93 protein-coding genes, 1 tRNA gene and 1 other RNA gene (2 of these 95 running past the window's edge) are annotated in these 115,343 nt (G+C 55.7%); 35 read left to right on the top strand and 60 right to left on the bottom strand.

Annotated elements, in window-relative coordinates; translation table 11 throughout:
• The 4 genes from sdhC to RBB44_RS00945 all read right to left on the bottom strand — a co-directional run.
• A protein-coding gene (gene sdhC, locus RBB44_RS00960) for a succinate dehydrogenase, cytochrome b556 subunit (protein WP_209178869.1) crosses the window boundary here: on the bottom strand, window positions 1-180 show its start. The gene continues 219 nt to the left of window position 1, outside the view; the window shows 180 of its 399 coding nt (coding positions 1-180); its start codon is at window positions 178-180; its stop codon lies off the left edge, out of view.
• Between the two features lie 304 nt (window positions 181-484).
• Entirely contained in the window at window positions 485-1,402 is a 918-nt protein-coding gene (locus tag RBB44_RS00955; RefSeq protein WP_306148038.1) for a glutaminase, read from the bottom strand.
• 28 nt (window positions 1,403-1,430) lie between these two features.
• Window positions 1,431-2,099: a sulfate transporter family protein gene (locus RBB44_RS00950; RefSeq protein ID WP_306148037.1), complete on the bottom strand. Its 669-nt coding sequence runs from the start codon at window positions 2,097-2,099 to the stop codon at window positions 1,431-1,433.
• A 79-nt stretch (window positions 2,100-2,178) separates the two neighbouring features.
• Window positions 2,179-2,742 carry a GNAT family N-acetyltransferase gene (locus tag RBB44_RS00945; protein WP_306148036.1) on the bottom strand — a complete coding sequence of 188 codons (564 nt, stop codon included), beginning with the start codon at window positions 2,740-2,742 and terminating at the stop codon, window positions 2,179-2,181.
• A 155-nt stretch (window positions 2,743-2,897) separates the two neighbouring features.
• Between RBB44_RS00945 and RBB44_RS00940 the strand changes: the two genes are divergently transcribed.
• Entirely contained in the window at window positions 2,898-3,644 is a 747-nt protein-coding gene (locus RBB44_RS00940) for a class I SAM-dependent methyltransferase (protein WP_306148035.1), read from the top strand.
• 18 nt (window positions 3,645-3,662) lie between these two features.
• Here the strand turns inward: RBB44_RS00940 and recR are convergent, their stop codons facing one another.
• The 4 genes from recR to ffs form a co-directional block, all read right to left on the bottom strand.
• Window positions 3,663-4,271, bottom strand: coding sequence for a recombination mediator RecR (gene recR, locus RBB44_RS00935; protein ID WP_306148338.1), 609 nt, complete (start codon window positions 4,269-4,271; stop codon window positions 3,663-3,665).
• Window positions 4,272-4,464: 193 nt separating this feature from the next.
• Window positions 4,465-4,785: a YbaB/EbfC family nucleoid-associated protein gene (locus RBB44_RS00930; protein WP_133949239.1), complete on the bottom strand. Its 321-nt coding sequence runs from the start codon at window positions 4,783-4,785 to the stop codon at window positions 4,465-4,467.
• Between the two features lie 117 nt (window positions 4,786-4,902).
• Window positions 4,903-6,840 carry a DNA polymerase III subunit gamma/tau gene (locus tag RBB44_RS00925; protein ID WP_306148034.1) on the bottom strand — a complete coding sequence of 646 codons (1,938 nt, stop codon included), beginning with the start codon at window positions 6,838-6,840 and terminating at the stop codon, window positions 4,903-4,905.
• A gap of 151 nt (window positions 6,841-6,991) precedes the next feature.
• Window positions 6,992-7,089: signal recognition particle sRNA small type (gene ffs / locus RBB44_RS00920), an RNA gene on the bottom strand.
• 288 nt (window positions 7,090-7,377) lie between these two features.
• Between ffs and RBB44_RS00915 the strand changes: the two genes are divergently transcribed.
• The 5 genes from RBB44_RS00915 to RBB44_RS00895 all read left to right on the top strand — a co-directional run bounded on the left by RBB44_RS00915 (window position 7,378) and on the right by RBB44_RS00895 (window position 11,353).
• Window positions 7,378-7,803 (top strand): HIT domain-containing protein, encoded by a 426-nt coding sequence (locus RBB44_RS00915; RefSeq protein ID WP_306148033.1) that lies wholly within the window; start codon window positions 7,378-7,380, stop codon window positions 7,801-7,803.
• Window positions 7,804-7,845: 42 nt separating this feature from the next.
• The gene (nudC, locus tag RBB44_RS00910) at window positions 7,846-8,793 is read left to right on the top strand and encodes an NAD(+) diphosphatase (RefSeq protein ID WP_306148032.1); all 948 of its coding nucleotides are present in this window, start codon (window positions 7,846-7,848) and stop codon (window positions 8,791-8,793) included.
• Window positions 8,790-9,368 carry a histidine phosphatase family protein gene (locus RBB44_RS00905; protein ID WP_055672357.1) on the top strand — a complete coding sequence of 193 codons (579 nt, stop codon included), beginning with the start codon at window positions 8,790-8,792 and terminating at the stop codon, window positions 9,366-9,368. Before nudC ends, RBB44_RS00905 begins: the two co-directional genes overlap by 4 nt.
• Window positions 9,369-9,432: 64 nt before the next feature.
• The gene (locus tag RBB44_RS00900; RefSeq protein WP_306148031.1) at window positions 9,433-10,647 is read left to right on the top strand and encodes a lytic transglycosylase domain-containing protein; all 1,215 of its coding nucleotides are present in this window, start codon (window positions 9,433-9,435) and stop codon (window positions 10,645-10,647) included.
• A 79-nt stretch (window positions 10,648-10,726) separates the two neighbouring features.
• Window positions 10,727-11,353 carry a hypothetical protein gene (locus tag RBB44_RS00895; RefSeq protein ID WP_306148030.1) on the top strand — a complete coding sequence of 209 codons (627 nt, stop codon included), beginning with the start codon at window positions 10,727-10,729 and terminating at the stop codon, window positions 11,351-11,353.
• A gap of 29 nt (window positions 11,354-11,382) precedes the next feature.
• Here RBB44_RS00895 and RBB44_RS00890 read toward each other — a convergent pair whose 3' ends face one another.
• The 8 genes from RBB44_RS00890 to RBB44_RS00855 form a co-directional block, all read right to left on the bottom strand.
• The gene (locus RBB44_RS00890; RefSeq protein ID WP_306148029.1) at window positions 11,383-12,132 is read right to left on the bottom strand and encodes a VOC family protein; all 750 of its coding nucleotides are present in this window, start codon (window positions 12,130-12,132) and stop codon (window positions 11,383-11,385) included.
• A gap of 27 nt (window positions 12,133-12,159) precedes the next feature.
• Window positions 12,160-13,791: an ABC transporter ATP-binding protein gene (locus RBB44_RS00885; protein WP_306148028.1), complete on the bottom strand. Its 1,632-nt coding sequence runs from the start codon at window positions 13,789-13,791 to the stop codon at window positions 12,160-12,162.
• 10 nt (window positions 13,792-13,801) lie between these two features.
• Window positions 13,802-14,896 (bottom strand): ABC transporter permease, encoded by a 1,095-nt coding sequence (locus RBB44_RS00880; RefSeq protein WP_286183065.1) that lies wholly within the window; start codon window positions 14,894-14,896, stop codon window positions 13,802-13,804.
• A 94-nt stretch (window positions 14,897-14,990) separates the two neighbouring features.
• Window positions 14,991-16,112, bottom strand: a complete 1,122-nt coding sequence (locus tag RBB44_RS00875; protein ID WP_209172103.1) for a microcin C ABC transporter permease YejB — start codon at window positions 16,110-16,112, stop codon at window positions 14,991-14,993.
• Between the two features lie 64 nt (window positions 16,113-16,176).
• The gene (locus tag RBB44_RS00870) at window positions 16,177-18,069 is read right to left on the bottom strand and encodes an extracellular solute-binding protein (protein ID WP_306148027.1); all 1,893 of its coding nucleotides are present in this window, start codon (window positions 18,067-18,069) and stop codon (window positions 16,177-16,179) included.
• The gene (locus tag RBB44_RS00865) at window positions 18,066-19,946 is read right to left on the bottom strand and encodes an extracellular solute-binding protein (protein ID WP_306148026.1); all 1,881 of its coding nucleotides are present in this window, start codon (window positions 19,944-19,946) and stop codon (window positions 18,066-18,068) included. Before RBB44_RS00865 ends, RBB44_RS00870 begins: the two co-directional genes overlap by 4 nt.
• A gap of 102 nt (window positions 19,947-20,048) precedes the next feature.
• Window positions 20,049-21,479, bottom strand: coding sequence for a diguanylate cyclase domain-containing protein (locus RBB44_RS00860; RefSeq protein WP_306148025.1), 1,431 nt, complete (start codon window positions 21,477-21,479; stop codon window positions 20,049-20,051).
• 156 nt (window positions 21,480-21,635) lie between these two features.
• A complete protein-coding gene (locus tag RBB44_RS00855) occupies window positions 21,636-22,187 on the bottom strand; it encodes a cytochrome c family protein (RefSeq protein WP_306148024.1) in 552 nt (183 codons plus the stop codon).
• 200 nt (window positions 22,188-22,387) lie between these two features.
• On the opposite strand from RBB44_RS00855, the gene RBB44_RS00850 reads away from it, so the two are divergent.
• The 3 genes from RBB44_RS00850 to RBB44_RS00840 are packed head-to-tail and all read left to right on the top strand — an operon-like array spanning window position 22,388 to window position 25,080.
• Complete coding sequence (locus RBB44_RS00850; RefSeq protein ID WP_306148023.1) at window positions 22,388-23,122, top strand: 3-deoxy-manno-octulosonate cytidylyltransferase; 735 nt, start codon at window positions 22,388-22,390, stop codon at window positions 23,120-23,122.
• 27 nt (window positions 23,123-23,149) lie between these two features.
• Window positions 23,150-24,040, top strand: a complete 891-nt coding sequence (locus RBB44_RS00845) for a prephenate dehydratase (protein WP_209172097.1) — start codon at window positions 23,150-23,152, stop codon at window positions 24,038-24,040.
• A gap of 38 nt (window positions 24,041-24,078) precedes the next feature.
• Entirely contained in the window at window positions 24,079-25,080 is a 1,002-nt protein-coding gene (locus RBB44_RS00840; RefSeq protein ID WP_133949269.1) for an adenosine kinase, read from the top strand.
• Between the two features lie 51 nt (window positions 25,081-25,131).
• On the opposite strand, the gene RBB44_RS00835 is transcribed toward RBB44_RS00840, so the two are convergent.
• A complete protein-coding gene (locus RBB44_RS00835) occupies window positions 25,132-25,752 on the bottom strand; it encodes a 2,3-bisphosphoglycerate-dependent phosphoglycerate mutase (protein WP_306148022.1) in 621 nt (206 codons plus the stop codon).
• Between the two features lie 33 nt (window positions 25,753-25,785).
• Window positions 25,786-26,598 carry a 4-hydroxy-tetrahydrodipicolinate reductase gene (dapB, locus tag RBB44_RS00830; RefSeq protein ID WP_306148021.1) on the bottom strand — a complete coding sequence of 271 codons (813 nt, stop codon included), beginning with the start codon at window positions 26,596-26,598 and terminating at the stop codon, window positions 25,786-25,788.
• Window positions 26,599-27,033: 435 nt separating this feature from the next.
• Here dapB and RBB44_RS00825 point away from each other — a divergent pair, with 435 nt between their 5' ends.
• Both RBB44_RS00825 and RBB44_RS00820 read left to right on the top strand, forming a co-directional pair.
• The gene (locus tag RBB44_RS00825) at window positions 27,034-28,092 is read left to right on the top strand and encodes a substrate-binding domain-containing protein (RefSeq protein ID WP_306148020.1); all 1,059 of its coding nucleotides are present in this window, start codon (window positions 27,034-27,036) and stop codon (window positions 28,090-28,092) included.
• On the top strand, window positions 28,089-30,842 hold the full coding sequence (locus RBB44_RS00820; RefSeq protein WP_306148019.1) for an EAL domain-containing protein: 2,754 nt from the start codon (window positions 28,089-28,091) through the stop codon (window positions 30,840-30,842). The genes RBB44_RS00825 and RBB44_RS00820 overlap by 4 nt, the downstream gene beginning before the upstream one ends.
• A 94-nt stretch (window positions 30,843-30,936) precedes the next feature.
• Here the strand turns inward: RBB44_RS00820 and pnp are convergent, their stop codons facing one another.
• Entirely contained in the window at window positions 30,937-33,060 is a 2,124-nt protein-coding gene (pnp, locus tag RBB44_RS00815) for a polyribonucleotide nucleotidyltransferase (protein ID WP_306148018.1), read from the bottom strand.
• Window positions 33,061-33,170: 110 nt separating this feature from the next.
• On the opposite strand from pnp, the gene RBB44_RS00810 reads away from it, so the two are divergent.
• The gene (locus tag RBB44_RS00810) at window positions 33,171-33,365 is read left to right on the top strand and encodes a hypothetical protein (RefSeq protein WP_133949280.1); all 195 of its coding nucleotides are present in this window, start codon (window positions 33,171-33,173) and stop codon (window positions 33,363-33,365) included.
• A gap of 8 nt (window positions 33,366-33,373) precedes the next feature.
• On the opposite strand, the gene rpsO is transcribed toward RBB44_RS00810, so the two are convergent.
• The 29 genes from rpsO to dnaK all read right to left on the bottom strand — a co-directional run bounded on the left by rpsO (window position 33,374) and on the right by dnaK (window position 63,789).
• On the bottom strand, window positions 33,374-33,643 hold the full coding sequence (gene rpsO, locus RBB44_RS00805; protein ID WP_306148017.1) for a 30S ribosomal protein S15: 270 nt from the start codon (window positions 33,641-33,643) through the stop codon (window positions 33,374-33,376).
• 255 nt (window positions 33,644-33,898) lie between these two features.
• Window positions 33,899-35,293: an FAD-dependent oxidoreductase gene (locus RBB44_RS00800; protein ID WP_306148016.1), complete on the bottom strand. Its 1,395-nt coding sequence runs from the start codon at window positions 35,291-35,293 to the stop codon at window positions 33,899-33,901.
• Window positions 35,294-35,381: 88 nt separating this feature from the next.
• Window positions 35,382-36,326, bottom strand: a complete 945-nt coding sequence (gene truB / locus RBB44_RS00795; protein ID WP_306148015.1) for a tRNA pseudouridine(55) synthase TruB — start codon at window positions 36,324-36,326, stop codon at window positions 35,382-35,384.
• Between the two features lie 82 nt (window positions 36,327-36,408).
• A complete protein-coding gene (rbfA, locus tag RBB44_RS00790) occupies window positions 36,409-36,819 on the bottom strand; it encodes a 30S ribosome-binding factor RbfA (RefSeq protein WP_209178844.1) in 411 nt (136 codons plus the stop codon).
• 98 nt (window positions 36,820-36,917) lie between these two features.
• On the bottom strand, window positions 36,918-39,656 hold the full coding sequence (gene infB / locus RBB44_RS00785; RefSeq protein WP_306148014.1) for a translation initiation factor IF-2: 2,739 nt from the start codon (window positions 39,654-39,656) through the stop codon (window positions 36,918-36,920).
• 29 nt (window positions 39,657-39,685) lie between these two features.
• Complete coding sequence (locus RBB44_RS00780) at window positions 39,686-40,321, bottom strand: RNA-binding protein (protein ID WP_306148013.1); 636 nt, start codon at window positions 40,319-40,321, stop codon at window positions 39,686-39,688.
• A 147-nt stretch (window positions 40,322-40,468) separates the two neighbouring features.
• A complete protein-coding gene (gene nusA, locus RBB44_RS00775) occupies window positions 40,469-42,121 on the bottom strand; it encodes a transcription termination factor NusA (RefSeq protein ID WP_306148012.1) in 1,653 nt (550 codons plus the stop codon).
• Between the two features lie 65 nt (window positions 42,122-42,186).
• Window positions 42,187-42,783 (bottom strand): ribosome maturation factor RimP, encoded by a 597-nt coding sequence (gene rimP, locus RBB44_RS00770; protein ID WP_133949296.1) that lies wholly within the window; start codon window positions 42,781-42,783, stop codon window positions 42,187-42,189.
• A 298-nt stretch (window positions 42,784-43,081) separates the two neighbouring features.
• The gene (locus tag RBB44_RS00765) at window positions 43,082-43,768 is read right to left on the bottom strand and encodes a tRNA (guanosine(46)-N(7))-methyltransferase TrmB (RefSeq protein ID WP_306148011.1); all 687 of its coding nucleotides are present in this window, start codon (window positions 43,766-43,768) and stop codon (window positions 43,082-43,084) included.
• Window positions 43,769-43,841: 73 nt separating this feature from the next.
• The gene (metK, locus tag RBB44_RS00760; protein WP_133949300.1) at window positions 43,842-45,014 is read right to left on the bottom strand and encodes a methionine adenosyltransferase; all 1,173 of its coding nucleotides are present in this window, start codon (window positions 45,012-45,014) and stop codon (window positions 43,842-43,844) included.
• Between the two features lie 111 nt (window positions 45,015-45,125).
• On the bottom strand, window positions 45,126-45,530 hold the full coding sequence (locus RBB44_RS00755; protein ID WP_094073420.1) for a helix-turn-helix domain-containing protein: 405 nt from the start codon (window positions 45,528-45,530) through the stop codon (window positions 45,126-45,128).
• Window positions 45,531-45,721: 191 nt separating this feature from the next.
• Window positions 45,722-47,338, bottom strand: a complete 1,617-nt coding sequence (gene lnt / locus RBB44_RS00750; protein ID WP_371932255.1) for an apolipoprotein N-acyltransferase — start codon at window positions 47,336-47,338, stop codon at window positions 45,722-45,724.
• Window positions 47,339-47,469: 131 nt separating this feature from the next.
• Window positions 47,470-48,651, bottom strand: a complete 1,182-nt coding sequence (locus RBB44_RS00745; RefSeq protein ID WP_306148010.1) for a hemolysin family protein — start codon at window positions 48,649-48,651, stop codon at window positions 47,470-47,472.
• Between the two features lie 48 nt (window positions 48,652-48,699).
• The gene (gene ybeY, locus RBB44_RS00740; RefSeq protein WP_306148009.1) at window positions 48,700-49,221 is read right to left on the bottom strand and encodes an rRNA maturation RNase YbeY; all 522 of its coding nucleotides are present in this window, start codon (window positions 49,219-49,221) and stop codon (window positions 48,700-48,702) included.
• A gap of 10 nt (window positions 49,222-49,231) precedes the next feature.
• Window positions 49,232-50,290: a PhoH family protein gene (locus tag RBB44_RS00735; protein WP_306148336.1), complete on the bottom strand. Its 1,059-nt coding sequence runs from the start codon at window positions 50,288-50,290 to the stop codon at window positions 49,232-49,234.
• A 74-nt stretch (window positions 50,291-50,364) separates the two neighbouring features.
• On the bottom strand, window positions 50,365-51,825 hold the full coding sequence (gene miaB, locus RBB44_RS00730; RefSeq protein WP_306148008.1) for a tRNA (N6-isopentenyl adenosine(37)-C2)-methylthiotransferase MiaB: 1,461 nt from the start codon (window positions 51,823-51,825) through the stop codon (window positions 50,365-50,367).
• 125 nt (window positions 51,826-51,950) lie between these two features.
• Window positions 51,951-52,817 carry a 1-acyl-sn-glycerol-3-phosphate acyltransferase gene (locus tag RBB44_RS00725; protein ID WP_306148007.1) on the bottom strand — a complete coding sequence of 289 codons (867 nt, stop codon included), beginning with the start codon at window positions 52,815-52,817 and terminating at the stop codon, window positions 51,951-51,953.
• Window positions 52,810-53,259, bottom strand: coding sequence for a Fur family transcriptional regulator (locus RBB44_RS00720; RefSeq protein ID WP_306148006.1), 450 nt, complete (start codon window positions 53,257-53,259; stop codon window positions 52,810-52,812). Before RBB44_RS00720 ends, RBB44_RS00725 begins: the two co-directional genes overlap by 8 nt.
• Before the next feature lie 43 nt (window positions 53,260-53,302).
• Window positions 53,303-53,791: a ribosomal protein S18-alanine N-acetyltransferase gene (gene rimI / locus RBB44_RS00715; RefSeq protein WP_306148005.1), complete on the bottom strand. Its 489-nt coding sequence runs from the start codon at window positions 53,789-53,791 to the stop codon at window positions 53,303-53,305.
• Complete coding sequence (tsaB, locus tag RBB44_RS00710; protein ID WP_306148004.1) at window positions 53,788-54,465, bottom strand: tRNA (adenosine(37)-N6)-threonylcarbamoyltransferase complex dimerization subunit type 1 TsaB; 678 nt, start codon at window positions 54,463-54,465, stop codon at window positions 53,788-53,790. The genes rimI and tsaB overlap by 4 nt, the downstream gene beginning before the upstream one ends.
• Window positions 54,466-54,617: 152 nt before the next feature.
• Window positions 54,618-55,175, bottom strand: coding sequence for a NifU family protein (locus tag RBB44_RS00705; RefSeq protein WP_008194306.1), 558 nt, complete (start codon window positions 55,173-55,175; stop codon window positions 54,618-54,620).
• 194 nt (window positions 55,176-55,369) lie between these two features.
• A complete protein-coding gene (locus tag RBB44_RS00700) occupies window positions 55,370-55,864 on the bottom strand; it encodes a universal stress protein (RefSeq protein ID WP_040451306.1) in 495 nt (164 codons plus the stop codon).
• Window positions 55,865-55,933: 69 nt separating this feature from the next.
• Window positions 55,934-57,238 carry an ATP-dependent protease ATPase subunit HslU gene (gene hslU, locus RBB44_RS00695; protein WP_209178832.1) on the bottom strand — a complete coding sequence of 435 codons (1,305 nt, stop codon included), beginning with the start codon at window positions 57,236-57,238 and terminating at the stop codon, window positions 55,934-55,936.
• 41 nt (window positions 57,239-57,279) lie between these two features.
• A complete protein-coding gene (locus RBB44_RS00690) occupies window positions 57,280-58,389 on the bottom strand; it encodes a hypothetical protein (RefSeq protein WP_306148003.1) in 1,110 nt (369 codons plus the stop codon).
• Window positions 58,390-58,556: 167 nt separating this feature from the next.
• Window positions 58,557-59,117: an ATP-dependent protease subunit HslV gene (gene hslV, locus RBB44_RS00685; protein ID WP_055672334.1), complete on the bottom strand. Its 561-nt coding sequence runs from the start codon at window positions 59,115-59,117 to the stop codon at window positions 58,557-58,559.
• 98 nt (window positions 59,118-59,215) lie between these two features.
• Window positions 59,216-59,791, bottom strand: a complete 576-nt coding sequence (locus RBB44_RS00680) for an NADPH-dependent FMN reductase (protein ID WP_306148002.1) — start codon at window positions 59,789-59,791, stop codon at window positions 59,216-59,218.
• A 50-nt stretch (window positions 59,792-59,841) separates the two neighbouring features.
• Window positions 59,842-60,501, bottom strand: a complete 660-nt coding sequence (locus tag RBB44_RS00675) for a class I SAM-dependent methyltransferase (protein WP_133949318.1) — start codon at window positions 60,499-60,501, stop codon at window positions 59,842-59,844.
• Between the two features lie 76 nt (window positions 60,502-60,577).
• On the bottom strand, window positions 60,578-61,708 hold the full coding sequence (gene dnaJ, locus RBB44_RS00670; RefSeq protein WP_133949320.1) for a molecular chaperone DnaJ: 1,131 nt from the start codon (window positions 61,706-61,708) through the stop codon (window positions 60,578-60,580).
• 158 nt (window positions 61,709-61,866) lie between these two features.
• Window positions 61,867-63,789, bottom strand: coding sequence for a molecular chaperone DnaK (dnaK, locus tag RBB44_RS00665; protein WP_306148001.1), 1,923 nt, complete (start codon window positions 63,787-63,789; stop codon window positions 61,867-61,869).
• Between the two features lie 340 nt (window positions 63,790-64,129).
• On the opposite strand from dnaK, the gene RBB44_RS00660 reads away from it, so the two are divergent.
• Window positions 64,130-64,942: a hypothetical protein gene (locus RBB44_RS00660; protein ID WP_306148000.1), complete on the top strand. Its 813-nt coding sequence runs from the start codon at window positions 64,130-64,132 to the stop codon at window positions 64,940-64,942.
• A 23-nt stretch (window positions 64,943-64,965) separates the two neighbouring features.
• Window positions 64,966-65,589, top strand: a complete 624-nt coding sequence (locus tag RBB44_RS00655) for an alpha-ketoglutarate-dependent dioxygenase AlkB (protein WP_306147999.1) — start codon at window positions 64,966-64,968, stop codon at window positions 65,587-65,589.
• A gap of 3 nt (window positions 65,590-65,592) precedes the next feature.
• Here RBB44_RS00655 and RBB44_RS00650 read toward each other — a convergent pair whose 3' ends face one another.
• Window positions 65,593-66,063, bottom strand: coding sequence for an OsmC family protein (locus tag RBB44_RS00650; RefSeq protein ID WP_306147998.1), 471 nt, complete (start codon window positions 66,061-66,063; stop codon window positions 65,593-65,595).
• Between the two features lie 97 nt (window positions 66,064-66,160).
• Between RBB44_RS00650 and RBB44_RS00645 the strand changes: the two genes are divergently transcribed.
• The gene (locus tag RBB44_RS00645) at window positions 66,161-66,778 is read left to right on the top strand and encodes a GntR family transcriptional regulator (protein WP_306147997.1); all 618 of its coding nucleotides are present in this window, start codon (window positions 66,161-66,163) and stop codon (window positions 66,776-66,778) included.
• Window positions 66,779-66,832: 54 nt separating this feature from the next.
• Here the strand turns inward: RBB44_RS00645 and RBB44_RS00640 are convergent, their stop codons facing one another.
• The 3 genes from RBB44_RS00640 to ubiE form a co-directional block, all read right to left on the bottom strand.
• On the bottom strand, window positions 66,833-67,909 hold the full coding sequence (locus RBB44_RS00640; RefSeq protein WP_306147996.1) for an alcohol dehydrogenase family protein: 1,077 nt from the start codon (window positions 67,907-67,909) through the stop codon (window positions 66,833-66,835).
• A gap of 100 nt (window positions 67,910-68,009) precedes the next feature.
• Complete coding sequence (gene ubiB / locus RBB44_RS00635) at window positions 68,010-69,593, bottom strand: 2-polyprenylphenol 6-hydroxylase (RefSeq protein ID WP_133949334.1); 1,584 nt, start codon at window positions 69,591-69,593, stop codon at window positions 68,010-68,012.
• Window positions 69,594-69,596: 3 nt separating this feature from the next.
• Entirely contained in the window at window positions 69,597-70,388 is a 792-nt protein-coding gene (gene ubiE, locus RBB44_RS00630) for a bifunctional demethylmenaquinone methyltransferase/2-methoxy-6-polyprenyl-1,4-benzoquinol methylase UbiE (RefSeq protein ID WP_306147995.1), read from the bottom strand.
• A gap of 143 nt (window positions 70,389-70,531) precedes the next feature.
• Between ubiE and mutM the strand changes: the two genes are divergently transcribed.
• From mutM to gyrB, 8 genes are all read left to right on the top strand, one after another.
• Complete coding sequence (gene mutM / locus RBB44_RS00625; RefSeq protein ID WP_306147994.1) at window positions 70,532-71,425, top strand: bifunctional DNA-formamidopyrimidine glycosylase/DNA-(apurinic or apyrimidinic site) lyase; 894 nt, start codon at window positions 70,532-70,534, stop codon at window positions 71,423-71,425.
• A gap of 100 nt (window positions 71,426-71,525) precedes the next feature.
• Complete coding sequence (locus RBB44_RS00620; RefSeq protein ID WP_306147993.1) at window positions 71,526-72,299, top strand: enoyl-CoA hydratase; 774 nt, start codon at window positions 71,526-71,528, stop codon at window positions 72,297-72,299.
• Between the two features lie 176 nt (window positions 72,300-72,475).
• Window positions 72,476-72,742 (top strand): 30S ribosomal protein S20, encoded by a 267-nt coding sequence (rpsT, locus tag RBB44_RS00615; protein ID WP_040451298.1) that lies wholly within the window; start codon window positions 72,476-72,478, stop codon window positions 72,740-72,742.
• Window positions 72,743-73,358: 616 nt separating this feature from the next.
• Entirely contained in the window at window positions 73,359-73,829 is a 471-nt protein-coding gene (locus tag RBB44_RS00610) for a rhodanese-like domain-containing protein (RefSeq protein ID WP_306147992.1), read from the top strand.
• Between the two features lie 156 nt (window positions 73,830-73,985).
• Window positions 73,986-75,464, top strand: coding sequence for a chromosomal replication initiator protein DnaA (gene dnaA / locus RBB44_RS00605; protein ID WP_306147991.1), 1,479 nt, complete (start codon window positions 73,986-73,988; stop codon window positions 75,462-75,464).
• Between the two features lie 170 nt (window positions 75,465-75,634).
• Window positions 75,635-76,753, top strand: coding sequence for a DNA polymerase III subunit beta (dnaN, locus tag RBB44_RS00600; protein ID WP_306147990.1), 1,119 nt, complete (start codon window positions 75,635-75,637; stop codon window positions 76,751-76,753).
• Window positions 76,754-76,774: 21 nt separating this feature from the next.
• The gene (recF, locus tag RBB44_RS00595) at window positions 76,775-77,932 is read left to right on the top strand and encodes a DNA replication/repair protein RecF (RefSeq protein ID WP_306147989.1); all 1,158 of its coding nucleotides are present in this window, start codon (window positions 76,775-76,777) and stop codon (window positions 77,930-77,932) included.
• A gap of 122 nt (window positions 77,933-78,054) precedes the next feature.
• Entirely contained in the window at window positions 78,055-80,508 is a 2,454-nt protein-coding gene (gene gyrB, locus RBB44_RS00590) for a DNA topoisomerase (ATP-hydrolyzing) subunit B (RefSeq protein WP_209172063.1), read from the top strand.
• Between the two features lie 69 nt (window positions 80,509-80,577).
• On the opposite strand, the gene RBB44_RS00585 is transcribed toward gyrB, so the two are convergent.
• Window positions 80,578-82,650: an EAL domain-containing protein gene (locus RBB44_RS00585; protein WP_306147988.1), complete on the bottom strand. Its 2,073-nt coding sequence runs from the start codon at window positions 82,648-82,650 to the stop codon at window positions 80,578-80,580.
• Window positions 82,651-82,975: 325 nt separating this feature from the next.
• Between RBB44_RS00585 and RBB44_RS00580 the strand changes: the two genes are divergently transcribed.
• Window positions 82,976-83,392: a septal ring lytic transglycosylase RlpA family protein gene (locus RBB44_RS00580; RefSeq protein ID WP_306147987.1), complete on the top strand. Its 417-nt coding sequence runs from the start codon at window positions 82,976-82,978 to the stop codon at window positions 83,390-83,392.
• Window positions 83,393-83,752: 360 nt separating this feature from the next.
• On the opposite strand, the gene RBB44_RS00575 is transcribed toward RBB44_RS00580, so the two are convergent.
• Window positions 83,753-85,306 carry a cryptochrome/photolyase family protein gene (locus RBB44_RS00575; RefSeq protein WP_306147986.1) on the bottom strand — a complete coding sequence of 518 codons (1,554 nt, stop codon included), beginning with the start codon at window positions 85,304-85,306 and terminating at the stop codon, window positions 83,753-83,755.
• A gap of 217 nt (window positions 85,307-85,523) precedes the next feature.
• Here RBB44_RS00575 and RBB44_RS00570 point away from each other — a divergent pair.
• A tRNA-Arg gene (locus RBB44_RS00570) sits at window positions 85,524-85,600 on the top strand.
• A gap of 121 nt (window positions 85,601-85,721) precedes the next feature.
• Here RBB44_RS00570 and RBB44_RS00565 read toward each other — a convergent pair.
• Both RBB44_RS00565 and RBB44_RS00560 read right to left on the bottom strand, forming a co-directional pair.
• Complete coding sequence (locus tag RBB44_RS00565; RefSeq protein WP_306147985.1) at window positions 85,722-86,948, bottom strand: glycosyltransferase family 2 protein; 1,227 nt, start codon at window positions 86,946-86,948, stop codon at window positions 85,722-85,724.
• A 129-nt stretch (window positions 86,949-87,077) separates the two neighbouring features.
• Window positions 87,078-89,780, bottom strand: coding sequence for a glycoside hydrolase family 9 protein (locus RBB44_RS00560; RefSeq protein WP_306156082.1), 2,703 nt, complete (start codon window positions 89,778-89,780; stop codon window positions 87,078-87,080).
• A gap of 146 nt (window positions 89,781-89,926) precedes the next feature.
• Here RBB44_RS00560 and RBB44_RS00555 point away from each other — a divergent pair, with 146 nt between their 5' ends.
• The 5 genes from RBB44_RS00555 (at window position 89,927) to RBB44_RS00535 (ending at window position 96,652) form a co-directional block, all read left to right on the top strand.
• Window positions 89,927-91,294 carry an O-antigen ligase gene (locus RBB44_RS00555; RefSeq protein ID WP_306147983.1) on the top strand — a complete coding sequence of 456 codons (1,368 nt, stop codon included), beginning with the start codon at window positions 89,927-89,929 and terminating at the stop codon, window positions 91,292-91,294.
• A gap of 182 nt (window positions 91,295-91,476) precedes the next feature.
• Window positions 91,477-92,778 (top strand): polysaccharide biosynthesis/export family protein, encoded by a 1,302-nt coding sequence (locus RBB44_RS00550; RefSeq protein WP_306147982.1) that lies wholly within the window; start codon window positions 91,477-91,479, stop codon window positions 92,776-92,778.
• A gap of 84 nt (window positions 92,779-92,862) precedes the next feature.
• Window positions 92,863-94,356: a Wzz/FepE/Etk N-terminal domain-containing protein gene (locus RBB44_RS00545; RefSeq protein ID WP_306148335.1), complete on the top strand. Its 1,494-nt coding sequence runs from the start codon at window positions 92,863-92,865 to the stop codon at window positions 94,354-94,356.
• Complete coding sequence (locus tag RBB44_RS00540; protein ID WP_306147981.1) at window positions 94,353-95,624, top strand: glycosyltransferase family 4 protein; 1,272 nt, start codon at window positions 94,353-94,355, stop codon at window positions 95,622-95,624. Before RBB44_RS00545 ends, RBB44_RS00540 begins: the two co-directional genes overlap by 4 nt.
• Before the next feature lie 98 nt (window positions 95,625-95,722).
• Window positions 95,723-96,652 (top strand): glycosyltransferase family 8 protein, encoded by a 930-nt coding sequence (locus tag RBB44_RS00535; protein ID WP_306147980.1) that lies wholly within the window; start codon window positions 95,723-95,725, stop codon window positions 96,650-96,652.
• Window positions 96,653-96,740: 88 nt separating this feature from the next.
• On the opposite strand, the gene RBB44_RS00530 is transcribed toward RBB44_RS00535, so the two are convergent.
• The 3 genes from RBB44_RS00530 to RBB44_RS00520 all read right to left on the bottom strand — a co-directional run bounded on the left by RBB44_RS00530 (window position 96,741) and on the right by RBB44_RS00520 (window position 99,861).
• Window positions 96,741-97,388, bottom strand: coding sequence for a class I SAM-dependent methyltransferase (locus RBB44_RS00530; protein ID WP_306147979.1), 648 nt, complete (start codon window positions 97,386-97,388; stop codon window positions 96,741-96,743).
• A gap of 132 nt (window positions 97,389-97,520) precedes the next feature.
• Entirely contained in the window at window positions 97,521-98,471 is a 951-nt protein-coding gene (locus tag RBB44_RS00525; RefSeq protein WP_306147978.1) for a glycosyltransferase family 2 protein, read from the bottom strand.
• Between the two features lie 34 nt (window positions 98,472-98,505).
• Window positions 98,506-99,861: an oligosaccharide flippase family protein gene (locus RBB44_RS00520; protein WP_306147977.1), complete on the bottom strand. Its 1,356-nt coding sequence runs from the start codon at window positions 99,859-99,861 to the stop codon at window positions 98,506-98,508.
• 294 nt (window positions 99,862-100,155) lie between these two features.
• On the opposite strand from RBB44_RS00520, the gene RBB44_RS00515 reads away from it, so the two are divergent.
• Window positions 100,156-100,992 carry a WecB/TagA/CpsF family glycosyltransferase gene (locus RBB44_RS00515; protein ID WP_306147976.1) on the top strand — a complete coding sequence of 279 codons (837 nt, stop codon included), beginning with the start codon at window positions 100,156-100,158 and terminating at the stop codon, window positions 100,990-100,992.
• An 84-nt stretch (window positions 100,993-101,076) separates the two neighbouring features.
• Entirely contained in the window at window positions 101,077-102,369 is a 1,293-nt protein-coding gene (locus RBB44_RS00510; protein ID WP_306147975.1) for a glycosyltransferase family 4 protein, read from the top strand.
• A 43-nt stretch (window positions 102,370-102,412) separates the two neighbouring features.
• Here the strand turns inward: RBB44_RS00510 and RBB44_RS00505 are convergent, their stop codons facing one another.
• Window positions 102,413-108,841: a type I polyketide synthase gene (locus tag RBB44_RS00505; RefSeq protein ID WP_306147974.1), complete on the bottom strand. Its 6,429-nt coding sequence runs from the start codon at window positions 108,839-108,841 to the stop codon at window positions 102,413-102,415.
• Between the two features lie 336 nt (window positions 108,842-109,177).
• Between RBB44_RS00505 and RBB44_RS00500 the strand changes: the two genes are divergently transcribed.
• The 3 genes in view from RBB44_RS00500 to RBB44_RS00490 are tightly spaced (at most 10 nt apart) and all read left to right on the top strand, a layout consistent with a single transcriptional unit that may run on beyond the window.
• Window positions 109,178-113,821 (top strand): MupA/Atu3671 family FMN-dependent luciferase-like monooxygenase, encoded by a 4,644-nt coding sequence (locus RBB44_RS00500; RefSeq protein ID WP_306147973.1) that lies wholly within the window; start codon window positions 109,178-109,180, stop codon window positions 113,819-113,821.
• Window positions 113,822-113,831: 10 nt separating this feature from the next.
• Window positions 113,832-114,503: a 4'-phosphopantetheinyl transferase gene (locus RBB44_RS00495; protein WP_306147972.1), complete on the top strand. Its 672-nt coding sequence runs from the start codon at window positions 113,832-113,834 to the stop codon at window positions 114,501-114,503.
• Window positions 114,500-115,343 carry the 5' portion of a glycosyltransferase gene (locus RBB44_RS00490; protein ID WP_306147971.1) on the top strand. 401 nt of this gene lie beyond the right edge of the window, so only the first 844 of its 1,245 coding nucleotides appear in the window; it begins with the start codon at window positions 114,500-114,502; its stop codon lies off the right edge, out of view. The genes RBB44_RS00495 and RBB44_RS00490 overlap by 4 nt, the downstream gene beginning before the upstream one ends.

Here is a 115,343-nt window from a genome sequence, read left to right as displayed (position 1 = left end):
ATCAAAATAGGCCGGGCCGGCAGCAGCAGCGATCAGCCACCAGGCCAGAAGAATGGTGCCGAAATACAGCGCCGCTCCGGTGATGCGGTGCAAGATCGACATAACCATCGTCAGAATGGGTTTATAAATCTGAAGATGGGGCGACAGCGGGCGATTGCCCCGCAAATCGGCGTTCGACATGGATTTCCTCTCCCGTGCGACGCATTCTTACGTTTACGCAAACGTAAGCATTTCAAGGCGTTGTCTAGAGGGGTTCTAGCGCCAACGCCGCCGTACGTCAAAATATCCTATAGGTCTATATCGCGAAAAACGACCTGTGAATCGGTTAAATGGGTTAGGTGACTGTCAGAAAATCAGATATTGCGCCGGTTTGCCGCGCATTGGCACCGTTTGAGACGTAGACAGCGCAGTATTTTTTCAGTCAGAGCAAGAAACGACTCACTGCAAGGAGCGCTTTCCGTTTGCGTCACTTGCGTATTTTTGATTAGGCTTGCGGCATCCCGAATACGGACCATCCGGTCTCGTGCGCAATTCGTTCCATCGCCTCAGTCCCGAGCTTGGAGTTGCCGTATTTGTTTAGTCCCGGCGACCACACCGCAATCGACGCCCGCCCCGGAGCAATCACCAGGATCCCGCCACCGACGCCGCTCTTGCCCGGAAGTCCGACACGGAACGCGAAGTCACCCGATCCGTCATAGTGACCGCAGGTCATCATCAAGGCGTTGATGCGCCGCCGCCGTTCGCTGGACACAAGCTTTGGCGTATCCGGCCCTTCGAGAAGAAACCGACCGGCAAGCGCGAGCTGCGCACATGTCATTTCGACAGCGCATTGGTGGCAATAGGTCCCCAAAACCTTGTCGACCGATGCGCGAAGATTGCCGAAAGACGCCAGATAATGCGCGAGCGAAAAGTTTCGATGCCCGGTGGCAAGTTCTGAGCTTGCGACACTCTCATTGATATGAATGCTGTCGTCATCCGTTGCTGCACGGATGAAGCGCACCAACTCGCCGAGGGCCTCTCGCGGGGACGACCCGGCAAGATAGGTATCGGTCGCAACCAGCGCACCGGCATTGATAAACGGATTGCGTGGGATGCCCTCCTCTTTCTCCAAAAGCAGAATCGAGTTGAAGGAGAGACCTGACGGCTCCCGTCCGACACGGTGCCAGAGCTGATCCCCTACCCGGCCAAGAGCAAGGGCCAGGGCGAAAACCTTGGACACCGACTGGATGGAAAACGGGACATGCGCGTCGCCGGCGGAAAAGACATCTCCATTCGCTAACGCAATCGAAATCCCGAATTGGTTGGGATCGATCTTGGCAAGCTCGGGAATGTAGGTCGCGACCCGCCCCTTGTCTTCCGACTTGAGCGCCGCGTCCGCGATGGTATTGAGCAGGTCTTGCATTTTGCCCTCGTTTTGAGGGCAGACTAGGTCAGATCGCGGCCTTGGATGCAAGCCGCTTGTAAAGATGCATCATGAACAGGGTGGCAAAGATCGGTGTCACCAGATTCAGGATCGGAACAGCCAACAGCCCGGCAATGACCAACCCACCCACAAAGACCGTGCCCCCGCGGGCTTTTCTGAAAGCCCGCGCCTCCGCCGGTGGCATGAAGCGCATGGCCGCGAACTCGAAGAATTCCCGACCGAGCAGATACCCGTTCACGAGGAAAAACGCCACGAGGTTGATCCCCGGCACCAAAAGCAACACGAGCGCGAAGAGGTTGCCAAGGATCACAACACCGGTGAACTTGATCGTCTGAGGGATTGATTTGGAAAGCGGCAGAGCCTCGCCGGGCCGGTCTCCGGGATAATCCCGTGCCTCCACGATATCCGCGATCTCGTCCTGAAACAGACCGGCAAACAGCGCAGAAATCGGTGCAATCAGAAACCCAAGCGCGAAAATAGCCCCGATGCCAGTCAGAACGGACAGAGCCGTTTCCAGCCACGGATAGGGCAACGCAACGAACCCCGCGACCAACCCTTGCAACGCAATCCAAATGACCACGAGAACGGCCAGCGTAAAGCCAAGCATTTTCCAGAAGACAGCGCGAAACGGGCGCTCGAACACCTGGGACATGGCACGGCTGGCGGACTGGAACATTCTTGCCTTCAAGGGTTTGTGATCGACTGCCACGACATAAGTGCCGGTCTGACCCTGCGCAAGTGGCCACAGAAAAGGATCACTTAGCCTCAAAAACGGATCGGGGAAGAATGAGATCCGTCTGCTGCTCTGTCTTACCGGTAGCGCGATTGAAGTCCATACTGGTTCCAACCGGCGTAAACCCCTTCTTCTTCAGCAGAACGTCCGAGGCGATGTTGCCGTCATAAAAAGATGCTCGAATCTCTTCGGCGCCGGTCAGCTGAAACAGCTCCTTAAGGGCCGCATCCAGCGCTTCGCCCATGAACCCCTTGCCGTGAAATCTCGATGCCAGAAAGAAGCCGATGATCGGCGATTTTTCGCCATCCGCCCAGTTCGCCAGAATGAGGCCAATGGCTTTTTGTTTTTTGTCTGATTTTTTCGCAAGGATGAAACAGCGTTCGTGCGGCGGAAAGGTCAGAAACCGCTGAAACCGCTCAAGGGCAAATCCGGTCGGACACGGATGAGGGACATTGATCCAGCGGGCGACGTCAAAATCGTTGTATATCGGATCGATGTCGAACGCGTCCTCAAGCTTCGGCGCCCTCAGACACAGCCTGCGGGTCATGATTGGCGCCGGTGCTTGCAACGCTGCGTTCGGGAACATGAGTAACAATCCTTGAGCAACAAGCGGGGATACTTGCGTTCGTGTCATCATTCCTCAGGTCACATATGGTGATCAAGGTTGCTTTCGTTCCTCCTCCATAAAATGTATCCTAAGGTGCACTCTCTTATATAACCCTCATAGATTGCATTTTACCTATGATCAACGCACACGATCCAACTGCAACACCTGTCGCGACAGATCTGGATCCGGCAACCATTTTCGAAACCGACTGGCAGATTTACCGGACGCTGGTCGACAATAATCTGCTCTTTCATCAGGAAGTTTCAGAGACCCTGGTTCAAGAAATGACGACGCGGTTTTCCGGCGCCATCCGGTTTCTGGATCTTGCCTGCGGAGATGCGGATGTCATGTCCCGTGCTCTTCGAAAAACCGCCGTCAAAGACTATCTCGGCGTTGACTTGTCACCGCAAGCTCTTGAGATCGCCAGGAAGAACATGAATGACGCGCCCTTTGACGCACGACTGGAGCAAATTGATATACTTACTACGCTCTGTGAAAACCCGGGCACATATGACGTGATCTGGTGCGGGCTGTGCTTGCATCATTTCCAGAGCATTGAAGAAAAGACGCAAGTTTTCTCAGCCATCCATTCTGCGCTGAGCTCCAACGGCGTGTTCTTCTCCTTCGAACCTGTCTTGCCGGAGGGCATATCCCTCGAAATCTTCAACCGGCAAAACAGACAGCAATTCCGGAAAGACTGGTCGCCGCCACTCACTGAGGAACAGTTTGAACGCCTGATGACCCATATCGAGACTTGTGATTTTCCGGAGACCGCACACGGCTGGCTCACTGCCGGGCGCGCAGCAGGTTTTTCATCTGCGGAGGAATTGTTCGCGATCCCGAATGGCGGCTATTGCCGGTATTTTCGATTTGAGCAGTAGCCTTATGTACCGTTTATCTCAAAACCGCGTTCGGGCTTTCAGAGCCTGCGCCAACGTGCCCTCATCCAAATAATCAAGCTCACCGCCAACGGGTACGCCGTGGGCCAGCTTGGTGACATGAACATCCGAATGGCCAAGCTGGTCCATGATGTAATGGGCTGTTGTCTGGCCTTCGACGGTCGCGCTGATTGCCAGAATGACTTCCTGAATTTCCGGCGCGCCACAGCGGTCGATCAGGGAGGCAAGGTTCAGATCATCCGGGCCAACGCCATCCAGCGGGGATAGTGTTCCGCCGAGCACATGATAGCGGGCATTGACGGCACCTGCACGCTCCAGCGCCCAGAGATCGGACACGTCTTCGACAACGACCAGAACGCTCGGGTCCCGCTTGTCATCCGAACAGATCGTGCAAGGGTCGGACGTGTCTACCGTACCGCACACCGAACAGACGCCAATGTCGCGGACCGCAACGCCCATCGCCTCAGACAGCGGGACCAGAAGCTGGTCCTTTTTCTTGATGAGGTGCAATGCTGCACGGCGCGCCGAGCGCGGCCCAAGCCCCGGCAGCTTGGCCAGCAACTGGATCAACCGCTCGATTTCCGGTCCCGCAACCTGCTTCTGCGCCATGTTTTTCCGATCCGATGTTATTGAAATCGAGGCGACACCCACCGTCGTCATTGCCGGACCTGATCCGGCAATCCATTCCGTGACTTATCCGCAATTCAGGTGTGCGCGGAGAGATAACGGCATGGATCCTCGGGTCAGGCCCGAGGATGACGGAATAGGCAAGAGCGCGGCGCTAGGCCCATTCCCAAAAACCTTAGAACGGCAATTTCATGCCGGCCGGAAGGCCTAGGCCGCCCATCATTTCCTGGGTCTTTTCCTGGATTGCCTGATCGATCTTCACCCGGCCGTCGGTGTGCGCGGCAATGATCAAGTCCTCCAGGATCTCACCCTCGCCTTCTTTCATCAGAGACGGGTCGATTGTGAGGCTTTTGAGCTCGCCTTTGCCGTTGAGGCGCACGGTGACCAGGCCTGCTCCGGAGGAACCTTCCGCTTCGATGTCCTCGATCTGTCCTTGCAAAGAGCCCATCTGCTCCTGCATTTCCTTGGCCTGCTTCATCATCTTGAGGAAGTCCATCGGGTCTCTCCTTGAAAACCTGGCCGGCGGTCCCCGCCGTTTCACACTATTTGGGGTCTGCGTTTAGAAGAACAATTGCCGAGGCGCAAGCTTGAGCAATCCAGACAGCAACTGCCCCTAGTCTTCGTCGTCGTTGCCCAGCGCTTCATTCAGCAAGGGATCGTTGACCAGAGGGTCGGCCATGGCAGCTTCGTCTTCTTCAGAAGCCTGCACCTTCACGTCGATCACCTTGGCGCCTGGAAACTGGGCCAAAAGCGCCGCGACAGTCGGATGGGACTTGGCATCTGACAGAAGCTGCTGCTGGTTGGCTTCCTGCTCTTCGTGGATCGTGGGACGGCCTTGCGTCCGCGACACAACGACAAACCAGCGCTGGCCTGTCCATTCGGTCAGTTTGCGGCCGAACTCTCCAGCAATATCGGCAGGCGCATCGTCGGTCGGCTGGATCTCGATCTTGCCCGGCTCGAATTTCACCAGCCGCATCTGCCGCTGGATCGCCACTTTCATCGGGATGTCGCGCTTTTCCGAAGCCAAGGCGACGCAGTCATGCAGATTTTTTAGATTGTAAGCAGATTGCGGCTGAGCGGGCTCCGGCTCCGGTGCACTCTGCGGCGCTTTTTGTTGTGCAGGCGCTGATTGCGGCATGCCGCCCTGGATGGCGGAAAGCTGCGGCCGGCCAGAGGCCTGCATGACCGGGCCACCTTGTGGGGTGCCGTGTGGCATCGCCCGCGCGCCAACAGCCATTGCCTGTCCACCACCGCCGGACGGAGCTGTGCCGCCGCCAGAGGCACCTGCCGGCGCCCCGCCGGATGCCGGCATTTGGCCATTCTGGATCTGCGCCATCAATTCGCCCGGATCTGGCAAGTCCGCCGCATAGGCAAGACGCACCAGCACCATATCGGCCGCGGCCAATGGTTTTGAGGCGGCCTGAACTTCTTGAACGCCTTTGAGCAGGATCTGCCAAACGCGTGACAAAAGCCGGACGGAGATCTTTTCGGCAAACTCCTGACCACGGGCGCGCTCAGCTTCCGTCACCGAGGCCTCGTCAGCCGATTTCGGCGCGACCTTCATACGTGTCACGAGGTGTGTGAAATCGGCAAGATCTGTCAGAACGATCGCCGGATCCGCACCAATTTCATATTGTGCCTGCAGCTCGGCTAGTGCGTCCTCGATCCGGCCGGCCATAAGGTGGCCGAAGAGATCAATCACCCGCGCGCGGTCCGCAAGTCCGAGCATCTGGCGCAGATCGTCAGCTTCGATAGCGCCTGAGCCATGGGCCATCGCCTGATCGAGCAGCGATAGCGAATCACGTGCCGAGCCCTCACCAACTCTGGCGATCAGCATCAGGGCCTCATCGGAGATCTGGATGCCCTCGGCATTGGAAATCCGGCGGAGCAAGCCAATCAGCTTGGACTGGTCGATCCGGCGCAGGTCAAAGCGCTGACAACGGGACAGGACCGTGATCGGGACTTTCCGGATTTCTGTCGTCGCGAAAATGAACTTCACATGCTCCGGCGGTTCTTCCAGCGTCTTCAACAACCCGTTGAAGGCCGCGTTGGAGAGCATGTGCACCTCATCGATAATGTAGACCTTGTACCGCGCCGTTGCCGGGCGGTAGCGGGCAGCATCGATGATCTCGCGAATGTCATTGATGCCGGTGTGAGAGGCAGCGTCCATCTCGATGACATCGACATGGCGGCCTTCCATGATGGCCTTGCAGTGCGTGCCTTCCTGCGTGAGTTTCACGGTCGGCTTGTCCGCTTCGCCAGGGACCTCATAGTTGAGACCCCGGGCGAGAATGCGAGCGGTCGTGGTTTTGCCAACCCCGCGCACACCGGTCAGCATCCAGGCTTGCGCGATCCGGCCGGTATCAAACGCATTTTCAAGCGTTTGAACCATGGGCTCCTGCCCCACCAAATCTTCAAAGGTTTTCGGGCGGTATTTGCGCGCCAACACACGGTAAGCGCCGCCCTCGGCCGCGCCGGGCGCCGTTCCTGTCCCGCCGGTCAGCCCAAGGCCGGTTTCAGTGTCTTCTTGCGGAAAGCCAGTGTCATCCATGAGCCGCACCATACCGATTTTTTTCAAAAGGTGGACAGGGTTTTATCGGTTTTCCTGGAAAGGCCAACAGGCACATCCCGGGAGCGGCCCGAAAATCAAAAAAGCACCGCGGAATTCCGGCGGTGCCTTATGCTTATCCTTACACTGAAGGGTGGGAGGCTGGCACGGCGACCCGTGCCGAGGCTCGTTAGGGCTGCTTCCTTCCGGACCTGACCCGGTTGGCGAGTGGCTCGTCCACCACCAACCTCCCGAGCGTCTTATATCAGGACTCATGGGGTGGTTGGCAAGAGGCAAATCCGGCTTTTTCTTTGCCGGAAAAGTGCCAGCAGTTCGCAGACACTCCGCCTCATTGTCTTGTGACGCCATCCAAGATTGACATTTGACGGAAATATCGCCAGCTATGTTTTTCGTAGCGCCATATGGCTCCCGCGTGAAAAGAGGTTTCTTTCCCGTCTGCACTGGACGTATGGTGAGATAACAAATTCTAATTCAGTCTCTTCACGCCCCGATGGCCTTTATCTGTATCGGTTTGACCTTATGACCTTTTTCGATCTCAATCCGCGTCTTGAAGGAGACAGCATCCCGGTTCTGGATTTGCCGTTATCGACTGTTCGGCTGATGAAGGACGCCAATTATCCGTGGCTGCTGTTGGTGCCGCGCAAGCCGGATCTGGTTGAGATCATCGATTTGGAAGAAGATGACCAGCTTCAGCTGATGCGGGAAATTGCGCTGGCCAGCCGAGTTTTGCGCTCGGCAACTGAATGCGAGAAACTGAACGTTGGCGCTCTCGGTAACCAGGTCTCTCAACTCCACGTTCACGTCATTGCCCGCTTCCGAGATGACGCGGCTTGGCCCGGGCCGATTTGGGGGGTAGTTTCTCCCAAACCTTACGAAGCCGCTGCGGATGAACACTTGATAAACCGCCTGCGGGACAGTTTTGCAGCGAAAACCGATTTCGACTGACCCGGCCCCTTACGAGACTCTCCCAAATCCAAGGATTACTTGATGCGTGCGCCTGATGCCGAATTGCCAGCGATGGAAATGAGTTTTCTCGGGAACACACTCGACCGCCAGTCAACGCGTCGCGGCGACCGCGCCTACTTAAGCGGGCTCCTGGATAGACCGGATACTGAAATTGTTTTGTCGACGCCGCGGACGCTGGTCTTTCCGGCTGGTTCCCCTCCGCAGTTCGGACACACGCTCAAAGGTGCTTTGACCTTAAACGCGTCACGCGAAGAAATGGTCTTCTTGGGATTGCGGCCTGAAACAGGCCGAGCCGTTTTTGCAACGACACTCGCCCAACAGGATGAAGAGTTGGCGGAGATGCCCAGCCTGCATCTGCAGGATCTACGGCAGCTCGCCATCCAACGGACATTCCCGCCAGAAGAACTCGGCGCATTGGCGCAAGCCCGCGCCCTGATCCACTGGCATCGAACGCACCGGCATTGCTCGCAATGCGGTGGAAAAACGGTCATGAGCGAAGGTGGATACCGCCGCGATTGCCCCGCGTGCGGAGCGCATCATTTTCCGCGAACGGATCCCTGCGTCATTATGCTGATCACAGACGGAGACCGGGCCCTGCTGGGGCGCCCGCCGCGATTGCCAGAAGGGATCTACACGACACTTGCGGGGTTTATGGAGCCGGGAGAAACGATCGAACAGGCTGTGCGGCGGGAAACGCTGGAAGAGTCCAGCATTGAGGTCGGAGAAGTCCGTTTGATTTCCAACCAACCCTGGCCTTTTCCGGCCAATTTGATGCTCGGCTGCATCGGTGATGCGCTGTCGACAGACATCGTCATCGAAGATGACGAACTCGAGGCCTGCAAGTGGTGCAGCCGCGACGAGGTCCGCCAAATGATTGAGGGCACCCATCCGGAGGGGCACATGATCCCGCCGTCCATTTCCATCGCATATGAACTCATTACCGGCTGGCTAGAGGAGACATCCTTATGACTTGGTGTGTTTATCTGACCCATCCGGAAGTCGAGATCGATCCGGATGTCCCTATTCAGGAGTGGCGGCTGTCCGAAATTGGCCGCGACCGCGCTGCCCTCGCCGCGGATCTGCCATTTGCCAAAGACTTTCAGCGCATTGTCTCCAGCGGCGAGGTCAAGGCCGTCGAAACCGCCGAAATTGTCGGAGGACACCTCGAGCTGAAGCCTCTGGTCTTGAAGGCGCTCCACGAAAATGACCGCTCCGCGACCGGATATCTGGCACGGGAAGAATTTGAGCGGACCGCAGATCAGTTTTTTGCCAACCCGGACGAATCCATCCGCGGCTGGGAGCGGGCGATTGACGCACAAATGCGCATTGTCACCGGCATCCGAGCCGTTCTGCGCTCAGTGAAAGAAGAAGATCCTGTTCTCTTCACCGGACACGGCGCGGTCGGAACCCTGTTGATGTGCCACCTAATGGGCGCACCTATCTCACGGGCACATGATCAGAAGCGTGGGGGTAGCTGGTACCGGTTCGACAAGGACTGGCTGACATCGCAGTCTGGCTCAAGTTTGGCTTGGACAGAACTCTAACAGCTGTCGGTTGAAGCTTGTCTTCGTGATAGTCTCTGTACTCCCGATGTATGGAGACTAAGCCGTGATTGCCAAAGCGCTGCGCCTTGCCACGCTCGCCCTCAGCCTTTCAATCTTGCCATCAGGTGTGGCAATCGCCGGCCAGTACGACCAGCAATTCCGTCAGTTCCTGGCTTCGGCCGTAGTCCCAGCGGCAAGACAAGCGGGCGTCTCACAAGCAACCTTGGACAGGGAACTGAGAGGACTGACACCAGATATATCGCTGCCGGGCCTCGTTGGTCCGGGCGGCAAGGGTGCTCCTCCTAAGGTCAATTTCCAGGCTGAGTTCCGCTCGCCTGCGCGCTATTTCCGCGACAATCAGTTCAATGCACTCGTGCCCGGCGGCCGCCGCCTTATGCAAAAACACGCGTCAACGCTGCAAAAGATAGAAGCGCGGTACGGTGTTCCGAAACGGATCATTCTTGCGATCTGGGCCAGGGAATCTGGCTATGGCGGTGCCAAGATCCCACATGATGCCGTTCGTGTTCTGGCAACCCGGGCCTTCATGGGGCAGCGGGCTGATTTCTTCAAAGGCGAATTGATTGCTGCCTTGCAAATCCTGCAAACCGGCGACGTTTCCAGAAAAACCTTGCGCAGCTCCTGGGGTGGCGCCATGGGACAACCCCAGTTTTTGCCGTCATCGTATCTGAAATATGCCGTCGACTTTGACGGCGATGGACGGCGAAACATCTGGACGTCGGAAGTGGATACAATGGCGTCAATCGCAAACTACCTGGCCAAACATGGCTGGGTAAGCGGCCGGGACTGGGGCTATGAGGTCCGCTTGCCGAATACGGTCTCCTGCACCCGCGAAGGGCCGGACAACCGGCAAACGATCTCGAAGTTCGTCGCCGAAGGGGTTACTCGGGTCAGTGGACGCCCCTTTCCGGGTCACGAGATCAACCGGCCGGGCAACATCTTGCTGCCGGCCGGCCGCTATGGTCCCGCCTTCATTGCGACCGAAAACTTCTACGTCATAAAGGAATACAACGAGAGCGACACCTACGCGCTGTTTGTCGGCCACCTTGCAGACCGGTATGGCTCGAACAAAAGCTTTGTGGGCGATTGGAAACCAATGAAGGACACCACCCGAGGTGCAGTACGCAATCTTCAACTGCGCCTTGAAGGTGATGGTCATGACGTTGGCGGTGCAGATGGTCTCATCGGTTTCAAGACCCGCCGCTCTATCGGTAAAGATCAGGAGAAGAATGGTTTCTTTGCGACCTGCTGGGTAGGGTAATTAGCACTAGAATTAATTTTTTGATTTTATTTCTTATTGTTTTGCGATAATCATCATCCCGATTTTTCGGGAGATACTGATGTTTGCTCACAAAACGCCCGCTCGACCGGGAATTGCCAAGCTGGTTCTGGTCCTCATGCTTGGTGGTTTGATGTCGGCGTGTGGCCACGTTCCTCTGGCAACCCTTGCAAAGCTCAGCCAATTTGACATGCTGGAAACGGACCCGGGTGCCTTGCGGCTGGCGGTTAAATACCCGGATGCAATCCGTATTCCCGAAGATGGGGCGACCATGGCCCTGACGATCAAACGCAAGGCAGATGGCACTGTCTTGATGGAAGAAAAGCTTGCCTTTGAGGAAACAGAATCCAAGGCGGACAAGGCTGAATTATCGCAGGAACTGCAGACCGGTTATCACCTGGAAGTCTATCAGATTCCGGAGGAAAACGTGCCGTTCTTCCGTAGTTTTCAAAAGCACATGGCCTCTATGTCCAAAATTGACCGGGAGAAGGTTGAGGGCAATTTGAGCATCGGTGTGACTGGCTGCCTTCTGACCGATGAAAGGCCGTCTGAAATTCGTGTCAGCACCTTCTTAAAGGCTGCCGAATTGGGCGGATTTATAACTCTCGTCCGCAATTTCGATCTGGAAGAGCAGATGGCGGAAATAGGTGGTGAAGACGGTCTGGAGCGCTGCCCCGACGCGGTTTGAGCACTGCTCTTCGAAATCTGTCTGTCTGGTCAGACAAAACCTTGTTCTGGAGAGCCCCGGCCCTCCACTTTGAGACAAGTGTATCCCTTTTGCGTGGGCATTGGCCACTGAACATCAATGCCATTCCGGATGTACTGAAATTCTAGCACGGTATAAGGGCGCTGATAGATCCACGGACGGTTAATCAGCGCATCCGGATTTGGGTCTGGCGCTGTCTCGTTCCGTTTTCCCAAGAAATAAAGATCGAACCCGAGTTCTGGCAGTTGTTCGCGCACCAGGTAACGCAGGCCAAATTCTTCCTCACACTGCGCAAGATCTGCTTCAATGTCGGTGGATCTGAGCGTGACCAATCCAATCTCCGCCCCACCGCCGAGTGGACGCTCCGGATCCACGGTATCTGTCTTTGGAACACCCTCAAAAGTGTGCTGAAGCAACTCGATTATATGACCTTCCGGGTCTTCAAGATGGCTTAGATAGGCGACATCGCGGAATTGATGCGGTGCAGATGCAGAAACGCCTTGTGCGGCCAAGACGGCATGTGCGCAGTCAAGGTCCGGCATTGTCACCCCGATTTTCCAATAGCGGTCGGAGCGTTCTTGCCGATAAAGATCTGAACTGTTTGATTGTTTCAGCAGAAGAATAGCGCCATCGGCACCATAACCAACAGCCACATGGCCATCCCGTTCAGATCGGATCATGCCCAAGGTCCGGCAATAAAAATCTGCCAGTCTCGCCGGATCAGCGACGTTCAATTCAATGGCGGCGATGCGCGTGGTCATCCCACTGCCCAACGCGGTGTCAAAAGATCAGACACTGACGACACCTTCCGGTGCCGTCTCCAGCCGGAACGCAGCTGCCATAAGGGCTTTTGTGTAATCGGTTTCCGGCGCGTCGAAGATCTTTTCAGCCGGGCCGGATTCCACCACCTTGCCCTGCCGCATGACGACAACTTCGTTGGCGAGGGCCCGCACCACTTTCAAGTCATGAGATATGAAGAGGTATGCCAATCCATGAGCCTTTTGCAGGTCCCGCAATAGATCCACCACCTGCGCCTGAACACTCATATCCAGTGCTGACGTCGGTTCGTCCAGCATGACAAACTTTGGCTCTAGTACCATTGCCCGGGCAATGGAGATGCGCTGGCGCTGACCACCTGAAAACTCGTGCGGATAGCGGTGGCGCGTGGAAGCGTCTAGGCCAACTTCTTCCAACGCGCCAGCAACTTTACGGTCCCGCTCTTCTGAAGAGATGCCCGGGAAGTGCACCTGAAGACCCTCTCCAACAATGTCTGCGACAGACATACGCGGGGAAAGCGCCCCAAACGGGTCCTGAAACACGATCTGCATGTCGCGGCGCAAAGGCCGCATTTCTTTCCAGGAGTTTTCCTGAATGTTCTGACCATTGAAGACGATGCGGCCGGTGGAGGAAATCATTCTCAAGATCGCAAGCCCAAGTGTGGTCTTACCTGACCCACTCTCGCCCACGATCCCGAGCGTCTGCCCCTCCCGTACGGCGACATCAATGCCGTCAACGGCCTTCACATGATCCACAGTCCGGCGCAAGAACCCGCGCTTGATCGGGAACCAGACCTTCAGGTCGTCAGCCTGCACGACGATCGGCTTGCTCTTGTCCGTTTCCGGTGGGTTGCCCTTCGGCTCTGCCGCCAGCAGATGCTTGGTGTAGTCGTGTTGCGGATTGTCGAAAATTTCGGCGACCGGGCCCTGCTCAACGATCTTACCGCCGGTCATGACGCAGACTCTGTCCGCAAACTTGCGCACGATGCCGAGGTCATGGGTGATGAACAGCATGGCCATGCCCTGCTGGCGCTGCAGATCCTTCAAAAGTTCTAGGATTTGCGCTTGCACCGTCACGTCGAGCGCGGTTGTCGGTTCGTCAGCGATCAAAAGGTCCGGTTCGTTCGCAAGCGCCATCGCAATCATGACACGCTGCCGCTGCCCGCCGGAAAGCTGGTGCGGATAAGACCCAAGGCGGGATTCCGGATCCCGGATGCCGACCTGATTCATAAGCTCCAGAACCCGCGCGCGGGACTGGGTGTCGCTCATGCCCCGGTGCACTTTCAGAATCTCAGAGATCTGACGCTCGACCGTATGCAAGGGGTTGAGCGAGGTCATCGGCTCCTGAAAGATCATCGAGATCTCGTTGCCGCGCACCTTGCGCATCTCGTTGGCATTTGCCTGCAGGAGGTCAACGCCATCCTTGACAATTTTGCCGGTCGGGTGAGTGGCAGCTGGGTACGGCAGAAGTTTCAAGACCGACAAAGCCGAGACCGATTTTCCGGACCCACTTTCGCCAACCAGCGCAACGGTTTCCCCCTTGTTGATGTCAAAGGAAATCCGGTCAACTGCAAGTGTTTCCCTGCCGCCTTGCGTGAAGGCGACAGAAAGATCCTGAATGGAGACGAGCGTGTCTTTGGTCATCTCTGCCTCTCTATGCCAGGCTCTTTCGCGGATCGAACGCATCGCGCACGGCTTCGCCAATGAAAATCAACAAACTCAGCATCAACGAGATCACCAAGAACCCGGTGATGCCCAGCCACGGCGCCTGAAGGTTGTTCTTGCCCTGTGCGAGCAGTTCGCCAAGCGATGCGGACCCAGGCGGCAGACCAAAGCCGAGGAAGTCCAGCGCCGTCAACGTCGAGATGGATCCATTCAGGATGAAGGGCATGAAGGTCAGAGTTGCCACCATCGCGTTCGGCAACAGGTGCCGCCACATAATCACACCGTTGGACACGCCCAGCGCGCGTGCCGCCGATATGTATTCAAAGTTCCGGCCCCGCAGAAACTCGGCGCGCACGACGCCCACCAGCGCCACCCAAGAGAAGGCGAGCAGGATTGTGAAAAGCGTCCAGAATCCGGGAATGAGAACCGAGGACACAATCAGAATGAGATACAACGTCGGGATGGCTGTCCAAATCTCAATGAAGCGCTGGAAGATCAGGTCCACCCAGCCACCATAATAGCCTTGCACGGCTCCAGCCGCGATGCCAATCACCGAGGATGCCAGTGTCAGGGCCAGACCAAACAAGACCGAGATGCGGAAGCCGTAGACCAGACGCGCCAGAACATCGCGGCCCTGATCGTCTGTGCCGAGCCAGTTCCAGTTGCCCACGACGCAGTTCGGATCGTCCGCACCCATCGGGTAGCGCTGACAGCGCTCTTCCTTATCCAGCATCCACGACGGCGGGGCCGGCGCGGGCACTGGTATTTCATGGTTCACGGTCCGGTAGGAGTACCGCACCGGTGGCCAGAGCATCCAGCCGTTGGCCTCGATCTCTTCCTGGATGAACGGATCCCGATAGTCGGTGATTGCCAGAAAGCCGCCAAACTTTTCTTCCGGGTAATCGACAAAGACCGGGGCCAGTATCTCGCCGTTGTATGAGACGAGGATCGGCCGGTCGTTGGTCAAGAACTCGGCGCCCATGGCGAGCACGAAAAGCACCAGAAAAATCCAGAGCGACCAGTATCCCCGGCGATTGGCCTTGAAGTTGGCGAGGCGCCGCTGGTTGATCGGCGACAGTCGCATCTTTTTGGGCGGTGGTGCCGTTTCCTCCGCCAGCGGGTTCAACACATCGTAGCCGGCGTTTTCGAGATCCTTGTTCAGGCGACTGTCCATTGCCTCACACCTCCCGGCTTTCAAAATCGATCCGCGGATCGATCCAGGTGTAGGTGAGGTCAGAGATGAGGTTCACCAGAAGTCCCATCAGCGAGAAAATGTACAGCGTTGCAAAGACCACCGCGTAATCGCGATTGATGATGGATTCAAAACCGAGCAGCCCGAGACCATCCAGCGAGAAGATCGTCTCGATCAACAGCGAACCGGCAAAGAAGGACGAGATGAAAGCGCCCGGGAAACCGGCCACAACGATCAGCATCGCGTTCCGGAACACATGGCCGTAAAGAACCTGGCTTTCCGTCAACCCTTTTGCGCGCGCGGTAATCACATATTGCTTGCGGATCTCATCCAGGAAGGAATTTTTGGTGAGCAGCGTCGTTGTCGCAAAAGCCGACAGAACCATCGCTGTCAGTGGCAAGGCCAGGTGCCAGAAATAATCAAGGATCCGTTCCGGCCAGGACAGGCTCTCCCAATTGTCGGACACCAATCCCCTCAGCGGGAAGATGTCCCAGAAGGACCCGCCGGCGAAGAGAACGATCAAGAGGACAGCAAACAAGAACCCGGGAATTGCATAGGCGACAACAATCACCCCGGAGGTCCAAACATCAAAGCGCGAGCCATCGCTTACCGCCTTGCGGATGCCAAGCGGGATCGAGACCGCATAGGAAATCAGCGTCATCCACAGACCGAGCGAGATCGACACGGGCAGTTTTTCGGCGATCAGGTCGAGGATGCGAATGTCTCGGAAGTAACTCTCACCGAAATCAAACCGCGCATAATTCCAGAGCATGTTCAAGAACCGTTCCAGCGGCGGCTTGTCGAACCCGAATTGCGCTTCCAGCTCCTTGATGAATTCCGGATCCAGCCCCTGAGCGCCGCGATATTTGGACGTAACACTGTCACCACCGCCCGCGCTTGCGCCGGACGATTCATTGCCGATGTTTCCCATATCGCTGCCGCCACCGCTGATGCGCGATGTCGCATCGACATCCGTGCCGGAGATCTGCGCAATGACGCGCTCAACCGGTCCACCGGGTGCAAACTGGATGATGAAAAAATTGATTGCCATGATCCCGACAAGGGTCGGGATCATGAGCAACAAACGGCGGAGAATATAAGCGCCCATAGGGGTCTTTTTATCCCTTTGCGTCTCAGCTCGAAAACCGAGCATAGAGAGTGTCTGTTATTTTCTAACCGGCATCTTCAATGATTTTGGCTTTTTCCGGATCTATCCACCAAAGATCTTCGACGGGGAAGAAATACTTTGGCGGTTCCGGTGGAAAACCGAACATGTCCCAGATGGCCACCGAATGGGTGTTCTTGTACCATTGCGGGATCCAATAGTAACCGGCACGCAAGACACGGTCGATCGCTCGGGCTGCGGTGACCATTTCCTCCTTGGACTGCGCCGCCAGGACTTTGTCGGTCAAGGCATCAATCACGGGATCGGAAATGCCGGCAAGATTGCTGCTTCCCGGCACACTGGCTGAGCGAGTGGTCCAGTACTCCCGGATCGGATCAGACAGTGTGGCACTGAAGGCAAACCGGCGGCTGGCTATGTCGAAGTCGAACTCGTTCAAGCGGGCCTGATACTGGGCTCCGTCCACGACCCGGAAAGTTGCGTCAACCCCAAGCCGCTTCAGGTTCTTGATGAATGGATTGACGATCCGTTCAAACGACGTGGTGTTGTTCAAAAATTCAATAGTGAACGGTTTGCCGTCTGGTCCGACAAGGTTTGATCCATCGCGCGTGTATCCTGCCTCCCGCAAAAGCTCATTGGCCCGGCGCAGCAGTCCACGGTCAAAGCCCGACCCATCGCTGACCGGCGGCGTCACGGGTTCCCCGAAGACAGCTTCCGGCAGCTGATCCCGGTAAGGCTCCAACAAAGCCAGCTCCGCGCCCTGGGGCACGCCTTCGGCCTTCATCTCCGAGTTTTCGAAGTACGACTGCGTTCTTTGATAAAGATCGTAAAAAAGGTTCTTGTTGGACCATTCAAAGTCAAATGCGTAGCCGAGGGCTTCGCGCACACGCGGGTCCTTGAACTTCTCGCGGCGCGTGTTGAGAAACCAGCCTTGCGCGCCTGAGGGACGGCCGTCCGGAAAAACCTTTGTCACCACCCTGCCATCTTCAACCGCCGGGAAATTGTATTCGGTCGCCCAGTTCTTTGACGAAAATTCCTCGCGGTAGCGGACGGTTCCTTTTTTGAAGGCCTCAAAAGCAACCTGCCGCTCTCGGAAGAACTCCACTCGCACGACCTGGAAGTTTTTCTGTCCACGCAACACGGGAAGGTCATTGGCCCAATAGTCATCGACCTTGTGGTATTCGACGAAACGTCCGACAGCGTGTTTGCCAACCTTATAAGGGCCCGACGACAGCGGCGGGGTCAGCGTACTCTGCTCAAAGTCGTAGGCCGTGTAGTAGCGTTTTGAAAAGATCGGGTAACCGGCGGCGACACCGAGCGGATAATTGCGGGACTGTGTCCCATCAAACTGCAGAGCGACGCGATGTTCTTCGAGAACTTCCGCATCGGTCAGAACCCGCATCGGCTGACTGATGTTCGGATGGCCGTGCTCTTTGAGCAGCAGCATGGAGAAGGCAACGTCTTCGGCTGTCAGCTTTGAGCCATCATGAAACTTTGCTTCGGGCCGCAAATTGAAGATGAAGCGATTGCCGTCTTCGGAGACCTCAACACTTTCTGCAACGAGCCCATAAACCGCATCCGGTTCATCATAGGCCCTGACCATGAGAGTGTCGAAACACAGCTCCATCCGCGGCGGCGCATCCCCTTTCAAAATGAAAGAATTGAAGGTGTTGTAAGTCAGAACATTCTGATTGAAGGACCAGTAAGGCGCTTGAAAACTGAAGGTCCCGCCCTTAGGCGCATCCGGGTTTACGTAGTCAAAGTGCGTGAAGTCCGGCCCATATTTCAGGTCTCCAAACACTGAAAGGCCATGACGTGGGCCTGTGCTCTCACCGGCTGAATATGCTGCCCGTGAGAAAAGCGGTCCGGATGCAGCCGCAAGTGCTGTTGCTGCGGAGAGCTTCAAGACCTGCCGTCGGTCCGGCCCCTGACGGTTCGTCATTGTACTGCTCCGGTTTTTGCTGCCTTTTCTTCGTCATACCACCAGATCTCCGGGAACCCGGTGCTGTATTCCGGCATGTTTTCAGGGTGAGAGAACCGGTCCCAACGCGCTGTTCGGGTCTCATCGACGTAGAACTGCGGCACCACGTAGTGGTTCCATAACAGGACACGGTCCAGGGCGTGGGTCGCAGCAACAAGAGTCTCACGGTCTTCTGCGAAGATCACCTTGTCGATCAGGTGATCGATGGCTGGGTTTTTGATGCCGCCGTAGTTGGCCGAGCTCGCATTGTCGGCAGAAACAGACCCCCAATACTCCCGTTGCTCGTTCCCCGGTGACAAAGACTGCCCGATCGCCAAGGTCGTCGCATCGAAGTCGCGTGCCCGAACCCGATTGATGAACTGGGACGTATCCACAAGCCGCAAGACAGCGTTGATGCCGATGCTCTCCAGATTTTTTGCGTAGGGAAGCAGAGAACGCTCACTGGCCTTATCGCGGTAAAGGAACTCGATCGTGAGCTGCTCACCGGTTGCCTCGTCGACCATCTGGCGCCCTTCGAGTTTGTAACCGGCACCGCGCAGAAGCTTGACGGCCTCACGCAAATTGGCCCGGACATTTTGCGGGGAACCGCCGACCGGGTTCTTGAACTCTTCGGTAAAGACTTCCGGCGGCACCTGATCGCGAACCTCTTCAAGAATTTCCAGTTCCTTTCCGGTCGGCAGACCTGACGAGGCCAGTTCCGTGCCTGAAAAATAGGAATTCACGCGTTTCAGAAGATTGGCAGAGATGATTTCGTTGGTGGTTTCAAAATCATAGGCATAGTTCAGCGCCCGGCGCACGTCCGGGTTCTTGAACTTGTCTCTTCTGAGGTTCAGAAAGTATCCCTGCATCACACCGGTGGATCGGTCGGGAAAGATCTCGCGCACGACCCGCCCGTCGCGAAGAGCCGGAAAGTCATACCGCTTTGCCCATTGGCTTGAGCTGCGTTCGGTATGGAAATCGTATTGATCGCCTTTGAAGCCTTCGAACTGAACCGCATCGTCCAGAAAGATGACGTACCGGATCTCGTCAAAGTTTCCTGTTCCGGCCCGGATCGCCAAATCGCCGCCCCAATAATCGTCGACCCGTTCGTAGATCACTTGCCGGTTGGCCGAAAAATCCTTGATCCGGTATTGACCGGATCCCAGGGGCGGCTCCAGCGAACTCTTGGAGAGATCCCGAGGCTCACCCTTGTCATTGGATCCTTCCCACCAATGCTTTGGCAGAATTGTGAGCTGTCCCATGATCTTGGGAAGTTCCCGGTTGCCGGATGTGTCGAACGTGAACCGAACGATATTGCCGTCAACGATTTCGGCATTGGTGACGTTCTTGTAGTAAAACTTCCGTTGCGGATTGAGTTCGATTGATTTCTCAAACGACCAGATGACATCTTCGGCCGTCACCGGCTGCCCGTCATGCCATTTGGCGTTCGGGTTCATTCGGTATTCGACCCAAGAATAGTCGTCCGGGTATCTGACACCATCTGCCAGAACACCGTACTGCGCGCTGATGTCGTCTTCATCGAGAGACGGTTCCATCAGGCTTTCGTAAATGTTCAGGATTCCGGGCGCAGGCTGGCCTTTGGGCGGCAGGAAATTGAAGGTGTCGAACCCGCCGCGGGCTGCGAGGCGCACTGTGCCGCCTTTCGGCGCATCCGGGTTTACATAGTCAAAGTGTTCGGCGTCAGGGCCATATTTCGGCGTGCCATTCAAAGCCGCAGCATGTTTCCACTGAGGATCTTGCGCCATTGCGGGATTGGCGATTGCAGCGACCAGCAACAAAACTCCTGTCAGTATTGCCGTCACCGCTGGTTTTTCGTTTGCACGCCAAGCGGCTCGCATCACTTGCTCCGTTGCTGTTGTCCGGGCCGCAGTTCGCGGTATGGAAGCAGTTTAGGGAGCGGGGGCCAAAAAACCACCCATTAAGCGTGACATGACAGAAATTTAACCGGTTTGCGGAAGTTCGTTGCCGGAGACGGTTTCCGGTTTTTTACGCCCCTTGGTCTTTTGGCTGTACATCCGGCTGTCGGCAACTCTGAGCAGATCGTCAATGGTGCCTGCATCGCTTGGAAAGCTTGCACTGCCGATACTGGCGCTCACACCGATGCGCACACCTGAGAACTCAAAAACCTCTGAAAGACGTTCACCCAAGCGCTCCAGGAACGCTTCCCGTTCAAGGCGGCGCATGTTTCCAGGGGTCAAAACGATGAACTCATCCCCCCCTACACGGGCAACCGTATCTGTCTGCCGTGTCTGCTGCTGTAGCCGATGACCGATTTCGACCAGCAACTGATCCCCGGCCGCATGCCCATAATTGTCATTGATCGGTTTGAAGGCATCAAGGTCGACATAGAAGATCTCAAAGCCGGACCCGGTCCGATCGGACATGACCGCCAATTGGAGCATCCTGTCTTCCAAGAGCCGCCGATTGGCCAACCCGGTCAGCGGGTCGTGCAAAGCCATTGAGCGAACCTTGTAAACCTCGCTGATCAGCAAAAACGCCATGGCGCCGAACAGAAGCGAAATCAGACTCCCGACGAGCTGTGTGATCCAGATGCTGCGTTCGTTGCTGTTCCAACCGTTTTCTGGATAGCCCAGCACTTCCCATGTCAAACCGCCGGGCAGGTTCAAGGGGAGGCTTACACTGTCAATATCCATCAAGCCGAAGCTTCCGAATATATGCGCCTTTTCCGGTGTGGCAGCAGCTTTGTCCACGATCCCAATCCGCAGCTGTTTGACAGTGTCAGAGATGCCAGCAGCTTGCATCAGGCCCGCTTCATCGACCACAAGAGACAACACACCCCAATACGGGCGTTCCGGCATGGGCTGTCCGAGTTCGGCCGGCGGGAACACAGGGATCCGGATCAAAAGCGCGCGACCGCCCTGAACGAGTTCCAAGGGCCCGGCAATGACAATCTCTCGAGAGAGCATGGCCTGTCTGATTGCAGGCCATTGGCTTGTGTTCAATCGGTAGTCCAAGCCGATGGCCGACTGGTTGGGCTGATATGGATAGACAGCTTGCAGGACATTGTCCGGCGCAAGTCCGATCGATCTTATGACTGGATTTTCATCAATCAAATCAGATGCGATCGCATCATATTTTCGCGCATTGAACGGCTCTTTCGAGGACTCAATGACATTGGCCCGCAGACCGATACCGTAGGCAACTGTGCGGTTGAGTTCGCCTTCCAGCTTGGCGCGGACTTCCGAAAGATTGGCAACGGCCTGACGTTTGTTTTGGGACATGATTTCGCTGCGCACCGTGTACCCGACATGCGCCGTAACCGCTATCCCAGCCAGAAAGCAAATCACCGCCGTCAGCGAAGCAACCCACGCCCCATTGCTATGTACAAAGAATTGACGCAGTGCGTTCATGCTTGCCCAATCCAATTGGATTGTCGTTCCTGCCAATATTACCTAAATGATACGTAACGTCACAAAACTTAATTTTTCTTCAAATCGCAATAAAAAAGCCGGGCAATTGCCCGGCTTCCAAATGTAGTCACAGCATTTCACCAGTGCTTATTGGGATTATTCTCCCGGAAGCGGCTTTGGTGTAGCAGCCTGCTCGCGCATGTAAGCAATCAGGTCAGCCCGCTCTTCAGACTTGCGGATACCTGCAAAGCCCATGGACGTGCCCGGGATGTATTTTTTCGGGGCAGCGAGAAAGTTATAAAGGCCCTCGTAGGTCCACTCCGGATTTTCCTCGCCGTATGCAGCCATTGCGCTTGAATAATTTACGCCGTCGACACCGCCCGGTTTACGACCCACGATTTCCCACAGGTTCGGGCCGACCTTGTTTGCGCCGCCCTGCTCGAACGTATGACATGCTGCGCATTTACGAGCGGCACTTTCTCCGTCGCTGGCGGCAGCGGCCATAAGCAACTCGCCAATCGGAACGACATCCGGCTCCGGTGTGACTTCTGACGTTGAATCTTCCGCAGCGGCCACGACAATTTCATAGCCGGGCTTGCCCGGGATCGTCGGCTTGAAAATTATGTCAGACACAATTCCCAAACCCATAGTCAGAATAAGCACCATAAGAACCGCACCAGCGGCCTTGTTCAGCGTGAAGGAATCCATTCTCTCCGGCTCCAAGCTCATACGCGTCCGGGCCCGTAACTTGAGGTCACGAACCCTATCAGCTCCTCGAATTTTGCCGGAACCTACAAATTTTTTGACCTCGCTGTCCATAGCTTTAAAAGGGCAACGTGTACGACATTCGGACGCGCCCCCGGAAAAACACAGTTTTCCGGCCAAAAAACCCGCCAAAGGAGACTGGATTGAGCTCTGCACTTGTTATTGTTCCGGCCCGACTGGCCGCAACACGACTGCCCCGGAAGCCGTTGGCGAATATTTGCGGAAAACCAATGATTGTCCGGGTACTCGAGCAGGCCCTCAACGCAGATATCGGACCAGTCGCCGTTGCGACTGATGACACGAGTATCGCAGAGGCGGTCCGGGATCATGGCGGAACTGCTGTTATGACCCGGGACGATCATGAATCTGGTTCAGACCGCATCTTTGAAGCGGCGCAGACCCTGGACCCCGACCAGAAGCACGACACCGTATTGAATGTTCAGGGCGACGTGCCTCTGATTGAGCCTGAAGCGATTCGGGCTGCCTTCGCCCCCCTTTCGGTCTCAGGCGTAGACATTGGCACTATCATGACCGAAATCCGGGATGATCGGTTCCGCGACGACCCAAATTTCGTCAAAGCAGTCACGACACCGAACGGACACGGGCACAACAGGGCGCTTTATTTTACCCGCACAACCGCGCCGGGTGGCGACGGCCCACTTTATCAGCACATCGGCATCTATGCCTATCGCCGCGCCGCGCTGGAGCGTTTTGTCTCGCTGTCGCCGTCGCCACTGGAAAAGCGGGAAAAATTGGAACAATTGCGCGCGCTCGAGGCCGGTATGCGCATTGATGTATCGGAGATTGCCTCCGCGCCTATGGACGTGAACACACCTGAAGATCTAGAACGGGCTCGATTAGCCTATCAATCCTTGTAAAACGCCGCACCAAAGCTGGACACATCAATGAGCAATGCGAAAAAAATCGTCTTCCAGGGCGAAACCGGCGCCAATTCCCACATGGCCTGCCGTGACGTTTATCCCGACTACGAAGCCATTCCCTGCGCTACGTTTGAAGACTGTTTTTCGGCAATGGCGGACGGCAAAGCCGACCTGGCAATGATCCCGATCGAGAACTCGGTCGCGGGCCGTGTCGCAGACATTCACCATCTTCTGCCTGGTTCCAATTTGCACATCATCGGCGAGTACTTCATGCCGATCCGGTTCCAGTTGATGGCTCCAAAAGGGACCAAGGTTGAAAACCTTACAACGGTACAAAGCCACGTCCACGCGCTGGGGCAATGCCGGAACATCATCCGCGAGCTGGGCTTAAACGCTGTTGTTGGCGCCGACACCGCCGGTTCGGCTCGTCAGATTGCCGAGCTGGGCGATCCCACCCATGCAGCACTCGCCCCACGGATGGCCGCTGATATCTACGGTCTCGACATCCTGCGTGAAGACGTTGAAGACGAGGCACACAACACCACGCGGTTTGTGATCCTGTCCCGCGACAAGATGGAGGCAGCCCACAACGGCCAGCCGGTAATCAGCACCTTCATCTTCCGGGTCCGGAACGTGCCGGCCGCGCTGTACAAGGCACTCGGCGGCTTTGCGACGAACAATGTGAACATGACCAAGCTGGAATCCTACCAGCTGGAGGGACAGTTCTTCGCGTCCATGTTCTACGCAGACATCGAAGGGCACCCAAACGACCCGCATGTTGCGCTGGCTTTGGAAGAGCTTGCCTTCTTCTGCGCGGAGCTCAAGATCGTTGGTGTTTACCGGGCAAGCCCGTTCCGCGACAAAATTCGTGAACCGGAAGCTAACCGGGCCTTAAGACCCAATCCGCAATCTTAAGGGCGATGCCCATTCTTTCAGGACCCCTAGAGGACCCAATGACCGAAATTCGTTTTGATGCCCTGTGCATCGGCAATGCTATTTGTGATGTATTTGCCCATGTCGAGGAAGACTTTCTTCTCCAGGAGGGCCTGGTCAAAGGGTCCATGCGACTCATCGAGACCGATGAAGCTGTGGCCTTGTTCAACAAGATGGGCCAAACGGTCCGCATCTCCGGGGGCAGCGCAGGCAACACGGCGGCTGGAATTGCCTCTCTTGGGGGCCGCCCGGCTTATTTTGGAAAAGTCGCCGAAGACGAACTCGGCGACAGCTACTACCACGACATGAACGGCACAGGTGTCTACTACAACACCCCGCGCCTTCGTGAATGGAAGCCCACTGCCCGCTCAATGATCCTGATCACTCCTGACGGTGAGCGCACCATGAACACATATCTTGGCGCGTGCACGGAATTCAGCCCCTCAGATGTTGATGAAGACGTGGTTGCCGCAGCCGCGGTCACCTACATGGAAGGCTACTTGTGGGATCCGGAAGAGGCAAAAAAAGCTTTCCTCGCGGCTGCAGAGATCGCGCACAAGCATGATCGGAAAGTGGCAATCACCTTATCCGACTCCTTTTGTGTTGACCGTTACCGGGATGAGTTTACCGGCCTGCTGTCAGATGGCGTCGTTGATCTGATGTTCGCCAATGAGCATGAAATCAAGGCGCTTTATCAGACGGGAGACTTGGACACCGCCATTTCTGCCGCGCGTGAAAGCGGCGCAATGACCGCCCTTACGCTCGGCAAAGAGGGCGCGATGATCATCACACCCGAGGAAACCGTTAAGGTTCCCGCCCAGCAAGTTGACAATGTCGTTGACCTCACCGGTGCCGGCGACCTCTTTGCCGCCGGCTTTCTGTTTGGACTCGCACGAGATTACTCGCTCACCAATGCCGCTGAGCTCGGCTGCATCTGCGCCTCCAGCGTTATCAAGCACGTCGGCGCCCGCCCCGAGCGGCCGCTGAAAAACCTTGCAGCGCAGAACGGGTTTGAAGTTTGAATAAAAAAGGCGGCCCATCGGCCGCCTTTTTTCTCATAAGTTTTGTAATCCTCAGGCGGCCAGATCCTGGACGCTGATGACTTTTCCGTCTTCATCCAGGCGATAGATGATTGGCGTGCCGGTCCCGAGCTCCCGCTTCAGGATTTCCTCCGGGCTCAGCCCTTCCAGTTCCATGATGAGCGACCGCAGCGAATTGCCGTGGGCTGCAACGATCGTGCGCTTGCCAGACAAGACGCGCGGCAATATCTCGGCTTTGTAGTACGGCAGAACACGTTCAGCGGTCATTTTAAGGCTCTCGCCTCCCGGAGGCGGAATGTCGTACGACCGGCGCCAGATGTGAACCTGTTCCTCGCCAAACTTTTCCCGGGCCTCATCTTTGTTCATGCCGGTCAAATCGCCATAGTCACGCTCATTCAGAGCCTGATCCTTGAAAGTTTCGAGGCCGGATTGGTCAAGCTCTTCGAGGATGATCCCGAGCGTTTTCTGGGCACGGGACAACACCGACGTAAAGGCCAGATCGAAATTTAGTTTCAGATCCCGCAGCTGCTCGCCCGCCTTATGCGCTTCGGCAACGCCCTGGTCGGTCAGACCCGGGTCTTTCCAGCCTGTGAACAGGTTTTTCAGGTTCCATTCGCTCTGTCCGTGGCGGACAAGCACTAGCAGGCGTTCCATACAGATCTCCTTGGGTGGATCATCTTGAATTGATCAGGTGTCCAGGCCGAGGACGTCGGCCATGGAATAAAATCCGGGTTTCTGGTCGAAGCCCCACAGGGCCGCCTTGACCGCGCCGCGTGCGAACAGCTGCCGGTCTTCGGCGCGGTGCGTCAGCTCAATCCGCTCGCCTTCACCGGCGAAAATCACGGAGTGCTCTCCTATGACGGATCCGCCCCGAAGGGTCGCAAAACCGATATCGCCGGTCTTTCGCGGGTCCATAATACCGTCACGGCTTCGAACTGAATGGGTCTGGAGATCGATCCCGCGGCCTTCTGCGGCAGCTTCGCCGAGAAGCAAAGCGGTGCCGGACGGCGCATCGACTTTGTGTTTGTGATGCATTTCCAGAACTTCGATATCAAAGTCTGCGTCCAACGCCGCTGCTGCCTTGCGCACAAGGCTCGCCAGCAAGTTGACGCCGAGGCTCATGTTGCCGGATTTGATAATCCGTGCGTGCCTTGCAGCGGCGCGAAGAGGTGTTTCCTCCTCCGGCGTCCAACCAGTCGTTCCGATCACATGAACGATCCGCGCCTGGGCCGCCAACTCAGCAAACCAAATGCTCGCTTTTGGCGCTGTAAAATCCAAGACCCCGTCGGCTTTCGCAAATGCAGACAACGGATCATCGGTCACATGGACATTCAAAGCGCCAACGCCGGCAAGCTCACCCACATCCTGACCTAGGAAAGGCGATCCCTCTTGCTCAATGGCCGCAACCACGTCTGCTCCCGCAGCATCTGTGACGGCCCGGGTCAAGGCCCGCCCCATCCGGCCACCTGCACCAACCACGACCAAGCGCATTGAACCCATACCTTGTTCCCTTCAAAGTTGGCAGCGGTATAGCAGGTTCGTAACTGCAGGCAAATGTCTGATGCGAACGCAACAAACACGGGCGCTTCAATGTCTGGTCCGTAACTTGGGACAGAAGTTAGGCCCAACCGATATTAACTGATCGATTGCAGAATGGCCGAAATTGACATGATAAAAACAAACAATAATTCGTTTAATTAAGTATTTGTTTGACCTCTTATAATAGCGTTTCGATAAAGTGATCAGACACAACAACAAAAAGCGTCTTTTTTGATTGCATCATATAAAACCACAATCACAATGAACGCCAGCTATCTCGGATCAGTATTTATGGCGAGCGGTTTCGGTATGAGCCAACTCGATATATTTCGAAAAGCCGTACGAAGATCGTTATTTACATCTTTGGCAGTCTCCTTTGTTTTGAGCCTTGCATATTTGACGACAGCTACAGCTCAAGACACGAGTTTGGACGAATTCTGGTCGCTCACCGAATTTACCGCGCTGAATAAAAAACAACGGTCTGCCGCAGAAGGCTTTGCGCAACGCGTGTCGGCGCCGGCGATCCCGCTGGAAACCAAAGTCAATCCGGTTAAAGTCGCAATCATATATCCGGGCAGCCAGGCATCAGATTATTGGCGCCGCAGTCTCGCGTCGTTTGAAGCGCGGATGGACGAGATTGGTCTCCCTCGCAAGATCGAGTCTTATTTTTCTGGATCATCATCGGATGCGGGCGGCCAGGCCGCGTTGATCACACAGGCTCTGGCAAGCAATCCGGATTATCTGGTTTTCACTCTGGACGTTCTACGCCACAAGCCGATTGTTCAACGCCTCATCGCCCGTGGAGAACCTAAGATCATCCTGCAAAACATTACGACGCCGCTGAAGGTTTGGAGAGAACGGCAGCCCTTTCTTTATGTCGGTTTCGACCATGTGGCCGGTACCCAGCTTCTCATCGACCACTACAAGACCAAGATCGGCCAAAAACAGGACTTTGCAATTCTGTTCGGGCCTCGCGGATACGTCAGCCGAGCCCGGGGCAACACTTTCTTGCAGGCTTATTCAGATCCGGAAGCCATGAACCTCAAGGCCTCCTACTACGTTGGGTATGACCGGGAAAAATCGCGGCAGGCGACAGAAAGCATTCTTCAAGAACATCAAAACCTATCGTTCATCTATGCGTGCTCAACTGACATCGCTCTCGGTGTCATGGACGCCATCGCGGCAAGTGACAACCAGGGAACCGTCATGACCAACGGATGGGGTGGGGGCGCTGCCGAACTGGATGCCATCCTGCAAGGAAAGCTGGATGTCACGGTAATGCGGATGAACGATGACAACGGTGTTGCCATGGCTGAGGCGATTGTCTTGGACCAGACAGGAAACAGTGACCAGATCCCGGTGGTGTTCTCCGGTGAGTTCGCGCTTGTCACCAAGGAGAACTCTGCTGGAGATATTCAAGAATTGAAGGCGCGGGCCTTCCGGTACTCAAAATGAAGACAAAAGGTGTGAAGTTCAGCTGGTTGGTCGGAGGCCTGTTTGTGGTCGGCCTCATGGCAACTGCTGTTGCGCTTTTTGGCATCACCTACCTTGGAAGTTTGTCCGTCGCTGAGTTGGAAGCTGAACGCAATGCAAAGCGCGAACAGTCCCTCACGACATTGGTTTTCGAGTCCTATTTGAAGGACATCGAAAGCCAGCTGCGTACGATTGCCCTGAACGATGATTTCATTCAGTCGGTTATTGATTACGATGCCCGGAAGGCTGCAAGGATCATGGAGGTCGTCGGCCAAAATGCATCGGCTGTCGTCCCTGACGTGCTTATACTCGATCATGAACGGCAGATGGGATGGCTGAATTCCAGTCTTGCCCTTGTTGACGTCGGCTCCGTACTACCGGGACAAACTCTGAGAACGATGCCACCAGATGTTTGGCGCTTCTACAGCGACGGCAGCGCCGAGCCCGCAACGAAACTCACGGTCATTTCCATACCAGTGGTGGATCCAGAAACCGGCCGTGTCATTGCCCGGCTTGTCGGTGGATCCCTGTTCAACGATGCTTACGCGCTTCTCGACAACCTCTCAAGTGTCCTAGGCACAGGAGATATTGCGATCATCTCTGGGACTGCTTCGCTGGCCTCTTACGGCAAGTTTGCCAATAACGAAGAACTCTCGAACACACTTGATGAGCTCGGCGTGCAGGCGTTCCGCCTTCATGACGGCACACTGACATCAAGCACGGTTCTCCTAGGCGAAACTGGCACAGACCCGATAAAGATTATCACGCAGTCCAAAAGCGACATTGTCGAAAATATAGAATCCACCTATCTGGACATCTTCTTTCCATTTCTCCTCTACATTGGGATTGCGTCGTTTTCAGCCGCATTCCTGATCAATCAGTTTACCGCCGCAAACCTCAACGCTCTCGTGGATTACGCAGGTGGACGGGCGGCTAAGGGATCAGGCGCCAAGTACGAACCCGGTCGGATTGCAGAATACAACCGCCTCGGCACACTTTTTGACAGCGCCTTTGATGCCGTTCAAAAGACGAATGCCCAATTCCGAGAACTCATTGACGGATCGCTGCAGGGGATTGTGATCCATTCCGATGCCAAGATCCTTTACGTCAATGACGCATTGCTCAAAATCCTGGGATACGAACCGGGTGATGCGGACAGACTGATTGGTCAGTCGATATGGGATATCTATGCTCCCGAAGAACATGAGCGCATGCGAACCTATCGCCGGATACGGCAAGAGGGTGGCATCGCGCCGGCCGTTTATGAAGTCTTGGGCAGAGCAGCTTCAGGAGAGTCGGTCTGGCTTGAGCAACATGTTCGCATGACCACCTGGAACGGCGTCACTGCCATTCACAGCACGATCACAGACATTACGGAACGCAAGGAACAAGAAGAGCTGATTGAAAAACATGCAAACTATGACGCTCTTACAGGTCTTCCGAACCGCAATCTGTTCAGAGACCGTCTGCGCCAAAGTCTCGTCCACGGAGACAGGACAGAAAAGGCCGGTGCGGTACTTGTTGTCGATGTGGACAGATTCAAAACGGTGAACGATCTCCATGGTCATGATCTCGGCGATCCGATCCTGCGTGAGGTTGGAAATCGTATTCAGGAAACCGTTGACCCCAGCAATACAGTATCCCGCCTTGGCGGTGATGAGTTTGCCGTGCTCCTGACTGACACCGAAGATGACTGGGAGACAGAAAGGGTCGCCCAGAGAATCTTAGGCGCTGTTTCCAAAAGAATTGATGTCGGCAACGGGCAGGATGCGGTTTTGACGGCCAGTATCGGCATTTCTGTATTTCCGCTGGACGGCTTTACAGATATCGCGCTTTTGAAACAGGCCGAATCCGCCATGCATCAAACGAAGACCGATGGCGGCAATGCTTTCCGGTTCTTCTCAAAGCAAACGAATGATCGAATGACGCGGGCGCTGATGCTCGAAGCCGCTCTTCGAAAAGCCATCGAGAATGATGCGATTGAGATCTATATCCAACCGATAATCAATTGCGCCACTGGTACTGTGTCGGGTTGCGAAGCCCTCGCGCGATGGACCGATCCTGAACTCGGCTTTGTGTCGCCGGGAGAGTTCATTCCCGTCGCTGAAGAAACGGGCTTGATTGTCCCACTTGGAAAGCTTGTTCTGAAAAAGGCCTGCGCATTCTTTTCAGATTGCCGTGCGCGCGGACACACTCTTCAGAGTATCGGGGTGAACATATCGCCGCGCCAATGCCGGGAAGACGGCTTTGTTGACCTCTTGAAATCCACTCTCGACAACGCGGGCATGCGGCCGGACCAGCTGACATTGGAGATCACTGAGAGCGTTATGTTTGATGACAGCCAAATCGATCCGGTTGCCATCATGATGGCTATCAAAACCCTGGGCATCAAACTGTCACTTGATGATTTCGGGACTGGATACTCGTCCTTGAGCTATCTCAAGCGACTGCCGATCGATACCCTCAAAATCGACCGCTCCTTCATAAAGGATATTGAGACAGACACGGACGATCAGGCGCTGGTCAGTGCCATTGTGACCATGGCAAATGCGTTGTCGATCAGTGTGGTCTGTGAGGGCGTAGAGACCCGCAAACAGAACACCATTTTGATGCGCATGGGGTGCCGTCAGATTCAGGGCTTTTACTTCGGCAAACCGATGCCAAGAGAAGATTTCTTCCAATTCCTGGCCGAAGAACCGTTTAAGACCGAACTGCAGTTGAAGGTCAGTTAGACCCACGTAAACACGTTGACCTGTCCACTTGGGGCACAAAAAAACGCAGGTACCGATTGGCACCTGCGTCTTCTATTTAAGAAGCTTTTGAAGCTTATTCGGCGTCTTTCGGGATTTCCTGACCAGTTTCCTGGTCAACAACCTTCATGGATAGGCGGACCTTGCCACGCTCGTCGAAGCCCATGAGCTTGACCCAGACCTTGTCGCCTTCCTTGACCACATCGGTGACCTTGGCAACTTTCTTCGGAGCCAGCTGGGAGATGTGTACCAAGCCGTCTTTTGCGCCGAAGAAGTTGACGAACGCGCCGAAGTCAACGCATTTCACAACGGTGCCTTCGTAGATCACGCCAACTTCAGGCTCAGCTGCAATGGAGTTGATCCAGTTGACAGCCGCCTTGATGGCTTTGCCATCGGAAGAGGCGATCTTGACGGTGCCGTCGTCCTCGATGTTGACCTTCGCGCCGGTCTTCTCAACGATCTCGCGAATGACCTTGCCGCCCGAACCGATGACTTCACGGATCTTGTCGACCGGGATCTTCATCATTTCGATGCGTGGTGCATGCTCACCAAGCTCGGAGCGTGCCTCGGTGATGGCATTTGCCATTTCGCCGAGAATGTGGATCCGGCCGCCTTTGGCCTGCTCCAGAGCAACCTTCATGATCTCTTCGGTGATACCGTCGATCTTGATGTCCATCTGTAGCGCGGTGATGCCGTTCTCAGAACCAGCAACCTTGAAGTCCATGTCGCCAAGGTGATCTTCATCGCCCAGGATATCGGACAGGACCGCGAAACGTTCGCCTTCCTTGATCAGACCCATGGCGATACCGGCAACCGGTGACTTCAGCGGCACGCCGGCATCCATCAGCGACAGGGATGTGCCGCAAACGGTTGCCATTGAGGACGACCCGTTGGATTCGGTGATCTCGGAGACAACCCGCAGGGTGTACGGGAACTCATGATGCGCCGGAAGCATCGGGTTGATTGCGCGCCACGCCAGCTTGCCGTGACCGATTTCGCGGCGTCCCGGAGAACCCATGCGACCGGTTTCACCGACAGAGTACGGCGGGAAGTTGTAATGCAGCATGAAGTGAGACTTCACGGTGCCTTCCAGAAGATCGATGAACTGCTCGTCTTCACCGGTGCCGAGGGTTGCAACAACAAGACCCTGTGTTTCACCGCGGGTGAATAGGGACGAGCCGTGTGCGCGCGGCAGAATGCCGACTTCCGAGGAAATCTGGCGAACAGTGGAGAGATCGCGGCCGTCGATGCGGGTACCGGTGTCCAGGATGCCGCCGCGGACGATTTCCGCTTCTAGCTTCTTGAACTGCTCACCGAGGACGTTCGCCTCGACCGCTTCACCTTCGGCAGCGTTGGTGATCAGCGCCTCGACAACCTTGGCCTTGGCTGCATCAACCGCGTTCTTGCGCTCGGTTTTTGCTGTGATCTTGTAAGCTGCAGTCAGATCGTCAGCCGCGATTGCCTTGACCTTGCCGAACAGTTCGGAATGATCGGCAGCAACGAATTCGCGCGGCTCTTTCGCACCGGCTTCCGCCAGCTTGATGATCGCGTCGATGACAGTCTGGAAGCCCTTGTGGCCGAACATGACCGCACCGAGCATTGTTTCTTCGTCGAGTTCCTTGGCTTCGGACTCAACCATCAGAACCGCATCGGAGGTTCCTGCGACAACCAGGTCCAAAGCGGATTCCGGCATGTCGTCGACCAGCGGGTTCAGAACGTATTCGCCGTTGATGTAACCAACGCGCGCGCCGCCGATCGGGCCCATGAACGGAACGCCGGACAGGGTCAGGGCAGCAGAAGCTGCGACCATGGCCAGGATGTCCGGTGCGTTTTCCATGTCGTGCGACAGCACGGTGATCACGACCTGGGTGTCGTTCTTGTAACCGTCAGCAAACAGCGGACGGATCGGGCGGTCAATCAAACGGGATGTGAGGGTCTCGTGCTCAGACGGACGGCCTTCGCGCTTGAAGTAGCCACCCGGGATCTTACCGGCGGCGAATGCCTTTTCCTGGTAGTTCACGGTGAGCGGGAAAAAGTCTTGGCCGGCCCGCGGCTCTTTGGCGGAAACAACGGTCGCTAGGACCTTGGTTTCACCGTAGGTCGCCATAACGGACCCATCAGCCTGACGGGCAACCTTACCCGTTTCGAGAATGAGCGGACGTCCGCCCCAGTCGACTTCTACACGATGAATATCAAACATCATCTGTCCTTAACATAGCCTGTCTGCCCCGCCGCTATTCCTCAGCGGTCCATCTGGGGCAAACACATTCCCGGTCGGCCCCGGATGGGCCGGTTACCGGCGGACAGGTCATGGGCAAGACGGCAAGTATCTTTTCAGTGAAATCGAAAAGACGCTGGCAATCCTGCCCCATGACATGTCACGAGGTTTCTATAGAGCGTTTGCTGCCAAAAGGGAAACACTCAAAAGCCTTAGGAACTCAAGAAAAAGCCCTTTGGCAAAAAGAAAAACGCGGCGGGCAAGCCCACCGCGTTGATCAAGTCTAAAACAAGCCTTAGCGGCGAATGCCAAGACGCTCGATGAGGGTCTTGTAACGCTCTTCGCATTTGCCACGCGTGTAGTCCAGAAGGGACCGGCGCTGCGCAACCATCTTCAGAAGACCGCGGCGGGAGTGGTTGTCCTTGCCATGACCTTTGAAGTGTTCGGTGAGGTTGTTGATCCGCTCGGTCAGGATCGCGACCTGTACTTCCGGAGAACCGGTGTCGCCTTCCTTGGTGGCGTATTCTTTGATGAGCTCAGCTTTGCGCTCTGCAGTGATCGACATCGCTCTTCCTTTCAAGAGGTGGGGCCCGTTGACCGGGCGCGTTGACATGCCGGATTTCCGGCCTGATCCCTCCTGCGCCAGAGCCAAGATGTCGGTCAGCAAAGGTTTTGAAGGGACGTACTGAGCTTCAATGCCCAATGGCGGCGGAATATGACGGAAAACCTTGCGAAAATCCAGAAGAATCTCAAGTGGCGCCCCACATACGCCGATTAGGGACGTTCGTTGAACGCACGGCTGACCCGGTCAGTCGGCTTGTTATTCCGCAAGCTCATCTTCAATCAGGTTTGCCGCTGCCAGTCCGGTCAGGTATGCGCCGTGGGTTGTGCCATGAAAATCGAAGGTCGTGTGCTCGCCGGCAAAAAGGATGGTATTGGCAACAGGCGTTGCAAAACGGTCAAAATCGGCTGGCGTGTTTCCGACCGCAGAATAGGAATACGCGCCGAACGTATGCGGGTCTTTCGACCAGCGTGTTGCCATATGACCAATCGGCGCAGGAATGTCTTCACCGAACATCGCGCGGAGCGCACCCATGCAATCGCTGGTCATATCGGGATCGCTCATTGCCTCGGCAACAAACGGATAATCGCCAACACTCACGCCCAGCAGGATGTTTTCAGGGCTGAAGGTGCGGTAATTTAGAAAGTAATTCCAGCGCCCTTTTGGTTCGCTCATGTACCCGAGATACTGAACGTCTTCGGGCCAAAATGGCTGCTCAAACTTCAGCGCCAGTTTGGTGACACTCCCAAAGCCAATTTCGTTGATGCTTTTCTGATGCGCCTTGGGAAGGGGCGGGTCAAACGCGATCATGCCTTTCTTGAGAACTCCAAGGGGCACGGTACAAATCACGAAATAGGATTCGAATGATCCCTTTGAGGTGTAGACGGCCGCCCCATCGCCTTCTTCGTATTCGATCGCTTCAACAACCGTATCAAAACGAACGTCCATACCGTCCGCGAGGCTCTTTGGTATCTGATCGTAACCCTTTGTCAGGATCACATCCGCCCCATCATATTCATCGTCCTCGTCGAAATAGTAGGCGGACAGTTTTTCAATAGGTCCGCCAGTCGAGAACTCCGTGTAGGCACTCATCATCCAGCGAAGCACCGGATCCTGAAGGCTATCCTTGGAGACACGGCGGATCGCCTCAGACAGCGGCTGATCATTGTCGAACGTATCGTCAATGCGCTTATAGAGCCGCATCAGGTCGCGATACTTGGAGTTGATCGTGGATCTCGAAACAGCAGCGCCATCTTGGGCATAGACCTGATAGCTTTCGTCCGATGTGACGTAGGTTGGCGCGTCGATCGCATCTGCCAGTTTTGAAACCGGATTTCCCCCAGGCCTGTGGATCCAGCCGGCACCGACCTCAAATGGCGCGCCCAAAGACCAGTCTGTCCGGATCCGCCCACCGACGGCAGACGCCGCCTCCAGGACAACAACCGCGTATCCGAGGTCCTGGAGCCGCCTTGCTGCAGTGAGACCTGCGATGCCCGCCCCAATCACAATTACATCGAAGTCGTCGTTTTGGGCTTTCGCTAAACTTGCATTCAGAAACGGCGAAGTTAGCGCCACAGCAGCACCAGTTTTCAGCACTTGGCGCCGCGTTGCCCGCCCGCGAGTATCCGTAAAGATCTTCCGCCCGCGCTTCATAGTGCCCTCCACCCGGTCGTTGCCGTTTGTGCCTGGGCATCATGGCACGGTTTACCCGAAACGTCAGGCTGTGATCGCAGGCTTGGCCCTAAAGATGAAACACCCGGCTCGGCTGAAAGCGGCCCTTTTCGATCGCACCGATGGCGACGGGAACACTTGCGTGGCTGGCAAAAGCGACATCACAGTTCAACGGAGCATCCCGGCCACGCAGGAGCACAGACATCCCCTTTTTGATCTTGGCGGCATCGTCATCCGAGACCGTGACTTCGACCAGCTCATCTATCGCTTCGCGGACCGGCAAGACAAATTCCTCGACCAGGACATCGACGCCCGCACCCTCTTCAAGCTCCTCCGCCATCTGAAGGATTTCGTCAAGCTCGATCAGATCCTCTTCGCCGAATGGTCCCACCAGCAAACGGCGTAATTCCGTCACATGGCCGCATGTGCCTAGACATCGACCGATGTCCCGGGCGAGCGCCCGCACATAGGCACCCTTGCCGCATTCCGCTTCGAAAACAGCGCGGTTTTCATCCGGGCATTCCACGAGGTCCAGCCGGTGCATATCAATCGGCCGTGCTTCCAATTCAACCTCTTCACCGTCACGGGCCAGATCATAAGCCCGCTCGCCTGCGACCTTGATCGCGGAAAATTTGGGCGGAACCTGCATGATTTCGCCGACGAACTCCGGGAGAACGGCTTTGATCGAGTCGGCATCCGGACGCACATCCGATGTTGCAACGACCTCACCTTCGGTGTCATCGGTATTGGTTTCCGCGCCCCATGTCACCTCAAACCGGTAAACCTTGCGTCCGTCCATCACAAAGGGAACGGTCTTGGTCGCTTCCCCGAAGGCCACCGGCAGCAGGCCAGAGGCCCGCGGATCCAGGGTGCCGGCATGACCGACCTTTTGCGGTGAAAAGATCCGCTTGATCTTGCCGAGGGCCTCGTTGGACGTGATGCCATAGGGCTTGTCCAATACCAGCCAACCGTTGATCGTGTTCTTTTTTCTTTTGAATTGCTGTTTGCGGGCCATTTTTTCTTCTTGTTCGTAACGCGTCTGTCCACCCTGGGATCATCACTGCCTAACGTGACGCCCTATAGGCTTTCCAAGCAATTCACTGATCTTCCTGCGGACCGTCCAGATCCCGCGCAACTTCCGGTGAATGCAGCAGCGTTTCGATCCGGTCGTCATCGTCAAAGCGCGTATCAAGGACAAAGCGCAGATCGGGCATGTATTTCATTGTCAGCCGGCGGGAGACCTGACCTCGGAGATATTTTGCGCTCCGGTTCAAGGCCTTCTCAACCTTTTCAGCATTCACACCGCCCAGCGGCATCACGAGACACGTCGCCAAACGCAGATCCGGTGTCATGCGGACTTCCGGGATCGTGATGATGACGCCGTCGAGGTCCGGATCGGAAAACCGGCCGCGTGTGAAAATGTCTGACAGCTCCTTACGGACCGTTTCACCCACCTTCAGCTGGCGCTGCGATGGTCCCTGACTGTCCTGTCCAGAATGTTTCGCCATTTCAATTCCTAACGAGCCGTCGAGGCTCCAAATGCAAGGGCGCCGGCGTGACCTTGAAGTCCCGCCGGCGCGCATCTTTTCCAATCAGTAACCGGCGATCAGAGCGTACGTTTGATGTGCTCGACGCGGAAACACTCGATAACATCGCCCGGACGCATGTCCTGGTACTTGGTGAAGTTCATGCCGCATTCCTGACCGGATTCGACAGACTTGACCTCGTCCTTGAAGCGCTTGAGCGTGCCCAGCTCGCCTTCGTGGATGACCACGTCGTCACGGATGAGGCGGACTTGCGCGCCGCGCTCCACAACGCCCTCGGTAACCAGACAGCCAGCAACCTTGCCAACCTTGGAGATGTGGAAGATCTCTTTGATCTCCGCATTGCCAAGGAAGGTCTCGCGGCGCTCTGGCGACAGGAGGCCGGACATGGCTGCCTTGATGTCGTCGACGAGATCATAAATCACATTGTAGTAACGGATCTCTATGCCGTCGCGCTGAGCCGCTTCACGGGCCTGCTTGTTCGCACGCACGTTGAAACCAAGGATCGGCGCTTTGGATGCCGCCGCCAGCGTAATGTCGCTTTCCGTGATGCCGCCAACGCCGGACAGCAGGATGCGGGCACCAACTTCGTCTGTTCCAAGCTCGTTCAACGCATGCGCAATGGCCTCTGCAGACCCCTGCACGTCGGCTTTCAGAACCAGCGGGAACTCCTTGCGGCCCGTTTCCTGCAGACGGTTCATCATTTGCTCAAGCGAGCCGCGTGTCCCGGATGCAACGACAGATGCCTTCTCGCGGATCTGACGCTGACGATAGTCAGTGATCTCACGGGCACGGGCTTCGTTTTCAACCACTGCAACCATGTCACCGGCAGCCGGCGTTCCCTGGAAGCCAAGGACTTCGACCGGTTTCGCCGGGCCAGCTTCACTGACCTGCTTGCCATTTTCGTCAAGCATCGCGCGGACACGGCCCCACTCGGAACCGGCAACCAGAATGTCACCCGGCTTGAGAGTACCCTTCTGCACCAGAACAGTAGCAACAGGACCACGGCCACGATCAAGCTGTGCTTCGATGACGATACCTTCCGCGGTCCGATCCGGGTTGGCCTGAAGTTCCAGAACTTCGGACTGCAACAGGATCATTTCCAGAAGCTTGTCGAGGTTTTGACCGGATTTGGCCGAGACCTCAACGTCGATGACGTCACCACCCATGGATTCAGTAACGATTTCTTCGCTCAGAAGCTCGGTACGAACCCGGTTGGGATCTGCATCCGGCTTGTCCATCTTGTTGATGGCGATGATGATCGGAACATCCGCTGCCTTGGCGTGCGCAATCGCTTCCTTGGTCTGCGGCATGACGCCATCATCGGCGGCAACCACCAGGATCACAATGTCGGTCGACTTCGCGCCGCGGGCACGCATCTGACTGAACGCCGCGTGGCCCGGGGTATCGATGAAGGTGATCTTATTGCCGTCCTGCTCGACCTGATAGGCACCGATGTGCTGGGTGATGCCACCTGCTTCACCGGTTGCCACTTTGGCCTTGCGGACAGCATCCAGAAGCGATGTCTTACCATGGTCGACGTGACCCATGATTGTCACCACCGGCGGACGCGGCTGCAAGGTGCCCTCATCGTCGTCCGAAGAGAAGAGACCTTCTTCAACATCGGCTTCGGAAACGCGCTTAACCGTATGGCCCATTTCTTCAGCGATGAGTTCGGCCGTATCGGCGTCAATTACATCGTTGATCTTGAGCATTTGGCCTTGCTTCATGAGAAGCTTGATCACGTCAACAGCGCGCTCTGCCATGCGGTTGGCGAGTTCTTGAATGGTGATCGCTTCCGGAAGCGTGACTTCCCGCATGACCTTCTCGCGAACAACCTGCTGCTGGCCGCGCTTTGCCTTTTCCTGACGGCGGCGCATGGAGGCAAGCGAGCGTGTCCGCTGCCCATCGTGACCACCGGTAGCGGCAGAAATCGTCAGCTTCGAACGGCGGCGATCGTCGCCACCCTTCGGACGTGCCGGAGCCGGAGCCGGGGCCTGTTTGGGACGTTTAACCGCGCGCAGGTTTTTGTTGGCTGCGCCGCGATCATCTGCACCAGCGGCCGGACGCTCTTCCGGTTTCGGGCTGGCCGTAGTTTCTGTCTTGCGGCGGCCCATGTCATTCAAGTTGCGTGGCTTGCTGTCGTCGCGGCCCGGCGCTTTGCGAACTTCGCGGCGCTGAGCTGGACGTTCTTGCGGCGCAGCCTTTGCGGCGGGCGCTTCAGCAAGAGCTTCTTCCACTTTGGGAGTTTCGGCAACCTTTGCCTGCTCCGCAGCTGCCTGAGCTTCTTCGGCTTCGCGTTTTTGCCGCTCTTCGGCTTCTGCCTTAGCGCGAACTTCTTCTTCCTGCTTGCGCTGAGCTTCTGCGGCGGCGCGGCGCTTGGCCTCTTCCTCGCGGAGCTTGGCTTCTTCAACCTCGCGCTCCTTGGCCATCAGCAGTGCAGCCTGACGCGCTTTCGCTTCTTCAGGCGTCAGCGTGCGCAGCACATTGCCATTGCCTTTTTGCCGTTGTCCGCCACCTGGCTTGCGCCCCTGGCGGGCAGCCGGTGCGTCCGGCTTGCGCGGCGGCACCTCGGAAGGTGTTTCAAGGCGTTGCGTAACCGGAGCCGGAGCTTCCGGTTTCGGCTCTTGGCCCGGCAGGACGACACGGCGCTTCTTCTTTTCCACGACGACGGCCTTTGACCGGCCATGCGAAAAGGACTGGCGAACAGTTCCTGAATCGCCGCCACCACGCTTTAGGCCAAGCGTCTTGCCACGCTCAACGCTGATTGTCTTGTCGCCCGGATTTTTCGTATCGCTCATATTGCCTTCAGTCCTGCGCAACCGCCCTGCTATGCGTTGCTCTTTTCGTCGTCTGCGACGGAATAGCCGCGAAAACGCTCCAAGTCACGTACCCGTGACAGGAAATTTTCGCTGGCTTGCCCCGCAAGCAGTGCAGCATGTATCACATTTGACCGGCCCAATGCCAAATCCAATTGGTCCGAATCGAACAAACGGACGATTTGGCATCCGTTTGCTTCTTCATTTCTACCCGCGGCCACCGCCGCAAGCTTCCGTACCCCATCGTCTGCGGCATCCGAAGCATGGATCAGTCCTGCGACAGGATCCCGCCGCAAAGCTGCGTCAACTTTCGAATAACCGGTGATCAGCTCGCCGGCCTTGCGCGTCATGGAAAGCGCCTGAAGCGCATTCTTTTCCATGAGCGCATCGACACGCTCGGCCAATCCAGGTTCGACGCTGACTTCGGTCTTAAAGCCCCGGCCAAACACTTTCTTCCGGTCTTTCTCGGCAACAGAGACGACATCGCTCGTCGCTGTTACCCATACACCGCGCCCCGGCAGAACCCTTTTCAGATCCGGAACAACCTGACCCTCTGGATCAAGCACAAACCGGATCAGCGAGCTGACGGGCTGAACCTCCCGGGTAACGGCGCATTGCCGTTCGGTTGGCTCATTCTTCCTTGGCACGCTGCCACTCCTCTCGATCAACCATGCGCCCGATGCTCAGGCAGCGACGCAAACCGCGTTGACCACTTTCAGTCTCGTTTGAGCGGTCGCCGCCAAGGCGTTACCGCTCACTAGAGGCACTCGGCCTCGTAAGTCCACCCAATGGAATTATCCGTTCAGGATCGCACCGGTCGGTGCTTCCTCAACGGCTTCCTCTTCAGCTTCGATCTCTTCCGATTCCGCTTCCTCTTCTGCCATTTGGGCAGCGAGTTCCTCTTCGGTAATCCAGCCGGCCGCCAGACGGGCTGCCATTACCATGTTTTCCGCATCGGCGCGGGAAACATCATAAGCGGACAGCGCACCATCATACCGCTTGGTCTCGCCGTCTTTGCGCTCGGTCCAACCAACCAGATCGTCCGCAGCGCAACCGGCAAGGTCTTCCATCGTCTTGACGTCGTCTTTACCGAGAGCCACCAGCATAGCGCTTGTCAGGCCATCAATCGAGCGCAACTCGTCTGAAACGCCGAGTTCGATCCGCTCTTCGTCAAGCTTTGCTTCTAGCTCATTCAGATAGTCCCGGGCGCGCGCCTGGATTTCAACTGCCGTGTCGTCGTCAAAGCCTTCGATCATGGAGATTTCTTCGATCTCCACATAGGCAACTTCTTCAACAGACGTGAACCCTTCGGTCGCCAGCAGCTGACCAACCATCTCATCCACATTGAGGGCGTCCATGAACAGTTGAGACCGTTCCTGGAATTCCTTGCTGCGGCGCTCGGATTCTTCCTGTTCTGTCATGATGTCGATCGCCCAGCCGGTCAACTGGGATGCCAGTCGCACATTCTGACCACGGCGTCCGATCGCTAGTGACAGTTGGTCATCCGGAACGACAACTTCAATACGCTCGGCATCTTCATCGAGAACAACCTTGGCAACTTCGGCCGGCTGCAGCGCGTTGACGATGAACGTTGCCGCCTCGTCATTCCATGGAATAATGTCGATCTTCTCGCCCTGCAGCTCGCCAACAACAGCTTGCACACGGGACCCACGCATACCCACACACGCACCAACCGGGTCGATGGAGCTGTCTTTCGAGATCACAGCGATCTTCGCGCGGGACCCTGGGTCACGAGCGACAGATTTGATCTCAATGACACCATCATAGATTTCCGGGACTTCCTGGGAAAACAGTTTGGCCATGAACTGCGGATGGGTCCGGGACAGGAAGATCTGCGGACCGCGTTGCTCGCGGCGCACATCATAAATGATTGCCCGAATGCGGTCGCCCGTGCGGAAGATCTCACGGGGGATCAGCTCATCGCGGCGAACAATCCCTTCACCCCGGCCAAGATCGACAATGACGTTGCCGTATTCGGCACGCTTGACAACTCCGTTGATGACTTCGCCAACACGGTCCTTGAATTCGTCATACTGACGATCACGCTCTGCTTCGCGAACCTTTTGAACGATAACCTGCTTTGCAGACTGAGCGGCAATGCGGCCGAAGTCGAGCGGCGGCAGCGGCTCGGCGATGAAATCACCCAGACCGGCTTCCGGATTGCGGGCAGTGGCATCGTCCAGAGAAATCTCGGTGGAGACGTTCTCGACAGCTTCAACAACCTGAAGCAGACGCTGCAAACGGATATCGCCGGTTTTCGGATTGATCTCAGCGCGAACTTCCGTTTCCGTGCCATAACGCGAGCGTGCTGCCTTCTGAATGGCATCTTCCATTGCATTGATGACGATCATCCGGTCGATCGACTTTTCCCGAGCAACTGCGTCCGCAATTTGCAGCAGTTCAAGCCGGTTTGCGCTGATTGCCATAATCCACTCCTCTTGCGCCAAGGGTCGGGTCGGGCGCGTTCATCCAAGTGCCAACGAGCTCAGGCTCAGTTCGGCGTGTTATCCTGTGTCAACTCATCGGCGCTCTCGCCGCGTGCGGCCAAGGCCGCCTTTTCGGCCTGCAGAGCTGCCGTAATCAAGTCATCGGTCAAGACCAGTTTGGCTTCGCCAATATCTTCCATCGGAAGCAGAACTGTATCTGCTTCACCTTCGGGAGCATCAGGCAAACGCATTTTTGCCGACGCACCCTCAACGCCGAGAAGCGTTCCGCGGAACCGCTTGCGGCCGTCTTGCATGACGTCCATCTCGACTTTCATTTCGTGACCGGCCCAGCGGTCAAAATCACCGGCGCGCACAAGCGGCCGATCAATGCCGGGAGACGACACTTCAAGGTGATAAGCCCGGTTGATCGGATCTTCGACATCCAAAGCAGGCGACACAGCCCGGCTGATTGTTTCACAATCATCCACCGTCATAGTGCCGTCCGGGCGCTCGGCCATGATCTGCAGCGTGCATCCGTTTGCCGCGCTGATCCTGGTGCGCACGAGCCGATAGCCGAGATCTTCAATAACCGGCTCAACAATTGCCGCAACACGGGCATCAAGCCCTTGTTCGGTGACAATTCTCGGTTCTTGGTCGCTCAATACCCGGCTCCATTCTGCCAATTTGAGGCAGTTTTATTTCAGTTGGGCATGAAGCTTAGAGATAAACTCAGGCGCTGCCCGGCAAAATCACATTCGGTTTCCGGCATGGGGTTAAGCAAAAAAGAGCGGGTCCCCGGCGGGCCCACCCTCAAGAGCTCGTATAAGCCGTTTGAGATGAAACACCGGCTGTATAACGCCAAACACCCCTCAAAGGCAAGGGGCTTGGGGTGAATGCTGGAAAAGAGTCTGCATTTGCCCGGCAGCCACTGCTCCTCCTGACATCGCGCCGGTACGGGCTTTACCGCCTCAAGAAGGTGAGATACCGGCCAATGCGCCCCTTTCGGATCGCCTTGGCCTCATACCGTGTGCCGGGCCAACCTTCCCAAGGGGTTTTCCAGTCAGACGCGGTTTCTGCGGCCCAGTCAAAGTCCGGATGATCGCGGCAATGGCGCAGTGTCCAATCGATGTAGGTGTCGATGTCGCTGGCAAACCGGAATTCGGCTCCAGGCTTCAAGGCGCGTGCATACCGATCAAGGTTCTGCCCGTTGATAAAACGCCGCTTCCAATGGCGCTTCTTTGGCCACGGATCCGGATAAAGCTGGTATGCGAGATCGAGCGAAGCTTCCGGCACCCAATCTAAGACATTGACCGCATCGTCGTCATAAAGCCGAACGTTTTGGAGGTTTTCATCCGTCACGGCAGCAACAGCTTTTGCCATGCTTCCAACAAACGGCTCAATGCCTATAAACCCGGTTTCCGGATTGGTCCGGGCCCGGTGCAACAAATGCTCACCACCGCCGAAGCCCACCTCCAAACAGACAGATGTAACCTTTGCCTTGAAGAGGTCCTTCAAATCGGCAGGCGGCGGCGTTGTAAGATCCAGAGAAAGCTCCGGCAGAACATCTGCCATGAGCGCTTCCCGGCGCGGGGTAAGCGGCTTGCCTTTCCGGCGTCCAAAAAAAGAACCTTCGTATCGATCATTCATTGCTTCAAACCAAATCGCCGGCCTCAAAGGCCGGCGATCTTCATTCTGTTGAGTGGACCTTTCTGGGGCCGGCTTATCCTGCAAGCGAGCGCAGTTCGTCAACCAGGTCTGTTTTTTCCCAGCTGAACCCGCCATCGGCATCCGGCTGCCGACCAAAGTGACCATAAGCTGCGGTGCGCTCATAAATCGGATTGTTCAGCTGCAAATGCTCGCGAATACCGCGCGGGCTGAGGCCCATCACGTCACGCAGAGCTGTTTCCAATTTGGCTTCGCCGCACCGGCCAGTGCCGTGGAAATCGACGTAGACCGACAGCGGATCGGACACGCCAATTGCGTACGACAACTGGATCGTGCACCGGTCGGCCAAATCAGCCGCGACCACGTTCTTTGCCAGATAGCGGGCGGCGTAGGCTGCAGACCGGTCAACCTTTGTCGGATCCTTACCGGAGAACGCGCCACCGCCGTGTGGGGCTGCGCCGCCGTATGTATCGACGATGATTTTGCGGCCTGTGAGACCTGCATCGCCATCCGGACCGCCAATAACAAACGCGCCCGTCGGATTAACATGCCAAACTGTTTCATCCGTGACCCAGCCGTCCGGCAAGGACGACAGGATGTATGGCTCAACGATTGCTTTGACATCAGGCGAGGTGAGCGCCGGGTCCAAATGTTGCGTCGACAGGACGATGGACGTGACACCGACCGGCTTGCCGTTTTCGTAGCGAACAGTTACCTGGCTCTTCGCATCCGGACCAAGCACCGGCTCCTTGCCGGTTTTACGGGCCTCTGCCAGCGTTTTCAGGATCTTGTGTGAAAAGAGAATTGGCGCCGGCATCAACTCTTCGGTCTCGCGGCATGCGTAACCAAACATGATGCCCTGATCGCCCGCACCCTCATCCTTGTTGCCGCCAGCATCAACGCCTTGAGCAATGTGAGCAGACTGGGCATGCAAATGCACGGCGATATCGCAGTCTTCCCAATGGAAGCCGTCCTGCTCATAGCCGATGTCTTTGACGGCCATACGCGCCAGATGCGCGATGTATTCGTTGGTGATGGTAGCAGGCCCGCGGGTTTCACCGGCAATCACGATCCGGTTGGTAGTCGCCAGCGTCTCAGCGGCAACACGGGCTTCAGGCATTTCTTTGAGGTAGGCATCTACAACCGCGTCAGAAATACGGTCGCAAACCTTGTCTGGGTGACCTTCGGAGACGGACTCAGACGTGAACAGGTAATTTTGACGTGCCATTGGCGATCGTCCTTCTGGGAATGAATACAAAGAAGCGGCGAGTACGATCGCCGCTTCAGGTGCCATCAATCTAAGAAGTTTGGGGCCACGTCAAGAAGATGGTTGTTTTTATTATTCGTCGCCGGCGAGGGATCTGACCAGATCAACAATGCGGCGGCGGACCTTTGGGTCTTCTATGCGCACAAATGCCTTGTTGAGGGACAGACCTTCCGACGAGGAAAGGAAATCCACGACATAAGACGTGGGTTGGGTTTCGCCAAAGCCTTCAGCTTCTTCCGGCGTTCCAGGCGCATCTTCAAAAAAGAAGGAAACCGGTACTTTCAGAATAGTTGCGATATGCTGCAACCGGCTGGCTCCAATGCGATTGGTGCCTTTTTCGTATTTCTGGATCTGCTGGAAAGTGATGCCTAGCGCTTCGCCAAGTTTTTCTTGGCTCATGCCGAGCATCATGCGGCGCAAGCGCACACGGCTTCCAACATGGATATCGATTGGATTAGGTGATTTCTTACTGGGCATTGGCGTTATTCTTTCTTAGTCATTTGGCTTTTACAGCCAATATTTTTTATTTGGCGCAAGCCCAATCAGGTCCCCACAAACCTGAACAGAAGAAAGTTTGCCCGCAACTTCCCGCTTACGCCTACGTTAGCTTTCAATCAGCTATGTCACGGTTGTATCACAATTCTTTCACTCAACTCAAACAAAAAATATCAATTTATACGGGAATTGCGGTTGTATCGATGAATACTGGTCAAAATTACAATAATTACCGAAATTATTAGTATCGGAGTATCCAGAAATGTACGGTAAATCGTTTCCGGTTCTCGCACAGGTAGCCGAGCATCAATCACACCTCGTTCAAATACCGGAAGTTTAGTCACCACACGCCCCAACCCATCTATCACACCGGAAATTCCGGTATTGGCGGCTCGGATTGTGGGTAGCCCCGTTTCGATAGAACGCAGCCGAACCTGCGCAAAGTGCTGGTAGGGACCTGGTGTCCGGCCGAACCATGCATCGTTGGTCAGATTGAGAAGAAACGCAGGTCTCGGTGCCACACCAGCAGTCTCAGCAGGGAATATTGCCTCGTAGCATATCAGTGGCAGAAACAGGTACTTGTCCATTGCTGACAAGGGGCGCCGCACGTCTCCAGCCTCAAAACCTGCACCAGGACCTGCCAGATTACTGATACCCAGTTTATCCAGCAATGGGCGGAGCGGGACATATTCACCGAACGGGACCAGGCGCACCTTGTCGTAAAGCCCGCGCACGGTCCCATCATTTTCGATCAAATAGATGCTGTTGAAATAGACTTGGCCGGTTTCGCCCGGCTCTGCCCGAACTGCGCCGACTGCCAGCTCTTTGTTTTGCCCAAGCGCAGCCGAGATCCGATGCAAGGCACCAGGCTCCCTCGTGAGCAGGAACGGAACCGCAGACTCGGGCCAGACCACCAGCTGCGGTGTTCCAACCCGCCCCTCCCCGCCAAGCGGCGCTTCTGTCAAATCAAGGTAGGTTTGAAAAATCTCGTCGCGCAGTTCCGGTCGCCATTTGTCCTGCTGGTTGATTGAAGGCTGAACGATCCGGATATCCAGATCTTCGTAATCAGTCGTGTCAGGCGCCAACCGATATGCGCCATAGGTCGCCATAAGAACCAGAACAGCTGCTGCCAAACCAACAGGCAAGACGCGCAGCGGGAGCGGCCTACTGTCCGCGAGCGCAGCCGGCGCTGCACAGATGCTCCACGCCAGAAACGTTAAACCGTATACGCCCAGAACGCTGGCCGTTTGAGAAAGAGCCAGACTTTCTGAAAAAGCATAACCGTAAGAGTTCCAGGGAAATCCGGTCAGGATCGTTCCCTTGAGCCAGTCGGCAAGCGTCATTGCTGCTGCCAGGAGCAGCACCCGGGTCCTGGAGTCCCCCCAAAGTGCCGCCGCAATGGCTCCGGCGAGGCCCGTGAACAGGGCCAAACCAATCGGCATTGCTACGACGGCAAACGGCATCAGCCAGGCAAACTGTTCGGCATCGACCAGAAAAGCCGAGCCAATCCACCAAAGACCGGAGAGGTAGTATCCAAAGCCAAAAAACCAACCGAGCGCAAACCCGGTGCGCAGCCGCTTGTATACGCCGCTCCGGTTTGTCTCCAAAGCCCCATCCAGGAGCCAAGCGAATCCGGGAAAGGTTAGAAAAAGGATTGGAAAGAGACCATATGGCGGTAAGGCAAAGGCCGAAGCAGCGCCGCACAAAAAGCAAAGCAGCCGACGTCGCCATCCCCAAGCGAGCAGAAACGTGTTTGGAATGACGGAAAGCTTCTGAAAAAGCGGGCTCATATGGATCCGATTCGCTGCAAAAACGTTGGCAGGTTTGTCTGCTAGCAGCGAGCCGGTCAACCCTTTCTGCGGCTCAGCGCTCGACCGTCAAACGCCAAGCTTAGTCCATCAGGGTCCCGAGCGACCAAGTGTTAGGATGCGATTGGTCGCTGTTCTTTGTTTTCTGGCGTCTCTTGATCGGTCTCGGACGGATCAGTTTCAGGACGTTTCAAACGGCGCCTGACTTCCGGCGACCGAACTTCAGCGCGCCGACGGCGAATCTTCAAGCGTTTGATCCGTCTCGGATCTGCATCCATGACCTCAAACTCATAGCCCGGCACGTCATCCACGAGCACAAGCTCGCCGCGCACCGGCACGCGGCCAACCGTGACGTAGAGCAATCCGCCGAGCGTATCGACATCTTCGGATATCTCACCGTCGCTCAACTGTGTTCCAAGGGCCTCATCGAGATCTTCAAGCGGCAGCCTTGGATCTGCGATCCAAATGCCGTCACCGGCATCTGCAAGCATCGCTTCTTCGTCTTCGTCGTGCTCATCCTCAATGTCGCCGACAACTTCTTCGACGAGATCCTCCAGGGAGACCAAACCGTCCGTGCCGCCATATTCGTCGATCACAAGCGCCATCTGGATCCGGCCAGCCTGCATTTTCGCCATCAGGTCCGTTGCCGGCATGGAAGGCGGAACAAAAAGCAGGTTCCGAATGAGGTTTGCATCCCGGAGCGAAATCGACAAATCGACCGACGACAGATCGAGATCTGAGGAATTATGACCAGGTGCTGGCGCCACGATGGTCAGGCGTTCGGTGTCCCCGGACTGACCGAGCGTATCTGACCCGCTTACACTCGAACCTGCCCCTTGTTCGGCTATGAAGGCCATCAGGTCCTTGATGTGAACCATGCCGCGCGGATCGTCTAGCGTCTCCTCGTAAACCGGCATGCGGGAGTGCCCGCTGTTTCTGAACAGCTCCATAACCCGGCTAAGGCTCGTGCCTAGGTCGACCGCTTCAATGTCGGCCCTTGGGATCATGACATCGTCAACACGCTTTTCACGCAAACGAAGAATGTTCCCGAGAAGCATACGTTCCTCAGGCGAAAACGCTGTATCTCCCGCCCCTTCACGGGCGAGTTCATCTTCCAGATTTTCACGCAAGTTGGATGTGTCGCGCCCCAAGCGGAGAAGCCGTTTGAGCGAGGAGAAGAATGCCGCAGGTTTCTGCGGCCTGGTCTGTTGCGGGTCTTCCCCGTCCTGCGCCGTTCCGTGCTGGGCGGAATCCGCCTCGCCACCGGAACTGTTTGGTTCAACTGCGTTCATCATCTATCGTTTCAGGACCCTGAAGCAACGGGTCATACCCCTACTGTCCCTTTAATCGCCATCGGCTTCAAGTGGCCGGCCAGCATAAGGATCATCAATACCCAAACCGGCCAATATGGCCGTTTCCAAGCTTTCCATCAGTTCAGCTTCGTCTTTCTCTTGATGATCATAATCGAAAAGATGAAGCAATCCATGAACAGTGAGATGGGTAAGGTGATTGTTAAATTCAATTCCCAGTTCTTCTGCTTCTTTGGCCACTGTCTCATAGCCAAAAACTATGTCGCCGAGCAGAGGGCCGTACACATCATCATGGGGGTCGCTGCCGGGAAAGGACAACACATTTGTCGGTTTGTCCTTGTCCCGCCACTGATGATTCAGTTTGCGGATCCCCTCATCATTTGTGAAGAGCAGTGACAGCTCGGTTTCTTCCAAAACTTCCAGATCCGCGCCTTTTATTCCAGCAGCAATCGCGGTTTGCGCCAGTTTGATCAACTCGGCCTCATCCGGCCAATCACCGGCCTCAACCGCGATATCAATCAAAACCTCTTCAGGCGCATGTTCAGCTTCGGTCACACAAGCCCCTTCAGGAAGCCGCTGCGCTGTTGCGCGGCCGGCGATCCTGATCTTCGCTGTCTCCTTGACGAGCGGCAAACCGGCGTTCACGTGCCTGTGCTTCTTCGCGCGAAGCATTATCGTAAGCCGTGACAATCCGGCCGACCAACTCATGGCGAACAACATCGGTTTCGTTGAACCGAATATGTGCAACCGCAGGAATATCGGTCAGCAGACCCAGAGCTTCGCGCAAGCCGGATTTCTGGCCCGAGGGCAAGTCGATCTGGCTCGGGTCGCCGGTCACGATCATCTTTGATCCCTCGCCCAGCCGGGTCAGAAACATTTTCATTTGCATCGACGTCGTGTTCTGCGCTTCGTCGAGCAAAACAACGGCGTTTGACAAAGTACGTCCGCGCATGAACGCGAGTGGCGCGACCTCGATCATTCCGGATTGCAGTCCGCGATCAACTTTTTCAGCCGGCATCATTTCATAGAGCGCATCATAAATCGGCCGGAGATACGGGTCGACCTTGTCTTTCATTTCTCCCGGCAGGAAGCCCAGACGCTCACCGGCCTCAACTGCAGGCCGGGACAGGATCAAACGCGCCACATCGCCGCGTTCCAACAGCGCTGCCGCGTAGGCAACCGCGAGGAACGTCTTACCCGTTCCAGCCGGGCCTGTGCCGAAAATCAGATCCGCCCGGTCCATGGACCGGATATAGGCATCCTGTGTTGGCGTACGCGCAACAATGGTTTTCCGGCGCGTCGCGATTTGTGCAAACGCCAACCGGGATTTAGGCTCAAGGGTCGGCAACGGCAGCTGGGCTTCGTTGGCCGCCGCCATGCGCAAGGCCCCATCGACATCGCCTGGATGAATTTCCTGCCCTTGCAACAAGCGCTGATAAAGGGCTTCCAATGCCGCCCGAGCCTGGGCACAGCCGGCTTGCGACCCCTTCAGCGTCACCTGATTGCCGCGTGCAATCGCATCCACACCGAGGCGTTGTTCGATCAAGGCAAGGTTCTGATCGAACTGGCCAAACAGATCTCCGATCAAACGGTTATCTTCAAAAGCAAGAACGATGTGGGTCATGTCGGAAGCCGAAGCGGCTTCATCAGAAAGCCTGCGGGAAGAAGATTGGCTGTCGCGCGTCAAATGACGTCTCCTTAGGCGGCCGGGGCCGGTATGGCACCGGATCCATCAGCAGCATCTTGCCCCGCAATCAGCCGTCCGAACAGCGAATTGCTTCCGATCTCAACGATTTCCACCGCTTGTACACTGCCGATCATGGACTCTGGTGCATCAAGCTGGACCGGCTGCAACCATGGAGACTTGCCAACAAGCTGTCCCGGGTTCCGGCCCTTCTTTTCCAATAGCACATCGCAGGTCATCCCTTTGCGGGACGCATTGAAGGCTTTTTGTTGCTCGCTCAGAAGCGCTTGGAGTTCCTGCAGGCGCGCAGATTTGATGTCTTCCGGCACCTGATCGTCCATGGTCGCTCCAGGCGTGCCGGGGCGTTGACTGTATTTGAACGAGAAGGCAGAGCCATATTCAACACGGCGGATCAGATCCATCGTGTCTTCAAAGTCCTGATCTGTTTCGCCTGGGAAACCGACAATGAAGTCGCCGGAAAGGGCAATGTCGGGCGCTGCTTCCCGGATCCGGTCGATCAGTCGGAAATACTCATCCCGCGTGTGCTTGCGGTTCATGGCCTTCAAAATCTTGTCAGACCCGGACTGAACCGGCAGATGCAGATATGGCATCAAGCTCTTCAGCTCGCGGTGGGCTTCAATCAGATCATCGTCCATGTCACGAGGGTGGCTGGTCGTGTAACGCAGCCGATCCAACCCATCGATTTCCGACAAGCGGCGCAAAAGCTTTCCCAACCCCCAGGTTGACCCATCTGCAGCTTCGCCGTGATAGGCATTGACGTTCTGACCAAGCAGGGTCACTTCCCGCACACCAGAGGCTGCCATGCGCTGAGCTTCGGTAACAATCTGTTCCACGGACCGGGAGACTTCAGCACCGCGGGTATAAGGAACGACGCAGAAGGTACAGAACTTGTCGCAGCCTTCTTGAACTGTCAGGAATGCGGCCGGAGGGCGTTTCATGATCGGCTTTTCAGCCCGCTCAGACAAATGGTCAAACTTCGCGTCGATGTCGAACTCTGTTTCGACAACTTTCTGGCCTTGGCGCGCTTTGTCCAAAAGCGAGGGCAGCTGATGGTAGCTCTGCGGACCAACGACCATGTCGACAATCGGCGCCCGGCGAGAGATTTCCTCGCCTTCCGCCTGCGCCACACAGCCGGCCACACCGACCATCATGTCCTTGCCTGCTTTCGCCCGTTCTTCCTTAACTTTCCGGATCCGCCCAAGCTCTGAATAGACCTTTTCAGCGGCCTTTTCCCGGATGTGGCAGGTGTTCAGAATGACCAGATCGGCCTCTTCCATGTCTTCAGTCGTGGAATAGCCCTGTGGTGCCAGCACATCGGTCATGCGCTCACTGTCATAGACGTTCATCTGGCAGCCGTAGGTGCGCACAAAAACCTTGCGCGTATTGTCACCTGATACGGTCTTTGTTTCCGCGGCTGCGGAGGTGTCCAGTTCTGCTTCCGGGCGGCTCGTCATTCGCTCCTCATGGTCCCTGTGGGACGGACGGCATGTCTCGTGGTGATCGTGCTTTTGGGCGAGACTTTATCCCGCACCTTTGTCTGCCCGCGTTTAATCACGTCGGAGGCAGGCTGCACCTCAATTCAGGCGCCAGCTTTAGCGGTTTTTTCTTCATTTGAGAAGAACTCAGGAGCATCGAATTCGTCGGATTCGAACAGTTCGACCGGTTTTTGGCGCAAGGCAGCCATGGTCAGGGCGCGCACCTCCCTCTCCAACTGCAGAGTCAGAGCTTTCCGGTCCGTTGCGGGATCGACCCGAACAGGCTTTCCCCATTGGACGGCAACATCGAGAGCACCATGCTTAAAGATGCCCCAAAGATGGCCCGCAAGCTCCATATCCCCATACCAGGCGACGTGCGGACGGTGCACACGCCCCATCGGCATTCCGAACAAGCCCTGATAGGCAATTGACAACGGCTGGACCCAAACAGTGGTGTCTTGATCATTCCCCGCGGCGCGCGTTGCAGCTCCCAAAAGAGCCGAACGGAACGGCAAAACGCAATTCCCATCGTTGGATGTGCCTTCCGCAAAGAGCACCATGGCATCACCCTCTGCCATCCGGCCGGCAATCGTGTCAGCAACTTCTGCCGTTTGCGATCGCCGGGTGCGGTTGACGAAAACCGTCCGCTGAAGCTTGGCAAAGAGACCAAAGACCGGCCAGCCGGAGACTTCCGACTTGGCGATAAAGGACAGCGGCATCAAAGAACCGATAACGGTGATGTCTACCCAGGACGCATGGTTGGCGGCAATCAACAAAGGACGTTCAGCCGCCGGCTGCCCTTCCTGGTGAATGCGAATACCAACGAGGCCGGTTGCAATTTTATGCCAGAGACGAGGAAGGTGTTTCTGGATTGGGAGATTTAGCTTCACTGCAACCCATTGCAGTGGAATCAAGATCAGCGAGACGACCGTTAACATAAGGATCGTCAAAACCGCCTTGATTTCAGCCATCCGTGTCCCCGCCCTTTTTCGGCTCGATCGGAACGCCATAAAGCTCCAACCGATGATCCACCAGCTTGTAGCCCAGCTTTTTAGCGATGAACTCCTGCAAGGCTTCAATTTCCTCGTTCCGGAACTCAATCACCTGTCCGCTGCGCAGATCAATCAGATGGTCATGATGCTCGTCCGGCACAGTTTCATAACGGGAACGGCCATCTCGAAAATCATGGCGCTCAACCATGCCGGCATCTTCAAACAGTTTGACGGTGCGATAGACCGTAGAGATGGAGATTTTCGGGTCAATCGCAACGGATCGGCGATAGAGTTCCTCGACGTCTGGATGCTCTTCTGAGGCCTGCTCGATCACTGAGGCAATCACACGGCGCTGTTCGGTCATGCGCATGCCTTTTTGGACGCAAAGTTCCGCCAGCGATAGTGTCCGCTCGTCCGTCATAAACTCCAATTGCCTTCCGGTTCCGGTTGGGTCTCAAAGCGCTCTAACCAAGATCGACGCGCATGACAAGCGCTGTCCCGTCTCCTCCACTGTGGCTGTAGTACCCTTTTCGCTGGCCAACTTCCCGGAATCCGAGGGAGCGGTACAGCAAAATGGCGGCTTCATTTGCCGAATCCACTTCCAGAAACAAGCTCTTGCAGCGTTCTCCATAGAGGCGGAACAAGCCGGCCTCCATCAGCTTTTTTCCAATGCCGCGACCACGTTGGCGCGGATGTACAGCGATCGTGATCACTTCCGCTTCATCCGCGACTGTTCTGAGGATTAAAAAACCAAGTGGCCCCTGCGTTCCGTAAGGGCTGGCCCGCCGCGCGACCAGAATGGACGTTCCGGATTGCGCTTTCATACGGGCAAGCTCTTCCACGTCCCATGCATGTTTGAATGAAGCTGCGTGGATTTCGGCGACCTTCAGCAGATCTTCGTCCAGCGCCTCTTCAACAACCGGCGGCTGGCTCCAGAACCACCAAAAACTCATTGCCGTTCAATCCTTCCCTTCGTCTGCGGCGTCGCATCCGGCGGCCGCAAATACAATGGGGAGGGAGACGCCCCTCGCGGATCCGTTATGAGACCAAGCTCGGCAACGGCCCGTATTCCCGGATACCCGCACCTGGAAATCACGCGCGTGTCTTCCGCTCCCACTGCATCGGCAACACGGTCTGCCGCCGAACCGGCAAATCTTATGTCCTCAGGCAGTGTCCTTGCAAGATCTGACAGGGTTTGGACACCGGCAAAGTCAAGTGGTTCGCCATCGTAAGAAAAAAGCTGACAATAAACTTCGTCGCCTTTTCCCGTGAGAGCGACGAGGATCGGGGGGCCATTGTCGCCGGATGCGCAGGACCGTGCGATCGCCGCCAATGTGGTAACACCGACAACCGGCTTTTCCAGAACCAGACCGAAGCCACGGGCAACGGCCAACCCGACACGAAGACCGGTGAAACTTCCCGGTCCGACGGTTACAGCAACCCGGTCGAGATCGGAAAAGGCTGTCGAGCTCTCAGCCATCACGGTTCCGATCATGTCCATGAGCTTCTCCGCATGGCCGCGGCCGATCTCTTCGCCGCAGGTTTCGAAACATGCTGAGGAGGTGCCATCGTCAAGAACGGCGGCAGCGCAATTGGCCAGTGCTGTATCGATTGCCAGAACACGCATGATAACTTGCCACTACCCCGGCCGCTTCGCAGAGTCGAGCCGGGCTTTGGATCTAGGTCCAATGGGGGGCTTGAAACCCACAGAGAAATACCAGCGGGAATAAAAAGGCCCGGCAAGCAGGCCGGGCCAATAAAACAAAGCGGAAATTCGCTTTAGATTGGACGCACTTCCTCAACTTCCGGCACAAAGTGGCGCAAAAGATTCTGAATGCCGTGCTGAAGCGTTGCGGTCGAGGACGGGCATCCAGCGCAAGCACCACGCATGGAAAGGTAGACGATCCCCTCCTTGAATCCCTTGAATGTGATGTCGCCGCCATCTTGTGCGACAGCAGGACGCACGCGGGTTTCGAGCAACTCTTTGATGGTCGCGACCGTTTCCTGATCGCCTTCCTCAAAGAACTCGCCTTCTTCGATGTCTTCACTTTCACCGGCATTCATGACCGGCTGACCGGACATGAACTGTTCCATGATGACACCGAGAATTGCCGGCTTCATATGCTGCCAGTCCGTGTCATCCTTGGTTACGGTCACAAAATCATGGCCAAAGAAAACGGCGGCAACGCCCGGCACATCAAAAAGCTTCTCTGCAAGCGGCGATGCACCAGCATCGGCCTTGGACCGGAAATCATACGTTCCTTCCGGCAGGACGACCCGTCCTGGAAGGAACTTGAGAGTTGCCGGGTTCGGTGTGGCTTCGGTTTGAATGAACATGTTTTCCGTCCTTGCGCTGTCCGCGCTGTGTCACCTGTGCGCCCAATGTGGCAAACGTGTTTGCGGCCTCTCCATCATCGCAAAACACCGATAGGATCTTCTAACCGATCCTGCGTCAGTTTGGAACCGTTAAAAACTAGATAGGTTTTCGTCGCCGGGGATCAAGCGCCTCAGGCGTCTTTCCTCACAGCAGGTCAGGCTAGAGCAGCGATGGAATCATCATCCAGATTTCCCGGAACGATGGTCACAGGGATCGGAAAGGTTCCCGCGGACTTGCCAGCGATCGAGGAAACCAACGGCCCCGGCCCATCCGCGTTAGTGCTTGCCGCCAAAACGAGGATGGCTATGTCGGCATCAGCCTCAATCAGCTCCAAGATCTCTTCACTCATGGTGCCTTCACGGATAACCGTTTCCGGTTCCGTGCGGGCGACTGAGCGCACCCGTTGCGCTGCTTTTGCCAGAGTGGCTTCTGCCTCCTGGTGCGCTTCGGCACGCATGATGTCCTCAACACCCAGCCAATGCTGGAAATCCCCGCGTGCGATGATGAACAGCAATGTGACCACACCGCTGGTGCGCGCTGCCCGCTTGGCGGCATAGACAATTGCGCGATCACATTCCGGTGTGTCGTCAACCACCACCAGAAACTTCCGGCGGTGACCCTCTTCGTTACTTTTTCGAATTGCTACCATGACCGCATGCTGCCATCGGTCCCGGCAAGCCGCAAGCGGCGAATTCGCAGCCTGCAGTACCGGTTCTAATTACAGAATAAACTTCGACAGATCGACGTTCTTCGCCAGATCGCCAATGTTCTCGCGAACGAACTCTGCCGTGATTTCGACCTCCTCCCCAGACCGATCCGGTGCCGTGAATGAGATTTCGTCCAGAATCCGCTCCATGACGGTCTGCAAACGCCGCGCACCGATGTTTTCGACCGATCCGTTCAGATCCACGGCCACTGACGCGATTTCCTCAATGGAATCCTCGGTGAACGACAGTTTCAGACCCTCAGTTTCCATCAAGGCGACATACTGTTTGATCAGGCTGGCCTCAGGCTCTGTCAGGATCGCCCGGAAATCTTCCTTGGTCAGTGCCCGCAGTTCAACCCGAATCGGCAGGCGGCCCTGCAATTCCGGCAAAAGATCCGAGGGCTTCGCAACATGGAACGCGCCGGAGGCAATGAACAGAATATGGTCGGTTCGAACCGGGCCATGTTTGGTCGACACCACCGTGCCCTCGATCAGCGGCAGGAGATCGCGTTGAACGCCCTCTCGTGAAACATCACCGCCGGCGCGGCCTTCCCGAGCGCAGATCTTGTCGATCTCATCGAGAAAAACGATGCCCGAATTCTCTACAAGCGAGATGGCTTCCTCGACGATCTTGTCTTCATCCAGAAGCTTGTCGGATTCCGCATTCACCAAGAGCTGATGGGAATCGCGCACACTTGTCCGCTTCGTTTTCGTCTGGCCGCCAAACGCCTTGCCAAGCAGATCCGAGACATTCATTACACCGACGCTCGCTCCCGGCATGCCCGGCAAGTCAAAGCTTGGCATTTGTGCCTGTGCCGGCACTTCAACCTCGATTTCCTTGTCGTCCATTTCACCATCACGGAGCTTGGTGCGGAAGCTCTCCCGGGTGGCCGGGCTGGCATTTGAACCAACCAGCGCGTCCAGTACACGCTCCTCTGCCAAGACATGGGCTTTGGCTTTCACGGATTCCCGTTTTTCCTCGCGCACAAGCGAGATACCGGCTTCCACTAGGTCACGAACGATCTGCTCAACGTCCCGGCCCACGTAGCCAACTTCGGTGAACTTGGTGGCCTCAACCTTGGTAAAGGGAGCCCGCGCCAATTTCGCCAAACGCCGGGAGATCTCGGTTTTGCCGACACCGGTCGGGCCGATCATAAGAATGTTCTTTGGCAGAACCTCTTCGCGCATCTGCCCCTCAAGCTGCTGGCGGCGCCAGCGGTTACGCAAGGCAATTGCCACCGCCCGTTTGGCGTCCTTCTGGCCAACGATGTAGCGATCGAGTTCAGATACAATTTCACGCGGAGAAAAATCAGTCATTCAGGGGTTTCACTCGCACAGAAGTAGGTGGTCATTGCCGGTTATGTGGTCGCAGGAAGGTAGCGCAGCAAGGGCTGACCTGAAAAGGGCGCCAAAAGCACGCGCCGCAACAGGCTCCAGCCGGAGCCAATAAGCAGAATAAAACCACCCAGCAACAACAGGGTTACGGCAAAGGCGGCCTCTTCCGAAACATTGGCTTCGAGGATCAGATAACCGATTGCAAAACCAAGATAGCTCATTGCGGAGACCAGAAGGGCCCGCCGGTCAACAACCAGCGCCACGATTGCCAGGATCATGAAGAGCGCAATGACAGCAACCGAGTAACCGACCGAACCTTGACCTGAGTAGCTGGAGACCATGGCAAGGATCGAATGCACGATAAATGGTGCGGCCATCAGATGAAGCCAAAAGGCCTTGTCGGAGTTCAGCGTGACGCGGGCTGGATCCTTGATATCAAAGCTCATCGCCAAGGCAAATGTAACGAGCCCGAGAGCCAGGAAGAAACCGACATGATAGCGGTCGATCAGCCCGGGGGCCGCCATCTCGATAAGCACTGCCACGATGAACAGGCATCCGCCGGTGATCCCTGCAATCCCAACCGGAACCTTGAAGCGGAGGTAAAACAGCACCGCGCCGGCTAGGGCGACAAACGAGGTGGGGATTACCAGCCAAGTTTCATAGTTTTGCCGCCAGCCACCGAGGCTGAAACCGGTCAGGTCCTGATCAACGACCAGCCCGAAACACGCCATGAAGAAAAAGGGGGTGAATGCAAGGCTGAGCAGGAAAGACGGCAGAGCCAACCGCATGCGGCGGGAGAAAACTTCCGCCAGCCCCCAAATAGACACAGCGCCAACTGCGGAGATTGCCCAAGCCGGCAACAGGTTCTGCAAACCATACACCAGCCCAACCATCAGTATCCCGATCCCAAGACTTATAAAAATGTCATGGAAGCCGCGCACGAACCGCACTTCTTCGATGTCCGCGTGCGGCAATGTTTCAGCCAATGGACTGGTAACGCCGCGGCGGGTCCAGAAATCGGTGAGCCGCTCAGCCTGATCTTCGGTCAAGATGCCCTCGGAGACGGCGGCCGCCAACCGCGCTGAATCCAGCGGCCTTTCTTTCTCGTTCAATTTGTGGCTCGCCTCGCTCAAGGGATCCTCCGTCCGGCATGCAAAGAAGTCTGTCTATCCGAATTTCTCAAGCTTCCGCCAGCCGGTCGTGCAAGCAAGACAGAAGCACAGCAATCAGTTTTTCGATTTCGCCTGATTGCTTTTACCTTGCATTGATCTGGATCGTTCGAGGAGCCTGAAAGACCTGCTTATTCGGCGGTTTCGAGGACTTCCACCGTGATGCTTTCGTTAGTGTAGACGCAGATTTCAGCGGCCACGGCCATCGCCTTGCGAGCGATCGTCTCCGCGTCGAAGTCTGTATCCGCCAAGGCACGTCCAGCTGCAAGCGCATAGTTGCCGCCAGAGCCGATTCCCATGATCCCGCCTTCGGGCTCCAGGACGTCGCCTGTCCCGGTCAGAACAAGGGATGTGTTCTTGTCTGCCACCAGCATCATGGCTTCCAGCTTGCGCAGATACCGGTCTGTCCGCCAATCCTTGGCGAGTTCGACACAGGCCCGCATCAACTGGCCCGGATACTGTTCAAGCTTGGACTCCAGACGCTCAAACAAGGTGAAGGCATCGGCCGTTGCCCCTGCAAAACCGGCAATCACCTCGCCTTTCGCAAGCGGGCGGACCTTGCGGGCAGTGTGCTTGATAACAGTTTGTCCCAGCGATACCTGACCATCGCCCGCGATAACCACTTTGCCGCCCTTGCGGACCATCATGATGGTGGTGCCGTGCCAAACGGCCGGCTCACGCGATTCGCTCATCTAATCCTCATAACGTCTTTGGTGCGGCGCTGTATGTAAGCATCCCGCCACAGTTTGAAAAGCGACCAGAGCGAGGAGACTGCTTTCACTCGCCCCTTTCAGTGAGATAGCTCTATCCGGGTCGCCCGCAAAAGTGCATCGACCATATTGTCGAGATTGGCGGATGCCCGCTCATCCGCGAGATCCCCGCGCTCATTGAAGGCCGCGCTTGCCTTTGCGACGGAAATCATCTGCGGCAAGACCATTGCGCCCAGCCCAACCTCGAGGATCGTTCGCATGCCGATCAGGCCGCGCATACCCCCAAAGCCGCCAGGCGATACCGCGCCCACCGCGAAAATCTTGCCGCGATAGGCATCCCCTGGCCCTTTGACTCGGCTGATCCAGTCGAGCGTATTTTTCAAAAGCGGCGTGATTCCCGCGTTATACTCCGGGCAAGCGATAAAAACGCCGTCATGTTCGGCGAACAGTTTCTTTAACTTTTCCGCGTTCTCCGGAACACCATCCGCCTCTTCAAGATCCCCGTCATAGATAGGCAATGGATAGTCTTTCAGCGAGATGCGCGTCACTTTCGCGTCCAGAATCGCCAGTTTCTTCGCAGCAAGAGCCGCAAGCTGGCTGTTGTAGGATCCAGCGCGTGCGGAACCAGACAATACGAGAATTTTTGGGTTTCGCATGAAGCCCTCTCCAAAGACATTCAACCTGCTAGGGAAGTTTTAAGCTACGGTTAGTTGGCCTTCCGGTAAACCCAAACGCGGGCCGGAGGCAAGTTCTTCCAGATCCATTCCGAACTGTAGACCGACACACTCCGTGTGAGTGGCTTCACAGGGGCTGCCAAACCGTAGGAAAACTGAACAAGCGGCGCACCGGGCTTCAAAAGCTGAAGAGCTTCTTCAACGAACGCTCGGCGGTGAACGTCCGGCCTGTTGAGCAGCGGCAAAGACGACACGATACCGTCGAGAACATGATTGGCTTCTGCGGCTTCATGCAAAAAACCACCCGGTTTGGAAAGGGTTTGCCTCAAAGCATAGGCGTCACCTTGCAGGACGGGCAAGCCTGGATACCGTCCGCCAAGGTGTTCACAAAAGTCCGTGCTGTATTCAATAAGGTTCAAATCGAGGTTCGAAAATCCAGCGTCAAACAGTGCTTTTGTCACCACTCCTGTTCCCGGGCCGAGCTCAACGACTTTTGAGTGCGGCCGCGGGATCAAGAAAGAGACCATTTTCGAAGCAAGTTCGGGTCCGGAGGGCGCAACAGCCCCCGTGCGAAGCGGGTTTTGCGCCCAGGAACGGATGAACTTGACTTCATCCATAACTTTCATGCGGACCGCATCCGCTTTTTCAAGTTTGTCCCGAATGGCTTCCCGCTTGATCCCGATCCGCTTCAAAATCCACCCTCACACCTGTCATGAAATTTACATATAGGCGTGTTCGGTCAGCGTTACCAGAAGCGGGGCGCGGCGGTTATGTGCTTAAATTGTCGATAAAATCCTTGACCTTGGAGAAAAAGCCAGCCGACGCCGGGTGGTTTTCGCCTGAGGATTCCTTTTCAAACTCCGCAAGAAGTTCCCGCTGGCGTTTGGTCAAATTGGTCGGTGTTTCAACGGTGACCTGAATGTACATATCACCGTGCTGGCTGGACCGCATGACCGGCATGCCCTTGCCTCGAAGGCGGAACTGTTTTCCGGTCTGTGTTCCTTCCGGCACTTTCACACGGCTCGTTGAACCGTCGACCGTTGGCACATCGAATTGACCGCCGAGAGTTGCCGTCGACATGGAAATCGGAACGCGGCAATAGAGGTCTGCCCCGTCGCGCTGGAACAGGTCATGCGGGCGGATTGACAAGAAAATATAAAGGTCCCCGGAGGGGCCACCGCGCACACCGGCCTCGCCTTCACCGGCAAGACGGATCCTTGTTCCGTCTTCGATACCGGCCGGAATATTGACGGATAGGGTCCGTTCCTGAGTTTTGCGGCCCGAGCCGCCACACCCAGTACATGGATCAGAAATCACCTGTCCTTTGCCCTGACAGCTCGGACATGTGCGCTCAAGTGTAAAGAAGCCCTGCGCAGCCCGTACGCGGCCAGCGCCACCGCAGGTCCGGCAGGTCGTCGGGCTTGTGCCCGGTTTCGCGCCAGAGCCTGAACAGATGTCACAGGTGATGCTTGTTGGGACTTCGATCTCGACGGTCTTGCCGGTAAACGCATCTTCGAGTGTCACATCGAGGTTGTAGCGCAGGTCTGCGCCGCGCTCGCGGCCTCCGGATCTCCGGCCACCACCGCCCATTCCAAAGAACTCTTCGAAGATATCCGACATTGTCGAAGAGAAGTCATGGGCGCCGGCACCGCCACCACCGCCAAATCCGCCGTTTTCAAAGGCCGCATGGCCGAACCGGTCGTAAGCTGCGCGTTTCTGGCCGTCTTTCAGCGTGTCGTAGGCTTCATTGACTTCCTTGAATTTCGCTTCAGCTTCCGCATCGCCTGGATTGCGGTCTGGGTGGAACTGCATCGCCATTTTGCGGTAAGCGCTCTTGAGCGCCTTGTCGTCCGCATCACGTGCAACTCCCAGAACTTCATAGAAATCACGTTTCGACATCAAGATCTCTCGGTCTTGTCCTACCGGTGGCTGCCACTATCACTCAGCGCCATCACGGCAAAGGCGCAGGGCGCATGTGCCTGAAGTCAGGCATCTGCGCAACCGGCGCCGGAAATCAAGCAGCCAGCCGGTAAACGGCTGGCTGCACAGGTTTTCAGTTATGCAGATTTCTTATCGTCGTCGTCTTTGACTTCTTCAAAATCCGCATCAACGACATCATCATCGGCTTTTTCAGCATCGGCTTCGCCGCCTTCAGCATTCGCCTCGGCATCGGCTTGGGCCTGCTGATACATGGCTTCGCCAAGCTTCATGGACGCTTCGGCCAGAGCCTGTGTCTTGGCCTTGATGTCTTCAAGGTCTTCGCCTTCAAGCGCGGTCTTCAGATCGCCAAGAGCGCTTTCGATCGCGGACTTGTCGTCTTCGGAAACCTTGTCGCCATAGTCGGCCAAAGACTTCTCGGTCGAATGAACAAGCGACTCGCCCTGGTTCTTGGCTTCTACAAGCTCTTTGCGCTTCTTGTCTTCGTCCGCATGCGCTTCCGCGTCCTTGACCATCTGATCGATGTCGGCGTCGGACAGACCACCGGATGCCTGAATCCGGATCTGCTGCTCTTTACCCGTGCCCTTATCTTTCGCAGACACATTTACGATACCGTTCGCATCGATGTCGAAGGTCACTTCGATCTGCGGAACGCCACGCGGTGCCGGCGGCAGTCCGACCAGGTCGAACTGACCAAGGACCTTGTTGTCCGCGGCCATTTCACGCTCGCCCTGGAAGACGCGGATGGTCACAGCCGTCTGATTGTCCTCAGCAGTTGAGAACACCTGGCTCTTCTTCGTCGGGATCGTCGTATTGCGATCGATCAGACGTGTGAAGACACCGCCAAGGGTTTCAATACCAAGAGACAGCGGAGTAACGTCGAGCAGAAGAACGTCTTTGACGTCGCCCTGCAGAACGCCGGCCTGGATGGCAGCACCCATGGCGACCACTTCGTCCGGGTTCACACCCTTGTGCGGCTCTTTGCCGAAGAACTTGTGAACAGTTTCCTGAACCTTCGGCATACGTGTCATGCCGCCGACCAGAACCACTTCGTCGATTTCACCAGCGGCCAGACCTGCATCTTTCAGCGCGGCTTCCATCGGCTTGACGGTGCGCTTGACGAGGTCTTCAACCAGAGCTTCGAACTTGGCGCGGGTCAACTTCAAGGTCAGGTGCTTCGGACCGGACGCATCTGCCGTGATAAACGGCAGGTTGATTTCGGTCTGGGACGAGGAAGACAGTTCGATCTTTGCTTTTTCGGCAGCTTCTTTCAGACGCTGCAGAGCCAGCTTGTCGTTCTTCAGGTCAATGCCCTGTTCTTTCTTGAACTCGGCAGCCAGATAATCGACGAGAACCATGTCGAAGTCTTCACCACCGAGGAAGGTGTCGCCGTTGGTGGACTTCACTTCGAAGACGCCGTCGCCGATTTCCAGGATGGACACGTCGAACGTACCGCCACCAAGGTCGTAAACCGCGATGGTCTTGCCGTCGTTCTTGTCGAGACCGTAGGCCAGTGCGGCTGCTGTCGGCTCGTTGATGATCCGCAGGACTTCAAGACCGGCAATCTTGCCCGCATCCTTGGTTGCCTGACGCTGAGCATCGTTGAAGTAGGCCGGAACGGTGATAACCGCCTGCTCGATCTTCTCACCGAGATAGCTCTCAGCGGTTTCCTTCATTTTCTGCAGAATGAATGCAGAAACCTGGGACGGGGAATACTTATCGCCGTTGGCTTCTACCCACGCATCGCCGTTGTCGGCCTTGACAATGTCAAAGGGAACCAGCTTCTGGTCTTTAGCCACGGTTGGATCATCGAACCGGCGGCCGATCAGACGCTTGACTGCGAAAAGGGTGTTTGTCGGGTTTGTGACCGCCTGGCGTTTTGCCGGCTGGCCAACAAGACGCTCACCGTCGTCCGAGAACGCCACCATGGATGGGGTAGTGCGGGCGCCTTCTGCGTTTTCAATAACTTTGGAATCTTTGCCGTCCATGACAGCGACGCACGAGTTCGTCGTGCCGAGGTCGATACCAATGACCTTTGCCATTTTTGCCTCTCTTTCTAGCAAACCGGTGAGACCCTTAAAGGCGTCAAACCGGCTCCTCTTTGGGTTTCCGGGATCCTCCCGGATGCCGCGCCGGGGCAAATGCCCAGGATTTGGCGCGACGCTTGACCGCTATATAGGTGGATGAAACTTTGCCTGCAAGAGACCTTTTCACAGGCTATTGCAGGCTTTGGGATATGTCGGCGATATTTCTTTGCAGAAGGTTACCGGCGACACTGCAGCTAAGCAGGTAGTGTTGTTTTCAACGGTTTCACTTCGGAATTTGTTTAACGGCCTCGCATAAGCTGCTCCAGACCAATTTCCTGGCTTCGGAGACAGCACTATGCGCAATCCCGACCTCTGGCACCGCATATCCCGATGCCACCCGGATGATGTGGAGGCATCGTTCCCGTTTTCCCAACGTCTGGCCAGGGACAATGGATGGACCAAAAGTTTCGCAGCGCGTGTTGTTGTTGAGTATCAACGATTTGCCTATCTCAGCCAAATGAAGGCCGGTATGGTCACGCCCAGCGATGAAGTCGATCAGGCCTGGCACTTGCATCTGACCTACACGCGTCATTATTGGGGACCGTTCAAAGAAGCCCTGGGAGCAGCGCTGCATCACATGCCAACAAAAGGCGGTGTGGACCAGGCTCTGATATTTCATAGGGCCTATGAGCAGACCCTCACACTCTATCGCCAGGAATTTGGGGAGCCGCCGCCCGACATCTGGCCACCTGCACACGAGCGATTTGGCAAGGCACCGCATTTCCTCCGGATCAATACACAGGATTTCTGGGTTCTCCGCAAACCGGGCTGGCTCTCAACGATCAAAACTTCTGGACACTGTCTGCGACGTGTTCCTGCATCTATTCAAGGGGCCGCTGCGGTGCTGTTTGCGCTATTCGCAGGCACCAGTTTGGCCCTCGCCCATGGCACACCGGCGGGCGACACCGTGCTGGAACAGCTCCGCAACATGATGTGGCACTGGGCTACACAGCATACGCTCTGGTTTTTCTTCGGGATCGTTGCCGTGGCGCTGGTCCTGATTGCACTGGCGAAAAAATCGACCAAAGGATCCGGTTGCGGCTCTGGCGGATGCGGGTCTGACGGCGGTGGTGGCGGTGGTTCCGGGTGCGGCGGATGCGGTGACTAAAGTTTTCACGTATACCTGTCCCTATGCAGACCATCGCCATCAACGGCCTGACCGGCCTCAAATACCTGCCGGAATATTTTGACAAAACGGCGCAGGAAGCTCTTCTTGCCGACGTTCGGGAGGTCGTTGCCACAGCGCCACTCTTTCTGCCCGTCATGCCGAAAACGGGAAAACCGTTTTCCGTCAAAATGAGCAATTGCGGTCCGCTTGGCTGGGTGTCCGACATCAACGGCTACCGCTATCAGCCAAACCATCCAGTGACCGGACAAATGTGGCCTGCCATTCCGGCGCGTCTCCTTGAACTCTGGAAAGCGGTGGCTCCTGACGCCCCCGAACCGGAAGCTTGCCTTATCAACTTCTATGAACCCAGCGCCCGGATGGGCCTGCATCAAGACAGGGACGAAGCCATGTTTGATGCGCCTGTTGTCTCGGTCTCGCTTGGGGACACTGCAACATTCCGCGTGGGGGGAGCCAACCGGAAGGATCCGACGAAATCGTTCCGGTTGAATTCCGGTGATGTGGTGGTGCTCGGCGGAGATGCACGCCTCGCCTATCACGGTATCGACCGAATTCTCGGCGGCACGTCCAAACTTTTGAAAAACGGCGGTCGGATCAACCTCACCCTTCGACGGGTGACCGCGCCGTAGGTCTCAAGCTGTTTTGTAACTGGCCTCAAAATGCACCGGAAAATTCACAGAGCGCGCAATGAAGCAAACGTTGTGGATCTCAGCGTGGATGGCATCCGCGGCAATCAAGTCCGTGCCTTCCGGCACCGTAATCGTTGGCCTGAGCGTCGCGCTCAAGAAACGCCCAGCGCCGCTCCGCTCGGTTTCGCCCTCGGCAAGCGGCGTATCTTCATAACCCATGACAGCAATACCTGCGTTGCTGGCCAGATGCAGATACCACAGCATGTGACAACTGGAGAGGGCAGAAAGCAAAAGATCTTCAGGGTTATGCAGAGACGGATCACCTCCCAGGACCGGATCATTCGAGCACTGCACCGGCGGCTTTCCGAGTGTGCGAATTTCCCAGGTTCGATCATACCCTTGGTACGTCTTTGTGCCCTGCCCGCGATTTCCCGTCCAAACGATGTTGGAGACGTATTCATGGGTTTTGGTCATGCGCCCTCACTAAATGTATACATTTATACATTTTGAAATTGCACAGCTTTGTCAAGTGCCTTAACTCAGTCATCAGACGACCTTTTTCGGGGGAACAATGTCCGCAGAACACATCGCTGACAGCCTGCAAGCGGATATTATAGCGGGCCGCTACCGGCCTGGCGCGGAATTGAAACAAGGCGAGATTGCTGAGCGGTTCAAGGTGAGCCGTATTCCGATCCGCGACGCCCTTCAGCTTCTGGCCGCCCGCGGCCTGATCGATCTTGTCCCAAACCGCAGAGCCCGCGTGATCTCGCTGACACGTGACGAAATTCGTGAAATCTATGACATAAGAGTTCTGCTGGAATGCAATTGCCTTGCAACAGCGATTGATCAGATGCGGGACGCAGACCTGGAGCGGATTTCCGCAGCTTTCCGTCATTCATCGATCGATGCCGAAACCGCAAACTGGTCAGATGGAGACTGGGCCTTTCACAAGGCACTTTATTTGCCTTCCGGAAAAGCCCGCCAGATCGGCATGATCGACCAGCTTCGCCAAACCTGCCGCATTCATATTGCAGGATATGGCATCCTGCCAGACCAGACCGCTCAATGGCTTAAAGACCACCAAGACATCGTGGGCGCGTGCCATACCCGAGACACCGCGAGAGCCACCCGTGTTTTGAAGCTTCACATCGAAGCTGCGGGTGAGACATTACTGGACGCCATACCGTGACAAACCGGTTCTAGTATCACAGGGTGACGTGAGCCGGAGCCCAAGAAACAAGTATCAACTGACCAGAAGTCCGATCTTTCCAGCATATCTCTTAGACAAAAACGCTTCTTGAGCCGCGACCATATCTTTCAGTGGAAACGTTTTTGAGATCATGGGCCGGATTTCACCGCGCTCGATGTACCCAATCAGGTCTTCAAAGACTTTCGGATCCTGTCTGGTGCAGCCAAAAAACGCCAGATCCTTAAGGTAGAGCGTCCGCAAGTCCAACTCGACAATCGGACCAGCAATGGCCCCAGCAACCGCATACCGACCACCGTTTTTCAAACAGTTCAGCAAATATGGAAAATTCGGCCCTCCAACGAGGTCAAGAACGACGTCAAAGGCTGCTTCAGGCAGTTCATCCTTGCGGTCAAGGGTGGCATCCGCCCCCATCCCTTTCAAGGCTTCGGACTTTACCGGGGTCGTGACGGCCGTGACATGGGCGCCCCGGCGCTTGGCCAGCTGAATTGCAGCCGAACCAACACCGCCCGAAGCTCCGGTAATGAGGACACGCTCCGCACCGAGGGAACTCTTTTGAATCATTCCTTCCGCTGTTGAATACGCGCAGGGAAAGGACGCCAGTTCCACATCGCTGAGTTTTGAGGAGACTGCCAGGGCGTCTTCAGAATTTGCAACGGCATAGTCAGCAAACCCACCGTCGAATTCAGAGCCGAAGGTCACCAGCGGGAGATGCGCATGCTCAGGTTTCTTGGGCACCTGCATTGGCCGAACTAAGACACGCTCTCCAATGCGACCAGTATCCACGCCTTCACCAACGGCAACAACCTGCCCACAGCAATCCGCGCCTTGCACCAAAGGAAAGTTCAGCGCTCCCGACCAGCCACCATCTGTATTCGTAGCTCCGCTAGATCCCTCCGACGCAGTCGCAGCAGTATCGCCTCGGACGCTCTTTGAATACCAGCCGATCCGAGTGTTGATGTCCGTGTTGTTAACGGCTGCCGCCCCGACCCTGATCAAGACCTGTCCCGGCTCCGGGATCGGCACGACAAGATCCTCCCGCCATTGCAAACACTCAAGCCCCCCATGGGCAGTGAGCACCATGCCACTCATGCGGTTCGGTATGTCGGGCATCGGATCTCCATGCAGATAACAAAACAATACTGCATGGGTAGAATGATCTTTCTACCTCGTCAACAATACGGGTGTTTCATCTCATGAACACGCACCGAGTTTAAATGAGAGCGTCAACAGCAATCGCGCTCAGCGCAAGAGCGATCACCCACAGCGCAATGCGGCCGGAGCGTGTATGCCGGGCCTCGGCCTTTCCAATCGATTCAGCCGTTTCCTCGCTAAACCGCAGCCCCTGGGTCGTCATCTTTTCTATTTCTTCCGACATGCGGCCAATCCGGTCGGCAAACAGCGGCATATCCGTTGCAATCCGAGCTAGTGCAGACAGCGCATCCCCCGCATCCCGCACCCTGCCAACAGGCCCAAGATGCTCCTTGATCCAGGTTCCAACCACCGGCTCTGCGGTCCGCCACATGTCGAGCCGCGGGTTGAGAGAACGGGCAACCCCTTCCACAACGACCATGGTCTTCTGCAACATGATCAATTGCGTCTGGGTGCGCATTTCGAATAGTTCGGTCACCTCGAACAATTGCGTCAGCAGCCGGGCCATTGAGATTTCACTGGCATCGTGGCCATGGATCGGCTCGCCAATGGCTCGAATCGCCTGCGCAAAAAGATCGACATCCTGATCGGCTGGCACATAGCCAGCCTCAAAGTGGACCTCTGCGACCCGTTTGTAGTTGCGCGTGATGAACCCAAACAGAATTTCGGCCAAGAATCTCCGCTCGCGCTTGCTGAGCCGGCCGGTAATTCCGAAATCGACAGCGACCAAGGTGCCATCCGGCTCAACGAAAAGGTTTCCCTGGTGCATATCTGCATGAAAGTAGCCGTCTCGCAGCGTGTGGCGCAGGAAACTTTGGATGACTGCTGCACCAAGTGCCTCCAGATCCTGCCCATCTTCTGTGAGACCTTCGACGTCCGACATCTTGCGGCCGTCGATCCATTCCATCGTTAGGACGCCCTTGGCGGTCCGAATCCAGTCAACCTGAGGCACGCGGAACCCTGGATCTTCCACGGTGTTCTCTGCCATTTCTGAGAGGCCCGCGGCCTCCAGGCGGAAATCCATTTCCATCGCGACCGATTGCGCAAGAGTGTCGACGACCGCCACGGGACGGAGCCTGCGGGATGGCGCATGAAAGCGCTCAACCAACCGGGCGACCAGATAATAGCTTTCAAGATCACGCTGGAACCGACGCTGCACACCGGGCCGGAGAACCTTCACCGCGACTTTGCGCTCGGTACCGTCTTTATCGCGAACGATCGCGGGATGGACTTGCGCGATCGAGGCTGCAGCGACTGCCTCGCCGAACTCCACGAAGACATCTTCAATCGGCTGGTCCAGTTGTTCGGCGACCGCCGCCCGCGCTTCCTCGTGATCAAACGGGGCCAGCTGATCTTGAAGCGCCGCGAGATCCTTTGCTGCCTCTTTGCCAACAACATCTTCGCGTGTTGCCAGGAACTGGCCAAGTTTCACATAGGATGGGCCGAGACGGTTCATTGCATCTGAAAGACGCAGTTCTGCACTTTTGTCTTTGACCGCCCGGCGCTCCAGTAGCCGCGCCATGCCGATCGCAAGCCGAGGCCCCGCCGGCAGGTCGGGCAAATGCGCAAGACCGAACACGCCTTCGCGTGCCATGACATAACCAGCCCGCACAAGGCGGAAGAAAGGCATCACCGCAAATGCCATGGATCAGAGTTTCCAACCAGAATGCAATGCGGCGATCCCGCCGGAATAGTTGCGATATGTGACCCGCGCAAAACCAGCTTCGCGGATCATCTCAGCGAAGCGTTCCTGGCTCGGAAACTTGCGGATCGATTCCACTAGATACTGATACGGTTCACCGTCACCGGTCACCCATTTGCCAATAGCCGGGATCGCATTGAAGGAAAACGCGTCGTAGACCTTATCGAGCCCGGGAACGTCGACCTCCGAGAACTCAAGACACATGAAGCGGCCGCCACGCTTCAAGACCCGATGCGCTTCACGCAGTGCCTTGGGAATGTCCGGCACATTCCGGATACCGAAAGCGATCGTATAGGCATCGAAACTTTTGTCCGGGAAGGGCAGGTCTTCAGCGTTGCCCTGCGAGAACGTGATCAGATCGGAGAGACCCGCTTTTTCCGCCCGGTCACGGCCAACATTGAGCATGGAATTGTTGATGTCGCAGACGACGGCCTTCGCAGACCGGTGAGACTTCTCAACCACGCGCGTAGAGATGTCACCTGTGCCACCCGCGACGTCCAAAAGTCGCCATCCGGACGCGCTGGACTTTGGCGGTGCCAGATAGGACACCATGGCATCTTTCCAAACCCGGTGCAGACCGCCGGACATCAGATCGTTCATCAGGTCATAGCGGGATGCGACCTTGTGGAAGACGTCGTCCACGAGGGCCTGCTTTTGCCCCTCGCCGACCTTTGTAAAGCCGAAACTGGTCGGCATATCTTCCGGTGTGCGGGTCTGGCTATTAGCCTGTTGCGTCATCTGCGCGGCTCCAAGCGTCATTCATTTCCAAAATTTGGCCGGACCATAGTACAAGCGCCTTCAGAGCGCTATGTTTGCCGGCCACGAAAACACCATATGCCGCAGGCCTATATCGCGCTGCCTTACCGGAGACCAGAGAATAAATGCCTGAATTGCCCGAAGTGGAAACGGTCAAACGTGGATTGGCGCCGACATTCGAAGGAGCACTCCTGACCAAGGTCGATCAGAACCGGCCGGACTTGCGGTTTCCATTTCCCGACGATTTCGTGGAGAGACTGACCGGTCGGACTGTCACAGCCCTGTCCCGCAGGTCCAAGTATCTGCTGGTGGACACGGATAGCGGTGATGTCTTGATTATGCATATGGGCATGTCGGGATCATTCCGCATCGAAAACGACATTGATCAGTCAACACCCGGGGCGTTTGCGCACGAGCGGAACAAGGATCCGAAACACGACCATGTTGTCTTCCATTTAAGCCTTCCGAACGACGGCAGCGCACGGATCATTTATAATGACCCGCGCCGCTTTGGCTTCATGGACCTTGTTCCACGCACAGACCTGTCCGCGCATCCATATTTTCGGGAACTTGGGCTGGAGCCACTCGGGAATGCACTGAGCGGTGAGGTCCTGGCGCGTCTTTTTGCAGGCCGTAAATCCCCGTTGAAGGCCGCGCTCTTGAACCAGAAGCTGATCGCCGGTCTTGGGAATATATATGTATGTGAGGCGCTCTGGCGCAGCGGGCTCAACCCCAAACGAATGGCGAGCACGCTTGTAACCAAGTCAGGCAAGCCGACGAAGAAAGCAGACCTGCTTGCCCAAAACATCCGCCAGACGCTTGAAGATGCCATCTTGGCTGGGGGGTCTTCTTTGCGGGACCACACCCAAGCGGACGGCACACTCGGCTACTTCCAGCACTCCTTTGCCGTCTATGACCGGGAGAGCGCGCCTTGCCGGACACCGGACTGCACCGGCACTGTGCGCCGTATCGTTCAGTCGAACAGATCGACGTTCTATTGCCCTATTTGCCAAAGGTAGAACTCCACCTGAAACGGCAGTCATGCCTTGCCAGACACGGGCCCGGTCGGCTACCCATGGCGCACGCAATCGAGACATCCTGCCACGGGGAGCAGACACGATGGGATACAAGAACATCCGGGTTGAAAAACGCGGCAAGGTCGGGTTGATCACTCTTGATCGGCCAAAAGCACTGAACGCACTCAATTCGGAACTGATCGCGGAACTCGGCTCCGCACTGGATGCCTACGACGCAGATGAAAAAATCGGCTGTGTTGTGATCACGGGATCTGAAAAGGCATTTGCAGCCGGCGCTGACATCAAAGAGATGCAGCCGCACACTTTCTCAACCGCCTATCAGACAGACCTGATCACCCCGTTTGATCGGGTATCACAGAACCGCAAGCCGATCATCGCCGCCGTTGCAGGCTACGCCCTCGGCGGCGGCTGCGAACTTGCCATGCTGTGTGATTTCATCATTGCGGCTGACACAGCCAAGTTTGGCCAGCCGGAAATCACGCTTGGCGTAATCCCGGGCGCAGGTGGCACCCAGCGCCTTACCCGCTTTGTTGGTAAGTCGAAGGCCATGGATATGGTGCTGACAGGGCGGATGATGGATGCGGAAGAAGCAGAGCGCAGCGGCCTTGTCAGCCGCATCGTGCCAGCCAATGACCTCCTTGAAGAAGCTTTGAAAGCCGCGGAAAAGATCGCAGACTTCTCGTTGCCGGTGGTTATGATGGCAAAAGAGAGTGTCGACCGGTCTTATGAAACAACCCTCTCTGAAGGGGTTCGCTTCGAACGCCGTGTTTTTCAAGCCATGTTTGCCCTGGAAGACCAGAAAGAAGGTATGTCGGCCTTCACTGAAAAACGTTCGCCACAGTTCAACAACAAATAATCTTGGTTCACCAGCGACAAAGCCGTTGACGGCGGCCCAAGTCAGGATTATAAGCAGCGCCCAATCGGTGGCGGTTTTCCGCCGCCGTTGTTTTTTGATCGGGTTCCATCGCCTCGGCGTTCAAGTCCCGATCGTCACCGGACAAGAGTCCCAATATACCGATCAGGATTGAGCCCATGGCCAACACACCATCGGCCAAGAAGGCGGCCCGCAAGATTGCCCGCCGGACGGCCACGAATAAAGCTCGCCGGAGCCGGGTGCGCACTTACCTGCGCAAGGTTGAAGAAGCAATCGCTTCTGGTGACCAGGCTGCCGCAAACGACGCCTTCAAAGCAGCACAGCCGGAAATCATGCGCGCTGCTTCCAAAGGCACCATGCACGCCAATACGGCGTCGCGGAAAGTTTCCCGCCTCAATGCCCGGATCAAGGCACTGAGCGCGTAAATTCGTCCCAAATCGGACAATCCAAAGAACCCGGCCATCGCGCCGGGTTTTTTTAGCCGCGCAATTTTGTGGATTGCCCACATCAGCTGCGACACCCGGACAGATTGTAAAAAATGCTTAACTTCTCTATAGCAAGGAACATCTATATTTTTCAGCACCTTAGAGATATGTAGGCTATCCAAATCCGGTTCAAACCGGATTCGATACGAGTCAAGGTATCAGTTCCGAAATTTTTTTTAACAAAGCTCAAATCCATCCAATCAGGATGCGAAAATGGCAAAAAGTTATTGCAGTAAAAAGCGTTTGCAGCATCACCCACAGATCACACCCAATGTGGCATTTTAGGCTCATTTGGCACTGGAATCGATAATCCGTCAGAACGGCTGTTGAACCGAATGGGCTGGCTGTATATTGTCTCAGTGCTGGCAGAGAAAAGACCGGCGCGACACGAAAAACAGTGCTTGGACCTAACAATGAAAAAGTCAAAACTCCACATCGCTGAGCACTTACCCAACCGGGTTGCAGATGAATACATTGATGTATTCAGTATGTATCATTTTTAGGCGCGCTCCGGACCTACTTAAACTCTCATTCTACTGATAAGAACTTTAATTCAATGGCCGATCGGCCTTTGAAAGGGGGCATTGTGTTTAGCGAATTGGGGTATGCGGGAAACGTTGACGTTCAAACTGCATTTACGGCTCTTACCGAAAATACTCAGGCAGTCCTCGTCGATGTGCGCACACAAGCGGAGTGGACGTTCGTTGGTGTGCCGGACCTGCGTACGTTGGGCAAAGAAACCATCTTTGCCGAATGGCAAAGCTTTCCGCCCAGCGGCCCTAATCCTGCGTTCGTTCAGGACCTTTCTGACCGCCTGAGCAAAAAAGAACTTGACCCGGAGACGCCAATCTATTTTCTGTGCCGCTCCGGCGCGCGCAGTCAGGCGGCTGCCCAGGCAATGACCCAAGCCGGCTACACAAATTGCTACAATGTATCTGAAGGTTTCGAAGGCGGGCTTGATGCACATGCCCACCGCGGGACGCAATCTGGTTGGAAGGCCGCCGGATTGCCTTGGGTACAGGGTTAAGAAATTCCCCTGGTAACCAGGGGAGATAACCGGGCTGTGCCCGGATTGTAATAAAATCGCCCCAAAAACGGGGCACATAAGCTGCTAAAGCGGCAAGGCGTTAGAACGAAGAACGGCTGTGGCGGACTGTTCTTCCCAGTACAGGAGGCAGATAACATGCAGGTTCAGGAGGCAGGCGGCTCCGAACAATGGACGCGGGTCAAAAAGCAACTCCGTGCGGAACTGGGGGACGACGTGTTCACCAGCTGGTTCGCCCGGGTTGATCTGGAAGAACATCAGGACGGCACTGTGCGGCTGTCTGTTCCGACCCGGTTTCTCAAGCAGTGGATCCAAAATAACTACAATGAACGTCTGATGGGGCTTTGGCAGCGCGAATGCGACAACGTCCATCGGATCGAATTGACTGTTCGTGGCGCCATTCGGCCACGTCAGGTGACGGCTGTTCAGCCGAGCCTGCCGGCAGGGGCGGCTGGCGCACAGAACGCGGCAATCGACACACGCTCGGAAAACATTGGTGATGCGACGCATGTGACCCGCGCGCAAGCGGCAACAGCCGCCGTTGGCCGGGGCGACAGCGCATCTGACAGTGCCCGTGATGTTTTGCAGGGCGCAGCGCTTGATCCCAAATACACGTTCGAGACCTTCGTTGAGGGCGATTCCAACAACCTTGCTCTGGCCGCTGCTCGTCAAGTCGCAGCTGGCGGAGCGGTCACGTTCAACCCGCTTTACCTGCATGCGTCTGTGGGTTTGGGCAAAACCCATCTGATGCAGGCCGTAGCATCGAAAGTGCGCAACAGCGGCCGTAAAGTGCTCTATCTGACGGCCGAGCACTTTATGTACAAGTTCGTTGCAGCGCTGAAATCGCAGTCCGCCCTTGCCTTTAAAGACAACCTGCGCACCATCGACCTCCTCCTCATCGATGATATGCAGTTCCTTCATGGCAAGCAGGTGCAGCAGGAATTCTGCCACACTCTCAATGCCTTGATCGACGGCGCTCGGCAGGTGATCGTTGCTGCGGATCGGGCACCGTCCGACCTAGATACACTCGACGACCGCGTACGGTCGCGCCTATCCGGGGGACTTGTTGTTGGAATCCAGGAGCCGGATTTTGTTCTGCGCAGGAACATTCTGGTCTCCCGCGTTGAAGCGGCCCACAAGTCCTATCCGCAATTTGATGTGCCGGACTCCGTGCTCGACTACATTGCACGGCATGTCGCCTCATCTGGCCGTGATCTTGAAGGTGCATTGAACCGTCTGATCGCGCACAATCAGCTGACCAACCAGCCGATCACCCAGGAAATGGCGGAGATGACCTTGCGCGATCTGGTTCGCTCCAGCGAACCGCGCCGGGTAAAGATTGAAGACATTCAGCGCGTGGTCTCCAAGCACTACAATGTGACCAAGGCAGATCTGCTGTCGGCGCGCCGCACGCGTACGATCGTACGCCCGCGTCAGATCGCGATGTACCTGGCAAAGGTCATGACACCGCGCTCGCTGCCGGAAATCGGCCGCCGTTTTGGAAATCGGGATCACACGACAGTTTTGCACGCGGTGCGCAAGATTGAAGAAATGGCCCGTGCCGACTATGCGCTCGCGCAGGAGATTGAACTCCTGAAGCGCATGCTGGACGCCTAAGACGAATAGACTGTCTTTTCAGCCAAAAAAGGGGGGCGTTCCAAGCGAGCGCCCCCTTGCTTTTGGAGCCGGTTGAGGGCAGTGTCTTTCCCCCGCTCCCTCACCGGAGCCCATAAGAATTCAGTCGACCGGACGTTCTGTCTGGTGTTTCACGAGTACGGATGTAGCGTATGAAAGCGACCCTCGAGCGGACCGACCTCCTCAAGTCCTTGACCCATGTGCACCGGGTGGTCGAACGCCGGAATACTATCCCGATCTTGTCCAACGTTTTGCTGCGTGCCGATGGTGGGGCCTTGAACCTGAAGGCCACCGACCTGGATCTTGAGATTGTCGAAACCGTGCCGGCCATGATCGAAATGCCAGGTGCCACGACAGTTCCAGCGCACATGTTCTATGACATTGTCAGAAAACTGCCGGAAGGGTCCCAGGTTGTTCTGGAAACAACCGGAGACGACACCACACTGGAAATCCGCGCCGGCCGTTCGAAATTCACCCTGCAGATGCTGCCGGAAACCGATTTTCCAGATCTGACCGCTGGTGATTTCAGCCACGGCTTCACCTTGAACGCGTCGGACATCCGCAAACTCATCGATACCACGCAGTTTGCGATCTCCACCGAGGAAACCCGGTACTATCTGAACGGGATCTATCTGCACACTGTCGACTCTGCCAACGGCCAGCAATTCCGAGCTGTTGCCACCGACGGCCACCGTCTGGCGCAGGCAGAGGTCGCCGCACCCTCCGGCTCCTCCGGCATGCCAGGCATTATTGTGCCGCGCAAAACAGTCGGCGAAATCCAGAAGCTCTTGGAAAATCCGGAAGCGGACGTGCAAATTGAGTTGTCGGACACCAAGATCCGCATCACAACAGATACGGTTGTTCTGACATCGAAACTCATCGACGGCACCTTCCCGGATTATGGCCGTGTGATCCCGCAAGGGAACGACAAGGAAATGCGCGTTGATCGGGATGAATTCAAAGAAGCGGTTGATCGCGTCTCAACAATCTCATCCGAGCGCGGACGTGCTGTGAAGTTGGCACTTGGCGATGGGCGCATGGTTTTAACCGTCAACAACCCGGATTCTGGCAGCGCAACGGAAGAGCTGGCCGTGGAGTACGACTCGGATCCGTTGGAAATCGGCTTTAACTCCCGATACCTGCTCGACATTGCAAACCAGCTCAGCAGCGACACGGCCCTGTTCCGTCTGGCAGATTCCGGATCCCCGACCCTCATTCAGGACAATACAGTCGACGACTGTTTGTTTGTTCTGATGCCAATGCGGGTCTAATCGCGCCAACGGAAACCGGTCATGACTGCACCCCGGTCGGCACGGCTGACCCGTCTAACCCTGACCGGCTTCCGTAACTATGCCACCATGGGCATCGGCTTGTCGGCAGGCATGGTGGCCTTTGTCGGCGCAAATGGCGCCGGCAAAACAAATATCCTGGAAGCGATCTCCTTTCTGACGGCGGGGCGCGGACTGCGCCGGGCGGCTTTGACGGATATTGCCCGCGTTGGCGGCGATGGGACATGGAGTGTCTCTGCCAAGATCCACCTTGATGATATGGAGACAAGTCTTGGGACCGGAGCCACTGCAGGTGTTCCCGGGCGCAAGGTGCGGATCGATGGTGAGGATATGCGCTCCTCGGAGAGCCTGCTCGACTATATGCGGGTGCTTTGGCTGGTTCCGTCAATGGATGGGCTGTTTACAGGCCCCGGATCCGACAGGCGCCGGTTTCTCGACCGCCTGACCCTTGCAATCGACCCGGCGCATGGGCGCCGTGTCAGCGATTTTGAAAACGCCCTCCGGCAGCGCAACAAGCTGCTGGACCAGGGTGGGTCGGATGCTTACCTCAGCGCCCTCGAACTTCAAGTCGCAAGCCTCGGGACAGCCGTCTCATTTGCCCGTCAGGAAACCGTCGGCCTGCTGAAGCAGATGATTGACGGCCAGCCCGCTGAAAACTCGACCTTTCCGCAAGCAATACTCTCGCTCGAAGGCACGTTTGAAGCCGAGACGATCGGTATGAGCGCTTCAGATCAGGAAGATCATTACCGACGGCTTCTGGAACAAGGGCGGCGTAGGGATCGCGCGGCAGGACGCACTTTGACCGGACCGCATTTGAGCGATCTGAAAGTCCGTCATGCCGCCAAGGACATGCCTGCAGCTCAGTCCTCTACCGGAGAACAAAAAGCACTCTTGATTGGGCTCGTTCTGGCGCACGCTGAACTCACGGCAAAAGTCTCCGGAATGACACCGGTTTTGCTGCTTGATGAGGTCGCCGCCCATCTTGACCCGGACCGCCGGGCAGCACTTTTTGAACGCCTGGATGCCCTCGGCGGTCAGGTGTTTATGACCGGCACCGATGCCTCCCTCTTCGATGCTTTGCCGGTTCATTCGGAAGTGTTTGAAGTCGGCAACAACGAAGCCCGACTGATCCGGGCTTCCGGAGCCCATAAATCCGCCTGAATCTTATGGTTTTCCACTATATTCCCGCCCTGAACGGGCCTGCAGCGAGCGTGCAGTTGAACGCCTGTTGGAACACCGTATAACGTGGCCAAGAAACAAAAACCGATTGGTGAATGATTCGCATGAGCGATATGTCTACGCCCGAGCCCGGCGCCACTCCCGAAGCAGAAAATGGTGCCGAATATGGCGCCGACTCCATCAAGGTTCTGAAGGGTTTGGACGCGGTCCGCAAACGCCCCGGCATGTATATCGGCGACACCGACGACGGGTCGGGCCTGCACCACATGGTCTATGAGGTTGTCGACAACGCGATTGACGAAGCCCTGGCAGGACATGCCGACCACGTCACCGTGACGTTGAACCCCGATGGGTCGGTGACGGTTTCCGACAACGGCCGCGGCATTCCGACCGATCTTCACCCTGAAGAGGGGGTTTCGGCGGCCGAGGTCATCATGACCCAGCTGCACGCCGGCGGTAAGTTCGACCAGAACTCCTACAAGGTCTCTGGCGGCTTGCACGGCGTAGGTGTCTCCGTGGTGAATGCGCTGTCCACGAAACTGGATCTGCGCATCTGGCGGAACGACCAAGAACACTTCATGACGTTTGCCCATGGCGATGCTGTGGGCCCGCTCGAAGTTGTCGGACCAGCTAATGGAAAGAAAGGCACGGAAGTCACCTTCCTGCCATCCCCAGAGACTTTTACTAAAACTGAATTTGACTTCGGGACTTTGGAGCACCGCCTTCGGGAGCTCGCTTTTTTGAACTCCGGCGCCCGCATTATCCTGACCGACAAGCGCGGCGTGGAAGATGTGGTTGAAGAACTTTACTACGAGGGCGGCCTTGAAGCGTTTGTCCGCTATCTCGACAGGGCCAAACATCCGCTCATTGAAACACCGATCGCGGTGCGGGCGGAAAAGGACGGCATCACCGTCGAGGCGGCCATGTGGTGGAACGACAGCTACCACGAGCAGGTTCTGTGCTTTACCAACAATATCCCGCAACGGGATGGCGGGACGCACTTGGCCGGCTTCCGCGGCGCGTTGACCCGCCAAGTCACCGGCTACGCTGAATCGACAGGGCTGATGAAAAAGGAAAAGGTCTCGCTGTCAGGTGACGACTGCCGTGAGGGCCTGACCTGCGTCCTTTCGGTCAAGGTTCCGGATCCGAAGTTCTCATCGCAGACCAAGGACAAGCTGGTTTCATCCGAAGTTCGGCCGGTGGTTGAAAACCTGATCTCCCAGACCTTGAGCGAATGGCTGGAAGAAAATCCGGCACCAGCGAAGACCATTGTCTCCAAAGTTGTTGAGGCAGCGTCTGCCCGGGAAGCTGCGCGAAAAGCCCGTGAACTCACACGGCGCAAGGGCGCGCTGGATGTTGCATCTTTGCCGGGAAAACTTGCCGATTGCCAAGAACGCGATGCTTCCAAGGCCGAACTCTTCCTGGTGGAGGGTGATTCCGCGGGCGGCTCGGCGAAACAGGGCCGGCACCGGGAAAATCAGGCGGTTTTGCCGTTGCGGGGTAAGATCTTGAACGTTGAGCGGGCGCGCTTTGACAAGATGCTCTCTTCCAACGAGATCGGAACGCTGATCACTGCCCTTGGCACCGGGATCGGCAAGGAAGAATTCAATATCGAGAAGCTGCGCTACCACAAGATCATCATCATGACCGATGCTGATGTGGACGGCGCGCACATCCGAACCCTGCTTTTGACCTTCTTCTTCCGTCAAATGCCCGAGCTGATCGAGAACGGCTATGTCTATATCGCCCAGCCTCCGCTCTATAAGGTCAAACGTGGTCAGTCGGAGCAATACCTGAAAGATCAGGAAGCGCTTGAGAACTATCTCATCGCGCAAGGGTCGGACGACACCTCGTTGAAGCTTGCAAACGGCGAAGTCCGTACTGGCCAGGATTTGCGGCAGGTCGTTGAGACCGCGCGAGCGATCTCTGACATCTTTGACGGCCTTCACTCACGCTACAACCGGGATGTGGTCGAGCAAGCCGCCATTGCGGGTGCCCTCAACACCGAAATCCTGGAAGACCAAGGCAAGGCTGATGAAGCTGCTGCCTATATCGCCCGGCGGATGGATATTCTTGCCGATGAGTTTGAGCGTGGCTGGGCCGGAGAAGCCCGCGACGACGGCAGTCTGGTATTCACCCGCACCGTCCGGGGCGTTCAGGAAGTTGCAACGATCGATGCAGCATTGCTCGGCTCGGCGGACGCCCGGCGCCTTGCCGCCCATGCCGACCACCTCAATGAGGTGTATGGCAAGGCTGCCGTCTTGCAGCGCAAGGATGTTCCAACAGAGATCCGCGGCCCCCGCGCGCTGCTGCAGCATATTTTTGCCTTCGGACAAAAAGGCATTTCTCTACAGCGGTACAAGGGGCTGGGAGAAATGAACCCTGACCAGCTTTGGGAAACTACACTGGACCCGAACGTACGCTCGCTCCTGCAGGTCAAGGTACGTGAGGCCGACGATGCCGACGACATCTTCACCAAGCTGATGGGCGATGAGGTTGATCCCCGCCGGGAGTTCATTCAGGACAACGCCTTGGCGGTTGCCAACCTGGACATCTGATCGATTATTACGGATATCAAAAAAGCGGCCAAGGCCGCTTTTTTTAGCACTTACTATCACCGGCACACTTTAAGCGGCTTCGGGCCACGGTTCAGGACGGCCAAAGTAAAAACCCTGAGCCGCTTCGATATCCAACATTCGAAGAAAATCCGCTTCGGCTTTGGTCTCGACATGCTTTGCAATCGTCTTCAGCCCCAGCTCCCGGGCGGCGCCCACCAGCGCCTTTAGCAGGCCCGCTTTTGCCGGATCGTCAAGCGCCTCTTGCGCGACCCCTGCGGCCAGTTTGACCCAGTCGACCCGCAATCCGGTCAACCGGGACAGCACCGGCCAATGGCCGGCAAAATCATCAATCGCTGTCTGACATCCCAGATCGGATACAAACTTGATGAAGTAGGAGATGTCCGCCGGTTCGCGCAGAAAGTCTTTTTCCGAAATCTCGAGGCACAAGCGGGAGGCGAGCAACGGGTTGACTGAAAGCCGTTGATACAGGCTGTCCCGGAAGCCTGCATCCCTTGCAGATTCAGCCGACACATTCATCGTCAACGTGGTGCGATTTGCGGAGCGCTCAGCAGCGTCCAAGACCTTGTCCAGGGTCCAACTGTCGACTTGTGCGATAAAGCCGGACCGTTCCGCGGCGCTGATCCAGGCCTTTGATGACAAACCCTGCGACCGATCTCCCTGAAGACGCAACAAAATTTCAGCGCCGCACTTCTTGTTCCGACTCAAGCAGATAATTGGCATGGAATAGAGTGCCAGTTCGCTGGCCTGAAAACTGCCTGGCTCCGGCAAAACGCCGACGCCTTGCCCAACCGAAGGCCAGTCTTGCGGCCGCACCGTGTGAACCTGGACCGAATGACCTCCGAAACGCTTGCCGCGCAGACACGCCCGGTCCGCCAATCCAAGAAGCGCGGCACCATCACAACCTTCAACCGCAAACCAATCTGCTGCATACGCTACGCCGACCGATCCACCGATTGTGAAAACCCGATCAGACACCTCCAGGCGGATCCTTGCAAAAGCGTCCAGTATTTCCCCGGCAACGGCCATCGCGGCCTCTTTATTCACCGCAGGGAGCATGCCGGCAAATTCGTCTCCACCAATTCGGGCAGCCGTGCCGAACTCGCCCAGGGTCAGAGCCAGACTTGACGCAACCCTTTGCAGCATGTCGTCACCGGCATCATGGCCGCCGAGATCGTTCACCTTCTTGAATTCGTCCAGATCGATGTAAAACACAGCCAGCCCGCTGCTTTCATCTCGCGACAGTCGTTGCAGCTCGGTATCCAGCGCCCTGGTAAACGCCCGCCGGTTTGCCAGACTTGTAAGCGGATCCTGATAAGCCAGACGCCGGTTTTCAGCGATTTCATGGGGGCAATCCACATTCCTGCGAATGATTGCCATCATGCCGGCATCATCACCGCCAACATCGGCTGGCAGAGGAACCAGCCTGATTTCGCACATCTTTCTGTCCGCATCGGTACCCGGCATGGGCCCGTTTTGCGGTATGTAGAGTGTCTGAACGACGCCAACCGAACACTCGCTCAGCTGAGCGGCAAGGTCTTCTGCGTTATAGCTGCCACCAATCGTCTCCAGTATCCGCGCAGCACGCACCTCAGCTGGATCCACGGCATCAAAGATCAGCACCTCGTCTGGGAAATGCTTCAGTGCAACGCCATTGGGGAGAGAACCCTGCGCCTCCAAACGCGCCAATGAAGCCTTCACAGCTTTCAGATTGTCCGGCTTTTCACGCTCATCCGCGATGTCCTGCTCGAATTGAATGAGCACTGCCGGTTGGTTGTTTGCGAAAGAGACGAAAGATGTGCAGAGAATCTTGCGGCAAAGTACGGTTCCGCAGCGAAATTCCAGTGTGCCGTTGGACTGGATCGGCACTCCACTCAAAGAGGTGGACAGCGCGACTTGAACCCGGTCCCATCCATCAGTTGTCATCATGTCAGTTAAAAACTGATAAGGACCTGGATCTGCGGCGGTCTCGCAAAGGTCCAGCAACTGGCTATTTTGCAGAATAATTCGGCCATCCAAGCCGACATAAGCAGCAGGGACCGGCATCACTTCCAGTAGATCAGCGTAAAGCGTCGTCTCGTCGAGCTTCTCTGAGGCCGTGACCTCCATGTTCGAAGCACGCATTAATCCTTGTCTGATCTGCACCAGATCATCCCTCTCAAACAAACAACTGAGGACGCGGAAACTGAAATACTAAGGCGTCAGATTCGATAGCCTTACCTAGCATAAGTATCCGGGGGATTTTCTCGCACTTTCGTTACCCACAGGACTTCGTATTAATATAGTTAATTTGATTTTACTATTTTGATATATATTTTTATTAAAATTTTACTCAATTGAGTGCCGATTTAGTATTTGCCACAGTTTCATCATGCCTTAGCGTTAGGAGAGCCGCTCATGTCGAAACGCGGCGGCACAGATCCGCCTGTTGATAGTACGGGATCAGTTCATGCCAAAACCAACCTCGCTCAAAGTGCGGAATTCCGTTTTTGCAACGCTTGTCCTCAGCAGTATCGCTTGGGCTGCTCCGACAAAGGCAGAGGAAGCGTTTGTTCAATGCGGCAAGGCCTCTTGGTACAATCTGCGGGGCACAACAGCCAGCGGAGAGCAGGCGGACCCAAACAAGCTGGCGGCTGCGCATCCAAGCCTGCCTTTCGGAACACTGGCAACGGTTACCAATCTGAAAAATGGCAAGTCGGTTGTGGTTCGCATCAACGACCGCGGTCCTTTCGTGAAACGCCGCATCATCGACGTGACGCAGGCGGCCGCTCAAAAACTCGGTTTTGTACAACAGGGGATTGCAAAGGTGAAAGTGACGAGCACTACACCTTTAGCTGGAAAAAATACTCCGGATAACTGCCAATAAAAACTGTGAAATGACGCGTGCAGGCCAATCTAATGACACTTCATTCACGTTTTCGGCGAGCTTCAAGGCTTTCATATAACTATATTTTTTTGACTTCGAGATACCACCCATAACGATCAAGAATGAATAACGATCAGTCGCATCTCGGTAAATCAAAAAATAAAATATTTTACGGTAATGACATGACCCCGGTATGCCGCTAGAGTTGCGCCCGTGGTCGATGGGGCCACGTGCACAGTAACTTTTTTCGCGCAGTCTTTAATGGCTGCGCGTTTTTTTTGTTAACGGTAGATGGTCGAGAAATCGTCCGTGCGATCAGCGAGAATTTTTACTTAATATTTACCATGTAATTTTTCCTTATTACACCAGTTCGCCAGCATCAAGCTTTTCCAGGAAAGCCTTCGCACTGTCCAAGTATTCCTGCTTCGTCTCATCCGACATCCGCCGCCAGGTCGCATAAGGCTGGCCAAGCCGCGGGTTGGTTCCCAGCTCGTCGGCATGCCGATCAAGGAAGTCCCAGTAAAGCGCGTTAAACGGACACGCCCCTTCCCCGGTCTTTTTTCTCACGCTGTAATCGCAATTCTCGCAATAATCGGACATCTTGTTTATGTAATTGCCGCTGGAAATATACGGCTTTGAGGCGAGCAATCCGCCGTCTGCAAACTGGCTCATGCCGAGCGTGTTTGGCAGTTCGACCCACTCATACGCATCTGCGTAAACGGCCAGATACCATTCGTGGACCTCGACTGGATCAACACCTGCCAGAAGCGCGAAATTACCAGTCACCATCAACCTTTGAATATGATGGGCATATGCCTCTTCCAGTGTCTGTCCTACGGCTTCTTCAATACATTTCATGGAGGTTTTTCCTGTCCAATAAAATGCTGGTAGTCGGCGTTTTCCCTTCAACGCGTTTTCGCGCGCGTAGCCGGGCATTTTCAACCAGTAGATCCCGCGGACATACTCACGCCAGCCAAGGATCTGACGAATGAAACCTTCAGCTGCGTTCAAAGGACATTTGTCTGCGTAATATGCCTCTTCAACCTTCTCACAAACAGTTCTCGGGCTGAGCAAACCGGCATTCAGGTAGGCCGAGATGACCGCGTGATACAGAAACTTTTCACCTCTTAACATGGCGTCCTGGTAGGTTCCGAAGTTCTCAAGTGCCACCTTCAGAAAATGATCAAACGCCTCTTCGGCCTGTGCGCGAGTGACCGCAAACCAGAACGGTTCCAGTTGGCCGATGTGGTCCTCAAACCGGTTTTCGACGAGATCTAAAACCTCTTGGGTTATTGCATCCGGCTTGAACTGAAGAGGCGCCGGCATAAAGAAATCTTGCTTGGCGGGCTTTCTGTTTTCCGCATCATAATTCCACTTGCCTCCAACGGGTTTGTCCCCGTCCATCAGCAGCCCGGTTGACTTGCGCATCTCGCGGTAGAAGTTTTCCATGCGCAGCTGCTTGCGGCCCTCGGCCCAGCCGCGAAAGGTACTGGCATCGCAGAAAAACCGGCTATCTGACTTAATCTCAACCGGCAGACCCAGAACGTCTTGCCATTGTTTCATGTTCTCAAGAACGCGCCATTCCCCAGGCTCTGTGACCACGACACGTTCCGGCGCAAGCCGCCTGACCGCCCGTCTCACCTCTCCTTCAAAGGACCCGGTATTGTCCGTGTCATCCAACTGTACGTAATCGACAGTCCAACCGGCGTCCCGCAGCTCCTGCGCGAAGTGACGCATGGCGGAAAACAGAAAAACAATCTTCTTCTTGTGATGCGGCACATAGGTGGCCTCTGCCATAACTTCAGCAATAAGAATTGCATCAACTTCTGGATCCGCCTGGCGTAAACTTGAGATATCGGCAAAGAGCTGATCCCCGAGGATCAAGATAAGGTTGCGGCATGTCTTGGCGCTCATGTGATCTCACGTCGCTCGTTGATGGTTCCTAACCATACGCAGCAAACGCTCGAGCCTATCACCTTGGGCAGGTTTTTCTGCGCAAGGGGACGCGTGCAGCTTTGGGATTGGAGCACGGAGTGAAGCTGTTGCTTTTTATCAAAAAGCCGTTGCCTCTTTTCGCGGTCTCTTGTATCAGGACCTTCTATCCGCCGCGCGGTAAACGCGCGCCTGACAAGCACCCGTAGCTCAGCTGGATAGAGCGCTGCCCTCCGAAGGCAGAGGCCAGAGGTTCGAATCCTCTCGGGTGCGCCATCTTTTCGGTTTTACTACTCTCTTACATGCGGTTTCCGGTCGTCAACTTTTTGACGATCGTCGGTCATCTAATGCGCTGAGGACGTCGAACGTATTCCTTCCGCTGTTCAGAGACATAACCCTAGTTCTCGGAGCTGTCAGCGTCCCTTTCCGTGCGGGCCCAACCAGCCCTTTTTGGTCTGAACACAGCCGCTGGAAACTTGGCAATGCGCACAACAACATGCGCCACAAGTCCCAAGAGATTTCTTGCGGAGATGACATCCCGGCCATACACCCACCAAGCTGCCAGTGTCGCAATCAAAAACGCCAACAGTGTCACAAAAGCCATTCCGAGGGGGATCAAGTGCAGCTTCAAAAGGGCCGACAGGATCAAAGCGCTTACAACCGCAACACCTTGCAGGAGGATGAGGATCGTCAAGGGAGGCACGAGAACACTCGCGGCCAACGCGGCCGCAGACCACCTGCCCTGAGCAAGGTGTTTCGGTAAACGCGACAGTGCCACCCCCATGAGCGAGAGATGACCGCGTACCCACCTGGACCGCTGGGTGGTGGCGCCCTCGACCGAGTATGGCAGAGGGCTCAGGATGATCGCTTCATCACAGAAAATCGGAGGGGCGCCTTGGGATGCGAGATCCATCCCCAGTTTCATATCTTCCACCAGATGCCCATGCGCCAGATCAGCCTTTGCAAGAACGTCCCATGGAAACGCCATGCCGCTGCCGGTCAGGAGCGAGGGACCGCCCAAATTGCAGACACCGAGCAGACGGACCCAATTTTTGAGACGGAAGGTGAAGACCGAGACTTTCTGCGCATTCGTGTCTTCAGACTGAGTCATCAGATACCGCGCCTGGACAGGACGCCCCAAGTGGCCCGCCACCCGCCGGATCCTGTCCAACGCCGAGGCTTCGGGTACGCAGTCGGCATCCAAAATCACCACGCAGCCGGGCGGGTTTTGCTCGAGTTGGCGAACACCAAAATCAAGAGCGAATCCCTTCCCGCGGTGATCCGGATCATTTCGCTCGATCACTTCGGCCCCGTTCCGGCGCGCAACCGACGCGGTGTTGTCGGTGCAGTTGTCGGCAACAACCAGGATCCGATCAAATGGAAAAAGCCCCTTTTGGCTTGCTTTCAAGGTTTCCGTTAACCCCGCTTCCTCATTGTGCGCCGGTATGAGAACAACCATCGGGGGGCGCTCTTCTGAACACTGAATTTGCCGCTTTGGCAAAAAAACGGCTGCAAGAACTTCAATGCAATAGACAACTGTCATGACAAGGGTGATCGACACCCAAACCAAAAGCCCGGTGTAGGTCACAGCTCCCAACAGAGTTATTGTATCGGTTGCCGGCATTCGGCAGGCTCCTGCAAAATTAGCGGATGAAAAGACATAAACTCCAGCAACTGGAAGTCACCGCAAAGCATCTGCACTGTCATAAGCGCTGGCAGTCATCCTGTCTTGCCTTTGATGGAGCTAATTTGCCTAATCCGCATCGACTTGCCCATCGAGATAGAGTGCCAGTGCAGCGACCGGACCGATCGTCTGATGTACGGTGTATTCCTGCTGTATGATCACATCTGGAAACTCTATTAGGTTTTCAAAATACGGAATTGCAAACCGTGATGGTTCAACCTTGGTGTTTTGGGACTGAGATGTCAGTCCAACCTCAGCAAGCGGAGACCACGACGGTCCGAAGATCCATCCATAGGCAAAAGCATTTGCCGGAGCCCAGCCGTAGATGATGATCCCCGACGGGGCTTGAACGCCCATCGCACGATGGTCTTCATGAAGTGGATGCAGTATTTGCCGTGCCCCCACTCCGGTCATAAGGCTCATCCCGGTTTGGTTTGCACCTAGCAGACCATTCAGGGTTTCCAGCACAAGCCCAGTTATGGCGTTGTCACCTGTCAACATGTGCGTTCGCATAGCCAACTGCGCTATTCCAGAATCTGGCGGACCGCCCTGTCCCCATCCCGCAGGAGCGTAAGGGTGTTTCATGCTGGGATAGGTGTTCGTTTCCTGGGCCTCCAGCAGAAGCGCAGTTTCTGATTTGAAGAGATTTTCCAGCGTCTTGCGTATGCCTTGGTCCGTTTCCGAGCTGTTGATGTAGTCCCAGGCGGCATCGCTCTTTTCCAGATACAAATCCCAGTGTTCCCTCAGCCGTTCTTCTGCGGCTGTTCGAAATCTCAGCTCTCCAGTTGTGCGATAGAGAGAACTGGCAGCAACAACGCGGAGCGTTTCAGCTTCCTCCTTCAACTTTATACGTATTTCGGACCAGCCGTCAGAGTCTGAGTAGCCTCCGGCAACCAAACCTGCGACCGCATCCGCATAAAAAGCATCCAGGTCGGAGAACCCAGCCTCGGCAGCGTCCCAGGCCCGGGAAGCACTGTCTTTATAGACATCGGCAAGATCCGGTTGGCCGTAGGCTTCCAAATGCCGTGCAAGGCTTCCAGCGATTGCCGCATATGTGTAGGTGCTGCTGATGTCAGGTGCATATGTGAAAACAGGAAGGGTTTCCAGAAAACTGGCAGTGCCCAGCATTGGATGTCCAGCGCTTTCAATTCCGCCCCGGACTGTTCCATCAGGACCTTGCAGTCTGCGGAAAAAGTCGATCGTCCATATGGCTTCATGAAGGAGGTCCGGTAGGTCATCGGTGCCGGCATAAAGCTCTGGATCCAAGTACTCTGAGGATTTCGGAATGCCATAGGATGTCCTCAGGCGGTCCGCGGGCAGATAGTCGAGAAGATCAAGAAACAGGCGGGACACGCGAAGATGCACAATATGACGATCCCAATCACCGGCATCCATATAGCCTCCCCAATAGTCGGCCCCAGCCGATTTTCCATTGCGCCATGTGCTGTTGGCCGCATCCTCAAACGGCACAAGCCCCAACGTGCCGTGGCTGGAGAACGACAGAGGCAAGGTGCTTTCGGCGATTTCCACATTCAGACCTGGAACGAAAGCAGCCGGCCGCTTAAAACCAAACCGCCCATCCAGCGCGATCCCGCTGCGATGATTGTAAAGCCCTCCAAGTGCTGATCTGCCAATGTCTTTCCAGTGGTCTGAAGACACCTGAAACACATCGGACACGCCGAGCCCATCCACACGAATCCGGTAGCTCCCGTTCTGCTTTGGCACCCAGTCGCTGTAATCCAATTCAAAAACGTAAGTGCCCGCCCGGTTGGCCGAATAAGCGCGACGTGCAGTGGCACCTGGAGCCACTGTGGGTGGCAGCGCAGACCGACTGTCGAAAATTTCGATCGTTTCCAAAGAAACCGCCCCGACTGTGGCGAATACCGCGGCAGCATCTTCGGCGCCGGATAGTCTCTGAAGCACGATACGCTCGCCAGTTTGAAATTCATGGCCTGGCACAGTGATTGACGAAGTCCCGGATGTCTCGATCCCGGTTACGGGTACCGCCCGCTCTCCGAGTGCTGCGTAATCAATTAGCGGCGACCCCGGTCCATTCCATGGCTCTTTCGCGTCCGGCAACGACTTGAGTTGCATATCGTCGAAATACACCATGGAGCCCTCATCATCCAGAATTGAAAACCGGGCGAGACCGTAACTGCGGAAATCAATCGCGCCGGCACCTGGGCCTCCTGGAACCCACAATGCGAGATACGCTTTTTTTGAGTGATCTTCCGGGGCGTGTCCGACTTGTGTGGACCGGATGCCTAGTGCACGTGTTATTGACGGGTCATAGGTGAACGTGGTCTCGGGAAACAGGTCACCAGGCCAGCTAAGGGTGTGTGTCCCGAGCTCCAAAGGATGGCTCAATTTCAGAAACACCTGGTGTTTCATCGCCGCTGCCGTCTGGCTGCGACCGGATGATGACCGATAGAAGCCGGAATCGTAGGGCAGCGATTTCCTGTAGACAGACGTGATGGCGGGCTGGCCGTTTAATCGGTATCCGTCGGCCTTATCGATAACCGCTCGCTCGAGCAACTCAGCCGGTGGCGTGTCGGCCAACCTGAGATGGCGCCGCTCGGGACCAATCACCATCCCCCAAGTGTCGCCATGCGGAATCCATGCCCCCACCGGTTGGGGGAGCGAACCTTCAAGCTCAATTATTGCACCGCGTTTGAAGTTGGGATCTTTGATCTCAACACTGATCATATCGGGCGTTGCAATCGTGACTTCCGCGATACGTAGATCTTTCGCAAAACCAGATCCTGTTGCCATAAGAAGCCAGACAATTCCCAGCCATAGCCTCAGACGAAAAACCGGGAGCACATCATCCATTAACAGAATCTCGTTATTCCAAAGCGGGGTTCAGATAGTATCAGCTGAAATGACAAAAAAAGCCTGAATTAGGTTCGGTGCGAATAGTGAAGATAGCGTTCGTTCTCATCGTTTTGTGTTGCACGCTGCCGCTAGCGCTTCTGGTGCGGCGGTATGAGATCCTCACGCGCATCTTCTGGATTTCCTTTGGCGCCGCAGCCTTTTTCATGACCACCATACCGCTACTTGATATCGGCGTTATTAACGCCCCCGATGGTTGGGTTGGTTTTGTTTACGGCATCGAGATTTCGATCGTCGATTACCTCGCGGTAGTGGCGTTTTTCATACTTCCACGCCACCGCACCTCTTGGCTGTTATTCTTGCCGTTCGTTGTTTTCACGGCCGTTGCAGCAACATCAGTCCCGAACGCTGCCAACCCGACAGTCGCCTCCTTCGGGGTCTGGCAATTTGCCAAAATGGCATTTGTTGCAGCAATCGTCGCCCGTGCCTGCGCGTTTGAAGAGGTGCCCTATCTTCTCCTGCGCGGTATGGCCCTTGGCATTATGGCCCAATTGGTCGCGTCCCTGTGGCAACGGTTTGGGTTAGGGTATACTCAGGCTCCTGGCTTGTTCTTGCACCAAAATACACTTGGGATGATCGCTCATTTCGTCCTTTACCCGTTTCTTTACATGCTCCTCACCCAAAGCCGGGGCACGATCTGGAACGGTCTGATTATTCTCACCGTCTTGTGCTGCATGCTGCTCACCGCTTCCCGCGGAGCAGTCGGTTTCACGGTCATCGGCATAGCCCTCACTTTTATGATCGTCGCTCTGACCGGTCTTACCAACCGTATCATGGCAGCCGCCGCCCTCGCGGGGATCGCAGCTCTTGCGCTTGCACCGGCAACCTATCTTGTTTTCGAAAAGAGATTTGAAAGCGCTGCTCTAAGCGAAGATGTTTATGACGAGCGCGCAGCGTTCAACAGGGCCGCAGACCTCATCAGGGACGATTTCCCTGCAGGCGTTGGCTTCAATCACTACACCTATACGCTCAAGCGGTATAACTACTCCCAGCTTGCTGGCGTTCATCAAAACGAAGGCAACATCAACAACATCGTCCATGACGCTTACAGGTTGATAGGTGTAGAAACCGGACGGGCGGGCCTGCTTTCATTCTACGCTTTGCTGGCAGTGCCATTGGTTACCGCATTTTTTGTTGGGTGGCGCCGCCGCTTGATGCCCGATGGCGGGTTACTTCTGGGGTTTGGCACGGCAATGCTCATCGCCTACCTCCATTCTCTGTTTGAATGGATTTTCCTCATCAAGCAGGTGCAGATCGTGTTTGCCATCGTGGTTGGAATGACATTTGGCATTGCTAGCCGTCGATATGCGGACGAGACGTCTATACAGACCAAGGTTGCAAGCGAAAATCCAGTCGCCACCTTCACGTTCAAAGCGGGGGCTTTGAGCAAATAGGCACGGCCACAATTGGCTCTGGGTTGGGCGAACGGGTGTATAGGTTTCCGTAACCATAGAAACCGATATACTGTCACAATTTTCAATGGTCAGATTTCATTTGGCCCGTTTTTACAAATTTGAACTAAATCTGACACTCAGAGTGCTACGATCAAACCAGACGACATGTGGTGGAGTAGGAATTGCGGCTTTATCCGAACACAACAGCACGGCGATTTCCACTGCGGATAATCGGTGTTCTATTGGTGCTGTTTCTGGCGCTACCGATGGTCGCTTTGAGCGGATCGATCCCGACTAAGGCGGACGAATACCGCCTCGGTATACAGGACCGGCTGCGCATCTATGTGGCGGAGTGGCCCGCCCTTACCAATGAATTTGAGGTCGGCGCATCCGGCAGTGTGGTGTTACCCATCGTGGGTGAGGTGGATGCAGCCGGGCTTGAACCGCGGGAGCTCGCCACAGAAATCGCTAAACGTCTCCAAGAGCAAGCCAAACTTCGCTCACTCCCAAATGTAGCTGTCGATATTTCCGCTTACCGGCCGTTTTACATTCTTGGAGCAGTCACATCGCCGGGCGAATACGCGTATCGGCCCGGGATGCTGGTGCTCAACGCTTTGAGCATTGCCGGGGGCGTTTATCGTCCGCCAAGTCAGTCAGAGTGGGGCCTTGAAAGCTCTGCCATCAATACATTGGGTGAATTGCGAACCCTCAGAAGCGAGGCGGCCGACCTAGAAGCGGAAAGGGTCCGTTACGAGGCTCAAGCAAAAGGGGAAACCGTGTTTCCGCCGCTCCCAGAAGATGCGCCGCCAAATCTTACGCGGGCGCTCGCCGAGCAAGCTCAGCTGTTTAGAGCCTCACTGCAGCGTTTTAATAATGAAAAGAAATCACTGACAACGGCAATTACCCTCTTTGAAGGCCAGATCACACTGCTAAATCAGCAGCTGGAAGATGCCAAACTCAAGCTGGATTCTTTTCAGACGGAGCTGGAAAAAATCCAAGATCTGATCAAACAGGGCTACGGCTCACCCCGCTTGCTGCCGCTCAATCGCGAAATAGCAGACGGACAGCTGGAGAAGAAGCGACTTGAAGTGGAACTCCTGCGCGCCGAACAAGAACTCGAAGCTGCACGTATCGAGCTGCGAGATCATGAGTCGAATTACCTCGACGAGGCCGAAACACAACTCGTCAGGATACGGTCCGAGTTGCGCGCCAATCAGGAGCGGGTCAAGACACGGGAAAGCCTGGTGAATTCCGCGAGTGGCTTCACAGACCGCCAGCGGCCAAATAGTGAGCTCAGTTTGCCACAAAGCCTCACTTTCACGATCATTCGGACGGTCGACGGTGAGGTTCAAACACTGAACGCTGAGGAAACGACAAGCGTCAACCCCGGCGACATTGTGAAGGTCGCACGCTTTGGAGACGACGACCTGTCCGGAGCCATACCTCAGAGAGTGTCATCTGGCAGCCTTCGGCTTGGAGAATAAGACAAAGTGGACGTTTCTTCTCTTCCAAAAACAGCCGTCAGATCGCTGCCAGTGTCAAACGGATCGACGTATGACTGGCAATGGATGGCGCGCGCTTTAATCGAGCGCCTATGGGTAGTCATTCTCATCCCGGCAATCTTCGGCGTACTGGCAGTCAGTTATGTGCTTGTCAGGCCTGCGACGTTTCAGGCAACCGCGACACTTGATGTCGTGAACTTACGCCTCTTGCCCGGCGGGGGTTCCGGGGTGTTTCTACCTGAAGCGCAAGCCTTGCCGACGTTTCTCGATACCCAGCAACAGATCATCGGGTCCACCTCAATCATTATAGCTGCAATCGAGACGCTGGAAGGCACAGCGGCAGATAATGAAGCCGATGACGTGAAGACCGTCTCGGATATTAAGGAATTGGAAGCCTTCCGTCAGAGGCTGATTGTTTCCCGCATCGGGCAGAGCAACCTCATTAACATCAGCTTTCGGTCCGACGATCCGCAAACATCAGCAAACACTGTAAATGCAGTCGTTGATGCGTATCTGGCAAAACTGGAGCAGGATCGGTTGGAAACCGCGGAAGCGGCAAGCGGCTGGCTTCAGGAGCAACTTCGCTCTGTCGGACCAAGAGCGACGGTGGTGTCGGCAGCCTACCCGCCAATTCACAAGAGCAACACCCGAGGTCTGTTTATCATTGCCGTCGCTGGGGTAATTGGTGGATTCATCGGGCTATTTGCAGCCCTGATCTTGTCTTTCTTCGACACGCGCATCCGAAACCCGGAGCAACTCGCGAATGTCATTGGTCAGCCGTGCCTTGGAGTAGGCAAAACCGGTTCACGCACGAAAAAGAAGGCTGGAACTGCGGGCAACAAAAAGGAACTCCGACCGGCTTCTGCCAAAGCAGAGGTTGATGACTCAGCCTTGTTTAATGTCGCTTCGCTGATACAAAGTTCAACCTCTGAAACTGGCAGCCGAATGCGCTACGTAGGGATGACTTCGCTGCAAAAAGAAAGCGGCAGCGCTTTGGTCTCCGAACAATTGGCTCGCCTCATTTCAACACCCGATCATAAAGTTCTTCTGGTCGACGCAAACGCATATAGCGGTGCCGCTTCGTCAGAAAACCAAGTCACCGATGGTCAGCGCGGTCTGATCGACATCATTATGGGCGACGGCGAGCTGTCCGAAAAAGCTGTGAAACGGGAACCGGACACCGGACTCTCGACCATTTCCATTGGCACAGTTAAAAACTCTCAACGAGCTGGGCAGTTGATCTGGTCAGACAAGTTGCGGGAGTTAAAGCCATCATTCCGGCAATATGATTTGGTGATTTTCAACCTGCCACCACTGTTTGCGTCAACGGACGTGGGCGCGGCGTCGAAGTACCTTGATTCAATCATTTTCGTCGCAGAATGGGCAAAGACATCACAAACGGATCTGGCGACCGCGCTTGCACTAAACCCTTCAATTCATAAGAAAATCATTGGCTCTGTGTTGATAAATGCCAAAGAGAACCCATTGATCTTTTTGTTTTCTCCGGTCGCAAACTTCTTACGGAAACAAAGGAATTTTCTATCCGGTACCGCCAAGTGACAGCGCAATCGACGCATTCCCCCAAGCCGGACAACGGTGCCATCGGTTACATCCTAAACACATATCCAGTTCCGAGTGCGACATTCATCCGGCGGGAGATTCACGCACTTGAAAATCTCGGGTTCAAGGTTACGCCGTTTGCCTGCCGGCGTTTTGCCGGTGATCTTGTAGATCCAAAGGATCGGAGCGAGGCTGCGCGAACTGAATATTTGCTTGATGGAAAACTTGCCGACCTGCTTCTGGCGTCCATCCGAGAGATCTTTACAAACATTACCGGCGTTTGGCGCACCCTGCCGATTTGGAAACAGCTGCACTCGAACGCCGACGGCGGTTTCGTCCGGCACGTAGCTTACTTGATGCAAGCCGCGAGCCTCCACCAAAAGGCGAGCCGGTCCGGAATCCGGCATCTTCATGCACATTTCGGAACCAACGCCACTGCCATTGCGATGCTGGCGCATTCCCTGGGAGGACCAAACTACAGCTTCACAGCACATGGCCCGAATGAGTTTGAAAATCCGGAGGCTCAGAGTTTTGCGCTGAAGATCCAGAATGCGGCCTTCGTATTGGCTATTTCGGATTATTGCAAAAACTTGCTCTCCAGCTTCACCCAAAGGCCTGAAGACAATGAGAAAATTCATATTGCGCGCTGTGGGATAAAACTGGATGACTATCGTCCGCAGCCCCCCGTCAGCGCCACAAACAACACCTTTGTCTGTGTTGGACGGCTGTGTCCGGAGAAGGGTCAAGTCCATATTCCGTCTGCCGTTTCAGCTTTGAAAGCGGATTATCCCGATATCAAAGTCATCCTGGTTGGCGACGGAGAGAGCCGCGCTGATGTGGAAGCTGCGATCAAAGAACATGCGGTCGAGGACCATGTCATCTTGCACGGGTGGGGCTCAAACTCGGAAGTCCAGGACTTCATAAAGTCGTCACGCGCCCTTGTTCTTCCCAGCTATGCGGAAGGCCTTCCAATCGTCTTGATGGAAGCTTTGGCCCTGACCCGGCCCGTTATTACGACGACCATTGCCGGCATACCGGAACTGGTAAATGCCTCATGCGGGTGGCTGATCGAACCAGGCGACGAAAACGCGTTGGCGGAAGCCTTTCGCTCGGCCCTGTCAGCCGATCCCAAAACACTCCAGGAGATGGGTGAAACAGGGCGCCAGCGCGTCACCGCCATGCATGATATCAGTGATTTGGCACAGGCCCTGTGCGAGCACCTCAAATCACATGAACATGACAACGTCCGTAGGACACCGCACATCTAAAGACTCAAGCGCATACGTCTTGCATTCCATTTTTCACAGTTTGCAAGACATCCGATGTCAACACAGAGATACTGGCCGCTGTTTTCATGGAGAAGAACTTGTACGCAAACATTGCAGCATGCGCCGATACAAAGGTCCTTCCAGGTTTGGCCGTCACTATTCGCTCGTCATTGGAGCACTCAAGTATACCTTGCCGCATCCACGTTTTAGCTGATCGGCTCTCAGAACAAGATAAACAAAAGTTGTCTAATTCCTGGAAACCCCATCCGATGTGCCAGGATGTAGTATTTTATGACATTGACTATCAGAATATCTCTAAATTCCGCTCAACTATGTATCTAAAGTCAAAATCTGCCTATTCGCGATATTTTATTTCTGACTTTTTGGGAGAAGAATCAAAATGCATTTATCTTGATTGTGATCTGTTGGTGCTCCGCGATTTGGCTGAATTGAACGCAGCCAACATGCACGGGAAGACGATAGGTTCTGTTCGTGATATTTCCGTACGGACCGCTGATCCTCACCTCTTCATTGGTGAACGGCTTCAGCTCACTAATCCATACGACTACTTTAACAGCGGTGTTTTGATTATCGATCTTGATCGCTGGCGGAAACTTGATGCCAGAAACCGTTTGGTCGATCTGACGCTCGAACGTGCTGACACTTTTCATTCGCAAGATCAGGACGCATTAAACGTATTTTTCGACGGCGACACCGAATTTCTGGATCCTGTCTGGAACACGTCACAATACGAACGGCCGGATACCGTGGAGAACCGCATCATACACTTGATAGGAACGGTGAAGCCTTGGCACGCGAGATACAAAGAAAAATTGAGCGACCCTTATCATCGAACCGAGATCTGGGACCGCTTTTATGATGTGTTGGATCGCACAGCCTACGCTGGCAATCGGCCCTGGGATCCAGCCGGATTGGGTGTTGTAAAGGAAACCATTGAAAGCAAAATCCCGAAAATGGATATGGTTACTGGCAAGATCAGACGGACACTCCAGAAGTTTCTGAACTGATCAGATTAAAGGGTTAAGCGCCTCGGCAATTGTCAAAGACGTCTCTGCACGACCAGCATCAATGAACTATTTCGTTTGTTATGGACCGTCATGGCGCTGAACTGCGAAACGCACTGTAGCTTTTGGTGAACCCAAATTTCCGCTCAGTCCATATCGCAGCATCTGGGAAGAGTGCGAGCATCTCCCCTCGCAAAACAACCGTGGTGCCCAACATCATATTCGTCCAAGCCGGCAAGCTTTTGCGCCAACGCTTCATGAAAAAACGGCGTACGGATTCAGGGTAAAACCACCAAAAAAACATGTGACAATGCGCTTCCATAGGAAACCAGATTGAAGGTGTCTGCACCCAGTACCTAGGCGCCAGACGGCGGACTTCTCTGGCCATCTCAGACCGTTTTGTCTTGTCTCCGACATGTTCAATAACGCTATTGGAAAAAACGATATCGAAGCTGTTGTCTGCAGCAAATTCGACGTTGCATGCATCCCCTTCAACCAAAGTGATGCGATGATGGGACTGTGGCACTGTTCGCGGATTGTATCCTGGGAGATTTAAGATCGTTATATCCAACGGAATCGGGCAATTCTCCCAAAACTCAGGCACACCGCCTAAATCCAGTACGCGTTCTCCATTTCGTATTCCCAAGTGACCGATAAAAGCCTGCATCCGGTAATTGCGCGTCTGTTTTGTGAACTTTTTTTTCAATGGCTCGGTAATGCGCGACGTCACAAAATGCATATCCCAATACCTCTAAAGACCAACATTTGCATGAAAACCAAAAGACAAATTTCGCCGTTAGATTAACCCCAGCCAGGCTCTTTCAATTTTTGTCGCTGAAAATGGCAAACAACTACGATCTGCACACAAGCACTACTTATATTCAATTATTTTGCTATTTCGCATCAGAAATCTGTTCCAATAATGTTTTAGGACACCTTGAAACTCGGCAAACTTTCCGATCAGTTCATAAAACCCAATAGCCGCAGGACGGCCCGCCCGAAATGACCGGAGCATCAGCCGAACAAGCTGCAGCGGATAGAGCAAGAACAACAGTAAGAACGCCGGATGGATCATCCCGGCAACAACAGTAACACTTGGCAACGCGCCCCCCCAAAGAACCGCCCGGAAAACGTTGCGTTGCCAGATCCTCTTCGGTGAGTTCCGGTGCCGCCAAGAAACCTCAGCGAATGCGTGCCCTGCTCGAACCGAGCGTTTCCACCATTGGGAAAAACGCTGCAAGTCGGCATCGTGGAGGGTCATTTCGGCATCAAGCCGCCAGATCCTCCAGTCCTTCTCCCGCAACCGCAGGCACATCTCTGGTTCTTCACCGGCGATCAAGTCATCACGGTATCCGCCAGCTTCGTCGAAAGCTGCCCTGCGGATCAGGCAGTCTCCACCGCACTCCTGCCGCTCGCCAATCGGAGTATTCCATTCTAAGTCGCACATAGCGTTGTAGATGGTGGCGTCGGGAAATTGTTCCCGCCGACGACCAAAAGCAACTGCGACTTCGGGGTGATTTTTCAGAAAATCCAAGCTGGCATCTAACCAACCGGCATTCAATTGGCAGTCACCATCCATGAACTGGATGAAAACGGTATCCGGGAACTGTTGAACAAGCCTACGATAGCCTGCATTCCTAGCACGGGCTGCCGTGAACGGGCGGTCTGCTGGCAGAGTTTCAACTTGAAAACCTGCTTCCTTAGCCCAGCTGACGCTATTGTCTGTCGATCCGGAATCGACATACACGACCCGATCAGACACCCCCTGAAGGGATTTTATGCAGTTCCGGAACCGCTCCCCTTCGTTGCGGCCAATGATCACGATCCCAATTGTCATCTGCGCTGGCCTATCTCCATTACACTCCGCCAGCGGAAAGGAGCGGTAAAACGGCGTCGAGCGAGGAGCCGTAACCCGCCGCACTCCTGCCCCACATCAATCCTGCCGTCGCTACGACAACAATCGCAGTCATCGCCAGATCATGCAAAAGAAAGGATGTCTTTTCCCGAAGAGACCCAATTGCAAGCGGAAAATACCGAACGACCTCACCAACCGCCAAGCCGATCAATGCCCCAGGAAGTCCCATCCATTGATAGCCAATGGGAAGCAAAAGAAGAATTCCAGCCAGCTTCAAAGCGTTTGCCACGACACCGTAGACCGGCTTACTGAGGCCCAAGAGCGTGTATTCTGAAAAAGCGGATAGAATTGCGCCCCAGGTTCCGATGAGAAGCATGGCCAGGATCCAGCCTGCATCGGAATAGCGCGGATCGTATATGATCCACACCGCCGCATCGGAAAAGGCGATGCCACAAGCAACCCCGAGGGCCGCGAGCGTCAATAGTTTTGTTCTGAGTGCCAAAAGGCCTGATCTTATCTCAGTATGGGTAGCTGCATGCTGCGAGGAGACCATGGGGAAGATAAGCGAATACCCCAGCCTTCCGGCCAAAAATGCCGGTAGGTCTGCTATTGTTCGGGCGATGGCATAGATGCCGACAGTCGCCAAAGGAATGGTCTTTGCCAAATACAGTTTGTCGAAGTTCATGCAAAGAAATGACAACAAGGACGATAAAAACATCCATTTTCCGAAGGAAAAAATCTCGCGCACATACACCCGGTTCCACTCAAACCAGTTTCGCGCTCTCGGTAAGAGATAGCTGAGCCCGACCCGAAACACAGCCGCGAAAAGGCCCGAAATCAGGATCGACCAGATTGTCGGGCTCATATAGGCGAAAAAGATGATCAAAACCGCCGTCACAAAATCGCATGACAGCTCGAACATATTCGCACGTCCAAACTGCAAATTCCGCTGCAGATAAAAGATAGACGTCGAAGACAGACCAAGAAAAATGATCGTTATCGCGCTCAGCTGAATAGCAGTTGCCGGTATCTCATATAGATTTGCCAACGGGTAGGCCGCGATCGACAATATCGAACACAGAATGAGAGACCTGACAAATTGCAATGTCCAGGCAGAGTTTTGGAAAGACTGATCATCGGCGTTTCGGCTGCGGACGACATTCTGTGCAATACCCACGTCGGTCAGCAGTTCGATGCCTGATCTGAACGTTGAAAGCACCATTGCGATGCCGAAGATTTCCGGCGTGATAAGGCGCGACAACACCACATTGGAGACGAAACGTATTCCTGTCGTTCCACCAAAGGAAGCGATTGTCCAAATCGCACCGGTCATCGCTTTTTTTTGCGTAATCGCCACTTGGGCTAGGCCCCTCGAAAAACGGTTGAGATCGCCTCATAGATCGAACGAGTAGCTCCGTCACACATACGCATGCATTTTCCAACTTGTTACTTCATGGAACTGTGCTTTTCGGTCTAGAACCGAGGTAGCAAGTTGTTAAGAATTCATTCGCGATCTGATTGAAGATGGCTCAAAGACTGTATATCTTTCAGCAGGTTAAAAAATTGATCTTTTTTGATCAAAAAGCAGACCCGCCTGCAGTTTGTTAATCTCGATCACATATACGCAACATATTGAGATTTCTGAGATTTCATGATCGCAGGATTCAACCGACATCCGACGAGCCATATGCCGAACCGTTCTGAGCAAAAACCTGAGGATTCGCTGACCGCAGCGCCTGCCTCGCCGTTCTCCAAACTACAGTTCATCGGATTGGAATTCGATATTGGCAAGCAGGCCGACTGGTTGTCGCTCATCTTGAATTCGAAGCCTCAGACGTTCGAATATTTCGTCACTCCAAACGTCTATCATGTCATCCTTCTGGAACGCGATGACGAGGTGGCATCGGCTTATAAAGACGCATTCTGGAAGGTCTGCGACAGCAAGATCTTGAGCCGCCTGGCGAATTCCCAGAAAATGAATCTCAGGGTTTATCCTGGTGCCGATATTGTGCAGGACCTTCTGGCGGACCCCAAAGCTCAAGACTTGCGTTTTGCCGTTGTCGGCCCCGATCTCTCCCAGATAGAGATACTGCGAAACAGGTATCCGGGGGTGGATTTGCAGCACATCCCGTCTGGCTTCATGGACCGAGGCGCACAAGATTGGGAGAAAGCTCTGACAGCTACTGAGGCCTGCGATGCGGACATTTTCCTGATTTGCCTGTCTTTTCCGAAGCAAGAGTTTTTTGCCCAGGATCTGAAACGCCGGGGCAGTACTGCAGGTATCGGCCTGTGTGTCGGTGCGAGTATTGATTTTTTGACTGACCGGCAAAAGCGAGCACCGGAATGGGTTCGCGCCTGCGGAATGGAGTGGGCTTTCCGTTTGTTGGCAAACCCGAAACGGATGTGGCGGCGTTATCTTTGGGATGGCCCTAAAATCATCTGGATGTTTTTGAAATGGCGGCACAAATCCGCCAGTACTATGAAGTAATTGGTCTTGGTTCGAAACCGATCAGAATCCGCGTGTTAGCAGGATTACAGCTAAAAGACTAAGTGTCCGTCCCAGGAGTTATAATTGAAGAAACCCCGTGTTCTGATCCTTGCTGATGATTGTAATCCGGATTGGCCATCGCTTCCGGTTGTTGGATACAAGTATGCACTTTCCCTGGCAAAATTCTGTGATGTGACCATCGCCACCCACGTCCGAAACAGGGAAAACATCGAAAAGGATCCGCGCTCAAAAGGCGCCGACTTCCGCTATGTCGATAATGAATACGTGGCAAAACCAATCCATCGCTTCTCAACCTGGGTCAGAGGCGGCGGGAAGGTGGCCTGGTCGCTAGGAACGATTTTTCACTATCCGACATACCTTGCTTTTGAGTGGGAAGTTTGGAAAACCTTCAAGGACGAGCTGCAATCCGGCGAATTTGATTTGGTGCACCGGATCACACCCATGTCGCCCACAATGCCCAGCTATATCGCGGGCAAATCGCCAGTTCCGTTTCTCATTGGTCCCTTGAATGGCAATTTGGACTGGCCAAAAGAGTTTCGCTCCGAGCAAACACGGGAAAAAGAACGGGCGCGGGTACTCCGGGACTTTTACAAATACCTGCCCTATTCTTCTGCAACGTACAAAAATGCCGCACTGATCCTGGCTGCTTTTGATCATACCGCAAGGGATTTGCCAGAAGGAGCGGCCTCGAAGGTTGTGAGCTTTCCTGAAGTCGGCTTCGACCCTGAATGGTTTGACGCAACGGACCGGACGCCTGCATTTTCCGGAGAAGGACCGTACAACTTCGCATTCATCGGGCGGCTGGTACCCTACAAAGTTCCGGAGGTGGCCGTTCGGGCCTTTTGTGAAAGCGCCATTCTGGCAGAGCACAAACTGCATATCGTCGGTGACGGTCCTGAAAGGGAACGGCTAGAAGCGATCGTCGAGCAAACAGGGCGGAGCGATAGCGTCATCTTTCACGGCTGGATAGAGCAGAAGGACGTTGGTCGGTTCTTCCGATCCGTAGACGGGTTCGTTTTTCCTTCAATCCGCGAACTTGGCGCGGGCGTGGTGGTCGAAGCGATGGCGTCAGGCTGTGTGAATTTCGTCACCAACTATGGCGCGCCGGGTGATCTCGTATCTGAGGATCGCGGCTTTCGAATCGAACTAAACACACTCGATGAGATGGTCGCCGGCTATCAGCACGCGATGGAAGAGGCTGTGACCAAACCAGCCGACCAGCTTTCAAAGGCCAATTCAGCCGTAGAGTACGCTACAGACTGCTTTACCTGGGATCGTAAGGCAGCGCTGACTGTCCCTTATTACGAAGACCTGATCGCCGGCCGGCCAATTACAGACCGCCGGGATTACTCCTGATATGCAACAGAACCGTTTTTCAATCGCACCACCTGATCCAGCATCACTCAGCCGCAATCCCGGCCTTGTCAGAGCCAATTGTCGCCGCCGTCCTTGCTTCCAAGGATTGTCTCATTCTACTGGCAAGCACCTGAATATTCGGATTGAGAACCATGGAATCGTGATCCCCGGGCACCTCAACAATCGACAGTTCTGAAAGAAACGGCGACCAGCCGTTGTCTTCGCGAAGAATGTTCAGACCATCTTGAAGGCGGCGGCCGCCGGAAATCTTATAGAGCACCTCAGCTTTTGGCCGGTACAAGACAACCGGCCCGTTATATGGCCGAACTTCATATTTATCATGCGCCCGCATGAAGGCAGCGCGGATCCGCTCATTGTTAAAACTTTCGGCCGTTGCTTGATCTCCTGCCATATTCTGCTGAGCCTCTGTTCGAGCACGCCACGCCCGCCGATTGCGGAGCCAAACGCTGAAGAACTTGGTTTTGTTCTTTTGAAGATCCTGCAACTTGATCATCACGCGATCGACGAGCGACAGATGAACCTTCTCAGGGACAGGCGTGTCCAGCAGAATGACTTCGGCAACCTCTTCCCCTTGTGCAGTCAGCTGCTGGGCCATTTCATAGGCAACGATCCCACCGCCCGAGAAGCCGCCGAGGATGTACGGGCCGTGTGGTTGGACCTGGCGGATTTCGGCGAGATAATCCTGCGCCATCTCTTCGAAGGTTTCGTGGGGCTCTTGATTTCCGAAAAGGCCGCGGGCTTGTAACCCGTACACCGGCCGGTCGCGCCCCACGAGCAGGGCCAGCTGGCGCAAGTTCAGGATGTTGCCGAACATGCCAGCACAGATGAACAAGGGCGTGGCTTCCGTTCCCGGACCTTTGCTCATTGAGACCAGATGCACCGCTTCATCGGGTTTCGCAGTTTGTTCGGATTGTACCTCCGCAGAGGCATCCCCGTCACTGGCAACACCATGCGAGGCTAGCAATTCTGCGCATTCGGCAATTGTCGGAGCGTCGAACAGGACGGACATGGGCAGATCGAAACCGTAAGTCTGGCGGATCATCCGGAACAGGCGGACCGCGATGAGTGAATGCCCACCAATATCAAAGAAATCATCGTGAACACCGATCTTCTCAATTCCGAGCAGCTCGGACCAAAATTCGGCCAACTTGATCTCAAGCGGGTTTCGAGGTGCCTCGTAGGCACTGTCAAGGTCCGGACGCTCAAAGAGTTGCCCGTCCTGGGCATCTCGCGATTGCGCTTCAGCCTCGGCATTTTTTATGAGCAGATCCAAAGGCATGGTCGAGATGATCGGCTGTGTTTCGCCGGTCGCCAAAGCCCTTTGCAGGGTCTCAAATCCTTGCTCGGGTGGAATGCCCTGCTTGACTTGCGCCGCCAGTTTGTAGAGCGCGGCAGCATCCTGGCTTGCCCCGGTTTTCAAATCCTTTGCAAACCCGGTGTCATTTGACAGGCGTTTAACTGTCAAACGATCAGCTTCAAGTACAACCGTTCCATCCGGCCGCATGACGGTAATGTCAAAACTGCCGAAACCGTCGCCGTAGGCATTCTCATCAACAAATCGGACATGGGCGATCACATCGGATGGCAACGGTTCATAAAGGCGTATCGCGGAGTAGGAAACGGGCGCCCAAAGTACGCCTGAACTCTTGAAGCCTTCGATAAGTTCCATGGCACAGCCGGTCGCAATATCGAGAAGACCGGGGTGGGCAAGAGTTGTTTCCGTGTAATCTGTCTCGAAGCCAGCCGGGGACGTCAGGCGTGCCAGCGCTTCACCGTGCCCAAGCGACAGACTGCGCAACACATCCCATCGCGGTCCGAACTTGATATGATGCGCCTGAGCCGAGGGTATCGTTGCATTGTCCGGTGCTGTGCGCACATCGGTCCAGCGCAGCTGAGCTTGAAGGTCTTCAAGTTGCACAGGCAGTGGGACGGATTTTAGCGGACAAACCAGAGCTTCGGCGTAAACCTCGATCTCGGCGGACGGATCATCTGTTTCAGTCGCCGCGACAATGGCTTTCAAGATGCCATTTCCCTGGGCTTCGAACCGGACGCGTACGTACCGGGGTTGGCCGTCGTCCACACTGAGCGGTTTGAAGAACACAAGATCGCGGATATCCGGACGCTGATCCAAATCCAGTTCCGAATAGGCTTGCGCGATCAGCTCGATGTACCCGGTGCCCGGCAGGATCGCATCGCCTGAAACGAGCCTGTGCTCATTCCACATCCAGTGCTTTTGCGTGCTGGCCGTGAATTCCAGCCAGCGCGTGCTGGAAGCATCAGTTATCCAGCGCTCGAACAAGGGGCCCTTGGCCGCCCCAAACGTTGTTGCCGTCTTTGAAACAGCCGCCTCACCCGAAACCGCGCGCGCGGCCAGACCAATCTCGCTCCAGATACCCCAGTGAACCGCGACCGTACTGCGGCCCCTGTCCTCGCTCTTGCTCTCGGCATAGGCGTTCAGAAACGCATTGGCAGCGACGTAATCAATCTGGCCAATGGGAGCAGTGTCTGTGCTGGTTGACGAGAACAGCACCATCAGATCCAACGGCTCGTTGGCAAACGCCATGTCCAGAACGCGCGTGCCCTGGACCTTGGGCGCCAGAACGTGCTGCGTATTTTCAAGGGTCTTCAGTTGGACGAGATCATCATCGACAATGCCGGCTGTATGAAGCACGCCGTTGATTGCCCCAAACCGGGCCTTTGCTGCGGCAATAGCTGCGCCAATCTCTTCCGGGTTGGTAACATCAGCTGGAACATAAAGCACCTTCGCACCCAGCGCCTCCAGCTCTGCAAGGCGGGACAGTGCCTGGACACCCGGATCCTCACCAGAATGCGTCCGCAGATAGGTTTCCCGATCCTGCTTCTCCGGCAGGCTACGGCGTCCGACCAAAACGATGTTGGCATCATGGTCTTCAACAAGGGCCTTTGCGAAAATCATCGCCAGATCGCCAAGACCACCGGTAATGAGATAAGTGCCGCCCTTTCGGAACCGCCCTTCGAATTGCCCGTCTTCCAAGGGCAAACGCTCATGGATACGCTGCCACCTGCGGCTTCCCCTATGGGCCACAATCTCACTGGACGCTTTTGCGAAAAGCTCGTCCCACAGATCGTCGAGCGCTCCCTCGTGCTGCTGGTTGTTCGCAGCCGCTGAGATTTCCAAGTCAATCAGGCGAACCGAGAGGCCGGAAAGCTCTTTTGGCAAGACCTGAACCGGACCGAGCAGCGTCGCCTTTGCCGGATATACGACAGGCTCGTCCCCAACGCGCATCATCCCGTTTGTCAAAACGGTGAGGTGCGCTTCTTCGAGGGCAGATTGCTCATCAAGCGCCTGGGCGAGGTAAAGCAGACTGTAAAAGCCGTCTTCCTGCATTCGTTCAAAGAAGTTGGAACCGGGCCGGTGGCTTTCGTCCTGGGTCAACAGCCAGCCGTGAACGATGTTGCCGGGAAAGGGGCCATCCTCGAGGATCCCGGCCACCAGGGCATCGTAGCCCGGTCTGCCTTCCTCGCTGCACAGGATGTAGGTGTGCGGGTTGACCTTGGCGAACACATCGCCGCGCTGAACGGTGGTCACCTGATGCCCTGCGCTCTTCAACCTGCCGGCAAGCTGTTTTCCGGTGCCGGTATCATCGAGAAAAACCAGCCAGGACCGAGGTTCCTTGTCCGCGCCCGTGACAAGTTCTGGAACCGACCGTTTCCAGGCCGGACGGTACCCCCAGTCCCGCAAGTCCTTTTGGCGCAGAAGAGGAATATCTGTCCCGGCCTGACCGCCCTGCGCAACACTGCGCTCAACAAAATAATGTTGCCGCTGAAACGCATAAGGTGGCAGCGAAACGCGTTTCGGGCCGTAGTCCCGCCAGCAACGCGCAACATCCGCCTTCAAACCTGTGGCCCAGCACCGTCCGGCGGCAGTCAGGAAAGACAAACGGTCATCTGCATCATCGTCGGCATGCGGCAGCGTATTGAAGACCTGATTGGCGGCCACATCCGCTTGCAGCTTGGCCAGCGAGGACAGGGTCTTTCCCGGACCAACCTCGATGTAAACCCGGTTCGGATCTGCACTCAGGCGGGTCATGCCGGCCCCGAACTGAACAGTCGAGCGCAGATGCCGGACCCAATATGATGGATCACGGGCCTCCGCATCGGTGAGCCAGTCTCCGGTAAGATTGGACATGATCGGGATCTGCGGCCGATTGAGTGCAATATTGCGCAAGTACTGTTCGAATTCGGGCAGGATCCCCTCAAGCATCCGCGAATGAGCCGCTATATCGATGGCGATCCGGGTTGCATCGATGTCTTTTTCCAGAAGCGCCTTCCGGAAGTCTTCCAGGTCCTCGTCCCGCCCGGAAACAACGCAAAGCACCGGCGCGTTTACGGAAGCCATATCAAGAGATTCCGGCATCAGCGCCCGGACCTCTGTCTCACTCAATGGAATACTGAGCATTCCGCCCGGGTCGACCGTATCAAAGAGCTTGCCCCGGAGATGAACGAGGCCAACAGCGTCGCGATAGCTGAGAACCCCAGAGATGCAGGCAGCTGTATTCTCGCCCATGGAATGGCCGATCAATGCGGTCGGCTGAACGCCCCAGCTCATCCACAAGCGGGCCAGCGAGACTTCCAGGATTAAGATGGCCGGCAATTGCAGGGACGGCGTCAGGAACCCCTCGGCCGCCTGCCCAAGATCGGAGCCCTCCGGCGGGAACCAAAGCTCCCGGATTCGGGCGGCCGTTTCGGAGGGAAGGAAAGCCAAACCTTCATCGACAGACTGACGGAATGAACTGTCTTCCTGATAGAGCCGCCGGGCCATGCCGGGATGTTGCGCCCCGCCCCCCGGAAAGAGGAAGGTTGCGATGCCGGGATGGTCCCCTGCCTGATGATGGGCGAGCCTCTTGGGCTGTTCACCGCGCAAGACGGAAATCGCATCGGCACGCCCCCGCACCGCTGCGATCTGACGGTATTCGAACGGCTTCCGGCCATGAAAGAGCGTTTCGGCCATGCTGGCCAAAGGCAATGACGGATCATTTTCCAGGGCATCCGCAAGCCGGGCGGCCGTGTCTGCTAGCCCCTTTTTTGCCTTGGCCGATAAGAGAATGAGTTGAGGCTCATTGTCAAACTGCCCACTGTCGTCGGCGATCATCGGCGCCTTTTCCAGGATGACGTGGGCGTTTGTTCCGCCAACGCCAAGTGAATTGACAGCGGCCCGCTGAGGACCGGCGCTCACCGGCCAGTGGGTCAGCCTATCATTGACGACAAACGGGCTGTTCGCAAAATCAATCGATGGATTGGGTTTCTCGTATCCAAGGCTTGGCGGTATTTCACCATTCTTCAGCGCCAAAGAAGTCTTGATCAGGCTGACAACACCGGCAGCCGTATCCAAATGGCCAATGTTGGATTTCACGGATCCGACACGGCAATAACCGGTGCGGTTTGTGCTTTGACGAAACGCTTGGGTCAAGGCTTCGATTTCAATCGGATCGCCGAGATATGTGCCTGTTCCGTGGCATTCAACATATTGAATGGTGTCGGCTTCGATCCCGCCAAGCGCCTGCGCCTCGATGATCGCTTCCGCCTGTCCGGTCACGCTCGGTGCAAGGTAGCCTGCCTTGCTGTGACCATCGTTGTTGATGGCAGATGCCTTGATCACAGCATGGATGTTGTCGCCATCGGCAATCGCATCGTCGAGACGCCGCAGGACGACAACCCCAACGCCACTGCCAAAGATCGTGCCTGCAGCCCTATGATCGAACGGCCGGCAATGTCCGTCCGGTGACAGGATTTCGCCATCCTGGAAAACGTATCCGCGGCGATGCGGCAGATCGATGGTCACACCGCCCGCCAGAGCCATATCGGTTTCGCCGTTCAACAGGCTTTGACAAGCATAGTGGACCGCAACAAGCGAGGTTGAGCAGGCCGTCTGGACGTTGACACTCGGGCCTTTGAGATCGAAAGCGTAAGAGGCGCGGGTCGCCAGAAAGTCCTTGTCGTTACCGGTATGGCGAAGCAGGAACATACCCACCTGATCCATCAGCTGCCGGTCACTGCAGACGTTGAAATAGAAATAGCTGCCCATGCCACAACCGGCATAAACACCAACAGGACCTTCGATGGTTTCCGGCGGACGCCCGGCATCTTCGATTGCTTCCCAGGCACACTCGAGAAAGTGCCGGTGCTGCGGATCCATGATCGCGGCTTCCTTAGGACTCAACCCGAAAAACTCCGGATCGAACAGCTCCATATCTGGAATATCCGCCGTCCGGGGAATGTAATTCGGCTGTGCGGCCTTCACCGGATCTTCGCCAGATGCTTCGAGTTCGGCGTCGCTCAGCGTGCGCACCGATTCAACACCGTTTCTGAGATTTTCCCAGAATTCGCCGGTGTTCCGTGCGCCTGGAACACGAAGAGCCATCCCGACGATTGCAACATCGTTCAGGCCGGCATCGGTTGATCCTATTGTCATTTCAAGTTTCCGGAAACGGGACTTCGCCTCAAATTATTAAGCGGACCATACCTGTAAATATTTAGCATAGTGTTAGGCCAACTGAGAGAGGCATACGAAAAGCTGGTTTCACGTGACCCGAGCTTGATTACCAAAATAAGCGTAAATTTCGGGATCAAATCTTAACAAATATTAATAAATGGACTTTCTAACGCGTGTATTATGAAAATTCGGACAAACATCCGTAAATTCTCGGATAAATTAACGGGTTCTTCGAGGGTATATGCAAACTAGTCTGCGTGCTCTTTTACAAAGAATTTGCTGCTGTCCAGTTATGCGTCATCCAAGGGAACTTAAATGCTCGATTGTCTCCTGATAGGCGATGAATCCCTTCTCGTTCAGTGTGGTGAACACCTGAAAGAACGTGGTCACCGCATTGTTGCGGTCATATCCTTCAACCCGGCAATTCGGAATTGGGCGTCGTCGCACGGCATTCCAGCAGCCGAGTGGGGCAGCTCTCTTGAGGAAACCACAGCAGACTATCACTTTGACTGGCTGTTTAGCATTGCCAATTTGAGGATGCTTCCCGATACCGTTTGGCAACGGGCTCGATCCGGTGCGGTGAATTTTCACGACGGACCCCTGCCTCGATACGCGGGCCTCAATGCGCCAGCCTGGGCCATCCTCGGTGGTGAACAGCACTTCGGTGTCACCTGGCATGAGATAGTGTCGGGTGCGGACAAGGGCCGGATCTACACGCAAGCTGACTTTGACATCAGCCCGGACGATACCAGCCTCACCTTGAATGCCAAATGCTTTGAGGCCGGGTACGGAAGTTTTGTCGATCTCATCGCCAGAATAGACGGCAATACGCTCAACGGAATTGCGCAGGATTATTCAAAACGCAGCTACTTCGGAAAAAACAAGCGCCCAACGCTTTCCGGAACACTCGACCTGTCCCGGACATCAGAGGAGCTGTCGCGGCTTTTCCGGGCCCTTAGCTTCGGAGAGGGGTACGCGAACCCACTGGTCGCGCCAAAACTGCGAACCAATCGCGGTCTTTTCAAGATTACCAAGCTCGATTTAGCGCCGCCCCGCACTCCAAATGGGCCCGCAGGCACTGTTCTGCAGATCGGTCCAGACGGCGTGCTTGTTGCCACCGGCGACCAACCGATTTTGCTGGACGGTATTGCGATTGGCTCGGACGCAATTCTGGCACAGTCCGTAACGCTCAATGAGCAATTGCCTCTCTATTCTGTCGAAGAAGCGGCTGTCCTTGATGCCGCAGTCTTCGATGCCGTCCGTCATGAAGACGCAGACATTGCCACGATCAAAACGCTCGAGATACCGGGCCTTTTCGGGATCAAGGACGATGTTGAAAAGGGGGTTGCGCCAGAAGTCGTGCCGTTGTCACTTCCCTCTTTGACGGCACCGCAGGACACGATTGCGGCAATCGCGCTGTTTATCGGGAGGTTCTCGGGACAAAACAATTTTGGTCTCGCTTATCTCGGACCAAAGAGCGCGGCGGTCGCGGACCGGTTTCCCGGTCATTTTTCGGAAAGCCTTCCATTTGCGAACAATATCGATTGGCAGCGACCCTTAAGCGCTCTTTGTGACGACACCAATGCCAAGCTGGTGCAATTGCGGGACAGGACTGCTCCCCTATCCGATCTGAACGCCCGGGTGCCCGGGATGACGCGGCCAGCATATACAATCGGAATTGTTGAAACCGAAGCAGCAAACACGCGGCCGGAGCTTCTGGCCAACTGTGCGCTGACATTTAACGTTTCTGCCCAGGGCGAGGCTGCGCTGATCTTCGATCCATCGCGGGTCTCCACCGATACAGCAAAACAATATGCCAAGCGCGTTGAACTCGTTGCCGCTGCCCTGTCTAACAAGGAACAAGTGGCCGCAGATGTCGCCATGATGTCCGCCGACGAGCGCGACCTTGTACTCAATCGCTGGAACGCATCTGCCGCTGATGTGGATCTGGAGATCTGCGTTCATCAGATGATCGAACGTCAGGCGGAGGCAACGCCGGACGCTCCGGCAGTTGCCCTGCACGATCAGTCCATCTGCTACCGGGAGCTGAACGGTCGCGCAAATCGCGTTGCCATGGAACTGCAAACGCTTGGCGCCGGACCAGACAAGCTGGTCGGATTGAACATACCCCGGTCCATCGAGATGGTCTGCGGCGCACTTGGTATTTTAAAATCTGGTGCTGCTTACGTTCCACTCGATCCCGACTTCCCAAAAGATCGCCTGACCTACATGGTCGAAGACAGCGGTGCAGCGGTCATCCTGTCCAGCCGCGCACTTCCGGAGCCGCTTGCTGCGCCCGGAGTACAGACCGTGTTTATCGAGGATGTTCTGGCGCGCGTTGCCTCAGCAGAACAGCCGCAAAGCAGCGTACAATCAGACAATCTCGCTTATGTGATCTACACTTCAGGCTCGACCGGCCGGCCGAAGGGGGTGATGGTCGAGCATCGGAATGTCGTCAATTTCTTTGCCGGAATGGATAATCGCATCGAAATCGACCCGCAAGAACAACCGGCATGGCTTGCTGTCACAAGTCTTTCCTTCGACATCTCCGTTCTCGAACTTTTCTGGACCTTGACCCGCGGCTTCAAGGTCGTCATTCATTCCTCTGAAACGGCAACCTCGCAGGTCAGCACAACACTTGACGCGCAAGGCTCAGGGAAAACGGCAAGCGTCGATTTTGGGCTGTTTTTCTGGGGCTACAATGAAGGCGCCGGCCGCGACCTCTACAAGCTGCTTTTGGAAGGCGCAAAATTTGCCGACGAAAACGGTTTCACATCAGTCTGGACGCCGGAGCGCCACTTCCATTCCTTCGGTGGTCTATATCCCAATCCGTCCGTTTCAGGTGCGGCAGTTGCGGCCGTCACCAAGAACCTGTCCATCCGCGCCGGCAGCTGCGTGCTTCCCCTTCACCACCCGGCACGGGTTGCCGAGGAGTGGTCGGTGATCGACAACCTCAGCAACGGCCGGGTTGCCCTTGCCTTTGCATCCGGCTGGATGCCCGAAGACTTTGTGCTGCGCCCGGAAAACAGGCCACCGAACAACAAGGCAGCCATGTACCGGGACATTGAGACCGTCCGGAAACTCTGGCGCGGAGACGCCGTGGACTTTGAAGCCGGCGATAAGACCGTCAGCGTCGTCACGCAGCCGAGACCCGTCCAAAACGAGCTGCCAGTCTGGCTGACCACAGCTGGAAACCCGGAGACTTATCGGGATGCAGCCCGCAACGGGGCCAATGTTCTGACCCACCTTCTTGGGCAATCCATCGATGAGCTGGCTGGCAAGATCAAGATCTATCGGGACACCCTGATTGAATGCGGCCGCAATCCGGATGACTACAAGGTCACCCTGATGCTGCACACGCTTCTCGGAGAGGACCGGGATGAGGTGATGGATCGCGCACGTGGTCCAATGAAGGAATATCTGCGCAGTGCGGCAGCGTTGATCAAGCAATACGCCTGGGCGTTTCCGGCCTTCAAGAAGCCGGAAGGCACTAGCAATCCGATGGATATCGACCTGCAGACGCTTTCAGAAGATGAGCTGGACGCTATCCTGGAGTTTGCGTTCCTGCGCTACTTTGAAGACAGCGGGCTGTTTGGAACGGTCTCCGATGCGCTCAAGCGTGTCGAACAAATCAGTACTATCGGTGTCAACGAAGTTGCCTGCCTGATCGATTTTGGCGTGCCTCAGGACATCGCCCTAGACCGTTTGAAGCCCTTGGCCGAGGTCATCCGGCGCGTAAACGCAGGCGAAGTACAAATGCCCGCCGAGCAGACACCGCCGGCCGGCGCGGGCCTCGCTGCGGACCTTGCGCGCCACAACGTCACCCACATGCAGTGCACGCCGTCCATGGCACGTATGTTCCTCACCCGCGAGGAAGACCGCGCGGCGTTTTCCAGTATCCGTCATCTTTACGTCGGCGGGGAACCGTTCCCGGGGTCGCTTCTGAAAGACATTCGGACGTGCACTTCAGCCTCGGTTACCAACATGTATGGCCCGACCGAGACAACCATCTGGTCATCGACGGCAGAAGTGGGTGCTGCTGAGCAGACCATTCCGCTAGGAAGGCCGATTGCCAACACGCAACTCTACGTGCTTGATGCCAGAAATCAGCCTGCAGCGCCTGGCCAACCCGGTGAACTGTTTATCGGTGGTGAAGGCGTAACCCGCGGATATTTCCAGCGCCCGGAACTGACTGAAGAACGTTTCCTGAAAAACCCGTTTGCCCCTGGCCGAATGTACCGTACCGGGGACCTCGTATGCAGGCTAGAAGATGGCAGCCTGCAGTTTCTTGGACGAACGGACCACCAGGTCAAAGTGCGGGGATACCGGATCGAACTTGGTGAAATCGAAGCCCGAATTGCCGCGCATCCCGGCGTGGTCGATACCGTTGTGACTGCACGCGAAGACCGGGTTGATGATGTCCGGTTGGTCGCTTACGTCCGGACGCAGTTCGGATCGCTCGACGAAGACGTGTTACGCTCAGAGCTGCAAGACACATTGCCGGAATACATGGTTCCCGCACATTTTGTCGTGTTGGAGGCTTTCCCTCTCACACCAAATGCAAAGATTGATCGGAAGGCTCTGCCGGCGCCTGATGCAACGGTTCGCGAGACGGCCCAAAGCACTTTTGTCGCGCCAGAGAGCGACATGCAGAAATCCATCGCGGACGCGTATCAGCGCATTCTTGGTCTGGGTCAGGTGGGGCAGAACGACAACTTCTTCAACCTTGGCGGACATTCCCTGCTTGCGGTCCAGCTCCACCGGGACCTGAAAGCCAGTGTGGCTCCAAATCTGACAATCACCGACATCTTCCGTTTTCCGACCGTTGGCGGCCTTGCCGGACACCTGATGGACGGCGGACGCGCTGACGATCGTCTCGGAGAAGTTGCCAGCCGGGCGGCCAAGCGCCGCGCGGCGCTGAGCGCAAGACGGCAAGCGCTCTCCGGGAACCGGGGGTGATTGCACCGCAATGCTTTGGGCTCTCTTTCCGGACGGGGTTCAGATCGCCGCGGGTGATCCGCGCGGCGGAAAACCGACCGGATATGTGGAGGAGGAAATCCATGTGGCCAACGCGGTTCCCTCACGCCGATCGGAGTTTTTTGCCGGACGAGCATGCGCCCGCAAAGCGATGCAGGACCTTGGCTTCCGGCCAACTGCTATCGGTGTGGGTCCCGATCGCAGCCCGATCTGGCCCCGCGGTTTGACTGGCACCATCAGCCACTGCAAAACAGTGTGTCTCGCAGCGGTCGCCCGGCAGACGGATGATATTCTGTCGATCGGGCTCGATATTGAGCCCGATTCACCTCTCCATAAAGACATGTGGGATACCATTTGTACATCGAACGAACGTAAATGGCTTGCCTGGCTGCCTAGTAGCCAGAGGGCTCGCCAGGCGCTCCGAATGTTTACGGCCAAAGAAAGTGCTTACAAGGCGCAGTACCCGCTCACGCAGGAGTTTTTCGAGTTTGAAGATCTGGAGATCGCATTTGATGGCCATGATTTCTTCGCAGTGCTCCAGCGCAATGTCCCAGGCTTTGCCAAGGGGACAAAATTTCGGGGACGCCAGGTGATTTACAACGGGCATGTCGTGTCAGCGGTTTGTGTCGACTCTGATCAATTCAAGAAAGGCGCTGTGTCATGAGCGGAAGCGCAGACCAGCGAGGCGGACGCGTGCTTTTCGTCACAGCGGTGCGGTTGCGCAGAGGACCCAGGGGATTACAGCTGGATGATCAGACCTGCGCCGGGCTCACCAGATGGGCCGAAAGTTTCGGCCATGTCACTTATATGGGAATTGAGCAGCCGGCCGATTTAGAAGACGATACCTCAGTCACTTGGATCGATATTGTCGACCTGGACTGCCGCGACCGACTCACGATCGTTGCTCTCCCGTTTGCCTATAAAATCGGACGATTTTTCAAAGACTATAAATCAACCCGGAAGATGCTTGGCGAAGAGATCGCCAAGGCAGATCACTTGTGTTTCACGCTCGGATACCTGTTTGGTGACTGGGCCGCCGTGGCCGCTCTTGAAGCGATAAGGCAAAACCGGGACTATGCCGTTTGGTTTGACCGGGTCGAGCACGATGTCATTCGCAGAACGCTTCCCGCCATACCGCTCAAGCGGCGGATCAAGGAAGTTGCAACGCTGCCCGTGATGGTCCGGTACCATCACTATCTGATCCGGCACAGCAATCTGGGTTTGTTTCAGGGGCAAGATACGCTGAAGGCCTATGCGGACCATTCGACAAATCCGCATTGTGTTTATGACGTGCACACGCAGTCCACCGACCTCATCAGTGCGACAGCACTGGAAGAAAAAACGGCGCGCGCACGCTCCGGTGCACCGCTGAAAGTCCTTTATGTGGGACGCGCGACAGAGATGAAAGGACCACTCGATTGGGTGGACGTCGTGACAAAGGCGGTGCAATCGGGCGTCCCGCTGCAAGCAAAGTGGATCGGCGACGGCCCTCTTCTGGAAGACA

Source organism: Roseibium sp. MMSF_3247 (genome assembly GCF_030733765.1).
Taxonomy (GTDB): domain Bacteria; phylum Pseudomonadota; class Alphaproteobacteria; order Rhizobiales; family Stappiaceae; genus Roseibium.
Note: the sequence above shows the minus strand (reverse complement) of the source record. Positions and strands in the feature narration are given on the sequence as shown.

Bases quoted from the DNA above. Each gene is read 5' to 3' on its own strand.
- RBB44_RS00945 (WP_306148036.1), bottom strand. From the start codon at position 2,742: ATGTTCCCGAACGCAGCGTTGCAAGCACCGGCGCCAATCATGACCCGC.
- dnaA (WP_306147991.1), top strand. From the start codon at position 73,986: ATGCAGGTTCAGGAGGCAGGCGGCTCCGAACAATGGACGCGGGTCAAA.
- RBB44_RS00940 (WP_306148035.1), top strand. From the start codon at position 2,898: ATGATCAACGCACACGATCCAACTGCAACACCTGTCGCGACAGATCTG.
- RBB44_RS00560 (WP_306156082.1), bottom strand. From the start codon at position 89,780: ATGGCAACAGGATCTGGTTTTGCGAAAGATCTACGTATCGCGGAAGTC.
- rimI (WP_306148005.1), bottom strand. From the start codon at position 53,791: ATGAGTTTTTGGTGGTTCTGGAGCCAGCCGCCGGTTGTTGAAGAGGCG.
- RBB44_RS00845 (WP_209172097.1), top strand. From the start codon at position 23,150: ATGAGCAATGCGAAAAAAATCGTCTTCCAGGGCGAAACCGGCGCCAAT.
- dnaN (WP_306147990.1), top strand. From the start codon at position 75,635: ATGAAAGCGACCCTCGAGCGGACCGACCTCCTCAAGTCCTTGACCCAT.
- pnp (WP_306148018.1), bottom strand. From the start codon at position 33,060: ATGTTTGATATTCATCGTGTAGAAGTCGACTGGGGCGGACGTCCGCTC.
- dnaJ (WP_133949320.1), bottom strand. From the start codon at position 61,708: ATGTCGAAACGTGATTTCTATGAAGTTCTGGGAGTTGCACGTGATGCG.
- RBB44_RS00950 (WP_306148037.1), bottom strand. From the start codon at position 2,099: ATGTTCCAGTCCGCCAGCCGTGCCATGTCCCAGGTGTTCGAGCGCCCG.
- hslV (WP_055672334.1), bottom strand. From the start codon at position 59,117: ATGAGCGAATCGCGTGAGCCGGCCGTTTGGCACGGCACCACCATCATG.
- mutM (WP_306147994.1), top strand. From the start codon at position 70,532: ATGCCTGAATTGCCCGAAGTGGAAACGGTCAAACGTGGATTGGCGCCG.
- dapB (WP_306148021.1), bottom strand. From the start codon at position 26,598: ATGGGTTCAATGCGCTTGGTCGTGGTTGGTGCAGGTGGCCGGATGGGG.
- RBB44_RS00915 (WP_306148033.1), top strand. From the start codon at position 7,378: ATGACCTTTTTCGATCTCAATCCGCGTCTTGAAGGAGACAGCATCCCG.
- rpsO (WP_306148017.1), bottom strand. From the start codon at position 33,643: ATGTCGATCACTGCAGAGCGCAAAGCTGAGCTCATCAAAGAATACGCC.
- RBB44_RS00650 (WP_306147998.1), bottom strand. From the start codon at position 66,063: ATGACCAAAACCCATGAATACGTCTCCAACATCGTTTGGACGGGAAAT.
- RBB44_RS00725 (WP_306148007.1), bottom strand. From the start codon at position 52,817: ATGGCTGAAATCAAGGCGGTTTTGACGATCCTTATGTTAACGGTCGTC.
- RBB44_RS00755 (WP_094073420.1), bottom strand. From the start codon at position 45,530: ATGCCCAGTAAGAAATCACCTAATCCAATCGATATCCATGTTGGAAGC.
- RBB44_RS00495 (WP_306147972.1), top strand. From the start codon at position 113,832: ATGCTTTGGGCTCTCTTTCCGGACGGGGTTCAGATCGCCGCGGGTGAT.
- RBB44_RS00655 (WP_306147999.1), top strand. From the start codon at position 64,966: ATGCAGACCATCGCCATCAACGGCCTGACCGGCCTCAAATACCTGCCG.
- RBB44_RS00530 (WP_306147979.1), bottom strand. From the start codon at position 97,388: ATGCATTTTGTGACGTCGCGCATTACCGAGCCATTGAAAAAAAAGTTC.
- RBB44_RS00820 (WP_306148019.1), top strand. From the start codon at position 28,089: ATGAAGACAAAAGGTGTGAAGTTCAGCTGGTTGGTCGGAGGCCTGTTT.
- RBB44_RS00925 (WP_306148034.1), bottom strand. From the start codon at position 6,840: ATGGATGACACTGGCTTTCCGCAAGAAGACACTGAAACCGGCCTTGGG.
- RBB44_RS00660 (WP_306148000.1), top strand. From the start codon at position 64,130: ATGCGCAATCCCGACCTCTGGCACCGCATATCCCGATGCCACCCGGAT.
- RBB44_RS00565 (WP_306147985.1), bottom strand. From the start codon at position 86,948: ATGCCGGCAACCGATACAATAACTCTGTTGGGAGCTGTGACCTACACC.
- infB (WP_306148014.1), bottom strand. From the start codon at position 39,656: ATGAGCGATACGAAAAATCCGGGCGACAAGACAATCAGCGTTGAGCGT.
- RBB44_RS00705 (WP_008194306.1), bottom strand. From the start codon at position 55,175: ATGTTCATTCAAACCGAAGCCACACCGAACCCGGCAACTCTCAAGTTC.
- RBB44_RS00885 (WP_306148028.1), bottom strand. From the start codon at position 13,791: ATGACCAAAGACACGCTCGTCTCCATTCAGGATCTTTCTGTCGCCTTC.
- RBB44_RS00545 (WP_306148335.1), top strand. From the start codon at position 92,863: ATGGCGCGCGCTTTAATCGAGCGCCTATGGGTAGTCATTCTCATCCCG.
- ubiB (WP_133949334.1), bottom strand. From the start codon at position 69,593: ATGGCATTTGCGGTGATGCCTTTCTTCCGCCTTGTGCGGGCTGGTTAT.
- RBB44_RS00835 (WP_306148022.1), bottom strand. From the start codon at position 25,752: ATGGAACGCCTGCTAGTGCTTGTCCGCCACGGACAGAGCGAATGGAAC.
- nusA (WP_306148012.1), bottom strand. From the start codon at position 42,121: ATGGCAATCAGCGCAAACCGGCTTGAACTGCTGCAAATTGCGGACGCA.
- RBB44_RS00500 (WP_306147973.1), top strand. From the start codon at position 109,178: ATGCTCGATTGTCTCCTGATAGGCGATGAATCCCTTCTCGTTCAGTGT.
- RBB44_RS00585 (WP_306147988.1), bottom strand. From the start codon at position 82,650: ATGCGTGCTTCGAACATGGAGGTCACGGCCTCAGAGAAGCTCGACGAG.
- RBB44_RS00680 (WP_306148002.1), bottom strand. From the start codon at position 59,791: ATGCGAAACCCAAAAATTCTCGTATTGTCTGGTTCCGCACGCGCTGGA.
- RBB44_RS00720 (WP_306148006.1), bottom strand. From the start codon at position 53,259: ATGACGGACGAGCGGACACTATCGCTGGCGGAACTTTGCGTCCAAAAA.
- RBB44_RS00870 (WP_306148027.1), bottom strand. From the start codon at position 18,069: ATGACGAACCGTCAGGGGCCGGACCGACGGCAGGTCTTGAAGCTCTCC.
- rpsT (WP_040451298.1), top strand. From the start codon at position 72,476: ATGGCCAACACACCATCGGCCAAGAAGGCGGCCCGCAAGATTGCCCGC.
- RBB44_RS00860 (WP_306148025.1), bottom strand. From the start codon at position 21,479: ATGAACGCACTGCGTCAATTCTTTGTACATAGCAATGGGGCGTGGGTT.
- RBB44_RS00855 (WP_306148024.1), bottom strand. From the start codon at position 22,187: ATGGATTCCTTCACGCTGAACAAGGCCGCTGGTGCGGTTCTTATGGTG.
- RBB44_RS00800 (WP_306148016.1), bottom strand. From the start codon at position 35,293: ATGAAGCGCGGGCGGAAGATCTTTACGGATACTCGCGGGCGGGCAACG.
- RBB44_RS00810 (WP_133949280.1), top strand. From the start codon at position 33,171: ATGGGCAAGACGGCAAGTATCTTTTCAGTGAAATCGAAAAGACGCTGG.
- RBB44_RS00880 (WP_286183065.1), bottom strand. From the start codon at position 14,896: ATGCGACTGTCGCCGATCAACCAGCGGCGCCTCGCCAACTTCAAGGCC.
- RBB44_RS00580 (WP_306147987.1), top strand. From the start codon at position 82,976: ATGCCAAAACCAACCTCGCTCAAAGTGCGGAATTCCGTTTTTGCAACG.
- dnaK (WP_306148001.1), bottom strand. From the start codon at position 63,789: ATGGCAAAGGTCATTGGTATCGACCTCGGCACGACGAACTCGTGCGTC.
- RBB44_RS00620 (WP_306147993.1), top strand. From the start codon at position 71,526: ATGGGATACAAGAACATCCGGGTTGAAAAACGCGGCAAGGTCGGGTTG.
- tsaB (WP_306148004.1), bottom strand. From the start codon at position 54,465: ATGCGTGTTCTGGCAATCGATACAGCACTGGCCAATTGCGCTGCCGCC.
- RBB44_RS00875 (WP_209172103.1), bottom strand. From the start codon at position 16,112: ATGGGCGCTTATATTCTCCGCCGTTTGTTGCTCATGATCCCGACCCTT.
- RBB44_RS00765 (WP_306148011.1), bottom strand. From the start codon at position 43,768: ATGAATGATCGATACGAAGGTTCTTTTTTTGGACGCCGGAAAGGCAAG.
- RBB44_RS00505 (WP_306147974.1), bottom strand. From the start codon at position 108,841: ATGACAATAGGATCAACCGATGCCGGCCTGAACGATGTTGCAATCGTC.
- RBB44_RS00645 (WP_306147997.1), top strand. From the start codon at position 66,161: ATGTCCGCAGAACACATCGCTGACAGCCTGCAAGCGGATATTATAGCG.
- ubiE (WP_306147995.1), bottom strand. From the start codon at position 70,388: ATGACGCAACAGGCTAATAGCCAGACCCGCACACCGGAAGATATGCCG.
- gyrB (WP_209172063.1), top strand. From the start codon at position 78,055: ATGAGCGATATGTCTACGCCCGAGCCCGGCGCCACTCCCGAAGCAGAA.
- RBB44_RS00610 (WP_306147992.1), top strand. From the start codon at position 73,359: ATGGCCGATCGGCCTTTGAAAGGGGGCATTGTGTTTAGCGAATTGGGG.
- RBB44_RS00895 (WP_306148030.1), top strand. From the start codon at position 10,727: ATGTTTGCTCACAAAACGCCCGCTCGACCGGGAATTGCCAAGCTGGTT.
- RBB44_RS00640 (WP_306147996.1), bottom strand. From the start codon at position 67,909: ATGCCCGACATACCGAACCGCATGAGTGGCATGGTGCTCACTGCCCAT.
- recF (WP_306147989.1), top strand. From the start codon at position 76,775: ATGACTGCACCCCGGTCGGCACGGCTGACCCGTCTAACCCTGACCGGC.
- RBB44_RS00700 (WP_040451306.1), bottom strand. From the start codon at position 55,864: ATGGTAGCAATTCGAAAAAGTAACGAAGAGGGTCACCGCCGGAAGTTT.
- RBB44_RS00890 (WP_306148029.1), bottom strand. From the start codon at position 12,132: ATGACCACGCGCATCGCCGCCATTGAATTGAACGTCGCTGATCCGGCG.
- RBB44_RS00745 (WP_306148010.1), bottom strand. From the start codon at position 48,651: ATGATGAACGCAGTTGAACCAAACAGTTCCGGTGGCGAGGCGGATTCC.
- nudC (WP_306148032.1), top strand. From the start codon at position 7,846: ATGCGTGCGCCTGATGCCGAATTGCCAGCGATGGAAATGAGTTTTCTC.
- RBB44_RS00515 (WP_306147976.1), top strand. From the start codon at position 100,156: ATGATCGCAGGATTCAACCGACATCCGACGAGCCATATGCCGAACCGT.
- truB (WP_306148015.1), bottom strand. From the start codon at position 36,326: ATGGCCCGCAAACAGCAATTCAAAAGAAAAAAGAACACGATCAACGGT.
- RBB44_RS00840 (WP_133949269.1), top strand. From the start codon at position 24,079: ATGACCGAAATTCGTTTTGATGCCCTGTGCATCGGCAATGCTATTTGT.
- RBB44_RS00955 (WP_306148038.1), bottom strand. From the start codon at position 1,402: ATGCAAGACCTGCTCAATACCATCGCGGACGCGGCGCTCAAGTCGGAA.
- hslU (WP_209178832.1), bottom strand. From the start codon at position 57,238: ATGACTGATTTTTCTCCGCGTGAAATTGTATCTGAACTCGATCGCTAC.
- metK (WP_133949300.1), bottom strand. From the start codon at position 45,014: ATGGCACGTCAAAATTACCTGTTCACGTCTGAGTCCGTCTCCGAAGGT.
- RBB44_RS00865 (WP_306148026.1), bottom strand. From the start codon at position 19,946: ATGCGAGCCGCTTGGCGTGCAAACGAAAAACCAGCGGTGACGGCAATA.
- miaB (WP_306148008.1), bottom strand. From the start codon at position 51,825: ATGACGAGCCGCCCGGAAGCAGAACTGGACACCTCCGCAGCCGCGGAA.
- RBB44_RS00930 (WP_133949239.1), bottom strand. From the start codon at position 4,785: ATGGACTTCCTCAAGATGATGAAGCAGGCCAAGGAAATGCAGGAGCAG.
- RBB44_RS00905 (WP_055672357.1), top strand. From the start codon at position 8,790: ATGACTTGGTGTGTTTATCTGACCCATCCGGAAGTCGAGATCGATCCG.
- RBB44_RS00735 (WP_306148336.1), bottom strand. From the start codon at position 50,290: ATGACCCACATCGTTCTTGCTTTTGAAGATAACCGTTTGATCGGAGAT.
- rbfA (WP_209178844.1), bottom strand. From the start codon at position 36,819: ATGGCGAAACATTCTGGACAGGACAGTCAGGGACCATCGCAGCGCCAG.
- lnt (WP_371932255.1), bottom strand. From the start codon at position 47,338: ATGAGCCCGCTTTTTCAGAAGCTTTCCGTCATTCCAAACACGTTTCTG.
- recR (WP_306148338.1), bottom strand. From the start codon at position 4,271: ATGGCGCAGAAGCAGGTTGCGGGACCGGAAATCGAGCGGTTGATCCAG.
- RBB44_RS00575 (WP_306147986.1), bottom strand. From the start codon at position 85,306: ATGAGCGCCAAGACATGCCGCAACCTTATCTTGATCCTCGGGGATCAG.